The sequence below is a fragment of the Streptomyces sp. NPDC044063 genome (assembly GCF_056434285.1).
Genome location: NZ_JBWKFM010000004.1, coordinates 1 through 114,324, shown reverse-complemented (window position 1 = coordinate 114,324; position 114,324 = coordinate 1). Strand labels below are relative to the sequence as shown.

Below are 114,324 nucleotides of genomic sequence, written 5' to 3'. Positions count from 1 at the left end.
GGCTCGAAGCGGCGCGCGATGCGTACGCTCGCCTCCCGGCGGTGCAGCGCGATGCTGGTGACCAGCCCGGCCGCGAGGCCCAGGATCCAGATGGCCGGCAGCGCGATGATGCGGCCGGCGAAGGAGCCGATGTCGTTGTCCGGCGCCTGGCGCACCCCCAGGTCGGGGTTGTCCGGGGCGTACAGCAGCTGGATGGTGCGGCCCGCCTCGGGCCGGCCGCGGGTGTGCACCGCGTCGAGGGTGATCCGCTGCTCGCCCGAGTCGAAGGCGATGGTGACCGCGACGTCGGCGGCGTACTCGTCGCCGTTGTCGATCTTCTGGCCGGTGCGCCACGGGCCGTCCACGACGCGGTCGACGGGGACGTCGTGCGTGGTGGCGCCGGCGCGTTCGGCCCGGGCGAGCCATTCGCCGTCGGCGCCGTCCGGTCCCACGCCCTGGCAGAGCGCGGCGGCGCTGGTGAGGGCCACGCCGAAGCCCAGGGCCCAGCACAGCAGCCGCGAGCGGCGCGGCTCGGGCCAGGGCTCGTGCCGGCGGCGCCAGAGCTTGCGGCGCAGCACCGAGCGGCGGTGCGCCCGGGCCACCAGTGAGGCGAGGAGCCAGCACAGCGCGCAGGCGGCGGTCGCCGCGAGCAGCGCCAGCTGGTGCCGCTTGGGCGGTAGTTCCCGAAGTGGAAGTACGCCCACCGCCACGGTCGCGTATCCCACGAACAGCGTGGCCCACCCGGCCAGTCGCGTCCCGATCCGCATGCCCTGCTTCCCCCACCACACCTAATTGATCTTGCGGTGGACAGGGTAATAGGCACACGGCCCCGCCCGTCCCGGGCCCCGGCGGGTGTCAGCCGGCCTGGCTCAGGAACCGCTCCGGCTTGCACGCCTCGCACAGCTGCACCTGGCGGGTGTCGAACAACTCGCGGGCCTCCGCGGTCGTCAGGGTCTCCTCGTCGCCCTTCGGCACCCAGCAGCCGAGGTGATGGAGCTCGGGAAGGGGGCCGCCCGGACGGGGGTAGACCGTGACGGGCCAGATGGCGTCCTCGAAATCTTTGCGCCACCCGGCCCGCAGGTGCTGCAGTACGACCTCGCGCACCCATTCCCGGGGGGAATGGCCGACTTCACGCGCGGCGGATTCGATACGGGCGAGTTCGACCTCGGTGAAGAGCTGCTCCATGAGGCCGGACAGTAGCAGCGGCGTGCCGCGTGCGACCGGGGTTCCGGACGATCGCGCACGGTGCTGACCTGCGCCTTGACCGCTTCCGCCGGGGCCGGGGGCGGACCGCCCGGTGCGCGGTGTAGATATGAAGAGCAGCTCCGGGGCCCTGCGCCCGGAGTGGCATAGGACCGCGGGATATACCGAACCGCCTCCACCTCTTATACGATCATGTCCTCCGTGGCCATTCCGTTATCACCTTTCCTCGTGAATACCGCGGTATTCGGTGTCAGGGGGCGTGTCGCGGGGCATCACATGGTCCGGCGCGCGGAGGGCGCCCTCGGCATGCGCGGGCGCCGGCCGCCGGCCCGCGCGGTCACTGGCCGTTCGCGTGCGCGCCGAGGTAGAAGAGCAGCCAGATGAAGCCGGCGAGGACGTGGCCGAAGACCACGTAGATGAGCACCCGCCAGCCGACGGCCTTCTCCGCGTACTTCTCGTTGTCGGTCATCGGCGTTCCGCTCCGCTCTCCGTGCCGCGCAGCTCCGTCAGGAGCTCCTCCTGGCCGGTCAGGACATGGGTCAGCAGCCGGCGGGCCGCGCCCAGCAGCTCCGCCACGTCGCCCCCGGCCAGGGCGTAGACGACGGTGGAGCCCTCGCGGGTGGCGGTGACGATGCCGGACCGGCGCAGGACGGCGAGCTGCTGCGAGAGGCTGGACGGCTCGATCCCGATCTCGGGGAGGAGGGCCCGCACGGGCATGGGCCCGTCCTGCAGGAGCTCCAGGACCCGGATGCGCACCGGATGCCCGAGCATCCGGAAGAACTCCGCCTTGGCCTGGTACAGCGGCACCCGCACGCCGATCAACTCCCGCCCTGCCCGTCTTCCCCGTCCGGCACCGCGTCCGTCACGACGCCGTGTGCGAGGGCCAGCCGGAGGGCGTCGTCGAGCTCGTCCTCCGCTACGGCCGCCGCGAAGGCGTCCCCGGCTGCCCGGGCCTCCGCCAGCGCGGCCCGCGCGGCGCGCACCCGTTCCCGCATGGCTTCGGCGAACGCACTCACGGTGACCCCCTGGGTCGGTCGTCGGCCTGGTCGCACATCTTCTGAATTGAAGAATTCTGCAATTTTAGAGCAGGGCCCGCCCGGCGTGGACCGCGTGGGTGACCCCCCTGCCCTTCGGGTGTGTTTGTCACATGATCGTAGGTCCGTTTTGTTAACTTTTCACCGCTTGTCCCGTGTCCCGGTGTGGCTGGGGGTGTGTGATGACGGTGTCCGCGAGTGAAGCCCGGCCGGCGACGGCCCGTGGCTGCCCTGACCCCGGTGGGCCCGGTGAGGCGGCCCCCGGCGCCCGGCCCCCCGGTGGGGAGCGGGGCGGCGTCCCGCCCGCGCAGGCCCCGCCGCCCGCAGCCCCGCCGCGGGCCCCGGGCCGCGCGTCGGCCCCCGGGCCCGGCGGCCCCGGGGGCTACGACTACGCGCGGTTCAGCCGGCTGGCCGGCGAGCTGACCGAGCCGCCCGCCGGCGGCTACCGGGTGACCTACCGGCGGCTGCTCGGCCGCGGCTCCGGCGGCGGGCCCGGGGTGATGCTGCTGGTCGCCGCCGCCCCCCTGGTCTCCCTGGCCCTCCTGGTCTGGCTGGTCTCCCCCGGCCACTGGCTGTACCGGCCCTACGTCAGCGACTGGGAGCGCTGCGCCGACACCGTGATGCTCGTCTCCATCGGGCTCATCGAGCTGTTCCGCGTCGTCAACGTCGCCTCCAACGCCCACGCCACCTGGGTGGCCCGGGACCCCGTTCCGGTCCGCGCCCGGCCCGGCACCCGGGTGGCGTTCCTGACCAGCTTCGTCCCCGGCAAGGAACCGCTGGCCATGGTGCGGGCCACCCTGGAGGGCGCCGTGCGCATCCGGCACGACGGCCACCTCGACGTCTGGCTCCTCGACGAGGGCGACGACCCCGAGGTCCGTCGGCTGTGCGCGGCCCTGGGCGTACGGCACTTCTCCCGCAAGGGCGTGGCCCGCTGGAACCAGCCCTCCGGCTGCTTCCGGGCCCGCACCAAGCACGGCAACTACAACGCCTGGCTCGACGCCCACGGCGACGACTACGAGTTCATGGCCTGCGTCGACACCGACCACGTACCGCTGCCGGACTTCCTCGAACGCATGCTGGGCTACTTCCGCGACCCGGACGTCGCCTTCGTCGTCGGCCCGCAGGTCTACGGCAACTACGACACCGCCGTCACCAAGGCCGCGGAGAGCCAGCAGTTCCTCTTCCACGCCCTCATCCAGCGCGCCGGCAACGCCTACGGCTCGCCCATGTTCGTCGGCACCAGCAACTGCGTCCGCGTCTCCGTGCTCCGGCAGATCGGCGGCCTCTACGACTCGATCACCGAGGACATGGCCACCGGACTGGAGATCCACCGCCGCCGCAACCCCGCCACCGGCCGCCGCTGGAAGTCGGTCTACACCCCCGACGTCCTGGCCGTGGGAGAGGGCCCGTCCTCGTGGACCGACTTCTTCTCCCAGCAGCTGCGCTGGTCGCGCGGGACGTACGAGACCCTGCTGCGGCAGTTCTGGAAAGCGGCGTGGACGCTGTCGCCCGGCCGGCTGCTCAACTACGCCTTCATGGTCGCCTACTACCCGATGGCCGCGCTCAACTGGACGCTGGGCGCCCTGACCTGCGCCCTGTTCCTCGGCCTCGGGGCCTCCGGCATCAGCGTCGAGTCGTCGCTGTGGCTGATGCTCTACTGCGACGCGGCCGCCCTGCAGGTGGGCCTGTACGTCTGGAACCGCCGCCACAACGTCAGCCCCCACGAGCCGGCCGGCTCCTCCGGGGCCGCGGGCATGGTGATGTCCGCGCTCTCGGCCCCGCTCTATGCCCGCTCCCTCGGCCAGGCGGTGCTGCGCCGCCGCTCGCGGTTCGTCGTCACCCCCAAGGGGGACTCCACCAGCCCCGACTGTCTGGCCACCTTCCACACCCACCTGGTGTGGGCCGGGATCTTCGCGCTCTCGCTCGCGGCCTCCTACGTGCTCGGCCACGCCCACGCCGCCATGCGGATCTGGGCGGCCCTGGCCATGGCCACCGCGCTCGGTCCGCTGGCGGTGTGGCGCGGCGGCCTGTGGCGCCGCCGCCGCGCGACGGAGGCCACCCCGGCCCGGGCGCCCGCCCCGGCCCCCGCCCCGGCCCCCGTCCTGCCCGGAGGAGAACCGGGCGACCGTGAATCGCCCCCGGGCGCCGCCACCCGGCCCGTGGGGCAGCGCCGCCCCCGGTGAGCGGCCCCCGCCCGCCCGGGCGGTGACGGACAACCGTGCGAACGAAGGGACTGATGCGGTGAGGTACCTGGCGAACCCGAGCCCGAAGACACGCAAAGTGGCACTGAGCACCGGCTGCGTCCTGGCCCTGCTCGCGGCCAACGGCCCCGCCGCCACCGGGTTCGCGGAACGCGCCTGGCACGACTACACGATCAACCAGCCCGGCTACAAGGCCCGCTACGGCCACTGGGACGTCGTCGACGTACCGGAGAAGTTCCGGATCAACGCCATCCACGCCGCCCTGCTGCGCACCGGCAAGGTGCTCCTGATCGCCGGCTCGGGCAACGACGAGAAGAACTTCCGGGCCGGCACCTTCCGCAGCGTGCTCTGGGACCCCGTGCGCAACACCTTCAGGATGATCCCCACGCCCAAGGACATGTTCTGCGCCGGGCACGCCCAGCTCCCCGACGGGCGGCTGCTGGTGGCGGGCGGCACGGCGCGCTACGAGAAGCTGACCGGTGACGTCAAACGGGCCGGCGGCGCGATGCTGGTGAAGAACGAGAACCCCGACGCGCCCCGCTCCTTCCCCGCCGGCACCGTCTTCGTGGGCTCCACCGGCAAGCGCTACCGCTCCCAGCTGCCGGTGCTCGTGCCGCGCGCCACCAAGCAGGTCACCGGCGACGACGCCGACGGCGGCAAGGCCGGGGTCAAGGTGACGGCCTCCCAGGCCCGCGTCTACGTCGAGGCCCTCACCGAGGGGGAGGACGGCATCACCCACACCGCCGACCAGTACCGCGTCGAGGGCCTGTCCGGCCGCGCCGCCCGCGACCTCTACGGGCTGGCGGCCAAGCTGGGGCTGGACAAGAAGGACTTCCAGGGGCTGCGGGACGCCTACGAGTTCGACCCGGTCGCCGAGCGCTACGTCCCCGTCGACCCCATGTCCGAGGCCCGCTGGTACCCCACCCTGGTCACCCTGGAGGACGGCCGCGTCCTGGCCGTCTCCGGCCTCGACGACATGGGCGAGATCATCCCCGGCAAGAACGAGATCTACGACCCCCGCAGCCGCACCTGGTCGCCCGGGCCCAACCGCTACTTCCCCACCTACCCCGCCCTCTTCCTCACCGGCGGCGGCCGCCTCTTCTACTCGGGCTCCAACGCCGGCTACGGCCCCGCCGACCGGGGCCGCGCGCCCGGCCTGTGGAACGTGGAGACGAACTCCTTCGTGCCCGTCCCCGGCCTGCCGAACCCGGACATGACCGAGACCTCGGCCTCGGTGCTGCTGCCGCCGGCCCAGAGCCGGAAGGTGATGCTGATGGGCGGCGGCGGGGTGGGGGAATCCCACGAGTCCACCGCGCGCACGGCCATCGCCGACCTCGGCGTGCCCTCGCCCCGCTGGACCCCGGGCCCCGAGCTGCCCCAGGGCACCCGCTACCTCAACGCCGTGCTCACCCCCGACGACCGGGTCTTCACCACCGGCGGCTCCCGCGACTACCGGGGCAAGCGCGGCTCGGACGTGCTGCGCGCCCAGTTCTACGACCCGGCGCGGCGTGCCTTCCGTGACGCCGCCGCCCCCACCGTCGGCCGCGACTACCACGCGGAAGCCCTGCTGCTGCCCGACGGGCGCATCGCCGTGTTCGGCTCCAACCCGCTGTTCGCGGACAAGGACGACACCCGCATGGGCACGTTCGAGAAGCGCATCGAGGTCTACACCCCGCCCTACCTCTACCGCGCCCACCGGCCCGCCCTCCCCTCCGCCCCGCTCACCACCGCGCGGGGGGCGACGCTGCGGCTGCCGGGGACCGACCCGCGCGCCCGGGTCACCGCCCGGCTGATGCGGCCCAGCGCGGTCACCCACGCCACGGACGTCGAGCAGCGCTCCATCGCCCTGGCCGTGACCGGGCGCGGCGGCGCTCTCGAGGTGACGATCCCCGAGGACCCGTCGCTGGTGCCCGCCGGCTGGTACATGCTCTTCCTCACCGACCGGGCGGGCACCCCGTCCCGGGCGGCGTGGGTGCACGTGCGCTGAGCCGTCCCGGCCGCCCGCCCCCCGCCCGCGCCCGCCCCTCAGCGCCCCGGCGGGGCGGGCGGGGGCGGAAGCGGGGGCCCGGGCGGTGGTGGCGGCGGCGGAGGGCCGGGCGGTGCCACGGCCGGCGGGGGCGGCGGCGCGGACGCCCGGTCCGGCGGCCGCAGGAGCGGCTGACCGCCCGCCAGGCCCAGCGCGTACTCCGGCCACCACCGGCCCGCCTGCGGGGCGCCCCGGCAGGCGCCGTCCGACTCACCGGGACGCTTCACCCAGACGAAGGCGTCGACGCGGGGATCGCCCGTGTCCGTCGTCGGGGGCGTGCCCAGCGCCCGGCCCGGCGGGTTGCACCAGGCCTCGTCACCGCCTCCGGACTGGCCCTGGGGCAGCGGGCCATTGCCGTTGCGGCTGGTGTCGATGATGTAGTGGGCGCCGTCCAGCCGGTCCGACAGGTCGCCGCCGTAGGCGCGGGTGACGGGCGTGGTGTGGAAGTTGGAGACGTTCAGCGCGAACCCGTCGGCCCGGCCGACGCCGGCCCGCCGCAACGCGCCGGCCAGCAGCCCGAGGTCGGAGATCCAGCCCGCGTTGCCCGCGTCGATGTACACCGACGTGCCGTGCCGGGCCTTGAGGACGCGGACCGCCTCGGCCAGCAGCGCCAGCCGTTCGTCCCGCACCTGCTGCGGCAGGCAGGTCGCCCACTGGGCGATGGCGTCGGGTTCGAGTACCACCCACGCGCGGCGCTCGCCGATGGCCGCGGCGGCGCGCCCCAGCCAGGCCCGGTAGGCGGCCGCGTCCCGCGCGCCGCCGTGGGAGTACTGGCCGCAGTCGCGGTGCGGGATGTTGTAGGCCACGAGGAGGGGGATACGGTTCGCGCGTTCCGCCAGCTCGGTCACGCGCGCGACCGCGGCGTACGGGTCGTCGCCGTCGCCGGGCAGCCACACGGCGGTCGGCTGCGCGGAGAGCCGGCGCATGGCCGCCGCGTCCTCGTCCCGGCCCCGTTCCTGCCAGACCGCGGCCTGCTTGGCCGGGCGGGGCGTCGGCTCGGCCCAGAACGGGGAATCGGCACCGTCGCCGGGGCCGGAGGCGGCCGAGGGAGTGGCCCCGGCCGCCGCGCAACAGCACACGGCGGCCGCCGACACCAGCACCATGGCGCGGCCGCGCACCCCGGCGGCCCGTCCGATCGTCCGCGTACGCGGCATGAGCTCACCTCTTCCTGCCGGAGTTCGGTGGTCATACCAGCTTGAAATATGGCGATCTCTTGTCCGCGGATTTCCCTCACCCACGGGGCGTCGTTGCTCCGGACGCCTCAACCCTTGCCCAGAACCTGCGCCAGGTCGTAACCGACCGGCTCCTCCAGCTGCGCGTACGTGCACTGCTCCGGCGTCCGGTCCGGGCGCCAGCGGCGGAACCTCGCGGTGTGCCGGAACCGGTCGCCCTGCATGTGGTCGTACGCGACCTCGACCACCCGCTCGGGGCGCAGCGGCACCCAGGAGAGGTCCTTCCCCCCGGTCCAGCGGCTGGGACCGCCCGGCAGCCGGCCGGACGCCTGGGCCTCGGCGCTGGCCCACTCCTGCCACGGATGCCCCGTCACGTCCGGCATCCGCAGCGGCTCCAGCTCCGTCATCAGCTCCGCGCGGCGGCGCATGGGGAACGAGGCGCACACCCCGACGTGCTGCAGCCGGCCCGCCGCGTCGTACAGCCCCAGCAGCAGCGAGCCCACGACCGGGCCGCTCTTGTGCGGCCGCAGCCCCGCCACCACGCAGTCGGCGGTGCGCTCGTGCTTGACCTTCACCATGACCCGCTCGCCCGGCCGGTAGGGCAGCTCCGGCGGCTTGGCCACCACGCCGTCCAGCCCCGCGCCCTCGTACCGCTCGAACCACGCCTTCGCCACCTCCAGGTCATGGGTGACGGGCGCGACGAAAACCGGGTCGCGCACGCCGCGCAACGCCTCTTCCAGCGCCTCCCGGCGGGAGCGCTGCGGCCGCTCCAGCAGGGCCTCGTCGCCGAGGGCGAGCAGGTCGAAGGCGACCAGGCTCGCCGGGGTCTCCGCGGCCAGCCGGCGCACCCGGGAGTCGGCCGGGTGGATCCGCTCCAGCAGCGCGTCGAAGTCCAGGCGGCCGCCGCGCGCCACGACGATCTCCCCGTCCACCACGCACCGCTCGGGCAGCTGCTCCAGCAGGGCGGCCACCAGCTCGGGGAAGTAGCGGGTGAGCGGCTTGCCGGTGCGGCTGCCCAGCTCGAGCTCGGCGCCGTCCCGGAAGACGATCGCCCGGAACCCGTCCCACTTGGCCTCGTACGCCATGCCGGGCGGAATGGCCGCCGCCGGCTTGGCGAGCATGGGCTGCACGGGCGGCATCACCGGAAGGTCCATGATCCGGATTCTGCGGGCGGAGCGGGCCCGCGCGCCCCGGCCCGCGCCCGCCGACAGGCGGCGACCGCCCGGGCGGCCTAGCGTGACATCCATGGCAGAGGCACGGGAGCTCACCGTCGGCGAGCGCACGGTACGGCTCTCCAACCCGGACAAGGTGTACTTCCCCGCGCGCGGCTTCACCAAGTACGACGTGGCCCGGTACTACCTGAGCGTCGGCGACGGCATCCTCCGCGCGCTGCGCGACCGGCCCACCACCCTGGAGCGCTACCCGGACGGAGTGGAGGGCGAGTCGTTCTTCCAGAAGCGGGCGCCCGCCAACCTCCCCGAGTGGATCCCCACCGGCCGCATCTCCTTCCCCAGCGGCCGCCACGCCGACGAGATCTGCCCCACCGAGACGGCCGCCGTCCTCTGGGCGGCCAACCTGGGCTGCCTGACCTTCCACCCCTGGCCGGTGCGCCGGGAGGACACCGAGCACCCCGACGAGCTGCGCATCGACCTCGACCCGCAGCCGGGCACGGACTACGCCGACGCGGTGCGGGCCGCCCTCGAACTGCGGGACGTCCTCGACGGGCTCGGGCTGAACGGCTGGCCCAAGACGTCCGGCGGGCGCGGCCTCCACGTCTTCGTGCCCATCCGGCCGGAGTGGACCTTCGTACAGGTACGGCGCTCCGCCATCGCCGTGGCCCGGGAGCTGGAACGGCGCGCCCCGGAGCGGATCACGACGGCGTGGTGGAAGGAGGAGCGCGGCGCGAAGATCTTCGTCGACTACAACCAGACCGCCCGCGACCGCACCATCGCCAGCGCCTACTCCGTGCGCCCCCGCCCCCACGCGCCGGTCTCCGCGCCGCTGCGCTGGGAGGAGGTGCCCGACGCGGTCCCCGAGGACTTCGACCTGGCCACCATGCCCGCGAGGTTCGCCGAGACCGGTGACCCGCACGCCGACATGGACGCCCACCCCGGCGGCCTGGAGGCGGCACTGGAGCTGGCGGCGCGCGACGAGCGCGAGCACGGTCTGGGCGATCTGCCCTACCCGCCGGAGCATCCCAAGATGAAGGGCGAGCCGAAGCGCGTCCAGCCCAGCAGGGCACGCAAGGACACGTCCTGACCTTCCGGGGCTAGTGCCTTCCGGGTCTTCATCTTGATTTGTGTTTATGGCGACATTTCAGGTGGAACCGGGACATTGCGTGATCCACTTCGCATCAAGGGAGTCCCCATGTTCAGTACGCTCGCCGTCCGCTGCAGAAAGGCATCGGCCGCCGTGCTGGCGGTGTCCGCGCTCGGCGGTTCTCTGCTCGCCGCCGTCCCGGCCCAGGCCATCCCGCCCGTACGGCCCTACGGCGCGGTCCTCGCCTCCTCGGGCATCAACGAACGCGTCTTCCCGACCACCGACTCGGCCGTGAAGGGCGTGCTCAAGTTCCACAGCCAGGTCGCGCTGCGCTGCAAGGCCAGGGCCCAGGACGTCTCCGGGAACGCCCTCTGGTACATGCTGCGGGACCGCACCACGTGGGTCTCCGCCCGCTACGTCGACCCCACCGGTGACGTGCCCTACTGCCGGACCCTCACCCGCAGCGCACTGGACGAGAGCGCGGAGTCCCGGAGGGCCATGGGCTGATCGAAGCGACGGGGCCGCGCGGCGGCACCCGGGGGTCCGGGCGGGGCCGGACCCCCGGGTGAACGCGTTTCCGGCCCGCGTCAGCCCCGGCGGCGCTTGAAGGCCCGCCGGATCAGGAAGATCGCCAGGACGATCAGGGCCACCACCAGGAGGGTGCCCAGGATCATCGCGACGAGCAGCGCCACGCCCAGGCGCTTGAAGAAGCTCTTCTTCTTTTTCTTCTTCTTGTCCTTGTCCTTGGCGAGCGACTTCTTCTTGCCCTTCGCCAGCGTCACGTGGCCCGCGTTCCCGTGGTGCGACGCGGCCGTGACCGCCGAGGCGGTGCCGTCGGTGGACGTGCCCGCGGCGGCCGGCGCGCCCGCCGCCGTGGCACCCGCGGCCTGGGCGGCGGTCGCGGCCGCCGGCCGCGGCGCGCTCACGGCCGATGCCGGCGTGGCCAGCAGGGCGGCGCCCAGGGTCAGGGCCACGAGGGCGGAGACCCTCCGGGCCAGGCGTCCTCGGTACCGTCCGGTGTGCTGCTTCTCGCTCTTCATGCGCGGCCCCCTGTGTGGTGCTCCGATGTATGCGGTGCCCCGCGGGGTCGCGAGGCGGTCCCATTATCGGCACACCCGCCGAGGCGCCCGGCAGGGCGCGTACCCGGTGCCGGGGCACCGGGTACGGCCCGCGCTCGGGCGGTCAGCCGCTCTTGCGGCGGAAGGAGCGCTGGCCGCCCTCCTTCCCGTGGGCGCCGTGGATCTTGGAACCGTCGCGGTTCCGTTCGACCGCGCCGCCCTCGGCCGCCTTGCCGCGCTTACGGTCCAGCGCCTCGCGGAACCTACGCTTCACATCGTCCTCGTGGCCTGCCGCCGACTGCTCTCCCGCTGTCTCCTCCGCCATGAAAACCTCCTGGTCATCGGGGTGTTCGGGACAGCTTCGCACAGTCCGGGCGCGGCGAGTCGCCCGGAACGGGCCAGGAGGTGGACGGCGCCGGCGCAGCCGGCCCCCGTGGCCGCGAGCACGCACCACACCAGGGCGAGCGCGTGGTGCCGCAGGGCGACGTCCCACAGCGCCCCGACGGCGAGGTTGCCGAGCGTGACACCCAGCCCGGAGACGGTGTTGTAGAGGCCGTAGTGGGTGGCGACCAGCCTGTCCCCGGAGAGCCTGACCACCGTGTCCATCTCGAACGGGTAGACCACCGCGGCGCCGGCCGACAGCAGCACCACGGCCACCGCCAGCGCCACCGCGGTGGCGACCGCCGCGGCCGTCCCGTCGCCGCCGGGCACGAACGCGAGCGGCAGGAAGGCCGCGCCCATGACGGCCAGCCCCCGTACCAGCGCCTGCCCCGGGTCCCAGCGACGGCCGGCCCAGCCGGTCAGCCGCAGCTGGCCCGCGACGGCCACCGCCGCCGAGAGGACGAACAGCCCGGTGGTGATCTCCGTGCCCGCCCTCCCGAGCGCGGCCCCCGCGGCCAGCGGCAGCGCGAGGTAGACCTGGAAGGTCAGCACGTACGCGCCGGTCATGGCAAGGGAGAACAGCAGGAACGGCCGGTTGGCGACGACGGCCCGCCACTGCGCCCGCACCCCGCCCGCCGGCCGCCCTCCCCCGCCGTCCCCGCCCGCGCGGTGCGGCAGGGCCCGCCACTGCACAGCCGTCAGGACGGCGAAGACGACCGCGGCCACCGTGCACACCAGCCGGAAGTCGACGGCGAGCAGGGCGAGTCCGGCGAGCGGGCCGAGCAGCATCCCGGCCTGGTAGTAGACGTTGAACGTCGCGAAGGCGGCCACCCGCCGCTCTCCCGCCGACGCCGCGAGGTAGGCGCGCACCGACGGGTTGAACAGCGCGCCCGCGAAGCCCGTGGCCGCCGAGGCGACGATCAGCGCGGGCAGCGCGTCCACCCAGCCCAGGAGGGCGAACCCGGCCGTGCGCAGCAGACAGCCGGCCAGGATGGGCCCCTTGTAGCCGTAGCGGTCGGCGAGGGCGCCGCCGACGAGGAACATGCCCTGCTGGGAGAGGTTGCGCACGCCCAGGACCAGGCCCACGGCCCAGGCGGCGAGCCCGAGGTCGCCGCCGAGGTGGGCGGCGAGATAGGGCATGAGCATGTAGAAGGCGAGGTTGATGGCGAACTGGTTGACCATCAGCAGCCGGGCGGCCGGCGGGAAGGAGCGGGTGTGCCGCCACAGCGGGACCGGCCCGCCCGTCGTCGGCCCGCTCACCGGGCCGCTCCCGCCGGCGCGTGGTCGCCCGTGCCGGGCCCGGCGGCGAGCGGGTCGACGACGGTCGAGCAGGCGGTCCAGCGGGTGACGACCCGCTCCCCGGGGTGGGCGATGCGGTCGGGGGCGGGCGCCGGTAAGCCGCCGAGCAGCCGGTGGCGGCGGCAGTAGTCGTCGTCGAAGACGGTGCCGACGTAGCGCTGGGGACCGTCGGGGAAGACGGTGGCGATCCTGGCCTCGGGCGGCAGCGTGGCGGCCAGGTGCCGGGCGACCAGGGCGACCGCCCCCACGCTCCAGCCGCCCGTGGCGCAGCGGGATCTGGCCAGGGCGCGGGCGGCCCAGACGGCCTCGGGGGCCGCGACCCAGTGCACCTCGTCGAAGAGGGGGTAGGCGACGTTGCGCGGGTGGATGCTGCTGCCGAGGCCGCGCATCAGCCGGGGCGCGGCGGGCTGGCCGAAGATGGTGGAGCCGGTGGTGTCCACGCCCACGACGCGCAGCGCCGGGAAGTACTCGCGCAGCACGGAGGCGACGCCCGCCGAGTGGCCGCCGGTGCCGACGCTGACGACGAGGGCGTCGATCCGGCCCAGCTGGGCGACGAGTTCGAGGGCGAGGGTGCGGTAGGCGGTGACGTTGTCGGGGTTGTGGTACTGGTCGGGGCACCAGGCGTCGGGGCGGGCGGCCAGGATCTCCCCGACGCGGTCCCGGCGGGCCTGCTGCCAGCCGCCGACCGGGTGCGGGTCGCGCACGATGTCCACCTCGGCGCCGTACGCCCGCAGCAGCCCGGCCATCATGGGCTCCATGCCGGGGTCGGTGACGACGGTGACGGGGTGGCCGTGGGTGACGCCGGCCAGGGCCAGCCCGAGCCCCAGGGTGCCGGAGGTGGACTCCACGATGGGGGCGCCGGGCAGCAGGCTGCCCCGCTCCCGGGCCCGGGCGACCATGTGGAGGGCGGTGCGGTCCTTGATGCCGCCGGGGTTGCTGCCCTCCAGCTTGGCCCAGAAGCCGCGGCCGGGTTCCGTGAAGGGCTCGCCGATCCACAGCACCGGGGTGCCGCCGACCAGCCCGGCCGGGGTGCGGGCGGGCAGGGCGGTGGCCGCCGTCAGCGCGGCCGGCGGTACGACGTCGGCGACGGGGAGGGGGACGGGGACGGGCGCCGGACACGGTGACGGCGAGGTCGGGGAGGGAGAGAGGGAGGGGGACGAGGACGGGGACAGGCGGACGGAAGACGTCATGGCGTGGCTCTCCCGCGGCCGCGGGGCCGGCCTTCCGCACGGGAGGGCCGGGCCGGGCCGCGTCGTCATAAGGAGGACGGTGGGGGAATCCGCTGTGCTCACGGCGCCGCGCGCGTCGTACGCCGCGCGGCGCGTGCCGTCCTACGTCCGCCAGACGCCCAGCACCGACCGTTGCCGGCCGGGATCGAGGCCCCGGCCGGCGGCCGTCCAGGGCGCGTCGGCCGAGGGCCGTTCCGGGACGGGAGCCGCCGCGGCGGGGGCGGTCGGCAGGCCGCCGGGGCCGGGCGCGGCGAGGTCCGTGCGGCCGGTGGCGACCGCGGCCTCGGCGGGTTCCTCGCACCGCGCCGCGCCGCCGTGGCCGTGCTCCGGCCGGTCGCACGCCGGTACGGCGTACGCGCGGCCGGCGGTGGGCGAGACCTGGCCGTGGGAGGCGCACGCCAGCAGATGGGCCAGCGCGACCAGGACGACCAGGAACACCGGCAGGGCCCGGAGGCCGGAACGCGGCCCCCGGGACGGTGCCCCCGGTGTCCCTCTGGTCGTCACACGACCATTAATAAGCACACCCTCATATAAGGCGTCCGTAAAGGGAGTTGAGGCGTCCGCTCAGCGGACGAGCTGGTCGCCGTCGGGGACGTCCTCGACCGTCACCCGGACGTCCCGGGACAGCCCCAGGCCCTCGGCCACCGCCCGCGCCAGCCCGGCGGGGTCGGGGTGCTCGGGGTACGGGACGGGCTCCCCCTCGGCGTAGCTCTCGATGGCCTTGGTGAAGTAGCCCGGGTGCCAGGCGCCGACGGCCCCCCTGACCTCGACGGCGGTGACGCGGCGGGTCCCGGCCAGGCGCCGCGCCGCGGCCAGGATGCGGTCCGAGCGCAGCTCGCCCGGCACCTGGAAGAGGCTGGCGTGGGCGCCGGCCTTGGCGCCGCCGCACAGGCGGAGGGTGACGGTCAGACAGCTGGTCACGCTGGGGTAGAGGATCGGGCGGCCGGGCCCGGCCTCGGCCACCTGTCCCTCGGTCACCCTGACCGGGTCGGACGGCGCCCGCGAGCCGGCCGCGACGGCCGTCGCGGGCCGCAGGGCCAGCGCGGCGGCCGCGACGAGCAGCGCCCTGCGCGAGGTGGAGGCGGATATCGGGGAACGGCTGCCGGACACGGCGCTCCTGAGGATGTCGGGATGATCAAGGACCCCGGCATCCTAGGCCGTGTCCGACCGCGCCGTGGGCCTCCTACCCGAGGGAGGCGCCGGGTTCGAAGCGGCTGCCGGCCGCCGTCTGGACCTCGGCCTCCTCGGCCGGATCGGCGGCGAGGCGGCGCAGCTGCTCCACGACGCGCGCGTCGGCGGTCGTGGCGTGGTGCGCCGCGAGCTCGCGGGTGGACTCCTCGCAGTCCCACAGGCACTCGACGGCGAATCCCGTCGCGAACGAGGGGTCCGTCGCGGCGAGGGCGCGTGCCGCGCGGCCGCGCAGGTGGGAGGAGGCGGTCTCGCGGTAGACGTGGCGCAGCACGGGCGCCGCGCAGGCGATCGCCATCCGGCCGGCGCCGTCGACGAGGTCCCACAGGGCGGGCGCGTCGCAGCCGGCGGCCCGCACGGTCCGGCGCAGGGCGGCGAGCACCAGCGGGGAGTCGTACTCCCCGCCGCGGCAGGCCAGCATGGCGCCGGCCGCGGAGCCCAGGGCGTCGTCGCGCGTCAGCCAGGCCCGGGCCCGCTCCAGGGCCGCGGTGCTGCGCATCCGTTCGAAGGCGGTGACCGCGGCCTCCGCGACGAGCTCGGAGGGGTCGGCGGCGGCCGTCTCGATGAGGTCCAGGGCCTGTGGATCGTGGTGCTCGGCCAGGTAGCGCAGGGCGGTGGCGCGCGCCGCCTCGGCGCCGAAGGCCGCGGCCTCGATGATCTCGCCGCGGTCCTCGGGCCCCGCGACGGCCGTCAGGCAGCGGGTGGCGGGGACGTGGCGGTGCTGGGTGGGGTGCTGGTCGAGCCCCTGCTGGGCCCAGTCCAGGACCTCGCGCACGCTCCAGCCGGGCCGGGGCCCGGACGGCCGCATCTGGCGCTGCCAGCGGTCGAAGGAGCCCTGCTCCCGGGCGGCCCGCACGCGGGCGGCGGTGGCGGGGGACTGCTGCTCGTCGGCCCACAGCCGCCAGGGGCGGGGCTCGAAGGCGTCGCGGACGGCGGCGGCGAGCGCGGCCTCCCCCTCGGGGGTGCGCGGGAAGCGGGCGAGGATCAGCTCGCCGAGGGCGAGGAGACCGGCGTCCTCGTCGCGCAGGGCCAGCTCGTCGAGGGCCCAGGACCAGCTGGTGCCGGTGGCGGCGTAGCGGCGCAGGAGCCCCAGCGCCTCGGGGCGCCCGTAGGAGGCGAGGTGACCGAGGACGGCGAGGGCCAGGCCGGTGCGCTCCTCGGCGGTGTCGAGCAGGTCGTCCGGGTGGAAGAGGTGCTGTTCGATCTCGTCGAGACCGCCGTCGAGGTCCAGGTAGAGGCGCGCGTAGTAGAGCGAGCGGTTCTCGACCTGCCAGTCGCGCCGGGGGTCGCGGAGCACGCAGTGGTTCAGCGCCGCGAGCGCCTCGGCGCGCGGCGCCGCGAGGGCATGCAGGGTCCCGTCGCCGCGGCCTCGCTGCAGGAGGCCGAGCAGGGTGCCGCTGGGCGCTATGTCTGGATCGAACATGGGGTCAGCATCCGGTGCGGGGAGTCGGCTGGCAACGGGATTTCCTCACGGACGCCATTCTTGCCGGTGTCCACCGATGTCATGCCTGGTGAACGGTGGAGTCCCGGTCGGCCCGAGCGCCCGCAGCTTACCCGGAAGAGGACGTTCCGCGGAGCGCTGTCGGATATGTCGCACTAACGCCACTGGCATATGCCGCCAGCACCACCGTATCGGGTATTGCCGAAGCGCTTACAGGTCATCGCCGACTGTGCAAGAGTCGTTACCGCACTCACCCGCCCGCCGGAGCCCACGGGCCCCGGGCCGGCCGCGCCCCGCCTGTATCGGAGTACGTGATGCCGTCACCGCAGTCAGCGGACAGCCCCGCCGCCGAGACGCCCGAGCTCGGCGCCGTCGACGCGCTGATCACGCAGACACGGCGGCTCAGGGGCGGCATCGACGCGGTCCGGCGCGAGACGGCGGCGGACGCCGAGCGCTCCGGCGACCCCCGGCTGCGCTGGCGGCGCGCCCTGGTGGAGCTGGCGGCCCAGCACGCCGACGACCTCGGCGAGCACCTCGGCCAGCTGCGCGCGGGCCTGCCCGCCGAAAACCCCGACGACACCACCGCCGACACAGCCGCCGCCCCGGAGCCCGGCGGCGTCCTGACCGCCGAGCGGCCCGCCCCGGACGAGCCCCCGGGCGCCCCCGGCCGGGCCGGCAGCGCCGAGTGGAACCTCCTCACCGACGAGGCCGTCTGGTCCCCGGAGCTCTTCGAGCTGTTCGGCCGCCGCCCCGAGGACGGCGCGCTCACCCTCGACGAGCTCCCCTCCTGGCTGCCGGAGGAGGACGCCCCCCTCCTGACCGCCATGGTCACGGACTGCCTGGTGGAGGGGAAGCCGATCGACGGCGAGTTCCGCATCGTGCGCGGCGACGGCGAGTCGCGCACGGTGCACATGATGGGCGAACCGGTGCTCGACGCCGACGGCTGCACGGCCGCCATGTGGGCCGTGCTCAGGGACGTCAGCGAGCTGCGCCGCTGCCGGCGGGAGGTGCGCGAGACCCGTGACTCCGCGCACCACCACCGCCACCGCGCGCAGACCGAGCACCGGCTCGCGGTCGAGCTGCAGGAAGCCGTGCTGCCACCGTGGCGCGGCTCCCTGCGGTTCCCGCAGGCGGGCGCGGCCTCTCCCGGCGGCCTCCGGGAGGGCGCCGCCCTCGACCTCGCCGCCCACTACCTCCCCTCGGCGACGAGCACCCTCATCGGCGGCGACTGGTTCGACGCCCTGGAGCTGCCCGGCGGGCGGACGCTGCTGACCGTCGGCGGCCTCACCGGTCACGGCGTGACGGCCACGTCCACCATGGCCATGCTGCTCGGCGCCGTCCGCGGCATGGCCGTCTCCGGCTGCGAGCCCGCTCCCCTCATGGGCTGGCTCAACCACCTCCTCGACGCCTCGGCCCAGCCGGCGCTCGGCAGCGCGCTCTGCTGCCGCTACGACCCCGGCACCGGCACCCTGCTGTGGGCCCAGGCCGGTCACCCCGCCCCGCTGCTCTTCCGCGGCGGGTCGGGGCACGCGCTCCGGCCACCCCAGGGCATCGTGCTCGGGGCCGTCGCCGACGCCGCGTACGAGCAGGCCACGGAGACCCTGCTCCCGGGCGACGTGCTGGTCCTCCACACCGAAGGGCTGATGCCCCGGCCGTCGTCGGACGCCCGGCTGACCACCCTCGCCCCCCGCTTCGCGGCGGCGGGCAGCGCGCAGGAATGCCTGCGGGTCGTGCTGGAGGAGTTCGGCGCCAAGGACCGCGAGGACGACGCGTGCGTCCTGGTCGCGCGCATCGGCTCGTAGCGCCCTCGACCGCCTCGCCGACTTCCTCGCCGACTTCCTCGTCGACTTCGTCCACCGCCGGCCGCACCGGCCGGCGGCCGCTCACACCGCCGCGGGGCCGGGCCTGGGCCCCGGGACCTTGGGCAGCGCCCGCTGGATGTCCTCCCGGAGATCCTCGATCCGTGGATAGTCCGCGTACTTCCCGGTGAGCCGGTACATCTCGCGCAGCCGGTCCCAGGTGCGGTGCGAGGAGGTCTCGCCGATGGTGTTGAGCGCCATGCGGGCGAACGTGTCCGCCTGCTCGGGGTCGTTGCCGATGAAGCAGGCCGATGCCATGGAGATGTAGTCGAAGATCATGGAGCGCTGGCGCTGGTCGCCCCGCAGCTGCAGGGCCCGCTTCGCGTGCCGCTGGGCGATGGGCGCGGCGGAGGGGTCGTGCTCCGCGAGCGTGCGGTAGGCCAGGGCCTGCATGCCGTGGAGGTCCGCCTCGTCGAACATCTGCATCCAGCTCGGCGGCGGGACGTCGCCCTTGTCCGCGACGAAGAGCTCCTCCGCCTCGCCCAGGGTGCGCCGCATCGCCTGACCGCGCCCCATGGACGCCTGCGCCCAGGCCTCGACGGTGCAGAGCATGGCCCGGGTGCGCGGCAGGGTGTCGGAGCCGCCGCCGGACTTGGCCAGCTTCATCAGGTCCAGGGCGTCGTCGGGGCGGCCGAGGTGAACCATCTGGCGGGCGGCGCGGGAGAGGGCCTCCCCCGCCCGCGGCCGGTCGCCGCCCTCGCGGGCCGCGTGCGCGGCGATGACGAAGTACTTCTGCGCGGTGGGCTCCAGGCCCACGTCGTGCGACATCCAGCCGGCCAGCACCGCGAGGTTGGCCGCGACCCCCCAGAGCCTGCGCTGGAGATGCTCGGGATGGTGGTACGAGAGCATGCCGCCCACCTCGTTGAGCTGGCCGACGACGGCCTTGCGCTGGAGGCCGCCGCCCCGGGAGGCGTCCCAGAGGCGGAAGACCTCGACCGAGCGCTCCAGCGCGTCGATCTCGAGGGAGCCCACCGGGGCGGCCTCGTAGCGGTGGTAGCCGGCCGGGTCGGCGTGCGTCGACCGGGCCTGCAGCGGATCGTCGAAGCGGGGGGCGTCGGAGGCGAGGACCGGATCGGAGTGCAGCCAGTCGTGCATCGCGCTGCTGATTGCTGAGCCTGCGGCGAGCGCGGCGCCCGCGCCCACCAGGCCGCGTCGGTTGAGCATGAGGTCCATTCCCGTGAATTCGGTGAGGACCGCGGCGGTCCGCTCGGGCGGCCACGGCAGCCCGTCCGGGGACTGCCCCTTGCGTGCCCGCCCGCGCCGGCCGAACCCGAGGTCCTCGATGGTCACGACACGGCCGAGGCGCTCGGTGAAGAGGGCTGCCAGCACCTTGGGCACGGGATCCCGGGGGGACTCCCCCATGTCGATCCAGCGCCGCACCCGCGAGGTGTCGGTCGCCAGCTGCGGGTGGCCCATGACCGCCGCCTGCCGGTTCACAAGTCTCGCGAGCTCCCCCTTCGACCAGCCGGCCAGGCCGAACAGGTCCGCAAGGCGGGTGTTGGGTTCCCTCGTCACGTCAAGCCCCCAGGTTCCTCGGCTGACTTGACCGTACTCGGGCGGTCATGGGCCAAGCGAGTATTCGCCAGGGTTCGCCAGGGTGCGCCACATGGTGTGCCACCCGTCCGTGGGTGTGATGTAGGAACGCGCAACCCCGACCACCCGGACCCCGAGGGCATTCCCCAGGGTGCCGGACGGTCCGGGGGACGGGGGAGCGCAGCAATTCGCCGACACGAAGGGATCCGTTCCGCTCATGTATGCAGCATCGACCTCCGTGTCCACTCCGCACCGGCCGCTCCGCAGTCAGCAGGGCGGTGGCGGACCGTACCTCGACCCCTCCCACGCTGTGGGGGCCGCGTTCGGGGCCGGACGGGCGCGGAGGGCTCCGGGGATCGGCGCCCAACCGGTCAGCGGGAGAATCGACTTGTCCGGCCCTCAGGGCGCCCAGCTGCGCACGGTGATCTCGTCGGTGCACCGGATCTGCCCGGAGTTCAACCCCGTCCAGGTGCTCAGGCGCGGTGGACGCTCGGTGCTCCTGGTCGGCACGACCGGTCGGAGCACGGCCGTGGCCAAGTGTTTACTCGATCATTCACCGGCCTGGGCCGAACGCTTCCGGCATGAAATAGCCACATATCGGGCGTTCGTCCGGCATCGCCCCCCGGTCCGGGTCCCCCGGCTCATCGCCGCCGACCCGGAGAACTGCACCCTGGTCCTGGAGCGGATGCCCGGCCGGCCCGCCGCCGTCCAGCGGCATCCGGTGGACACGCTCCCCCGGGCGGACGTCCGGGCGGCGCTCGGCGCGATCTGCCGGGTGAATCTCTGGCGGCCACCCGCCGGGATGTTCGACATGCCGCTGGACTACGGCAAGCGCATCGCCCGCTTCCACGAGCTCGGTCTCCTCACCGACCGGGACATGGGCGACCTGCAGAAGCTGTTGCACGGCCTGGCGCACGTCCAGGGGCAGTTCTGCCACGGCGACGCGCTGCTGTCGAACGTCCTGCTGTCGCCGGCCGGCCCGGTGCTGGTCGACTGGGACCACGCCGGCTGGTATCTCCCGGGGTACGACCTGGCGACGCTCTGGGCCGTCCTCGGCGACGCCCCGGTGGCCCGCCGTCAGATCAGCCAGCACGCGCAGGCCGGGGGACCCACGTCCCGGGACGCCTTCCTGGTCAATCTGATGCTGGTGCTCACCCAGGAGATCCGGACCTACGAGACGGCCGTGCAGCGTGCCATGCACGAGCCCGCCGCACCCGGTGCGGCCGGGGCCGGGGAGTCCGGGGAGGAGCAGCGCCTGCTGCTGCGCCGGCTGCACGACGACTGCGCGATGGCCCGCCGAGCGGTCCGGGCCGCGGTCGGCACCCGCTGAACGGGCCACCGACACGCCGTGCCGCCGACTTGCGGCGTGTCGGCCCGCACCCGTCCGGACGGGTGATGTGCGGGGTGCCGTGACGCCCGCGCCGGGAAAGCCCCGGCGCGGGCGTTGACGTGCGCGGCGGCACCGGCTCAGGCTGATGACCACCAGCCTGATGACCGTCGGTGCAGTCATATTGACGGATCGTCGGCTGGGTCGATCGCTCTTGGTAGGTTCGGTCACCGGGCCGACCACGCCCTCATCACGCCACCGCACGGCACCGCCCGTCCCGAGGAGGCCGCATTGCGAGAACGCGCACCAGCGTCACCACGGAACGCACCCGCGAGAGACGCACGAGGCCCGCTCGGGACCAGGAGCAGACGCCGAGCGGCGCGCGCCGCCGTCCCCGTCGCGGCCGCCGCACTGCTGCTGCCGCTGCTCGGCGCCGCGCCGGCCGCCCCCGCCGGGCAGGCGGCGCCGGCCGCCGCGGGCACCCTTCAGCGGGAGTTCGCCGACGCCGCCGCCCGGTACAAGGTCCCGGAGAAGGTCCTGCTCGCGGTCTCCTACCTGCAATCGCGCTGGGACGGCCACGGCGGCTCCCCCAGCGTCACGGGCGGCTACGGCCCCATGCACCTGACCGACGCCGCCACGGCCCTGGCCGACACCGGGCGGCAGCACCACAGCGATCCCGGCGAGGACGCCCGCGGCGACACCTCCCGTCCCCGCGCCGCCGCCCGCCCCGCCCTGCCCGCCCCCGCCGAGCTCCCGCCCCGGCTGCGCACCCTGCCCCGGGCCGCCGGGCTCACCGGTCTGTCCGCCGCGTCGCTGCGCCGCGACCGGGCCGCCAACATCCGGGGCGGCGCGGCGCTGCTGGCCGACGAGCAGAAGCGGCTGGGCCTGCCGGCCGGCAAGGACCCCGCCGACTGGTACGGAGCGGTCGCCGCCTACGCGGGCGCCACCGACACCGCCACCGCGAAGACCTTCGCCGACGACGCCTTCGACCTCCTCCGGCGCGGCCAGCGGCGCCGTACGGACTCCGGCCAGGAGGTCGTCCTGCCCGCCACCCCGGGCCTGGCGCCCCGCACCGACCAGGTGCGGCGCCTGGGCCTGGGCACCCTCGACGCCTCCGGCGTGGAGTGCCCGTCCTCGGTGGCCTGCGAGTCGATCCCGGCGCCGTACGAGAAGCTGGAGGGCTCGGACTACGGCAATCACGACGTCGCCGACCGGCCGGACTCCCAGAAGGTCGACTTCATCGTCGTCCACGACACCGAGGGGACGTGGGAGACGACGATCAAGCTGATCAAGGACCCGGCGTACGTCTCCTGGAACTACACGATCCGCTCCGGTGACGGGCACATCGCGCAGCACGTGCCGACCAAGGACGTGGCCTGGCACGCCGGCAACTGGTACGTGAACTCCCGGTCGGTCGGCATCGAGCACGAGGGCTTCCTGGCCCGGCCCGACGCCTGGTACACCGACGAGATGTACCGCACCTCCGCCCGGCTCGTCCGGCATCTGGCGGAGAAGCTGGACGTCCCGCTCGACCGGCAGCACATCATCGGTCACGACAACGTCCCGGGCGCCACCGGCGCCTCGATCCGGGGGATGCACACCGACCCCGGCCCGTTCTGGGACTGGGCGTACTACTTCGAGCTGCTGGACGAGCCCTTCGTCCCCACGGCGAGCCCGTTGAGCCGGATGGTCACCATCGCGCCCGAGTACGACGACCACGAGCCCGTCTACACGGGCTGCGTGAAGCCGGGCGAACCGTGCGAGCCGCACGGCTCCGGCGCGGTCCGGCTGCACACGGCCCCCCGCGACGACGCCCCGCTGGTGCGGGACATCGGTCTGCGGCCCGACGGCAGCGCCTCGACGACGGACGTCAACGACACCGGTGCCCGGGCCTCCACCGGACAGCAGTTCGCGGTGGCCGGCGAGCACGCCGGGTGGACGGCGATCTGGTATCTGGGCCAGCAGGCGTGGTTCCGCAATCCCTGGTGGGAGCCGGTGGCGCTGGGCGCCCGGGGCCGCACGGTCACGCCGAGGGCGGGGCTGAAGGAGATCCCGGTCTACGGCCGCGCCTATCCGGAGAAGGAGGCCTATCCGGCGGGCGTCCCGGTCCAGCCCCTGACCCCGCTGCCGTACACGCTGCCCGCCGGGCAGGCGTACGTGGCGGGGGGACGGATGCCGGGCGAGTACTTCTGGGCGTCCGACTACGACCCCGGCAGGCACCGGCTGGTGCGCGGCAAGGAGATCTACTACGAGATCCAGTTCGGGCACCGGGTGGCCTTTGTGAAGGCGTCCGACGTGACGGTCCGGTCCACGGGCTGGTAGCCCGTACGACGGGAGCCCGGCGCGCCCAGGGCGCGCCGGGCGGACCGGACGGGGCTGGGCCCTAGCCCGCCTGGAACATCTCCGCGGGCAGCGGCTTGAGCAGCTGGTAGAGGTCGTCCGTGATCGGCCGGTCCCAGCTGGCGATGGTCACCAGGACGCCGTCGCTGCGGTCGAACTGGGTGCAGGAGATCCGGCTCTCCGAGCACTTCAGCCGGCGCACGATGAGGAGGTTGTCCTCGTGCATGACCGGCACGTCCTCGGTGCCGACGACCTCGACGGGCTCGTCGTTGCCGAGGGCCACGAGCAGCTGCGCCACCTCGAAGGGGATCTGTCCCTCGGCCAGCTCGCGGTGCGGGGAGCCCTCGGGCATATTGCCGATGATCATCGCGGGGCCGCGGCCGCCGAACAGGTCGTAGCGGAGGAAGACGCCCTGGCAGCTTCCGTCGGGTGCGGGCAGCAGGCCGGCTCCGAGGTCGCCGGGCCAGTCGCCGGGGTCCATGGCGAGGACGTCGAAGTCCGGGCCGGTGGGGTTGGCGGCGCTGCGGCGGCGGAGGAAGGACATGCCCACATCGTACGTGCCCGTCCGCGTGCCGTGCCGCCGGGGAAGCCGGGGCGTGCCGCGGCCGGGGCACGGCCCGCGGCGGGAGGGCCGGGGGTGGCGCGCGGGCCCTAGGTGAGGTCGAACTCGCCGTCCCGGGCGCTGAGCACGAACGCCCGCCACTCGCCCGGCGAGAAGATCACGGCGGGGACGTCGTCCGGGTCCCGCCGGTCGCGCATGGCGATGTAGCCCTCGACGAAGGCGATCTGGACATTGCCCCGCCGGCCGCCGCCGCTCGACTGCCACGTGGCCCGGGCCAGATCGAGCTCCGGCTTCGCGTCGCCCACCGGTTGTTCAGTCGTGCTCTCCGCCACGTCCGCACTCCTCCCGGGTCGTCGTCGAGCCCACCCTAGCGAGCGGGGGCGACGGCGGACAGGCCCCGTACCGGCTCAGGTGGCGGGGGGCGAGGAGGCCACCAGCCACATGGAGAAGAACTGCGCGCCGCCGCCGTAGGCGTGGCCCAGCGCCCGGCGCGCGCCGGGGACCTGGTGGGCGCCGGCCAGGCCGCGGACCTGGAGGGCGGCCTCGGCGAAGCGCAGCATGCCGGAGGCGCCGATGGGGTTGGAGGACAGCACGCCGCCGGAGGGGTTCACGGGCAGGTCGCCGTCGAGTTCGGTCGCGCCGGACTCGGTGAGCCGCCAGCCCTCCCCCTCCCCGGCGAAGCCGAGGTTCTCCAGCCACATCGGCTCGTACCAGCTGAAGGGCACGTACAGCTCCGCCGTGTCGATCTCGCGGCGCGGGTCGGTGATGCCGGCCCGGCGGTAGACCTCTGCGGCGCAGTCGCGGCCGGCCCGGGGGGAGACGAAGTCCTTGCCGGGGAAGAGCGTGGGCTCGCTGCGCATGGCGCCGCCGTGCACCCAGGCGGGCGGGTGGGGGGCGCGGGCCGCGCCGGCGCGGTCGGTGAGGACCATGGCGCAGGCACCGTCGGAGGAGGGGCAGGTCTCCGAGTAGCGGACGGGGTCCCAGAGCATGGGCGAGGCGAGCACCTTCTCCAGGGTGAGGTCGTGCTCGTGGAGGTGGGCGTAGGGGTTCTTGAGGGCGTTGCGGCGGTCCTTGTGGGCGACGCGGGCGCCGGTGGTGGGGGGTGCTCCGGTGCGGCGGATGTAGGCGCGTACGTGCGGGGCGAAGAAGCCGCCGGCCCCGGCGAGCAGGGGCTGCTGGAAGGGGACGGGCAGGGAGAGGCCCCACATGGCGTTTGACTCGGACTGTTTTTCGAAGGCCACGGCGAGGACGGTGCGGTGGACGCGGGCGGCCACGAGGTCGGCGGCGACCAGGGCGGTGGAGCCGCCGACGGAGCCCGCGGTGTGCACCCGCAGGAGGGGCTTGCCGACGGCGCCGAGGGCGTCGGCGAGGTAGAGCTCGGGCGTCATGACGCCCTCGAAGAAGTCGGGGGCCTTGCCGATGACGACGGCCTCGGTGTCGGCCCAGGTCAGTCCGGCGTCCTCCAGGGCGCGCAGGGCCGCCTCGCGGACGAGCCCGGCGAGGGAGACGTCCCGGCGGGCGGCGGCGTGACGGGTCTGGCCGATGCCGGTGACGGCGACGGGTTCCCTGCTCATGCGGCGTCCCCTTCCAGCACGGCGACGAGGTTGTGCTGGAGGCACGGCCCGGAGGTGGCGTGGGCGAGGGCCCGGTCGGAGGCGCCGCGGTGGATGCGGGCGGCGGCCTCGCCGATGCGGACGAGGCCGGTGGCCATGACGGGGTCGGCGGCGCGGGCACCGCCGGAGGGGTTGATCGCGACGGTGTCGTCGAGGCGCAGGGCGCGGCGCAGGACGATCTCCTGCGGGGCGAAGGGGGCGTGGAGTTCGGCGGTGTCGGCGGGGGCGCGGAAGGCGCCGGCGCGCTCGGCGGCGAGCCGGGTGGAGGGCGAGTCGGTGAGGTCGCGCAGGCCGAGGGCGTGGGGTTCGGCGCGGTGGTCGATGCCGCGGATCCAGGCGGGCCGCGCGCACATGCGGCGGGCGGTGTCTCCGGCGGCGAGGACGACGGCGGCGGCGCCGTCGGTGACGGCGGGGCAGTCGGCGGCGCGCAGGGGGTGGACGACGGGCTCGCCGGCGGGGCCGGTCGCCTCCCCGCGGCCGAAGGTCCCGTCGGTGAGGCCGGCGTCGATCAGGGCGCGGGCCTGGAGTGCGGCCAGGGCGGCGGGGTCGGGCCACAGGGGGGCGAGGTAGTACGGGTCGAGCGTGCGGGTGAGGACGTCGCGGAGGTCTCCCGCGGTGGGCTTGCCGTGGGCGTAGACGAGGGCGGTGTCGGCCCGGCCGGTGAGGATCTTCACCCAGGCCTCGTACAGCGCCCAGGCCCCGTCCATCTCGACGTGGGACTCGGCGATGGGCGGCCAGGCGCCGACGGCGTCGAGGGTGAGGGTGAAGGAGAAGGGACGTCCGGCGAGGTAGTCGCTGGAGCCGGAGCAGGTGAAGTCGGCCTCGCCGGGGCGGAGCCCGGCCTGGGCGAGGGCCTCCTGGAGGACCGGCAGGAGCGTCTCGGCCTCGTTGAGGCCGGGGGCGGGACCGGTGTCGGCGGTCCGGGCGAAGGCGACGACGGCGACCTCGCGCGGGGCGTCCGGGGCGTGGGGGGCGCGGGAGGTCACAGCAGCCTCCGGTAGGTGTCGTAGGCGGCGTCGGGTTCGCCCGTGGGGCGGTAGTGGTCGGGGTGGCGGCCGTCGCCGGTCCAGACGGGCTCGACGCGCAGGCCCATGCGCACCTGGTCGTACGGGATGCCGCCGACGCGTCCGTGGAGGGCGGTGTCGGCGCCGTCGAGGGCGATGTGGGCGTAGACGTAGGGCACGTCGATGTCGAGGGCCTTGGCCTTGATGTTGACGACGCAGAAGGTGGTGACGGTGCCGCGAGGACCGACCTCGGTGCGCTCGGTGGTGGCGACGCCGCAGGTGGGGCAGGCGCCGCGGGGCGGCACCTGGACCGTGCGGCAGGACGGGCAGCGTTCGCCGAGGAGGGTGCGGCGGGCGAGACCGTCGAGGTAGCGGGACGGGGCGCGGCCGGGCGTATGGGTGTAGTCGAGGCGGGCGGGCGCGGTCAGCGTGGTGACGGGGTCGGCGAACCGGCCGTCGTGCGGGGTGCCGTGGGCGGTTCCCGGAAGGCCGTCGTACGGCTCGAAGCAGGCGATGTCGGTGATCGCGCCGACGCGGTGGGCGGCCCAGCGGACGCGGACCCGCAGACCGGTGCGCACGGCATCGGCGTCCGGCGCGTCGAGCGCGTGGAGGAGGGCGGTGTCGGCGCCGTCGAGGCGGACCAGGACCCAGGCGAAGGGCCGGTCCAGGGGCTGGCGGGGGCGGGGCGCGGGGTTCCAGGCCCAGGTGGTGACGGTGCCGGTGGGGGCGACCTCGACGAGGTCGCGGATCTCGTCGGCGGTGACGGGGTCGTACTCGACGGGCGGGACGAGCACCCGGCCGTCGCGGGTGCGGACACCCAGGACGACGCGTTCGCGGAGCCCGGTGAGGAAGGCGCTCTGCACGGGGCCGAGGGAGCGGGTGAAGGGGAACTCGACGACGAGGGGGGCGGTGAGGTGCTCCGGCACCGGTGCGCTCCTTCCGTGACCGTGACCCTGACGGTGGTGGTGACGGCGGTCGTGACCGCCGGGCGCCGCTCAGGCGCGCCGGTAGACGGGCGGGCGCTTCTCGGCGAAGGCCCGGGCGCCCTCCCGGGCGTCGGCGGTGGCGAGGACGGCCTGACCGCGCTTCAGTTCGAGGGCCAGGGCCTCGGTCTCGGGCAGATCCGCGACCTCGTACACGGAGGCCTTGACGGCCTCGACGGCGAGCGGGGCGTTGGCGTTGACGAGCTCGGCGGTCCGCAGGGCCTCCGCCAGCGCGGTGCCGTCCGGGACGACCCGTCCGACGAGCCCGATGCGGGCGGCCTCGGCGGCGGTGTAGGAGCGGCCGGTGAGCAGCATCTCCAGGGCGTGGGCGCGCGGGATCTGGCGGGGCAGGCGGACGGTGGAGCCGCCGAGGGGGAAGAGGCCGCGGCGCACCTCGAAGAGGCCGAAGGTGGCGCTCTCGGCGGCGACGCGGAAGTCGGTGCCCTGGAGGATCTCGGTGCCGCCGGCGACGCAGGGGCCCTCGACGGCGGCGATGACGGGCTTGCGCGGCCGGTGGTGGCGGAGCATGGCCTTCCAGTGGAGGTCGGGGTCGGCCCGGAAGCGGGCCCGGACCGCGTCGTCCGGTCCTCCGGCCGGTCCCCCGCCGGCCAGGGCCTTGAGGTCCATGCCGGAGCAGAAGGCGCCGCCGGCGCCGGTGAGGACGACCGAGCGGATCGCGTCGTCGGCGTCGGCCAGCAGCCAGGCGTCGTACAGCCCGGCCAGCATCGGCAGGGACAGGGCGTTGCGCGCCTCGGGCCGGTCGAGGGTGAGGACGAGGGTCGCGCCGACCCGTTCCACGGTGAGGTGCGCGGTGCCGCCGGTTCCGCCCGTTGCCTCGCTCGCTTCGGTGCTCGCCATGGGGATGCCTCCCGTCGTGGGACCGCACACAGCGTGCAGGAGGCGGCGGGCGGGTTCAAGAGTTTTTCTGACACAGCGTCAGATCCATGGGTCCCGAGGGCTTCCCCCTCCCCCGCCGCGGCGCTCTAATGACGGCCGTGGACTACAACCTCGCGGATCTCTTCGAGTCCATCGCCGACGCGGTGCCCGGCCGGGAGGCGGTCGTCCACCTCGACCACCCGGGCGACGGCGCCGAGCGCCGGCTGACGTACGCCGCGCTCGACACGGCGGCCGGCCGGCTCGCCCGGCACCTCCTCGACAGCGGGATCGGGCCGGGCGACCACGTGGGGCTCCACCTCTTCAACGGCGTCCCGTACCTCCAGACGCTCCTGGCCTGCCTGAAGATCAGGGCCGTGCCGGTCAACGTCAACTACCGCTACGTGGCCGACGAGCTGGCGTACCTCTACCGCGACGCCGACCTGGCCGCCCTCGTCTTCGACGCCGCCTTCACCGACCGGGTGGCGGCCGTCCTGCCCCGGGCGCCCCGGCTGCGCCACCTGGTGCGGGTGGGCACCGCGCCCGCCGGGGCAGCGCGGCCGCGCGTCGCCCCGGTGCCGTTCACCGAGGCCGGGACCGCCGGCCCGCCCGTGCGCGCGGCGGGGCCGCGCTCGGGCGACGACCGCTTCATCCTCTACACCGGCGGCACCACCGGCATGCCCAAGGGCGTGGTGTGGCGGCAGGAGGACCTCTTCTTCTCGGGTCTCGGCGGCGGGGCCCCCACCGGCGAGCCCGTCCGGCGGCCGGAGGAGCTCGCCGAGCGGGCGGCCGCCGGCCCGGCCGGGCAGGCCCTCTTCCCCGCCGCGCCCCTCATGCACGGCACCGCCACCCTCACCGCCCTCATCGCCCTCCACCTCGGCCAGAAGGTCGTCCTCCACACCCGGTACGCGCCCGAGGAGGTGCTGCGCACGATCGCCCGCGAGCGGGTCACCGGGCTGTCGCTGGTCGGCGACGCCATGCTGCGGCCGCTCCTCGACACGCTGGCCGGGCCCCTGCGCGGCACCGACTGCTCGTCGCTGCGCGGCGTCAGCAGCTCGGGGGCCGTGCTCTCGGACACCGTCCGGGCCCAGTTCGCCGCGCTGCTGCCGGGGGTGCGCCTGGTCGACAACTTCGGCTCCTCGGAATCCGGCTTCAACGGCACGGCCCTGCCGGACGCCGGCCCCGGCACCGGCTTCCGGCTGCGCGTCAACGCCCGTACGACCGTGGTCGACCCGCTCACCCGCCGCCCCGTCGCCCCCGGCGGGACCGGCCGCCTCGCCCAGCACGGCCATGTGCCGCTCGGCTACCACAACGACCCCCGGCGGACCGCCGAGACCTTCTTCACCGCGCGCGGTGAACGCTGGGTGCTCCTCGGCGACCTGGCCGTCCTCGGCGAGGACGGCGTGGTCACCGTGCTCGGCCGGGGCTCGCAGTGCATCAACACCGGTGGCGAGAAGGTGTTCCCGGAGGAGGTCGAGCAGGCCCTCAAGGCCCACCCCGCCGTCTACGACGCCGTGGTCACCGGAGTCCCCGACCCCCGCTGGGGCCACCGGGTGGCCGCCGTGGTCCAGCCCCGCGCCGGCGCCGAACCGCCGACCCTGACCGCGCTCCAGGCCCACTGCCGCACCCGTCTCGCGGGCTACAAGGTGCCGCGCACGGTCGTCCTGACCGAGCGCATCGAGCGCTCCCCGAGCGGCAAGGCGGACTACCGCTGGGCCCGCGCGGTGGCGGAGGGCGGCGGGCGGCCGTAGGGCCGCGCCCGGCTCCCCCCGCCGGCCGGGGTTACGGGACGGGGCCGCGCGGGGGAAAGATCCATCATGACGGACACCCATGTGACGGACGCCCACGAGCCGCGCACCCGCGACGAACTCGCCGCCCTCCAGCTCTCCCGCCTGCGGGAGACCCTGCGCCACGCCTACGACAACGTCCCCTTCCACCGCGCCGCCTTCGACGCCGCGGGCGTGCGTCCCGAGGACTGCCGCGAGCTCGCCGACCTCGCCCGCTTCCCCTTCACCACCAAGGACGACCTGCGCGCCCACTACCCGTACGGCATGTTCGCCGTCGACCGCTCCCGGGTCCGCCGGATCCACGCCTCCAGCGGGACCACGGGCACGCCCACGGTCGTCGGCTACACCGAGCGGGACCTCGACGTCTGGGCCGGGCTCGTCGCCCGCTCGCTGCGGGCGGCGGGCGCGCGGCCCGGCGACACCGTGCACGTGGCGTACGGGTACGGGCTGTTCACCGGCGGGCTGGGGGTCCACTACGGCGCGGAGCGCCTGGGCTGCACGGTGATCCCGGCCTCCGGCGGTATGACCGAACGGCAGGTGCGGCTCATACACGACCTGCGGCCCGACATCATCATGGCCACGCCCTCGTACATGCTCACCCTGATCGACGAGTTCGAGCGGCAGGGCCTCGACCCCCGCGCCAGCTCGCCGCGCGTGGGCGTGTTCGGCGCCGAGCCGTGGACGGAGGGGATGCGCCGGGAGATCGAGGAGCGCTGCGCGCTCGACGCGGTCGACATCTACGGGCTGTCGGAGGTGATGGGCCCGGGGGTCGCGCAGGAGTGCGTGGAGACCAAGGACGGGCCGCACATCTGGGAGGACCACTTCTACCCGGAGATCGTCGACCCGGTCACCGGCGAGGTGCTCCCGGACGGCTCCCCCGGCGAGCTGGTGTTCACCTCGCTCACCAAGGAGGCCATGCCGGTGGTGCGCTACCGCACCCGTGACCTCACCCGGCTGCTGCCCGGCACGGCCCGCGTCGTCCGCCGCATGGAGCGGATCACGGGCCGCAGCGACGACATGATCATCCTGCGCGGGGTGAACCTCTTCCCGTCCCAGATCGAGGAGATCGTGCTGAGCACCCCCGGTCTCGCGCCCCACTTCCAGCTGCGCCTGACCCGCGAGGGACGCCTGGACCGGCTGACGGTGCGGGCCGAGGCGCGACCGGGGGCGACACCGGACCGGCGGACGGCCGCGGCCGCCGACGTCGCGCGGCGGGTCAAGGACGGCGTCGGGGTGAGCGTGACCGTCGAGATCACCGAGCCGGGGACCCTCGAACGCTCGGCCGCCGGCAAGCTCCGGCGGGTCGTCGACGCGCGCGACCGGAGTGCCGGCGTCCGGTGAACCCCCGCCGCCCCGGCCGCGTCCCTGCCATCGAACCGATGACCGCATCCTTCGCACAGGAGGTCACCTTGCCCACGCGTCACCGCTTACGCGCACTGACGGTCGTCGCCGCCGCACTGCTCACCGGCGTCACCGCCCTGCCCGCCGGCGCGACCCCCCAGGCCCCGCCCGGCACGACCGCCACCGCCTCCGGAGGCGGCCTCTCCGCCGTCATCCGCTACACCGAGTACGGCATCCCGCACATCGTCGGCAAGGACTACGCGAACCTCGGCTTCGGCACCGGCTGGGCCCAGGCCCGCGACCAGGTCTGCGAGCTGGCCGACGGGTTCGTCACCCTGCGCGGCGAGCGCTCACGGCACTTCGGGCCCGACGGCAGACCCGGCGGAGCCCTCTCGTCCGCGTCCACCAACCTCTCCAGCGACCTGTACTTCCGCGGACTGCGGGACGCCGGCACCGTGGAGGGCCTCCTCGCCCGCCCGGCCCCGGACGGGCCCAGCCGCCAGGCCAAGGAGCTGATGCGCGGCTGGGCGGCCGGCTACAACGCCTGGCTGAAGCAGAACAGGATCACCGACCCCGCCTGCCGCAACGCCTCCTGGGTCACCCCCGTCACACCCGTGGACGTGGCCCGCCGCGGCTACGCCGTCACCGTCCTGGGCGGCCAGGGCCTGACCCCCGACGGCCTCTCCGGCCCGGCGTCGCCCGGGAAGCCGGCCGCCGCCCGCGCCGCCGACCCGGCCGCGGCGGCCCGCGCCGTCTTCGACCGGCAGGACGCCGACATGGGCTCCAACGCCGTCGCCTTCGCCGGCTCCACCACGGCCGACGGACGCGGGCTGCTGCTCGGCAACCCCCACTACCCCTGGCAGGGCGGCCGCCGCTTCTGGCAGTCGCAGCAGACCATCCCCGGCGAGCTCGACGTCGCCGGCGGCTCGCTGCTCGGCATGCCCATCGTCCAGATCGGCCACACCGCGGGCGTCGCCTGGAGCCACACGGTCGCCACGGGCGTACCGGCCAACGTCTGGCAGCTGCGGACCGCCCCCGGCGACCCGCACGCCTACGTCGTCGACGGCCGCACCGAGCGCATGACCGAACGCACCGTCACCGTGCCCGTCCGCGGCGCGGACGGCCGCCTCACCGACGTCACCCGCACCCAGTGGTGGACCCGCTTCGGCCCGGTGGTCACCTCCATCGACGAGATGCCGCTGCCCGCCGCGGACGGCGTCGCGTACGCGCTGAACGACCCCAACGCGCGGAGCCTGCGGTTCATGGACTCCTCGCTCGCCCTGAGCCGATCCCGCAGCGTGCGCGACATCCGGGACGGACTGCGGCGCACCCAGGGCCTGCCGTGGGTGAACACCATCGCCGCCGACTCCGCCGGGCACAGCCTCTACACCCAGGCGCAGGTGCTGCCCCGCGTCACCGACGAGCTGGCGCGGCGCTGCTCGACGCCGCTCGGCCGGCAGACCTTCCCGGCCGCCGGCCTGGCCGTGCTGGACGGCTCGCGCGGCGACTGCGCGCTCGGCCGGGACGCGGACGCCGTACAGTCCGGCATCTTCGGCCCCTCCGCGATGCCGTCCCTCGTCGACGCCCCGTACGCCGAGAACTCCAACGACAGCGCCTGGCTGGCCAACGCGGACCGGCCGCTGACCGGCTACCCGCGGATCTTCGGCGACACCGCGGCCTCCCGCTCGCTGCGCACCCGCGGCGCGCTCCAGGACGTCTCGGCGATGGCCCGGCGCGGCCGGCTGACCGTCTCCGACCTGGAGCGGCAGCAGTTCGCGAACCGGGCGCCCGCCGGTGACCTGGCCGCCGCCGACGCGGCGAAGACCTGCGCGGCGCTGCCCGGCGGCCGGGCCACCGGCGCCGACGGCAAGGCCGTCGACGTGTCGGCGGCGTGCGGCGTACTGGCCCGCTGGGACCGGACGACGGCCGCGAACAGCAAGGGGGCGCTGCTCTTCGACCGGTTCTGGCGCAGGCTCGTGCGGGCGGTGCCGGAGGACAAGCTGTGGCGGGTGCCCTTCTCGGCCGCCTCGCCCGTGACGACCCCGCGCACGCTCGACACCTCGGCGGAGGCGTTCCCCCGCGCGCTGGCCGACACGGTCGCGGAGCTGCGGGCGGCGGGCGTCGCGCTGGACGCCCCGCTGGGCGAGCACCAGTACGTCGTCCGGAACGGCAAGCGCGTCCCGGTCTCCGGGGGCGCCCACGCCCTGGGCGTCTGGAACATGATCGAGGCCCGCTGGGACGCCACGGCCGGCGCGTACACCGAGGTGGCCCACGGCTCCAGCTACATCCAGGCCGTCGGCTTCGACGGGAGCGGCTGCCCGGTGGCCCGCACGCTCCTGACGTACAGCCAGTCGTCCGACCCGACATCGCCCCACCACCGCGACCAGACCGAGCTGTTCTCGGCGGGCCGGATGGTGAAGGAACGATTCTGTGAGCGGGACATCCTCGCCTCGCCCCAGCTGAAGGTGGTCCGGGTCGGCGAGCGCTGAGCGCCCGCCGACCCTCGCACCGGGGCGTCCGGTCCCCGCCGGGGGATCAGACGCCTATCTGGATCGCCTCCATGCGGAGCGACTGACCGGTGGTGCCGACCGTGACGGGGTTGCCGCGCACGGCGTTCTGCCAGCCGATGTTCTGGACGTGCGCCCGCGCCCACACGGAACCGGAGGCCACGGAGATCGCCAGGGCCTCCAGGCGCCGGGACTGACCCGTCGTGCCCACGACGACGTTGGTGTAGTCGCCGCCGCAGCGCGTGCCCTGCCAGCCGATGTTCTGGAGGTGGGCGTTCAGACACACCCCGCCCACCTCGCCGACGGCGACCTCGATGGCCTCCATGCGCCGGGACTGGCCGGTCGTCCCCGCCACCGCCCCGTCGCAGACGGCCGGCAGCCAGCCGAGGTCGGCGACGTGGACCCGGTAGCAGACGATGCGGGCGGCCGCGGCGCTCCCGACCCGGGCGGCCTCGGCCCGGAGCGCGTCGGCGGCCGTGCCGGTGCCGCCGGCTCTGGTGGCGGTGCCGGCGTCCGTCGCGGCCCGTTCCCGCGCCGGCGCCTGGGCCTGGGCCGGCGCCGTGCCCGTGAGGCCGAGCACGGCCGCGGCGGACAGGGCCAGCAGTGCCTTGCCGGTCGTGCTGACGAAACCGTTCATCATGGTCTCCTCGCTGTCGGCGTCCGAACGGCCGGGTACCGGCCGCCGACCTGTCTAGCGAGAGCCGCGCGCGGTGGGGAGGGCGGTGGCGGCATCGGCCGGGAATCGCCCCGGAGGGGCGGGGTCCGCACGGGTCGGGAACACGTCACACGGCGCGTTCCCGGCCACGCCAGTACGGTTCGCGCAGCCGGCGCTTGTAGAGCTTGCCGTTGGGGTCGCGCGGCAGCGCGTCGGTGAAGTCGACGGACCGGGGCCGCTTGTAACCGGCCAGCCGGCGGGCGCAGTGGTCCAGCAGTTCGGCGGCGAGGGCGGCGTCGGGCCGGTGGCCCGGGGCGGGCTCGACCACGGCCTTGACCTCCTCGCCCCAGTCGTCGTGCGGGACGCCGAAGACGGCGGCGTCGGCCACGGCGGGGTGGCGCAGCAGCACGGACTCGATCTCGGCGGGGTAGATGTTCACGCCGCCGGAGATGATCAGGTCGATCTTGCGGTCGTGGAGGAAGAGGTAGCCGTCCTCGTCGAGGTGGCCGAGGTCCCCGACCGTGAAGAAGTCGCCCACGCGGCCGCGCCGGGTCTTGTCCGCGTCCTTGTGGTACGCGAAGCCGCCGGTGCTCATCCGCAGGTAGACGGTGCCCTCCTCGCCGGGCGGCACGGGCTTGCCGTCGTCGTCCAGGACGGCGAGCTCGCTGATCGGCCAGGCCTTCCCGACCGTGCCGGGCTTGCGCAGCCAGTCCTCGGCGGTGGCGAAGGCGCCGCCGCCCTCGCTGGCCGCGTAGTACTCCTCCACGCAGCCGCCCCACCAGCGGATCATGGCGCGTTTGACGTGGTCGGGACAGGGGGCGGCGCCGTGGACGGCGTGCCGCAGGGAGGAGACGTCGTACGCGGCCCGGACCTCGGACGGCAGCGCCAGCAGGCGCCGGAACTGGGTGGGGACCATGTGGGTGTGGGTGCACCGGTGGGTGTCGACGAGGCGCAGCATCTCCTCGGGGGTCCAGGTGTCCATCACCACCAGCCGGTGGCCGATGTGGAGGGACGCGGCCGCGAACTGCAGGACGGCGGTGTGGTAGAGCGGCGAGCAGACGAGGTGGACGTCGTCGTCGGACGGCCCGATGCCGAAGAAGCCGAGGAAGCCGCCGAGGTGGCTCTCCTCCGGCGGCCGGCCCGGCAGGGGCCGGCGGACGCCGCGCGGGCGGCCGGTGGTGCCGGAGGTGTAGTTCATGACCCAGCCGAGGGTGCGGCCGGCGGGCGGGGTGGCGGGCATCCCGTCGAGGAGCTCCTGGTACGGCCGGAAGCCGGGTATCTCCCCGACGGCGTAGCGCCCGCCGACGGGCAGCCCGGCCTCGTCGGCGGCGGCGGTCGCGGCCGCCGCCCAGCGCTCGTGGGCGAGGAGGACCGCGGCGCCGGAGTCGGCGAGGATCCAGGAGATCTCCGGCGCGAGGAGGTGGTGGTTGACCGGCACCAGGTAGAAGCCGGCCTGGGTGGCGGCGAGGTGGGCGGTGAGGAACTCGGCGCCGTTGGGCAGCACGGTCGCGACGGCGTCGCCGGGCCGCAGTCCGGCGGCGCGCAGCCCGTGGACGAGGCGGTTGGCGGCGGCGTGGAGACGGCCGGCCGACCAGGCCTCGCCGTCGGGGGTGATCAGGATCGTGCGGTCCGGGTCGGCGGTGGCGCGGGCCCAGAAGCCGGTGATCTTTTCCGTCATGAGGGTTCCTCCTCCCGGTGCGGGCGGCCCGGCCGGACGGCCAGCCGGCCCAGGCGCTCGACGGCGCGTTCGAAGCCCCGGGTGAGGTCGTCGACCACCTCCCGCACCCCTCGTACGGTCTCCATCCGGCCGACGATCTGACCGACCGGCGTGCCCAGCAGCGGTAGCGCCTCGTGTCTCTGGATGCGGGTCAGGGCCTCGGCGACCAGGAGGCCCTGGAGCGGCATGGGCAGCGGGCCGGGGCCTGCCGGGTCGTCCCAGGCGTCGGTCCAGGCGGTGCGCAGCTGGCGGGCGGGCTTGCCGGTCAGGGCGCGGGATCGCACGGTGTCGCCGGAGCCGGCGGCCAGCAGTTTGGCGGTGAGGGCGGCGGAGGGCAGGGCGGCCTCCGCGGTGGTGAGCCAGAGGGAGCCGAGCCAGACGCCCTGGGCGCCGAGGGCGAGCCCGGCGGCGATCTGCTCGCCGCTGCCGATGCCCCCGGCGGCGAGGACGGGCAGCGGGGCGACGGCCCGGACGACCTCCGGGGTGAGGACCATGGTGGCGATCTCGCCGGTGTGGCCGCCGGCCTCGTAGCCCTGGGCGACGACGATGTCGACGCCGGCCTCGGCGTGGCGGACGGCGTGCCGGGCGCTGCCGGCGAGCGCGGCGACGAGGACGCCGTGGTCGTGGGCGCGGCGGACGACGTCCGGGGGCGGTGGGCCGAGGGCGTTGGCGAGGAGGGCGAGGGGGTGATCGAAGGCGACGTCGAGCTGGGCGCGGGCGACCTCGTCGAGCCAGCCGGTGACCCGCCAGCCGGAGCGTTCCCCCTCGGGCAGCTCGGGTACGCCGTGTGCGGCGAGGGTGGCGCGGACGAAGTCCCGGTGCCCGGCCGGGATCATGGCCTCGACGTCGGCCTCGGTGACCCCCGCGGCCCGGGTCGCGGGCATCACGACGTCGAGCCCGTAGGGTCTGCCGCGGGCCAGCTCGTGCAGCAGGCCGAGGTCGCGGGCGAGCTCGGCGGGGTCGGTGTAGCGCACCGCGCCCAGGACGCCGAGCCCGCCGGCCCGGCTGATGGCCGCGGCGACGGCGGGGAACGGGGTGAAGCCGAAGAGGGCGTGTTCGATGCCCAGCCGGTCGCTCAGCTCGGTCCGCATGGGCGGCAGGATGCCGCAGGGGGCCGGACGACGGAACCCGGCGGCAGCATTTTTCTGACTTACCGTCAGCTACAGCTGGGGCGGGGTCCGGTGGGCGCGCGTCGCCCGGGTCCGGCGCACCGCCGCGACCTGCCGGTAGAGCTCCACCGCCTCCGCGCCGCGGCCGAGCTGCTCCAGGCAGTGGGCCTCGTCGTGCCGGCTGGCGAGCGCGTCGGGGTGGTCGGCGCCCAGCACCCGCTGGCGGGCCTGGGCCACGTCCCGGTAGACGGCCAGCGCGTCGGTCCAGCGGCCCAGCCAGCCCAGCCCCACGGCCACCTCGCGGCGGCTGACGAGCGTGTCCGGGTGGTCGGCCCCCAGCACCCGGGCGCGGATCGCGCAGACGTCGCGCGCCTCGGCCAGCGCCTCCTCCCAGCGGCCCAGCCGGCCGAGGTTGACGCCCAGTCCGTGCCGGGCGCGCAGGGTGTCCGGGTGGGCGGTGCCCTGGACGCGCGTGCGGTCCGCGACCAGGTCGCGGTAGAGCTCCAGCGCCTCGGCGCTGCGGCCGAGCCGGCCCAGGCAGATCCCGGCCTCGTAGCGGGCGGCGAAGGTGTCGGCCTCGTCCGGGCCGAGCACCCGTGCCCGGGCCGCCGCCACCGCCCGGTAGGTGCGCAGCGCCTCGGTCCAGCGGCCGAGCTGGCCCAGCGCGTAGCCGACCTCGTAGCGGGTGACGAGGGTGTCGGGGTGCTCGGGGCCCAGCACCCGGGCGCGGGCGGCGGCCACGTCGCGCGCCATGGCGTACGACTCCTCGGGGCGGCCGAGCCGGCTGAGGTTGAAGGCCAGGTTGTGCCGGCAGCGCAGGGTCTCGGGGTGGTCGGGGCCCATCACGCGGTCCCGGGCGGCGAGCACGGCGGAGTAGACCTGGTGGGCCTCGAAGTGGCGGCCGAGCTGCCCGAGGACGTACGCGGTCTCCTGCCGCGCGGCGAGGGTGTCGGGGTGCTCCGGGCCCAGCACCCGCTCGCGGCCGGCCGCGGTCCGGGCGAACTCCCGCAGCGCGTCCGCGGGCCGCCCCAGCCGGCTGAGGGCGAAGCCGACCTCGTAGCGGCTGGCGAGGGTGTCGGGGTGGTCGGGGCCCAGCAGCCGCTCGCGCTCGGCCACCACGGCCCGCTGCACCTCGCCGGCCTCGGCCCAGCGGTCCAGCCGGGCCAGCCGCAGGCCCTCGCTGTGCCGGGCGGCCAGCCCGGCGAGCAGCTCGGCGAGGCGCTCGGGCGGGGGCGGGCGCTCGGCCCCGGCGGTGCGCGGCGCGGAGTGCCGGGTGCCGGTGCCGCCGGGGCCCGCGCCCCAGGACTCGGTCCAGGTGCCGGTGAGGCCGGCCGCGGGGTCCGGGAGCGGCTGCGGGGGGCCGGTGCCGGCCGCCTTGGAGCCGGTGGTCATGTCGCGGGCCCAGCCGGGCAGCCTGGGCGGTCCGGTCGGCCGCGCGGGGCCGGTCATGGGCGGCAGGCGGCCCTCGGGCGGGGTGCGGCGCGGGGGCTCGCCCTCCCGCAGCGGGGGCAGCGCGGCGATGCGCCGGACGAGCTCGGCGGCGTCCGGGGGCCGGTCCTCCGGGTCCTTGGCGAGCAGGTCGAGGACGACGCGCTCGAACGGCTCGGGGAGCTCGGGGCGCACCGGGCGCAGCGGCCGGGGCGGGGTGTCGCGGTGGCCGACGAGGACCGCCCAGGCGTCGTCCATGTCGAACGGCGGGGCGCCGGTGGCGATCTCGTACAGCACGCAGCCCAGCGAGTACAGGTCGCTGCGGTGGTCGACGTGGCCCCCGCCGATCTGCTCCGGCGACATGTAGTGCGGGGTGCCCATGGCGATGCCCGTCCCGGTCAGCCGGGCGGAGAAGCCGATGTCGTGGGCGAGGCGCGCGATGCCGAAGTCGCATATCTTCACCGTGCCGTCGGTGAGACGGACGATGTTGGCGGGCTTGAGGTCGCGGTGGACGATGCCCTGCCGGTGGGTGTGGGCCAGGGCGGCCGCGACCTGCTCGGCGATCTCGATGACCTCGGCCACGGGCAGCGGGTGCTGCCTGTTGTCCTCCATCAGCTGGCTGAGGTTGCGCCCCTCCAGCAGCTCCATCACCAGATAGAGCACGCCGTCCGACTCGCCGAAGTCGTGCACGACGGTGACGCCGCGATGCTGGAGGGAGGCCGCGACCCGCGCCTCGCGGCGGAACCGCTCGCGCAGCACCCGCAGATACGACTGCTCGTGCTGGCGGCCCATGGGCTTGAGGCACTTGACGGCCACGTGCCGGCCCAGCGACTCGTCGCGGGCGCGCCACACCTCGCCCATACCGCCCCGCCCGATCAGGTCGAGGAGCTGGTACCGGCCCTGGATCAGCCTGGTGTCCGCCATGCCGTGCCGCCGCCCCCGTCGCCTCGCTGTGCCCGCCCCGGCCCCTCAAGTATGGCGGGCCGCCGAAGCGGCTTGTAGGCCGACGGGGGCGGCAGGGCGGCGCGCGCCGAGGTCAGGAGCGCGGGTCGCGGCGCTGCTCGTCGCGGCGCGCGTCCTCGGCCTTGTGCTTCTCCTTGACGCGCACGGTCTCCTTGCGCACCTCGGCCTGGGTGGCGCGCTCCTTGGTCAGCCACTCGGGGGCTTCCTGCTTCAGCGCGTCGATCTGCTCCGTGGTGAGCGCCTCGGTGACCCCGCCGCGGGCGAGGCCCGAGATGGAGACGCCCAGCTTCGCCGCGACGACGGGACGCGGGTGGGGGCCGTTGGCGCGCAGCTCGCGCAGCCACTGCGGCGGGTCGGCCTGCAGCGCGGTCAGCTCGTCGCGCGAGACGACACCCTCCCGGAACTCTGCGGGGGTGGCCTCGAGGTACACACCCAGCTTCTTCGCCGCGGTCGCGGGCTTCATGGTCTGGGCGTTCTTGTGCGACGTCATGGTGTCAAGGATATCGAGCGTGTGAACCGGTTCCGACCACGCCCGGTAATCTGGCCGGGTGACAGGCTCGGAAGCAAACCCCACGTTCCGCCTCGCGTACGTCCCGGGCGTGACCCCCGCCAAATGGGTGCGGATCTGGAACGAGCGCCAGCCGGACATCCCGCTGGAACTGATCCAGACGACCACCGCGGAGGCGCCGGGACTGCTGCGGAGCGGCGGTGCCGACGCGGGCTTCGTCCGGCTGCCCGTCGACCGTACGGACCTCAGCGCGATCCCCCTCTATACCGAGACGACCGTCGTGGTCATCCCCAAGGACCACCTCGCGGCGGCGTTCGAGGAGGTGTCCGCGGCGGATCTGGCGGACGAGGTCGTCTTCCACCCCCTCGACGACGCCCTCGACTGGGAGCGCCCGCCGGGCCGGCCCGCCTTCGAGCGCCCCGCCACCACCGCGGACGCGATCGAGCTGGTCGCGGCCAACGTCGGCGTGCTCGTCGTCCCGCAGTCCCTCGCCCGGCTGCACCACCGCAAGGACCTCACGTACCGGCCGCTCACGGACGTGCCGCAGTCGCGCGTCGCCCTGTCCTGGCCCGAGGCCGCGACCACCGACATGGTGGAGGACTTCATCGGGATCGTCCGGGGCCGGACGGTCAACAGCTCGCGCGGCCGCCGCCCCGCCGCCGAGGAGGCCTCCGGCAGGCAGGCGGACAAGAAGCCCGACGCGCGCCGCAAGCCCGCGGCCGGGAAGACCGCGGGCACGGGCCGCACGGCCGGCCGGACCGCCGGCAAGCCGGCCGGGCGCGGCGCCCGGGGCGGCTCCGGCGGATCGGCCGCCGCCAAGGGTGCCCGGGGGCGCGGCAAGCCGCGCCGCAAGGGCTGAGTCCGGGCGGTCCGGTCAGCGGCGCACCCGGGGCATGCCCAGGCCGATCCACGAGATGATCTCCCGCTGGATCTCGTTGTTGCCGCCGCCGAAGGTGAAGATCACCGCGCTGCGGTAGCCGCGCTCCAGCTCGCCGTGGAGGGCGGCGCCCGCCGAGCCCTCCTTGAGCGGGCCCGCCGCGCCCAGCACCTCCATCAGCCAGGCGTAGGCGTCGCGGCGCGCCTCGGACCCGTAGACCTTGACGGCGGAGGCGTCCTGCGGGGTGAGCGTGCCGCGCTGGAGGGCGTCCACCATGCGCCAGTTGAGGAGCTTCATCGCGTCGAGCCGGATGTGGGTGCGTGCGAGGAGGCCGCGCACCCAGCCGAGGTCGGCCACCCTGCGGCCGTCGGGCAGCACGGTCGCGGCGGCCCACCGGCGGACGTCGCCCAGGGCTCTGATCGCGGCGGCGCCGTGCGCGGCGAGGGTGACGCGCTCGTGGTTGAGCTGGGTGGTGATGAGCCGCCAGCCCTCGTTCTCCCGGCCCACCCGGCGGGTGGCGGGCACCCGGATGTTCTCGTAGTAGCTCGCGGTGGTGTCGTGGGAGGCGAGGGTGTTGATCAGGGTGCAGGAGTAGCCGGGATCGGTCGTGGGGACGAGGAGGATGCTGATGCCCTTGTGGCGCGGCGCCTCGGGATCCGTGCGCACGGCGAGCCAGACCCAGTCGGCGGTGTCGCCGTTGGTGGTCCAGATCTTCTGCCCGTTGACGGTGTAGTGCCCGGTGTCCTCGTCGCCCTCGCGGACCGCGCGGGTGGTGAGGGCGGCCAGGTCGGTGCCGGCGCCGGGCTCGCTGTAGCCGATCGCGAAGTCCCACTCGCCGGAGAGGACGCGGGGCAGGAAGTACGCCTTCTGCTCCTCGGTACCGAAGCGCATCAGCGTCGGACCCACCGTGTTGAGCGCCATCAGCGGCAGCGGGACGCCCGCCTGCGCCGCCTCGTCGAAGAAGACGAACTGCTCCATCGGGGTCATACCGCCGCCCCCGTACTCCTCGGGCCAGCCCATGCCCAGCCGGCCGTCCGCGCCCAGTCGGCGGATCGTCCGGCGGTAGAAGCGCTTCCGCTCGGCGGCGTCGGTGTGCCGCGCGTAGGCGTCGTCGGGCACCAGCTCCGCGAAGTACGCGCGCAGCTCGGCACGTAACCGCTGCTGCCCCGGGGTGTACTGGAGATCCACGGCCCCTCCAGGTGGTCGCCGGCGGGTCCGGAGCGGACCGCCGTGGACTGCGGGCGGACACCGTAGAACGCGACGCCGGCATCCGGAAGGGCGGCGCGGCCTTTCGGGCGGCACGGCTTTCGGGCGGGGCGGCTTTCGGGCGGCACGGCTTCCGGGCGGGCGGGAAGGGCCGGAAAACGCCGCATGGCGGACTCCTCGGGGAGTCCGCCATGCGGGGGAGGGGGGAAGGCCCGGGGTCAGCGCCCGGCGTGCCGGCGGTGCCGGCCGCCGCGGCCCGGACCCGCGACGGCCCCGTAGCCGTGGCCCTGCGCGGCCGCGAGCTCGGCGCGCTCCTCCTCCAGGCCGAAGCGCAGGAGGAAGGTGCCGATCAGCGGCAGGCGGTCCAGGTTCGGCAGCAGCCAGGCGTGCCACACGCCGGTCACGAAGAGGATGGCCGAGCCGGCGATCAGGACCGAGCCGAAGGTGTCGGTCGGGTAGTGGGCGCCGACGTACATCCGGGAGAAGGCCACCAGCAGGACGGCGAAGACGCCCAGGAGCACGACCGTGCGCCGGTGCCGGGTCTCGCGGAGGAGGAAGTAGACGCCGACCATCGCGGCGACGGTGAAGGCCACGTGGCCGCTGGGGAAGCTGTTGGAGCCGATCTCCGGGTCCAGCATGAACTCCCGGGGCGGCCGGGGCCGGGCCACGATGGCCTTCGCCAGCTGGGTGCTGTTCCAGCCGATGGCCACCACCAGGAACGTGGCGCTCGCGGCGATGGGCCGGCGCCGCACGAAGAGCAGGTAGCCGCACCAGACCGCCAGGATCAGCACGCCGGCGACCGGCGAGGCGCAGTAGCTGACGATCTCCATGGTGTGGTTCAGCCACCCGGTCCGGGTGTTGATCTGGATCGTCCGGTCCAGGTCAAGGTCGTGCGGCTGGATCAGCCTGGTGTGCGCGGCGGTCATCCCGAGGATGATCGCCATCGCGAACAGCAGGATGGAGTTGCGCAGCCAATGGCGCACGTAGGGCATCGGTGGGGCGTCCTTCGTATCGGTACGGCGGGACCGGGGCGGCGGCACGGCGGACGTACAGCCTGGTGACGAGTACATGCCGCACGGATCTCCTCAGCGCGGCTGTACAGGAAAAAGTACACGCGCGCGGACCCGCGCCTCCCGGTCCCCCGGGCCCGCACCGGCCCATCGGCGGGGCCACCGGGGCCGGGGCGTGACGGGGGTCACGCCCGGGAGCCGTACGGGCGACCGCGGGTCACCGCTTCGTGATCTTCGGGTCACACGATCGTGATCACACAGGTGCGCCGGGGCGACCTCCTCGCTCGGTGTCGTGGGTCCAGTCGACGACCAGGCGGCTCCCCTCGACGGTCACGGCGGTGCCGAAGGCCGCGCAGGCGCGGGAGAAGCGGTCGTGGATCCATTCGCGGGCTCCGCCGTACGCGACAGCGGTCCGGCAGAAGTCCAGGAACAGCGGCACCGCCTCCAGCCGCGTCGGCGTCCCGCCGCCCAGGGTCACCAGGAAGAGCAGGCCGAGGTCGTTGCGGAGCCGGTCGTCGGTCGCGTAGTCGTCGACGAAGTCGCCCATGTCGTGGATGACGCGGTGGGCGACACCGTGGAAGACGTGGGCGGAGTGCCCGGCCACGAGCGTGGCCCCGGCCCGGAGCAGCACGGGCACCGCGTCGCGGACGTACGACGGGGGCCGGGTGGTCATGTTGGGCCCCCAGTGGGGGGTGACCAGCACGGCGTCCGCCTCGGCGGCCGCGCGGCCCACCAGGTCCGTGAGCCAGCCGGGGACGCCGTGCCGCAGGTCGGCGAGGGCCACCCCGGGCCGGCCGGGGCCCGCCGCGAAGTCCTCCGGGTGGTCGGTGACGCCGATCACCGCCACGCGCGTCCCACCCGCCTCCAGCACGGCGTACGCGCGCGCCGCCGCCTCGTCGGCCCCCGCGCCCACCGCCCGCACCCCGGCCCGGTCGAGCAGGACCCGGGTGTCGGCGAGGGCGTCGTAGCCGTAGTCGAGGGCGTGGTTGTTGGCGAGGGTCACGCAGTCCACGCCCAGCTCCACGAGGACGTCGGCGGCGGCCGGCGGGGCGCGGAAGAAGAACGGCTTGCCCGGCGCGGGCCAGGGCTCGCCGCGGTCGGAGACGCAGCACTCGAGGTTGAGGACGAACAGGTCGGCCCCCGCGACGACCTCGCGGAGCTCGTCCGACAGCAGCGTGGCGGCCTCGGGGGCCTTTGCCAGCCGCTCGGCCACGCCGCGCCCCAGCATGGTGTCGCCCGCCAGCGCCACCGTGATCGGTGCCATCCGGGTCCACCTCCGTCGGTCCCTCCTTCCAGGGTGGCACCGCCCGGGAGTCCGTGGGCTCGGCCGCCTTGCCCGCCTTGCCGGGCTTGGCGGGCTTGGCGGGCCGGCGGTCCCCGGCGAGCCCGCCCGCCTGAGGAGCGCGACACTGGCCCCGGAAGCGCACGACGTCCCCGCCGGCGGAGTCCGCCCCGGCCGGCAGGGTCCGGAAGGGCCCGGGTGAGCGGATGAACGGCCTGATGCCACAGCGGGAGTTCGACTCACTGTTCGACGCGGTCCGGGCGGCGGCCCGGGGCGCGCCGGACGGGCGCGCCGCCTGGGGGCGGGTGACCGGCGAGCAGGTGCGGCGGGCGGCGGGGCTGGTCCGGAGCGGGGCCGTCGTACCGCTGGCCCGGCCGTGGGACACCGCGTCCGGGCCCGACAACGCCCGGCCGGCCCTCCACTACATGTCGGCCCTCGGGGACGCCGAGCCGCCCGAGCCGGCCACCTTCAAGGACTTCATCGGGGCCGACTACCACGGCAAGAGCATCACCCATCTGGACGCACCGGCCCACGTCGCGTACCGCGGGCGGCTGTACGGCGGCGGCGCCGCGCGGGAGCTGATCGACGCCCGGGGGGCGCGCTCCGGGGACGTCGCGGGGCTCGGCGGCCTGGTCACCAGGGGGGTCCTGCTCGACCTGCCCGTCGTGGCGGGGAGCGCCTGGCTGGAGCCGGGGCAGGCCGTACACGCGGCGGACCTCGCCGCCGCGGAGGAGTCCCTGGGCGTGACGGTGGGCGAGGGCGACGCGCTGCTGGTGCGCGTGGGGCGGTTCCGGCGGCGCCGGGAGCTGGGGGCCTGGGACGCCGACGCGGCCTGCGCCGGGCTGCACGTGGACGCCGTGCCGCCGCTGGCCGGGCGCGGCATCGTCCTGCTCGGCGGCGACGGGGACAGCGACGTGCGGCCCTCGCCGGTCGAGGGGGTGCATTCGCCGGTGCACACCCTCGTGGTCGCCGCGCTGGGGGTGCCGCTGCTGGACAACCTCGACCTGGAGGGGCTCTCCGCCGCCTGCGCGGAGGCCGGCCGCTACGCGTTCCTGCTGGTCGTGGCCCCGCTGAACGTCCCGGGCGGCACGGGCTCGCCCGTCACCCCGCTCGCGGTCCTGTGACGGACCGTACGCGACGGGAGCGCTCCGTGGGCTCCGGCGGCCGTCCGGCGGCCCCTGTCGGGCCCCGGACGGCGATTCCAGGCATTTCGGGAAAGTTCTAAAATGGAACACCAGCGCATCCGCCCGTCACCCGAGCGGACGGTCCAAGACGGCATGTGACGGCACACGCGGGACGTGCCGGCGAGGGAAGTGATCCGCATGGGGCTCCTGGCCGAGGACATCGGTCCCGCGCTCGCCCGCGAGCGGTTCCTCGGTGGCGGAGCCGTCGGGGAGGCGGCGGTACGGGACCCGATCCTCAGCTCGTGGGAGCGCTCACGGGCGCTGGGGCTCTCTCCGGACGGCTGCGAACTCCCCTTCACCCAGGAGCTCGACGTGGCCGGCCGCCTCGTCCGCGCGGCCGCGCCCGTACTGGACCGGCTCCAGGCCAGGTTCGCCGGCAGCAGCATGAACGTGGCCCTCGCCGACGAGCGCGGGGCCGTGCTCCAGCGCCGGTTCGGGGACCCCGACATGGTGCGGCGGCTGGCCCCGATCCAGAGCGTGCCGGGGTTCGTCTTCGCCGAGAAGTACGCCGGGACCAACGGCATCGGGCTGGCCCTGGAGGAGCGGCAGCTGATCAACGTCTACGGCGCCGAGCACTTCGCCGAGCGCTCCCAGTCAAACGCCTGTTCGGCGATCCCCATCCGGGACCCCCTCAACGGGCACATCGAGGGCATCCTGTGCTTCGGCTACCCGCGCACCGACGCGGACCCGGCGCTGGACGTCGTCATCCGCCGGGCCGCCGGGGCCATCGAACTGCGGCTGCTGGAGCAGAGTTCGGAACGCGAGCGCTCGCTGCTCCAGGCGTACCTCGACGCCCGGCGGCACGCGCCGGCCGGCGACGGCGCGCTCGGCGACCTCGGCTCCAGCGGGCTGGACCCACGCGACCAGATGATCCTCCGGGAGCGGGCCACCGAGCTGATAGCCGCCGCCCAGCGGGCCGCCGTCGAGGTGCCCCTGCCCGGTGGCCGCCGGGTGACCCTGCTGAGCCGCCCGGTGAGCAGCACCTCCGGCGTGACGGGCGTGGCCATCGAGGCGGTCGTCCCCCGGGGCCCCACGGACCACGACCACCTCTCCGTCCCCGTCGGCGCCGCGCCGGTCCCACGCCACTCCGACGGCCAGGACCTCCTGGCGGCCCCGCCGGACGGGACTCCGGTGCCGGACCACGCGCGCGGCCCCCGCGCGGCGCCCGGGCACACGCCGGGCCGGCTGGTGCTGGTGGGCGAGCCCGGGGTGGGTACGTACGCCGTGGCCGCCCGGCGCCGCCTGGAGCTGCTGTCCGAGGCCAGCACCCGCATCGGCACCACCCTGGACGTGGACCGCACCGCCCGGGAGCTCGCCGAGATGGCCGTCCCTCGGCTGGCGGACTTCGTCACCATCGACCTGCCCGAGGCGGTGCTGCGCGGCGACGAACCCACCGACCCCGGCCGGGACCTCCACCGCTCCGTGGTCCACGGCATCCGCGACGACTGCCCCTTCTACCCCGCCGGGGCCCGGGTCGACCTCCGGCCGACCACGCCCCAGCGGCGCTGCCTGACCAGCGGCCGCACCGTGCTGGAGCCGGACCTGAGGGCCGCCACCGGCTGGATCGACCAGGACCCGGTGCACGCTCGGCGCCTCCTCTGCCACAACGTCCACTCCCTCATCGCCGTCCCGCTCCTGGCCCGCGGCATCGTCCTGGGCGTGGTGAGCTTCTACCGCTCCCGGGACCCGGCCCCCTTCGGCGACGACGACCGCTCGCTGGCGCAGGAACTGGCCACGCGGGCCGCGATCTGCATCGACAACGCCCGCCGCTACACGCGTGAGCACACCATGGTGCTCGCCCTCCAGCGCAGCCTGCTCCCCCACGGCTTCCCCGAGCAGAACGCCGTCGAGGTCGCCCACCGCTACCTGCCCGCCGAGTCCGGGGTCGGCGGCGACTGGTTCGACGTCATCCCGCTCTCCAGCACCCGGGTCGCGCTCGTCGTCGGCGACGTCGTCGGCCACGGGCTGCACGCCGCGGCCACCATGGGCCGGCTGCGCACCGCGGCGCGCAACTTCGCCGAGCTGGACCTCCCGCCGGACGAGGTCCTCACCCACCTCGACAACCTCGTGGGCCGCCTCGACCGGGAGGAGTGCGGCGACGACCCGTCGGCCGGCATCACCGGCATCATCGGGGCCACCTGCCTCTACGCCATCTACGACCCCACCTCGCAGCGGTGCACGATGGCCCGGGCCGGGCACCCGCCGCCCGCGCTGGTCCGCCCCGACGGCACCGTCGGCTTCCCCGACCTGCCCGCCGGACCGCCCCTGGGGCTGGGCGGCCTGCCCTTCGAGACCGCCGAGTTCCTCCTCCCCGAGGGCAGCCAGCTGGTGCTCTACACCGACGGGCTCATCGAGGACCGCGGCCGCGACTTCGACACCGCCCTGGAGGAGCTGCGCCGCACCCTGGCCCACCCCAACCGGCCGCCCGAGGACACCTGCCGGGCGGTGCTGGACGCCCTGGTGCCCGAGCACCCCGCCGACGACATCGCCCTGCTCGTCGCCCGCACCCACACCCTGGACCCCAACCGGATCGCCACCTGGGAGCTGCCCGCCGACCCGTCGCTCGTGGCCTCCGTCCGGGCCGCCGTCACCGAGCGGCTGGCCGCGTGGGGGCTGGACGAGGTCGGCTTCGCCGCCGAGCTGATCCTCAGCGAGCTGGTCACCAACGCCATCCGCTACGGCACCGGCCCCATCCAGGTGCGCCTGCTCTACGACCGTGCCCTGACCTGCGAGGTCGCCGACACCAGCAGCACCGCCCCGCACCTGCGCCACGCCGCGACCACCGACGAGGGCGGGCGCGGCCTGTTCCTGGTCGCCCAGCTCTCCCAGTCCTGGGGCACCCGCTACACCCCCGGCGGCAAGGTCATCTGGGCCGAGTGCCCCCTGGAGGTGCCCGGCGGCAGGACCGCCGCCGTCCCCGAGTTCTCCCTCGCGGACATCGACGACATACCCGCCATCTGACGGCCCCTCCGGCGCCCGGCGCCACGGCGGTCGTAGCATGACCGAAACGCGGTAGCCGGTCCGGAAAGGTCCCCAGCAGCCGACTCCCGGAGACGTCCGTGCACGACACTCCCGACAGCAGCCCTCCCCCGGGCCGCGAACCCCCGCCCCTCGTCCGTATCCGCGGTCTGAGCAAGCGGTTCGGCGGCACCGTCGCGCTGGACGGGGTCGACCTCGACGTCCGGTCCGGCAGCGTCCTGGCCCTGCTCGGGCCCAACGGCGCCGGGAAGTCCACCCTCATCAAGGTGCTCGCCGGCGTCCACCGCGCGGACGCCGGCGAGGTGACCGTCGCCGGGCACCCCCTCGGCACCGAGGCCGCCTCCCGCGCCATGTCGTTCATCCACCAGGACCTGGGCCTGGTGGGCTGGATGACCGTCGCCGAGAACATCGCCCTGGGCACCGGCTACCCGCGCCGCGCGGGCCTGGTGTCCTGGCGGCTCACGCGCCGGCGCTGCGCCGAGGCCCTGGCCGTGGTCGCCGCGCACCTCGACCCGGACGCCGTCGTCGCCCACCTCACCCGGGCCGAGCGCTCCCTGGTCGCCATCGCCCGCGCCCTGTGCACCGACGCCCGGCTCATCGTGCTGGACGAGCCGACCGCCAGCCTCCCGGCCGCCGACTGCGCCCGGCTGTTCGGCGTCCTGCGCGCGCTGCGCGACCGCGGCCACGCGATCGTCTTCGTCACCCACCGGATCGACGAGGTCCACCAGGTCGCCGACGTCTTCGCGGTGCTGCGCGACGGCCGCCTCGTCAGCCGGGGCGCGCTCGCCGGCTACGGCCCCGCCCGGCTGGTGCGCGACATCGTCGGCCACGAACCCGGCGGCCACCTGATCGCCGCCCCGGCCCCGGGCCCGCCCGTCCTGGTCCTCGACGGGGTGCGCACAGCGGGCGCCGGACCGGTCGACCTGCGGCTGCGCGCCGGCGAGATCGTCGGCATGGTGGGCCTCACCGGTGCCGGCCACATGGAGCTGGGCCGCGCCCTCGCCGGCGCCCGGCCCCTGACCGGCGGCACCGCCCTGCTCGACGGCCGCCCGTACCGGCCCGGCTCGGTCACGGCCGCCGTCGCGGCCGGCACCGGCTTCGTGACCAGCAACCGCTGGGAGGAGGGCTGCGCCCCGGAACTGACCGTGCGTGAGAACCTGCTGGCCAACCCCGGGGCGGGCGGCGCCCCGCACTGGATCGGCCCGCGGCGCGAGCGGGCCGAGGCCGCGGCGCTCGTCGCCCGCTTCTCGGTGCTCCCCCCGGACGGCGAGGCGCCGATCGCCGCGCTGTCCGGCGGCAACCAGCAGAAGGTCATGATCGGCCGGTGGCTGCGGCTCAGCCGGCGGCTGCTCGTCCTGGAGGAACCGACCGCCGGGGTGGACGTCGGCGCCAAGGCGGCCATCCACCGCCTGCTCCAGGAGGCACTGGCGGACGGGCCGGCCGCGCTGCTCGTCTCCACCGACTTCGAGGAGGTCGCCGGCGTGTGCCACCGGGCCCTGGTCTTCGTCCGCGGGAGGGTGGCCACGGAACTGAGCGGCGACGGCCTCACCGTCACCACGCTCACCCACGCCGCCTCCGACATCACCGCCCTCACCGGGATGCCCGGATGAGCCCGTCCCGGCACCCCGGTCCGGCCCGCCGGTTCGGGCACCTCGTCGGCGCGTACGGCCTCCTGGCGCTCACCGTCCTGCTGTTCACGGCCTTCTCCCTCGCCCTGCCGGACACCTTCCCCACGCTCGACAACCTCTCCGCCGTCCTGTCCAACCAGTCCATCACCGCCCTCCTCGCGCTCGGCGCCACCGTCCCCATCGTCACCGGCCGCTTCGACCTGTCCATCGGCTACGGCCTCGGCCTCGCCCACGTCATGACGCTGTGGCTCGTCGTCACCCACCAGTGGCCCTGGCCCCTCGCCTGCCTCGCGGTGATCGCCGGCGGCGCGGCCGTCGGCGCCGCCAACGGCACCATCGTCGAGTTCGCCCGGATCGACTCCTTCATCGCCACCCTCGGCACCGGCAGCGTCATGTACGCGTGCACCGGCTGGATCACCGGGGGCGCCCGCATCGTGCCCGGCCCCGCCGGACTGCCCGCCGGCTTCACCGACCTCTACGACTCCCGCTTCCTCGGCCTGCCCGTGGCCGCCTTCTACGTCCTCGCGCTCACCGCCGTCCTCTGGCTCGTCCTCGAACGCCTGCCGCTGGGCCGCTACCTGTACGTCATCGGGTCCAACCCACGCGCCGCCGACCTCGTGGGCATCCCCACCCGGCGCCACGTCATCCACGCCTTCACCGGCTCCGGGCTCGTCGTCGGCATCGCCGGCGTCCTCCTCGCCGCCCAGCAGCGCACCGGCAACCCCAGCGTCGGCATGGACTACCTGCTGCCCGCCTTCGTGGGCGCGCTGCTCGGCTCCACCGCGATCCGCCCGGGCCGCGCCAACGCCCTGGGCACCCTCCTGGCCGTCACCGTCCTCGCCGTCGGCCTCGCCGGCATCGGCCAGTTCGGCGCCCGATTCTGGGTGACGCCGCTGTTCAACGGCGTCACCCTGCTCATCGCCGTCGGCCTGTCCGGCTACGCCGCGCGCCGCCAGCTGCGCCGGCAGCGCGCCGACCCCGTCCGCACCCACCACGACCCGCCCCGGACCACCCCGTGAGAACCGCCGCGGCGCGGCGGCCGGTCGCGGCGACGGCGGTGACGGTCGTCGCGGTCGCCGTCCTCGCCGGGTGCGAGCGCGGCGCGTCGTCCGGCCCCGCGCCGACGGTCACCGCCCCCGCGACGCCCGGCTGCCCCGCCGTGCTGGCCGAGGCGGACGCGGCCGTACGGCAGGCCGAGCGGACGGCACCCGCCTGGGACGGCCCCGTCACCGGCCCCCGCGCGGTGCCCGGGAAGACCCTCGTCTACGTCGCGCAGACCATGACCAACCCCGGCGTCGCGGGCACCGCCGAGGGCGTACGGGAAGCCGCCCGGGACATCGGCTGGGACGTCCGCGTGATCGACGGGCAGGGCACCCCCGCCGGGATCCAGGCGGCGTTCGGGCAGGCCGTCGCCCTGCGCCCGGCCGGCATCGTCATCGGCGGCTTCGACCCCCGGCTGACGTCCCAGCAGGTCGCGCGGGCCCGGGCCGAGCACATCCCGCTCGTCGGCTGGCACGCGGTCGACTCCCCCGGCCCCAGCCGCGACCCCGAGCTCTTCACCAACGTCACCACCCGGGTCCAGGACGTCGCCCGGATCAGCGCCGACTGGGTCGTCTCCCACTCCCGGGGCGACGCCGGGGTCGTCCTCTTCACCGACGGCTCGATCCCCTTCGCCCGCAGGAAGTCCGACCTCATCAGGGAACGCCTCGCCGCCTGCTCCGGCACCCGGCTGCTGGCCGAGGAGAACATCCCCATCTCCGACACCGCCGCCCGCGTCCCCCAGGAGGTCTCCTCGCTGCTCTCCCGCTTCGGCGACCGCTGGACCCACTCCGTCGCCATCAACGACGTCTACTTCGCCGACGCGGCGCCCGCCCTGCGCGCCGCCCGCCGCAAGGGCACCGGCGCCCCCTACAACATCGGCGCGGGGGACGGCGACCCTTCCGCCTTCCAGCGCATCGAGAGCGGCCAGTTCCAGGCGGCCACCGTGCCCGAGGCGCTCACCGAGCAGGGCTGGCAGATCGTCGACGAGTTCAACCGCGCCTTCTCCGGCGCCCCCGCCAGCGGCTACGTCGCCCCCGTGCACGTCGCCACGGCGGCCAACAGCGCGGGGCTGACCTCCTGGGACCCGCCCGGCTACCGGGAGGCGTACCGGAGGATCTGGCACGGCTGACGGAACCGGCGGGGGGACCGGCAGGAGCGGCGGAACGCCAACTCCCTCCACGAGATCCAGGAGGGCTCCCACCTCACGCGTGGCGAGAAGTCGTCGCACGGATATTTCTCACACGAGACGGAGTCCGCCTCCGAGTGACAATGGGCGCCGCCCTCCCGCCGGCCCCACCGGCCGGCGGACGGTGCCCCACCGCGTACGGCCCGGCGGCACGGTCCCGCACGCCGCCGACATCGCCGGCCCCACGCCACGGAAGGATGCCCGCAGTGCCGTACGCCACGTCCCCGGACGGAACCCGCGTCGCCTACCAGGTGCGCGGCGAGGGGGACCCGCTCGTCCTCCTCGCCGGCCAGGCCAACAACCACCACTGGTGGGACGGCGTCCGCGACGACTTCCACACCGCCCGGGCCACGATCACGCTCGACTACCGCGGCACCGGCGACAGCGACGCGCCCGAAGGCCCGTACAGCACCGCCGGGTTCGCCGGCGACGTCGTGGCCGTGCTGGACGAGCTGGGGATCGGCCGGGCCGACGTCTACGGCACCTCGATGGGCGGCCGCGTGGCCCAGCTCCTGGCGGCGGAGCACCCGGACCGGGTCCGCCGCCTGGTGCTCGGCTGCACCTCGGCCGGCGGCCGGCACGGCGTCGAGCGTTCCGACGCCGTACGCCGTTCCCTCGCCGCGCCGGACCCCGGCGCGGCCCGGCGCGCCCTGCTGGACCTGATGTACACCCCGGTCTGGCTCGCCGCCCACCCCACGGGCCACCGCACGCTCGGCGACCCCGGCATGTCCCCGCGCGCACGCCGCGCCCACCTCCTCGCCAGCGACCGGCACGACGCCTGGGACGTCCTGCCCCGTATCACCGCACCCACCCTCGTGCTGCACGGCAGCGACGACCTGCTGAATCCCGCGGCCAACGCGCCGCTGCTCGCGCACCGGATCCCCGGCGCCCGCCAGGTGCCGATTCCCGGGGCGCGGCACGCCTACTTCGAGGAGTTCCGCGCCGTCGCGAGCCCGCTCGTGCTCGACTTCCTCGACCGTGAGGCGAACCGCTCATGACCCCCATCGCCTGAACGTCGCCGGACGCGCGGCGGGCTTGGCGGCCGGCGGGCGCGCGGGGCTGAGGACGGGGGCACGGGCGGGGCGGGGGTCACTTCCTCCGCTCGTACCGGTACAGGGCCCAGCCGGGGAGCCCGAACCAGCACAGCACCAGCCAGGCGACCACCCCGACGACCAGCCAGGGCACCGCGGAGTTGTGGAGGGCGATCCGCAGGATCAGCAACAGCGCCGAGGTGACGGTGGCCAGCAGCAGGACGACGCCGATCAGGGTCAGCCGCGCGGCCCAGGTCACCGTCTGCTCCTTGAGCCGGTGCCCGCTGACGATGCGGTGGAAGGAGACCGGCCCCACCAGGGCACCGGTCGTGGCCGCGCCCAGGACGACCGTGACGACGTAGATGACGCGATCGGTGGGGCCCAAGGTGGCGAAGCGCGGGGTGAAGGCGACGGTGAGCAGGAAGCCGAAGAGGATCTGCACACCCGTCTGGGTGACCCGCACCTCCTGGAGCAGTTCGCTCCAGCGGCGGTCCGCCCGCTGGGCCGGGGACTCGTGGCGCCCGTTGCGCCGCATCTCGCCGGGCGCGTCCGGCGGGTCCGCTCCGGGGTCGCTGTTCATGGAAGGGCGGGTCAGTCCCGGCCCAGGGCCCGCTTCAGCTCGTCCTTGTTCATGTGGGAGCGGCCCTCGATGTTCCGCTGCCGCGCCTCGTTGTAGAGCTGCTCCTTGGTCGGGCCCTGGGCTCCGGAGTGCGAGCGCTGCCCGCCGCGCCGGGAGGAGGACATGTCCTGGAGCGAGGTACGGCTGGCGGTCTTCGACTCGCCCGCGCGGGCGCGCTCCTTGTTGACGGTGCGCGCGGCGATCTCCTCCGCCCGGTCCGTGCTCTCGCCCCGGTCGAGGGCGCTCTCCTTGATGTGCTCGTACTGCCGCTCACGCTTGGCGCTGGAACCCCTGGGCATGCCGTCGTCCTTTCTCTCGTGCGTGCACATGCCCACCGTGGCACCCGCGACACCCGGGCGCAGGGCGGAAGCCGCCGATCGGACGGCCGGCGGGCGACACTGGGACGGCCCGGGAGCGGAGCAGGAGGGAGTCCCACGTGTCACGAGGAGGCGAGGGCTACGACGCCGGGCCCTACGTACCCGAAGGCGCCGGCCTGCGGGCCCTGCGGGACGCGGCGGCCGGCTGCCGGGGCTGCCCCCTGTACCGCGAGGCGACCCAGACGGTCTTCGGCACCGGCGACACCTCGGCGCGGCTGCTCCTGGTGGGTGAACAGCCGGGCGACCAGGAGGACCGGCAGGGCAGACCGTTCGTCGGCCCGGCGGGCGGGGTCCTGGAGCGGGCGCTGGGCGAAGCGGGCATCGACCCCGCGGGCACCTATGTCACGAACGCGGTCAAACACTTCAAGTTCGAGCCGGCGCAGCGCGGCAAGCGCCGCATCCACAAGGCACCGGACCTGAAGGAGATCAGGGCGTGCAAGCCCTGGCTGAGGGAGGAACTGCGCCTGGTCGCCCCCGAGGTCGTCGTGGCCCTGGGCGCGACGGCGGGCAAGGCCCTGTTCGGCTCGTCGTTCAGGGTGGGGCGACAGCGCGGGATGGCCCTGCCCCTCCCACCCCTGGACGGCACCCCGGAGCCCGAGGGCACCCTGGTGGCCACCATCCACCCCTCCGCGGTACTCCGCGCGAGCGACGCGGACCGCACCGCGATGTACGAGGGCCTGGTGACGGACCTGAAGGTCGCGGCGGGGCTGCTGCGCTGACGGCGGCCACCGGCGACGGCCGGGGCGAGAAAACAGCGAGAAGCCGGAGCAAAGGCAAATAAATCGACCAAATAATTGATGCCTATAGTATGCAGGTGCTTTCGCGAATAAACGGCAGAATCGAGCTTGCCGCGGGGCGTCGACCGCGGGCGGTCCTGTGGGCCGCGGTGGGTGTGGCCGCCCTCGGGTTGCTCGTCGCGCTGGAGATCGTCGCGCGTCGCTGTGCCGGGGTACCGGGGCCGATCACCAATCAGGTGCGAGAGGTGATATTCGCCCCCAAACCCGGGCCGCTGTACGGCGGTATGGCGTTGATGATGGTGGTGCTCACCTGGCGGCAGCGGTTCATCGCCGCCGGCGCCGCCATCGGCATCGACGTCGTCTTCGTGCTGGTGCGGTGGGCGGTCGACGCCAAGGTGGACAGCGACCATTTCTTCGGCAACGGCGCGTTGTGGGTGATGCTGGGCTGCGCGGTCATCGCCGTCACGCGCCGCACCGGCCCGGAACGCGCCCTGCTGCTCAAGGGCGTCGGGCTGGGGCTGCTGCTGGTGGCCGGCCGCAAGACCGGTGACACCTGGCTGCTCATCACCTCGAAGACCCGCCCCACGGTGCTCGACCCGTACGTGGCGATGGCCGATCACGCGCTCGGCAACCCGTCGTGGGTGATGGGCCGGCTCCTCAGGGCCACCGCCCCGGTCGGCACCCATGTGCTCGACCTGGTCTACGCCCAGCTCGCGGTGGCCGCGATCGTCGTCGCGCTCTACCAGCTGCGCGACGTGGCGGCCGAGCGCCGCTTCCCGGCCCACCACCTGGTGCGCACCTTCCTGGTGATCGGCCTGCTCGGGCCGGCCATCTACATGATCTTCCCGGTGGTCGGGCCGATCTTCGCCTACGGCCCGGGCACCTCCGGCACCGGCGGCGTCCAGTGGGCGGTGGCCGACCTGTGGCCGCACACGGCCCCGGCGATCGCCACCCCGCACCCGGTGCCGTACGACGGGATCACCCCGCGCAACTGCATGCCCAGCCTTCACACGGCATGGGCCGTCGCGATCTTCATCCACTCCCGCAAGGGCCCGCGCCTGCTCCGCTTCTTCGGCGCGTTCTGGCTGGTCTGCACGCTCGGCGCGACGCTGGGATTCGGCTACCACTACGGCGTGGACCTCGTCGCCGGCGTGGTGTTCTCGCTCACCATCGAGACGGCGCTGCGCGCGTTCGACCGCGGCTGGGACCGGTCGGGCATCCGGCTGGTCGCCTACGGCACGACGGTCTTCGCCACGCTCCTGGCGTGCTACCGCTACCTGCCGATGGAGATGGCCGAGTACCCGTGGCTGTTCGGGCCGCTCCTCATCGTGGCGTTGGCCTCGGTGATCTACGGCTACGTACGGACCACCCAGCGGTGGGAACGGGAACCGGTCGCCGCGCCGGCGCGGCAGCCGGAGCCGCAACCCGAACTGGTGTGAGCCGGACGACCGGGCCGCCGGGGCGAACGCCTCGGCGGCCCGGTCGGTCAGACGGCCGCGCCGACGCGCGCCTGGCTGATGAGCCGGTCCAGCAGCGCGAGCAGGCAGCCGTGGACGTCCGCCCGGGAGCGGGCGTCGAGCAGGAGGACGGGGACGTCCGGGTCCTTCAGGTGCAGGGCCGCCTTGATCTCCTCGGCGGTGTACGGCTGCTCGCCGTCGAAGCAGTTCGCGCCGACGACGAACGGCAGTCCGCGGTTCTCGAAGAAGTCGATGGCGGCGAAGCTGCGGTCCAGCCTCCGGGTGTCGACCAGGACGATCGCCCCGAGCGCCCCGTTCAGCAGGTCGTCCCACATGAACCAGAAGCGTTCCTGGCCCGGTGTGCCGAAGAGGTACAGGACCACTCCGGCGTCGGTGAGGGTGATGCGGCCGAAGTCCATCGCGACCGTGGTCGCCGTCTTGCCCTCGATGCCGTCGAGGTCGTCGACGCCGACGCCCGCGGACGTCAGCCGCTCCTCGGTGCACAGCGGATCGATCTCGGAGATCGCTTCGACCAGGGTCGTCTTGCCGACCCCGAAACCCCCGGCGACGAGGATCTTGACGGGGGACGCTTCCGGCGCGGCGGTGTCAAAGTCGGGCAAGGTTGTCCCTGATTTTCATGAGCAGGTGGACATTGGAGGTCTCGGAGGCGTCCAGCGGCGGCCGGTGGCGGATCAGCCCGCGTTCCAGCAGCTCGCCGAGCAGGACCACCATGGGAGTCAGCCGCATCCGCATCCGGGCGGCGATCTCGGCGACCGCCCGTCCGTTCGGCGACGGGCACATGGCGAGGATCTCCCGCCACTCCGTGGGCAGGCTGCCCTGACCGGGGTCGGAGGTCGCCGTGATCACGGTGTCCATCGTCAGGCCGTGCCGGGACGCGGCCGTACGCCCGTCGGTGAGGGCGTACAGCCGCGTCCGGCGGCGCCGTCCGGGCTGGGGGTCGGCCGTCATGCCGACGCGGGAGCCTGTGCGCGCTCGGGGGTGTCCAGCCACTCGCCGAGCGCCTGGGCGGCGCGGACCGTCTCGCCGCCCAGTTCGCCGAGCCGTGCCTTGCGGGAGGAGACCACGATCAGCGTGCTGCCCGATCCGCACCCGACGATGCACAGGTACCGGTCGTCCATCTCGACGAGCTGGCGGATCACCCCGCCGCCGTCGATCTCCCGCGAGATGGCCTTCATGGTGGACGCGATGCCGGAGGCCGCCGCGGCCACCCGCTCGGCCTGGTCCCGCTCCAGCATGTAGGCGCTGAGTTTGATCCCGTCGTTGGCGAGCAGCACGGCTCCCTGGATCCCCGCGATCCTGCTCAGGTTGTTGTCCAGGATGCTGTAGATCGCATCGTTCTGTGTCGTCGTCATGACTGGTCCCCTCGGAGCTCGAGTTCCACTTGCCTGGTGCCGTCTTCGTAGTCCGCCCAGGCGTCGGCCACCTCTTCGGGCGTGTCGGCGTCCCGGCCCACCGGTTCCTCCGCACGCGGCTCGCGGAGTCGCCGGGTCATATGGGTCTGCGGGACGCGCTCGGGGAGGGCCGGCCGACCGGGGGTGCCCCCGGAGCCGGACCGGGGCGGTGCCTCCGGGGCCGTCGGCGCCGTGTGGCCGGCCTGCCGCACCTGCTCCTTCGGCAGGCGGCGCGGCAGTTCCGACGGCCCGGGAGTGGGGTCGTCCGCGGGGTCGTCCGCGGAGCCGTCCGCCGGGTCACCGGTCCGCCGCCGCGGGACGAGCTTCGGCAGCCGCTCCTCGGCGGGCTGTGACGCGGGCGCGGGCGCGGAGTCCTTCGCCGGTTCCCGCGCCGCGGTGCCCTCCCGGGTCGGCACGAGGTGCTCGCCCGGGACGATCACCACGGCGGACGTCCCGCCGAACGCCGACCGGCGCAGCGTGACCGTCGCCCCGAGCTGGTCGGCGAGGTGGCCGACCACGAAGAGGCCGAGCCGGTGCGCGTTGCTGGCCAGTACGGAGTACGGCGGGGCCGAGTGCAGCCGGCCGTTCATCTCCTCGTACCGCTCGGCGGTCACCCGCGGGCCCCGGTCCTCGATCTCGACGCAGAGGCCGTCACCGACCAGTTCGGACCGGATGGCGACCCTCGCCGTCGGCGGGGAGAAGCGCGTGGCGTTGTCCAGCAGTTCCGCCAGGAGGTGGCTGAGCTGGCTGATCACGCCGGCCTCCACGCTGGTCTCGTCCATGGCGTGCCGGTCGATGCGCCGGAAGTCCTCGACCTCGGCGGCCGCCTCCCGCAGCACGTCGGCGATGCGCATGGGCTCCATGTGCGGGTCGGGGATCTCGCCGCCCGCCAGGATGAGCAGGTTCTCGATCTGCCGCCGCATGCCCACGGTCAGCTGATCGGACCTCATGAGGTCGGCGAGGAGTGCCTCGTCCTGGCCGAAGGCGTCCTGGATGTGCTCGGTGAGGGCGAGCTGCCGGCTGACCAGGTTCCCGGTCCGCGCGGCGATGCCGGAGGCGAACACGCTGAAGCCCTGTCGCTCGTCGGCGAGCTTCTGGTGTCCCTCCACGGATACGGCGACGACCTGGGCGAAGGCGTCGCTGACCCGTCCGACCTCGTCCTGTTCGCCCCTCGGCCGCGGCAGTGCGTCGGTGCCGACGGCCTCTCCGCGCCGGAGGCGGTCCACGATGTCCGGCAGGGTCTCCTCGGCGACCACCACCGTGCGGTCGTGGAGGGAGCGCAGGCGGCGCAGGACCGACCGCGTGGTGAGGACCACGACGGCGACGACCAGCAGGAGGGCGGCACCACTGGCGGCCACCAGCAGGACGACCTGGTTCTCCAGCTCCTCCGCCCGGTCGTCGGCGTTGGCGAGCAGCTCCTGCAGCTCGCTCTCGTTCAGGGTGTTCAGCTGGACGGAAAGGGTGCTGTAGGCCGCCCGCCAGTCGCCGGCGTCCGGCGGCAGCACGACGCCGGAGGAGACGTCCCGGTGCTCGGAGACGACCGCCCTCTCGATGCGGGACTTCGTCTGCCAGGCGTTCGAGGTGAGGATCCGCTGGAGGGCGTCCTGGTCGTCGAGGGGCAGGTCGAGGACGACCGTGTCGTACAGGTAGTTGCCCGCGCCGACGGCTTCGGTGAACTCACTGAACCTGGTGGTCGTCAGCTTTCCGGAGGGGCCCGACAGCGCCAGGATGGAATCCTCGCGGGCCACCACCTCCGCCGCCGAGAACAGGGCCACGAGCGAGGTCGTCTCCTGCGTCAGCCCGCCGTCGTCGACGTGGCTGAAGTCCCCGTAGCAACGGATCGTTCCGCTGATCATGTCGGTGAAGTAGTCGACGGTGTCGTCCGCGCTGCCGTGGCGGGCGTCGGTGCGTTCGCGCTGGGCACCCAGGTCGGCCAGGCGCCGCGTGACGTCGCGGAGGCGGTCCTTCGCCCGGTCGGAGTGGAGCTGGTCGAGGTCCGACGACTTCAGGAACGCGTCCACGGCCCGGTCGGTGGCGGCCCGGCGGCCGCGCAGATCGGCCCCGGACACGGGCATGCCCGACCACCACGCGGCGGTGATCGCGCGTTCGTCCTGAAGCGTGGTCATCAGCTGGTACAGGGGTACGCCGGTCTGCCGGCCGGCCAGTACGTCCTTGCGCAGATGCCGGGACTCCTCCACCGACCGGTCGGAGCTGATGAGGACCTGGACGCCCATCGCCACGGTGGGCACCACCGCGAGCCAGACGAGCAACGTCCGCAGGCGCACGACCCGTCGCCGGCCGCTGCGTGCTCTTCGTGCTCTTCGTATGTGTACCGGCTCGCCCGGGCCCTCGGATCCTGTGGGAGTCATCAGTCCTCGTCAAACACAGCCGGTCGTTTCGGAGTGGGTGCCGATCATAACCAGCCAATTCCCGGAGCATCAGTTGACGAGGAAGAACTGTGCTCCACTCATCGGAGCCGGGCGGCGAACGCCTCGTACGCCCGGTCGTCGAAGAGGACGAAACAGACCTCCTCCACCTCGGTCGGGGTCCGCTCCACCGTCTCCACCGCGATCCGGGCCGCGTCCTCGACGGGCCAGCGGTAGACGCCCGTCGAGATCGCCGGGAAGGCCACCGTCCGCGCGCCCAGCTCGTCCGCCACCCGCAGCGCCTCGCGGTGACAGGACGCCAGCAGCTCCGAGCGGTCCTCCGAAGCGGACCAGACCGGGCCCACCGTGTGGATGACCCAGCGGGCCGGCAGGTCGCCCGCCGGGGTGGCCACGGCCCGGCCGGTGGGGAGGCCCTTGCCGTAGTGGGAGGCCCGCAGGGCGCGGCAGGCCGCGAGGATCTCCGGGCCGCCCGCGCGGTGGATGGCCCCGTCGACGCCACCGCCGCCGAGGAGCGAGGAGTTCGCGGCGTTGACGACGGCGTCGGCCCGCTGCCGGGTGATGTCGCCCTTGACGAGGGTGATGTGGACCATGCCCCCATCATCCCTCCCCCGTCACCGGCCGGCGGGCTTCCCCACCACCTCGATCAGCGAGGCGAGGCTGTCGGCGCCGTGCCCGGCGGCCACCCGCTCGGCGAGCGCGTCGTGCAGCGGGGCCAGCAGCCCGTCCCCCAGGCCCTGGTCGTGGCCGGCCCGCAGGATGTTGCCGAGGCCGTCCAGGTTGACCCGGAGGCTGGAGACGTCGGTCGCGTAGTCGCCCGAGTCGATGGCCGTGGCCAGCTCCGGGAGCAGCCCGCGCATGGCGTCCAGCCACGGCAGCAGCAGCTCCATGAAGCCGGCCGCGCCGGCGTTCTCCGTCCGGACCAGGGCGACGGAGTGGAGGAACCCGGCGAACAGGCCGTACATGCCGGCCAGCATGGCCAGGTCGTGCAGTGCCGCGAGGCCGGCGTCCGCGCCCAGGTAGCGGGGCGTGCCCAGCAGGGCCAGCGTGTCCTCGTACTCCTCGAAGGCGTCCCGCGCCCCGCTGTGGAGCACGAGCGCGTGCGGCGTCCCGATCATCTGCGGTACGGCCATGATGCCGCCGTCGAGGTAGCGGGCGCCCTGGTCCGCCGCCCACGTCGCCATCCGCCGCGCCTGGTCGGGCGTGCCGTTGGTGAGGTTGACCAGCGTCCGGCCCGCCAGTTCGCGGCCGAGGGGGGCGAGGACGGTGTGCGCGGCGTTGTAGTCGGCCACGCACACGACGATCAGCTCGCTCGCCGCCACGGCCTCGGCCGCCGTGCCGGCGAGGACGGCGCCCCGCTCGACGAGGGCGGCGGACCGGGCGGCCGAGCGGTTCCACACGGTCGTCGGGTGACCGTGGGTCAGGAAGGCATCGGCCAGGGCGCTTCCCATCATCCCCAGGCCGATCACGGACACGGGCGTGCGGGTGCGGCCGGGGGTGCGGGGGATCTCGGACATCGCGGTGTTCTCCTTCGTCGCGGTGGGTTACGGGCATCACGATGGCCCGGGCCGCCCTCCGTCCTCTCCCGGTCCGCTCTCCGTCCTCTCTCCGTCCTCTCCCGATCGGGCCGCTCTCCGGTGCGCGGTTACTGTTGCCGCATGCGCTTCGGAGTACTGGGCCCGCTTCAGGTCAGGACGGAGACCGGCGAAGCGGTCACGGTGCCCGGCACCCAGGTGCGCGCCCTGCTGGCCGTCCTCCTCGCCCACGAGGGGCGGCCGGTGACCGCGGACCGGCTCGTCGCCGACCTGTGGGGCGAGGCACCGCCCCACGATCCGCGGGCCGGGCTGCAGACCCGGGTCTGGCGGCTGCGCCGGGCGCTGGAGGCGGCCGAGCCCGGCGGCCGGGACCTGGTGGTCTCGCAACCGGCGGGCTACGCGCTGCGGACCGGCGCCGCCGCGGTCGACGCCGACGACTTCGCCGAGCTGTCCGGCCGTGCGGCGGCGGTCGCGGACCCGCGCGAGCGGGCGGCGCTGCTGGCGGACGCGCTGGGTCTGTGGCGCGGCCCGGCCTACGCCGACTTCCTGGACGAGGAGTTCGTCCGCGGCACGGCCGCCCGGCTGGAGGAGCGGCGCCTGGTGGTGGTGGAGGAGTGGGCCGAGGCACTGCTGGAGGCCGGCGAGCACGGCCGGCTCGCGGGCGAGCTGGCCGACTGGACGGCCCGGCACCCGCTGCGGGAGCGGCTCCACGCCGCCCGTATCCGCGCCCTCTACGGCGCGGGCCGGCAGGGCGAGGCGCTCGCCGTCCACGCCGGGCTGCGCGAACGCCTCGCCGAGGAGCTGGGTGTGGATCCCGGCCCCGGGCTGACGGCCCTGCACCGGGCCGTGCTGCGGCAGGACCCGGACCTGACCCCCGTACCCGCGCCCCGGACCCCGGCCGCCGGCCCTCCCCCGCCGAGTACCAACCTGCCCGCCCCGCTCACCGCGCTCGTCGGCCGGTCCGCGCACGTCGCCGAGGTGGCCGCGCTGCTGGACGCCGGGCGGCTGGTCACGCTCACCGGGCCCGGCGGCGTGGGCAAGACCCGGCTGGCGCTGGAGGTCGCGGCGCGGGCGGCCGGCGACTTCCCCGACGGGGTGTGGCTCGTCGAGTTGGCCGGGCGCGAGGCGGGCGGCGACGCGGACCCGTACGGCACCGGTGACGGAGGCGGCACCGACCGGGTGACCGAGACCGTGAGCACCGTCCTGGGCGTCCGCGACGACGCCCCCGCGCTCACCGGGACCGACGGGTCCGTCTCCCCGGCCGCCCGGCTGGCCGCCGCGCTGCGCGGCCGGCGGACCCTGCTCGTCCTGGACAACTGCGAGCATCTGACCGGCCCCGTCGCCGCGCTGACGGAGACGCTCCTGCGCGCGGCGCCCGGGCTGCGGGTCCTCGCCACCAGCCGGGAGCCGCTGGGCGTCGCGGGCGAGACCCTCTGGGTGGTGCCGCCCCTGGACGTGCCCGGCCCGGAGGCGGACGCCGCTGCCGTGCTGCGGACCGCGGCCGTCCGTCTGTTCGGCGAACGGGCGCGGGCGGCGGCCCCGGGCTTCGCCGCCACCCCGGGCGACGCGGACGCCGTCGCGGAGATCTGCCGCCGTCTCGACGGCCTTCCGCTGGCCCTCGAACTCGCGGCCACCCGGGTCAGGGCACTGGGCGTGCGGGCGCTGGCCGAGCGGCTCGACGACCGCTTCCGGCTGCTGGGCCCGGGGCCGCGCGGCGGCCCGGCCCGCCAGCGGACGCTCCGGGCGGTCATCGACTGGAGCTGGGAGCTGCTGACGCCGCCCGAGCGGACGGTGCTGCGCCGGCTGTCCGTGCACGCCGACGGCTGCTCGCTCGACGCCGCCGAGGCCGTGAGCGCCGGGGAGGACGTACCGCGGGAGGAGGTGCTGGGCGTCCTGGCCCGGCTGGTGGACCGCTCCCTGGTCGTGGCGGCCGAGGACGCGCGCGGCCCGCGCTACCGCCTGCTGGAGTCCGTCGCGGCCTATGCCGCCGAACGGTTGCGTGAAGCGGGCGAGTCGGCGGCCGTACGAGCCCGGCACACGGCCCACCATGTCGGGCTCGCGGAGCGCGCCCTGCCGGGGCTGCGCGGCCCGGAACAGCGGCACTGGCTCGAACTCCTGGACGGGGAGGCGGCCAATCTCCACCGGGCGCTGACGACGGCCGTACGCGAGGGCGACGCGGCCTCGGCCCTGCGCCTGGTGAACGCGCTGGCCTGGTACTGGTACCTGCGCGGCCGGCGCGGCGAGGCCCGGCGCGCGCTGGACCTGGCGCTGTCGGCCCCCGGCGGGGCCCCGGCCGCCGCGCGCGCCGAGGCCACCGCCTGGCGCACGGGCATGGCGTTCCTGGAGGGCTCGGTCCTGGAGGGGGAGACGCCCCACCCGGCCGGGGAGGACGTCGACGACGACGTGCCGGACACCGCCCGCTGGTTCGCCGGCTTCGCCCGTACCGGTCACGGTGATCCGGCCGGCGGCGAGCGGCCCGTGGCCCGTGCCCTCGCGCGGTTCCGGGCCGCCGGGGACCGCTGGGGGACGGCGGCCGCGCTCCAGGCCCGTGCCGGACACGCCCTGCTGCGCGGCGACCTGGCCGCGCTGCGCCGGGACGGCGAGGAGGCGGCCGGGCTGTTCCGCGCGCTCGGCGACCGCTGGGGCCGGCTGCGGACGGCCGGGCTGCTGGCCGTGCTGGCGGAGGTCACGGGCGACTACGCGGAGGCGGACCGGCTCCGCCGGGAGGCGCTGGCGGACGCCGAGGAGCTGGGGCTGTGGGTGGAGGTGGCCGACGCGCTGGGCGGTCTGGGCCGCATCGCCCTGCTGTCCGGGGACCACGCGGCGGCGCGGCGCTTCCACGAGCGCTCCCGCGCCGTGGCGGTACGTCACGCGTACCGCAGGGGTGAGCAGTTCGCCGAGGTCGGCCTCGCGCTGGGGGCGCGGCGCGAGGGCCGGCCGGAGGAGGCCGAGGCGTATCTGCGCCCGTGGCTCGACTGGTGCCGCGCGGTGGACGGGAACCCGGGCAGCGCGCTGATCCTGGCCGAGCTGGGTTTCCTCGCCGAGGGGCGCGGTGCCGCCGGCGAGGCGGCGGCCCTGCACCGGGAGGGCTTCGCCGCGGCGCGCGGCTCCGGCGACCCCCGGGCGCTGGCGCTGGCCCTCGAAGGGCTGGCCGGCGCGGAGGCGCTGGCGGGCCGGCCCGGGCCGGCGGCGCGGCTGCTGGGGTCGGCGGCGGCGGCCCGGGAGGCGGCCGGGGCACCCCTGCCGCCGGGCGAGCGGGGCGATGTCGACCGCATCGGTGGCGCGCTGCGCGAGGCGCTGGGCGAGCGGGGGTACGCGGAGGCGTTCGCGGCGGGCCGGGCGCTGGACCCGTACGCGGCGCGGGCGCTGGTCGGCTACGAGGGGGCCGAGGCGGGCGAGAACGCCGCGCGGTAGGCGCGGGGGCTCGTCGACAGGCGGGCGGCGAAGTGCTGCCGCATGGTCACCTCGCTGCCGAAGCCCGCGCGCCGGGCGACCTCGGGCATGGCCAGGTCGGTGCGTTCCAGCAGCTTCTGGGCGGCGGCCAGGCGCTGGTCGAGGAGCCAGCGGGCGGGCGTGGTCCCGGTGCCGGCCGAGAAGTGGCGGGCGAAGGACCGCGGGGACATGCCGGCCCGGGCCGCCAGGTCGCCGACGCTCAGGGGCTCGTGGAGGTGGCGCAGGGCGTACTCCCGTACCAGGGACAGGGCGTCGGCGTCACGGTCCTCGGGGACGGTGGGCCGCTCGATGAACTGGGCCTGGCCGCCGGTGCGGAAGGGCGCGGTGACCATCGAGCGGGCGATGGTGGCGGCGGCCTCCGCGCCGTGCCCGGTGCGCACGAGGTGGAGGCAGAGGTCGATGCCGGCCGCGGTGCCGGCGGACGTCCACAGCGGGGCGGACGTGTCCGTGGGGGCGTCCGCCGTCGCGTCGAGGAAGAGGGCGTCGGGGACGACGGTCACCCGGGGGTGCTCGCGCCGCAGCAGGTCCGTGAGGGTCCAGTGGGTGATGGCGCGGCGGTCGTCGAGGAGCCCGGCCTGGGCGAGGGCGAACGCCCCCGCGCACAGGGCGGCGACCGGGGTGCCGCGCGCGTGGGCGCGGCGGAGGGCGTCGAGGACGGGCGGCGGGACCGGCGCCAGCGGGTCCACCAGTCCGGGGACGACGACGAGGTCGGCCCGGTCGAGCCAGGCGAGGGTCCGGTCGGGGGCGAGGCTGAGCCCGCCGGGCATGGGCACGGCGCGGTCGTGGTCGGCGGCACAGCGACGCAGTTCGAAGGCCGGGACGCCACGGTCCGTACGGTCCGCGCCCCAGACCTCGGTGATGACCGAGACGTCGAAGGAGCGGATGTTGGGGAAGGCAACCAGGGCGACGCGGTAGGGCGGCATGGCCGCAGTATGCCGCCCGGAGCCCGCTGGCGGAAAGCCATCGATCCTCGGCAGTCCTGCCACTGTCGGGGGTGGCCGCCCGGCGGCAGGATCATGGTCATGGACAAGCGAGAGATTCACCGCGACGCGGCACTGGTCGTCATCGACGTGCAGAAGGGCTTCGACGAGGCCGGGCACTGGGGTCCGAGGGACAACCCGGACGCGGAGGCCAACATCGAGGCACTGATCGACGTCTGGCAGGCCACCGGCCGCCCCGTGGTGTTCGTACGGCACGACTCCCCCAGCCCCGGCTCGCCGCTGCGCCCGGGGCAGGAGGGGAACGACTTCAAGGACTTCGTCGAGGAGCGGCGGGGCCGGGGCACGGCCCCGGAGCTGCTGGTGACGAAGACGGTCAACTCGGCGTTCTACGGCACGCCGGACCTGCGCGAGTGGTTCGAGGCCCAGGGGATCCGGCAGTTCGTGGTGACCGGCATCCAGACCAACATGTGCGCCGAGACCACGGCCCGCATGGGCGGCAACCTCGGCTACGACGTGTTGTTCGCGCTGGACGCCACCCACACCTTCGACCTGGAGGGGCCGGACGGATGGCGGCTGACCGCCGGGGAGCTGGCCCGGGCCACGGCCGTGAGCCTCCACGGCGGCGGCTTCGCACGGGTCGTGACGACGGCCGCGCTGGTCGAGGCCGCCAAGGCCTGACCGGGCCCGGTGGGGGGGGGGGGGGGGGGGGGGGGGGGGGGGGGGACCCCCCCCCCCCCCCCCCCCCGGGGGGACCGGACACCCACCCCCCCCCACAACCACCCCCCCCCCCTCCCCCCCCCCCTCCCCCTCCCCCCCCCCCCCCCCCCCCCCCCCCCCCCCCCCCCCCCCCCCCGCCGTGGGAACCGCGCGCCGCCCGGACTCCTCCCGGGAGCCGGCCCGCGCCAGGCCGGCCCTGTTGAAGAGGTACGAGCCGGCCAGCACACCGGCGATCACGAGGAGGCCGCCCCCGAGCTCGTGGGACGTGGGCGTACGGCCCTCCCACACAAGGTTGAACACCGCGCCGAACACCGCCTCCATGCCGATCACCGGGCCCATGACCGTGGCCGGCAGCCGGCGCGAGGCGATGTTCCAGAACCATGTCGCGCACCACGACCCGAGCACCGCCAGGGCCACGCACCACAGCAGGAACGGCCACAGCCGGCCGGCGTCCGCGAACGGCGACGGCCCGTCGCCCGACCGGGCCAGCGGCAGCAGGAACAGCGAACCGCCGAACGCCCCGAGGCCGATGCAGGCCGTCCAGGTGGTGTTGCCGGGGGCGGGCCGGGCGCGCCGCAGGGCCCACCGGTTGACGATGACGAAGTAGGACCAGGCGACGCAGGCGAGGACGCCGAGGACCACGCCGGCCGTCGCGTCCCGATCACTCCCGGAGCGGTCGGCGGACGAGCCGCCGTTCACCAGGAGCAGCCCGGCGGAGATCACCACGACCGGCAGGAGCAGCCGGCGCCACGGCAGGACCTTCTCCAGGGCGTTGGAGGCCAGCGTGACCAGCAGCGGGATCAGGCCGGTGAGGGTGGACGCGAGCACGCCGCCGCCGATCGCGGAGGACAGCGACAGCAGCAGGTAGAAGCCGATGTACCCGACGATGCCCAGGTGGGCGGCCAGCAGCGCCTGCCGGGCGCCCAGGGCCCGCGCCTCGTGCCGGTGCGCCACCAGGACGGCCAGGGACACCAGCCCGAAGACCGCGTACCGGCCCACGACCAGGTAGTAGACGTTCACGGGGGCGACGGCCGCCGGCCCCAGGAACGTGAAGCCCCACAGGGCCGTCGCCATGAGCGCCGCCAGCAGGCCCACCCAGTACGCGCGCGCCGCGCCGCCCGTCATCCCGTCACCTCTCCGCCGCCGTGCCGCTCCGTCACCGTGCCGGGTGATCAGCCTATTCCCGCCGGTCACGCAGCTCCGCCCCGATCGCCCGCACCTGGTCGACGAGGAAGTCGAAGTCGGCGAAGGCGGTGCGGTGGTTGTTGTCGGCCACGCGGAGCACGAACTTCCCGTCGATCACCGTGTGCGAGGGCATCGCCAGGCCCTCGGTCTGGAGCCGTTCCAGGACGCCCCGGTTGACGCGGTCGGCGGCGGCCGGGTCAGCGCCAGGCCACACGTACCGGAAGCAGGCCACGTTGAGGTCGCCGTGCGCGACGAGTTCGAGATCGTCGGCCGCCTCGACGAGCGCGGCCAGATGGGCGACCTGCGCGATGTTGGCGGCGATGCTGTCGGCGAACGCCTGGACGCCGTGGGTCTTCAGCGCGAACCACACCTTCAGCGCCCGGAACCGGCGGGACTGCTCGATCCCCCGGTCGGAGAACGCCAGCGGGTACGACGCCGGGCCCGCCGTCGTGGTGCTGATGTAGTCCGCGCTGGAGCTGAACGCGGCCTCCAGCGCGCCGTCGGCGCGCGTCAGCACACAGCTGACGTCGAACGGCATGTAGAGCCACTTGTGGAGGTCGAGGACGAGCGAGTCGGCCTCGATGAGCCCGGCGAGCAGGGGGCGGTGGGAGGGCAGGAGCTGGGCGAACGCGCCGAACGCGCCGTCCACGTGGTACCAGAGGCCTTCCTCCCGGGCCACCGCCAGCAGCTCGTCCAGCGGGTCGATCGCGCCGGTGTTGACGGTGCCGGCGTTGCCCACCAGGCACAGCGGGCGCAGCCCCGCCCGGCGGTCGTCCCGGATCGCGGCGCGCAGCGCGCCGACGCCGATCCGGAAGTCGCGGTCGACCGGTATCGCCCGGAAGAAGCGGCGGCCGATGCCGAGCAGTTCGACGGCCTTCTCCACGGAGTGGTGGGTCTCGGTGGAGCCGTAGACGGTGAACTGCGTGCCGGCCGCCACGGCGCCCTTCTCCCGGAAGCCGGCCACCGGCGAGAGCGCCTCCCGTGCCGCGGCCAGCGCCGTGACCTGTCCCATGGAGGCGCCGCTGGTGAGCAGCCCGGAGCCGCCGGCGGGCCAGTCCAGGGCCTCCTGGAGCCAGGAGATCACCTGTTGCTCGACCATCATCGCGGCGTTCTCGCCCGAGCCGAGGGTGCAGTTGATCACCGAGGCCAGCAGGTCGCCGTAGGCCGCGACGGGCACGCCGGAGCCATTGGCCCAGCCCCAGAAGCGGGGGTGGGTGTTGCCGCGCGGGAAGGGCTCGATCGTCGCGCGGAACTCCTCGTACACCTCGGCCGCCGGCCGGCCCTCGGTGGGCAGCCCGGTGCGGAACCCGGCCCGTATCTCCTCGGGGACGGGACGCCACACGGGCCGGTCGCGGAGCCCGGCGAGGTGGTCCACGACGTCGTCGACGATCCGCCTGCCCAGGGCCCGGAACTCCTCCCAGTCGGCGGGGTCCAGAGCGGGGTCGGTGTGCATGTCGTCCTCTTCTCGGAAATCTCTGTGCGCCCGCCCCGGCGGGTCAGGCGCGGGAGACCGCCGGCAGCGGGGCGGGGGCGCCGGCGGTCCGGGTCCCGGCCGTGAAGGCGGGGAAGCGCTCGGGGTGGTAGAGCAGGTGCATGGGGTGGTCCTCGCCGCGCAGCGAGGCCAGGACGGCGCGGGCCGTCGCGGGCGCCTGGGCGAACCCGCCGGTGTTGTGGCCGCCGTTGACGACGAACAGGCCGTCGTCGGCGGTCCGTTCGGCGTGGTAGAGCCCCAGCGAGGTGGCGGTCCAGGGGCGGACGCAGTACGTGAACGCGTAGTCGTCCCGGATCGCGGACGGGGTGCGCGGCCCGGGCCGGTCCGGGAAGAGGCGTTCGACGGTGTCGGCGATGCCCCGGCGGATCGCGGTGAGCTGGCGTTCGTCGGCCTCGGTGGTCGCGCCCGTGTAGCCGTAGCCGGAGCCGACGACGAGAATCTCCTGGCCGTCGGCGTCCACCGCCACCGTCACATTGGCGTCCTCGGTCACATGCCCGCGCCGCCCGACCTTGAGCGAATGGCGCAGGCGCGCACCGCCGTTGCCGACCCGCGCCCAGCCGCCCAGCACCCCGTGGATCTTTCCCTCGCACGGCGTGCCGCGCAGCAGTTCATGTCCGTAGACGCCCGGGGAGACGACGACGTGCGCGCCGGCGGGCACCGGCACCGGGCAGTCGAGGCCGGTCACCGTCCCGGACGGGTCCCGGCGCACCGCCGCGACCTCGGTGTCCCAGTGGAAGCGGACGCCCCGGGCGGTGAGCCACGCGACGACCCGGTCGGTGAACTTGTGCACGTTCAGCGTGAAGCCGGGCACGAACAGCCCGCCGGCCAGCGTGCCGTCGCCGAGCGGCCCGGCGAGTCCGGGGACCTCCCGCGCCAGCTCGTCCGGCGAGGGTTCGCGCAGGACCGCGCCGAGGGCGCGGTGCCGGGCCCGCGCGGCCTCCAGGTGCGCGGGGTCGCTGTACACCCGCAGGATGTCGTCGGTCAGGACGACGTCCTCGAACAGTCCGGGGTGCCGCTCGCGCAGCAGGTCCCACTCGACGCCCGCCTCGGCGGTCAGGGAGAAGACGTCCTCGGTGTACGCGCGGGCCAGCCAGGAGGGGACGCTCTCGAACTCGTCGATCCAGGCCCGTTCCTCGCGCGAGAAGGTGTGCGGCTCGCGGGCGAGCCAGCCGTGCCGCTCGACGGTGTGCCGGAACCAGTCGGGCGCGCGGCCGTGGAAGTCCTGGTTGTTGTAGACGTCCATCTCGGTGAACGTGAACATCCGGGCGTCGTCGCCCCCGTGGGTGCAGCCGTACGCCTCCCACTTGGCGGTGCCGGGCTCCGGGGAGCGGTCGAGGACGGTGACCCGGTGGCCGGCCTCGGTCAGGTACAGGGCCGTGACCAGGTTGACGACGCCGGCGCCGATGAGGACGACGGGGGCCGGGCCGCCGCCGGGCTCCGCGGCGGGCGGCGCCGGGCGGGACAGCGCGGCGTGCCGTTCGCAGCGGGCCAGGGCGGTGGCGATGGCCCGGAGCCCGCCGTCACCGTCGTGGCGTAACTCCGTGAGTCCGGTGCCGTTGTGGGGCGCCATGGGGTCGGGGCCGGTGGCGTACGACAGGACGGCGGCGCCGGGGACGTCGCGCTCCCAGCGGCGCAGGAGCTCGTCGTCCGGCCGCCGGGTGGTGACGAGGGCCGTGGCGCCGTGCCGGAGCAGGGCGTCGAGCAGCCGCTCGCCGGGGGCGGTGTCCAGGTCGGGGGCGTGCACGACGTTGCCGGGGCGCAGGAAGTCCGTCGACCCCAGTCCGGGGTGCGGGAGGGTGAGCAGAATCTTCATCTCGCGGGGAGTCCTGTTCTGCAGTTCTGCGAAAGGTGAGTCTGCGGGAGGGTAGGGGCCCGGTTGCGCGGTCGCCGCGGCGGCCGGGCGGTCAGTGCCGCGCGCCGCCGAACGGCGGGGGCACGCGCCGCATCCGCAGCCGCGGACCGTCCGGCCCGCCGGGGAGGATGCCGGCGCCGGTCCAGCCGTCCCGGAACGCGTCCTCCAGCTCGCCGGTGGCCGAGAACGGCACGGTCGTCTCCGCGGCCCCCGGGTCGGCGGCGGGCCATCCGGCGGGGTGGGGCCGGTAGAGCAGGAACCGCAGCCGCCCGCCGAACTTCCGTACGAGGTCGACGGGCCGGAAGCCGGCCTCCATCAGGGTGCGCACCCCGTGGGGGTTGGCGGGTGAACTGGTGGCGAACAGATGCCGGACGTCCGTGTCCGCCAGGTCGGCGAGGGCACGGCGGTTCATCCGCCCGGCGAGCCCGTGGCCGCGCCACCCGGGCAGGACGGCGACGGTGTCCCAGTGGCCGACCCGGTGGTGCTCGGCCGGCGGCAGCGCCGAGTCCTTGGCCAGGTTGAACGCGCGGTCGCGCGGAAAGTAGACCATCCGGTAGGCCACGGCCTCGCCGTCGTGCAGCACGGCGTAGCAGCGCCCGCCGTCGGCGAGGCAGTAGGCGATGAACTCGGGTGTGCTGGTCTGGAAGACGGTTCTGTCGGGCAGGGCCGCGTGGACCGTCTCCTGGAGCCGCAGCAGCAGACCGAGGTCCTCGGGGCCGAGCCTGCGGACGTCGAACGCGCGGGCGTCGGTGGTCATGACGCGCCCGCCGCTCTCACGAACGCCGCGATGACCGGGTCGGGCCGGTCGTCGCCCTCGTCGTCGACGGGGAGCTCCGGATGCCACAGGACGCCCACGGTCCACGCGTCCCCCTCGCGTTCGATCGCCTCCGCGAGGGTGTCGTCGGACCGTGCCGTCACCCGCCAGCGGCCGTCGCCGGGGGACGGCTCCGCCAGCCCCTGGTGGTGGTACGAGGTGACCTTCAGCGTCGGTGTCCCGTAGGCCCGGGCCACCCTGCTGCCCTCGGCGAGGGAGACGGAGTGCCGGGCGGTCTCGGTGAGGGACGTCCGGTGCGCGACGAGTCCGCCGTTGACGTCGGGGATGTGGGGGATCAGGGCGTTGCCGGTGACGGTGTGCAGCACTTGAGCACCACGGCAGATGCCCAGCGTGGGGAGCCCGTTGTCGATCGCCTCCCGGGCCAGCCGCGTCTCGAACACGTCGCGCCGGGGGTGGTAGGTGTAGCCCTCCTGCCGGGTGGTGCCGAGGCAGTGGGCCGGATCCATGTCCTCGCCGCCGGTCAGCATCAGACCGTCGCACTCGCGCAGGTAGGAGGTGGCGAGCCCGGCGTCGGCGCAGGGCACCACGATCGGCAGCCCGCCCGCGCGCAGCACCTGGTCGACGTAGCCCTCATGGAGGCTGTGGCTCCGGATCGCCGGACGGAAGCGCGAGGTGATCCCTATCCGGGGCCTCATGAACGCCGTCCCCGGCGACCGGCGCGGATCACACCCATCTCCCCCAACTCCCCCTGAGAACCCGTGCGAGCGAGCTCACGGCGCGCGGACGCCGTGGGCGATCGGCTGGCACGCTAACCGAGCCCTCGCGCATCACGCAATGTCAATTGAACACGCGCGCGAGGGCCGTCGGCGGCCGCCCGCCACACCGCGGGGATCGTCGCCGAGGCGGCCCCGGACATGGAACACTCGGAGGCGATCGACGTGCCGCCGACCACCAGTTCACCGGTCCGGTACGGGACTTCGTCCCGGCCGCCGGCCTCCCGACGACGGAAGGGACGACACGAACCGATGAGCAGGACCATCCGCAGGGCGGTGATCCCCGCCGCGGGGCTGGGCTCCCGGCTGCTGCCGCTGACCAAGGCGATTCCCAAGGAGATGCTGCCCGTCGGCGACAAGCCGGTCATCGAGCACACCGTGCGCGAGCTGGTGGCCTCCGGCATCACGGACATCACCATCGTGGTCTCCGGCGGCAAGGGCCTGATCCAGGACCACTTCCGCCCCGGCCCCGGCCTGGTCGAGCAGTTACGGGCCGAGGGCAAGAACGACCACGCCGACGCGGTGGAGGAGGTCGCCGAGCTCTCCCGCCGCGGCCACATCACCTACCTCGACCAGCACGGCCCCTACGGCAACGGCACCCCGGTCCTCAACGCCGCCCGCCACTTCGGCGACGAGCCGTGCCTGGTGCTGTGGCCGGACGACGTGTTCGTGGCGGAGGTCCCCCGCGCCCAGCAGCTGATCCGTGCCTACGAGGCGACCAGTTGCCCGGTGCTCGCCCTGCTGCCCATGGACCCGGCCGACTCCGTGCGTTACGGCGTGCCCGTGGTGAAGGAGGACCTGGACGACGGGCTGCTGAGGATCACCGGCCTGATCGAGAAGCCCGACGCGGCCGAGGCCCCGTCGGCGTACGCCGCCATCGGCGGGTACGTGATCACGCCGGGCGTGGTGGAGGAGCTGCGGGAGCAGACGCGGCGCTGGTACGAGCACCGGACGGGCGAGGTCTATCTGACGGACGCGATCAACGCCTACGCGGCCCGCCGGGCGGTCTACGGCCAGGTCATCCAGGGCCGCTGGTACGACACGGGCAACCCGGCCGACTATCTGGTGGCCCAGTTCGCCCACGCGCTGTCCCACCCCGAGTACGGCCCCCTCCTCCGGCAGCTGGCGAACGGCACCTCCGGCGGCGGCCCGGCGGACTGAACCGGTCAGCGCCGCTCGTCCCGGGGGCTCACCAGCAGGCGGATGTCGTCGGCCGCCCAGAGGACGAACCGTTCGACCGGGATCACCTCGTGGCCCGGCACGGGCCGGAAGCGGAAGCGCTTGAGCAGGACGGCCAGGATCAGCTCGGCCTCGACCATGGCCAGGCCCGCGCCCTCACAGCTCCGCGGTCCGAGGCCGAAGGGGAGGTAGGCCAGCCGCGGCCGCCGGGCCACCTCCTCCGGGGTGAACCGCTCCGGCACGAACCGCTCGGGCTCGGGCCAGTGGGCCGGGTTCATGTGCACGGCCCGGAAGGGGTAGAAGATCGTCGTGCCCACCGGGATCGTCCACTCCCCCAGCGCGAGGGGCTCGGTCGTCTCGCGCGCGCCGTACGGACCGGGCGGGTAGAGGCGCATGGCCTCCTTGAGGACCATGTCCAGGTAGGTGAGCCGGCGCAGATCGCCGTACGCGGGTGCCGCCCGGTCACCGAGCACGCGGTCGAGCTCGGCGGCGACGCGTTCGGCCGCCTCCGGATGCCGGCTCAGCAGGTGGAGGGTCCACGAGACGGCGACCCCGGTCGTGTGGTGGGCGGCCAGCATGGCCACCATCACGGTGTCGCGGATCCGGGCGGGACTCTCGCCCGCCCCGACCAGCGCCCCGATCAGATCGCTCCGGTCCGGCCGGCCGCCCGACCGGTGCGCGTCGACCACCCGGTCGACCATCGCCCTCAGGTACGCGAGCGCCTCCCCCTTCCCCGGACGGCCCAGGTGCGCGGTGAGCACCTCCTCGAACGCGGCGACGGCGCCCTCGGGGTCCACGGCGTCGCCGCCCAGCGCGTAGGCGCAGATCATCCGCAGCGAGAGCGTGGTGAGGTCCTTCTGCGAGGCGACGGGCTCACGGCCGGCCTGCCGCGCCCAGCGGTCGGCGAGCTCGGTCGCCAGCGCGGTGAAGCGGGGGAAGTGCCGTTCATGGGACGGGCGTCCGGCCAGCACCGAGAGCAGCAGACGCCGCCACGGGGCGTGCTCCTCGGCGGGCATCACCTGGAGGTTGCCCGTCTCGAAGAGCGGTTCCAGGAACGCGAAGAGCCCCTCGGGCCGCTCGTCGAGGTGGGCCGTGGCCTCCAGCAGCACCGGATCGGCGACCGACACGGCGTTCTCCGCACCGGGCAACTGGAGCCGTACGACGGGCCCGTACTCGGCATGCACCTGTAATGAGTAAGCGTGGAGCCCGCCCGCCGCCGCGATGGCACCGGCGCCACCGTCCGCCCGGGGCTCCGGTCCGGGAATGTCCTTCACCGCCGCGCCTCCTCGCCGTCTCCCCAGCAGTATCGGCGAACGGGACCGGCAGCCGCACCGGTCCCGTTCGCGTGCGTCAACGCCTCAGCACCTGGTGCCGGGGCTGGACAGACCACCGTCGTCGAGGCGGGCGTTGTAGACCCAGCCGTCGAAGTTCCGCCCTCCGACGCGGACGTGGGTCCACTTGTTACCGGAGGAGTTCTTCACCCAGCAGTGGTAGTACAGCGGCACATTGGTGTCGACCACGAAGGCCGTCCCGCAGTCGTCGCTGGGGCCGGTGCGCAGGAAGGCACTGGCGCCACGGGCAGTGCCGATGGCACCGGACTTGTCGGACCAGCCCGGATGCGTGCACGACTGGGCGCCGGTGGGCGCGGCGCCGGCCTGGGGAGCCGAGAGTGCGACGGCCGCGGACGCCGCCAGCAGCGGCGTCACGGCAGCGGTGAGGATCTTCGCCTTGGTTCGGGTGGAACGCATGGGTCACCCCTTTGCTCGGCGGGCAGCCGGTGCGGCTGCCGCGAATGCATTCGAGGATGCGACACAAACGCGGGCGAGTGGTGGGTGCGCAGCCCACCTGACCGAAACATGACACCACCTTCCACCAGCGACAACTCCCTCACCCGGAAGCGGAGTTCAGTTTCCCGGAAGGGGTTGCCGCCTGTGCCTTCAGGGCGACGAGAAGGGGGCTCCGGATTCCGCTGCGAACAGTGTTCGCATTGACCGGATCCTTGTGGTCACCGGCAGCCGGAGCGGGCCGCCGACAGCCCGTCGAGGACGCGCTCGAGTCCGTAGGCGAACTCCTCGTCCCGGGCCCGCCACCGGTCCCCGGAACCGTCGGCTCCCTCGGCGGCGGCGTACGAGGCGTAGAGCTCGCGCAGGCGCGGGAAGGACTCGACGGCGCGCCCGGCGGCCGGCAGCATCTCCCGGCTCCACTCCTCCTCCGACATCCCCCTGCGGGTCAGCGCCGTGAGCCACGCGGCCTCGGCGGCCGTCATGCCGACGACGTAGGCGACGAGTACGGTCGTCGCCCGGTTGGCCTCCCGGAGCGAGAAACCCGCGGCTTCGAGCACGGCCAGCATGTCCTCGGACGGGCGCATGACGTTCCGGCCGAAGTACACCGTGCCGACGCCACCGATGATGCCGGCGCTCCAGGGATGGCGGAGGATCACCGTGCGCATGGCGTGAGCGGACTCGACGACGACGTCGCGCCAGGCGGCCGGATCGCCGGCCGCCGGGACGTGGAATTCGGCGAACACCTCGTCGAGGACCAGTTCGAGCAGCTCGTCCTTGCCGGCCACATGACGGTAGAGAGAGCCCGCGCCGGCGTCCAGCCGCGCACCGAGTTTGCGCATGCTCAGGCCCTCGATGCCCTCGGCGTCGAGCAGCCGGATCGCCTCGGCCACGATCTCCTCCCGGCTCAGCCCCTGCCGCCCCCGGCCGTCACGCCGGGGACGACCGGGGGGCACGGAGGTCTGCTGGTCACCGATCGGCATGGGAGAGCTCCTCTCGCAGGGCCCGCACAGCCTAACCACCGCTCGCGCGCCTGCGGTTGCCTCATCCTCCGCTCCGGCCTCAGTATCCTGGGGCCATCACGCTGAGTAGCCCCAACCGTCATCGAAGGAGCCCACCGTGAAGATGCTCATCAATGTCCCCGAGACCGTCGTGCCCGACGCGCTGCGCGGGATGGCCGCCGCGCATCCCGAGCTGACGGTGGACGTGGAGCGGCGGGTCGTGGTGCGGCGGGACGCGCCCGTGGCGGGGAAGGTGGGGCTGGTGTCGGGCGGGGGCTCCGGGCATGAGCCGTTGCACGCGGGATTCGTGGGGCCGGGGATGCTGGACGCGGCGTGCGCCGGCGAAATTTTCACGTCGCCGGTACCGGACCAGATGGTGCGGGCGGCGGCAGCGGTGGACAGCGGTGCCGGCGTGCTGTTCATCGTGAAGAACTACACGGGCGACGTCCTGAACTTCAACATGGCCGCCGAGCTCGCCGAGGACGAGGGTATCCAGGTCGCGAGCGTGCTGGTCAACGATGACGTCGCGGTGACCGACAGCCTCTACACGGCGGGCCGGCGCGGCACCGGCGCCACCCTGTTCGTGGAGAAGATCGCGGGGGCGGCGGCCGAGCAGGGCGCGCCGCTGGAGCGGGTGGAGGCGATCGCGCGCCGGGTGAACGAGGCCTCGCACAGCTTCGGTGTCGCCCTGGCCTCCTGCACCACCCCGGCCAAGGGGAGCCCCACCTTCGATCTGCCCGCCGGTGAACTGGAACTGGGCGTGGGCATCCACGGCGAGCCGGGCCGCGAGCGGCGGGGGATGATGACGTCGGGCGAGATCGCCGACCTCGCGGTGGAGGCGGTGCTGGAGGACCTGCGGCCCGGCGGGCCGGTGCTGGTGCTGGTGAACGGCGCGGGCGGCACGCCGCTGCTGGAGCTGTACGGCTTCAACGCCGAGGTGCACCGCGCGCTGCGCGAGCGCGGCGTGCCGGTCGCGCGGACGCTCGTCGGCAACTACGTCACCTCTCTGGACATGGCCGGCGCCTCGGTGACGTTGTGCCGGGTGGACGACGAGATGCTGCGGCTGTACGACGCGCCAGTGGCGACCCCGGGGCTGCGCTGGGGCCGCTGACGGCGCGCCGGGGGCGGGGCCGGCCCCTCAGGCCCCGGCGGGCTCGGCGCCGTACCAGACGGTGGTGGTGTTGCAGAACTCGCGGATGCCGTGACCGGAGAGCTCCCGGCCGTAGCCCGAGCGCTTGACGCCGCCGAAGGGCAGGGCGGGGTGGGAGGCCGTCATGCCGTTGAAGAAGACGCCGCCGGCCTCCATGTCCCGGGCGAAACGGCGCTGTTCGTCCTCGTCGCGCGTCCAGACGTTGGAACTGAGCCCGAACGGGGAGTCGTTGGCGATGGCGAGGGCCTCGTCGAGGTCGTCGGCCCGGTAGAGCGTGGCGACGGGCCCGAAGGCCTCCTCGTGGTGGATGCGCATCCCGGGGGTCACGCCGGACAGCACGGTCGGCTCGTAGAACCAGCCCCGCTCCAGGCCCTCCGGGCGGCGGGCGCCGCACAGGGCGGTGGCGCCCCGCCGCACCGCGTCGTCGACCAGTTCCTCCAGGTCGGCCCGGCCCCGCTCGGTGGCCAGCGGGCCGACGTCGGTGGCCTCGTCCATCGGGTCGCCGACGGTCAGACCGGTCATCAGGGCGGTGAAGCGCTCGGCGAAGGTGTCGTAGACGTCGGCGTGCACGATGAAGCGCTTGGCCGCGATGCAGGACTGGCCGTTGTTCTGGACGCGGGCGGTGACGGCGGTGCGGATCGCGCGGGCGATGTCGGCGGACGGCATCACCACGTACGGGTCGCTGCCGCCGAGCTCCAGGACGGTCTTCTTCACCTCGTCCCCGGCGACGGCCGCGACGGCCCGCCCGGCCGGTTCGCTGCCGGTGAGCGTCGCGGCGGCGACGCGGCGGTCGCGCAGGACGGCCTCCACCGCCTCGGAGCCCACGAGCAGGGTCTGGAAGCAGCCCTCCGGATAGCCGGCGCGGCGGAAGAGGTCCTCGAGGTAGAGCGCGGTCTGCGGGACGTTCGAGGCGTGCTTGAGGAGCCCGGTGTTGCCGGCCATCAGGGCGGGCGCGGCGAAGCGGACGACCTGCCAGAGGGGGAAGTTCCAGGGCATCACGGCGAGGACGACGCCCAGCGGGCGGTAGCGGACCCGGGCGCGGGCGGCCCCGGAGTCGCGCACCTCGGCCTCGGCGGGCAGCTCGTCGGCGAGCAGTTCCTCGGCGTGCGCGGCGTACCAGCGCATGGCCTTGGCGCACTTGGCCGCCTCGGCGCGGGCGGCGGCCAGCGGCTTGCCCATCTCGGTGGTCATGGTGCGGGCGATGTCGTCGCGGTCGTCGTCGAGGAGGTCCGCGGCCCGCCCGAGGAGCTCGGCCCGCTCGGCGAAGCTCGTGGTGCGGTGGTGACGGAAGGCCGCCGCGGCGGCCGCCAGGCGTCGCTCGATCTCCTCCGGCCCCAGGGCGTCGAACCTCTTGATCGTCTCGCCGTTCGCGGGATTCACCGTTGCGATGGGCATGCCTCGACTCTGCGGCGCCCCGACCCGCCGCGCAAGACGTGTACCCGCCGGGGCGCCTCCTCTCACCCGAACGAGCGTGCCCGCGCGCCGGACGCCGTACGGGGCGGCGGACGCGGACGGCCCCGGCCGCCCCCGCGCGGGGGTGACCGGGGCCGGTGGGCCGGCGGTGGCGCGTCACAGCGGCGGCTGGTCCGCCGCCTCGTCCCCGGCGCGGGCCGGCCCGGGGAACCGCGCGGGGTCCTGGGGCCGAACGCCGTCGCCGGCCGGCGCGGGCGCGGCGGCGTCCCTGGCCTGCGGGGTCTGCGGGGCGGCCGGGGCCATCGGGACCACGGGGGCCGCGGCGCGCTTGACGATCGCCGGGCCTCCTCCCGCCCCGGCCGGGGCGGCCTTGCCGACCACGTGTCCCTCGGCCACCGGCGCGCCGGAGGGCGGGGTCAGCAGGGGGAGCATGCCGGCGCGGAAGAGCAGGGCCACGGAACCGGCCGAGGTCAGCCCGAAGGCCAGGCAGCACAGCCAGGGCAGCCAGTACAGGCCGGCCTGGTGGCCGATGTCCATCGTCCGCCCGACGACCGCGTTGCCGCCCGTGGCCGCGATCCCGGAGAAGACGTAGAAGAGCCCGAAGTAGGTGCCCGTCAGCCGTTGCGGCCCGAAGCCCGGCACCATCTCCATCACCGTCGGGTGGGCGATCATGATGCCGAAGAACAGCATGACCGAGCCGCCCACCATCACGCCGGTGCGCGCCACCGCCTCGCCGGTGCTCGTCGGCGGATCGCCGCCGCAGACCACCAGCGGGGGCAGGAAGCTCAGCCCCATGACGACGAGCCCGGTGCTCACCCAGCGGGTGCCGCCGCCGTTGCGGGCCAGGGCTCTGGTGATCCGCAGCTGGAACAGCATGTTGGCGAGCGCCCCGGCGGCCAGCAGTACTCCGGCCGCGCCCTTCCAGCCCGAGGCCCGCAACGCCCCTTCGGGCAGCAGGAGGTAGAGCTGGTTCTCCATGGTGAACATGCCGATCGTGGCGCCCGAGAAGAGCAGGAACCGGCGGTTGCAGAAGGCCTCCCGCCAGTCCCCGAGCACCGTGGCCGAGGGGCCGCTCGGGGCCTCCCCGCTGATCGGCAGGACCATGGCCTGGGCGATGGTCAGGGCGCCGAAGACCGCCGCCGCGATCACGGCGCACAGCCGGAAGTCCGTCAGGAACAGCACGCTGCCCAGCAGGAGTCCCATCAGCGAGCCGATGGTGGCGTAGACGTTGAGGAGCGCGAAGGCCTCGGCCTTGCGGTCGCCCGACTCCAGTGCGACGTAGGTCCGTACGGCGGGATAGAACAGGGCCGCCGCGAGCCCGGTGAGCACCGAGGCGGCGAGCAGCAGCCACAGCGAGTTGCCGAAGGCGAAGAGGCCGAAGCCCACGGTCCGCAGCGCGCACCCGGCGATGATCACTGTGCGCGGGCCCAGCCGGTCGGCCGCCGAGCCGCCGAGGATGAACAGGCCCTGCTGACTGAGATTCCGCGCCCCGAGGACGAATCCGACGAGCGCGGCCGACATGCCGAGGCCCTGTTCCAAATATGCCGCGAGAAACGGCATCAGGAGGTAGAACCCGATGTCGATGCCAAACTGGTTGAACAATAGCAATCGCAATGCGAGGCGGAAGTCGCGGGTCGCCCGAATGTTTCTCATGCGCGTTCCTGATTCCAGCCCGGGCAGGCGAGAACACCCTGAACCAAGGGCGCGCCATATCGCCGGGGGGTTGACCGGTGCGCCGAGCGGCAGGGACGGCGGACGGGGCGACCTTAGGCTTCTAGCAGTTCAGAGGCCTGATCATGGCTCAGAGTGCCCCGGCGTCCGGCTCGTCGGCTCGCGTTTCCGTTCACGGGAACGGCGCACTCGCTGACTTTTGCGTGGGCGGTCGATCATATGCTTTTGCGGTGCATCCTCACTGACCCCCGGCTGCTCTCGGAAGATGAGCAGAGGACACTTTAGCAAAGCAGCCTCTTTCCCAACAGTGCGCGGACGCACCCGGTATCACCCTTGGCGGCAAAGGACGGGCATCCGAATTCTTCCGGTATTTTCTTCGAATACGGGAACGGCCGTCCCCGCGAACGGGCCAGCGAGCGGAGCACGTTCGAAACAGGGCGTTCCGGCCCGGCCGCGGGGGTACGGGCAAGGGGCCGGAGTATGCGGTTTGACGGGCTGTCAGCCGCCCAAGCCGGGCCGCAAACAGCGGACTTGACGGCTCGTCAGATCTGCTCCACGCCCGCGAACCACGTCGGCCCGCCCGCCATCGCCTGCTTGATGCGCGTCACCGCGAAGCTCTCCAACGGCGGGAGGGCGTCCGGCGCGAACCAGCCGACCTCGAGCGACTCGTCGTCGTTCACCCGGGCCTCGCCGCCCACCGCGCGCGCCAGGAAGCAGATGTCCATGTACTGGCAGGTGTCACCGTTGGGGTAGGTGAAGGGTTGCAGCGCCTCGACCAGGAGGACGCGTTCCGGCACACAGTGCACGGCCGTCTCCTCGTACACCTCGCGCACCACGGCCGCGGCCGGCTGCTCCCCCGGGTCGGGGATACCGCCGATGATCGACCAGTGCCCCGTGTCGGCCCGGCGACCCAGCAGCACCCGCCCCTCGTCGTCGAGGACGATGGCGCTGACCCCGGGCAGCCAGAGCAGCTGGTGGCCGGCGGTGGCGCGCAGGGTGCGAAGGAAGTCGGGGATCGGCATGGGACGAGACTAATGGGTCCCACGGGGTCCCCGTGACCGGTGTGGCGACGGACAAGGCGACGGACCCGGTGGCGGAAAAGCCGAGGTCAGGGGGCCGGTCGCGGGGCGCGGCGACTCAGGCCGACGCCGGGCGGCCGCCGCCCAGTGAGCGCAGCCGGTCGCGGATCGCCCGGACGGCCGCCTCCGCGTCGTCCACGGTGACCGTGATCGTACGGCCGTCCCCGAGCCGCACCACGAAGCCCTCGCCGCGCCGGACCACGACGCCGGTGCCCTTCCCGGGGCGCCAGCGGTAACCCCAGCCGCCCCACTGGCGCGGTGTGACCCGCGGGTCGAAGTCGGCGCCGACCACATGGCTGAGCGGGATGCGGGTGCACGGCACGCCGATGTGGCCGCAACGGATCTCCAGCGTGTCCTTGTCGACCCGTACGGCGACGTGGACGAAGGCGAGGGTCCCGTAGAGGATCAGCAGGCCCGCCGCGACGCAGCCGACCACGGCCATCGCCAGGGGGGCGGAACCGGAGCTCCACGCGCTGTCCACGGCGAGCTCGATGCCCAGCGCCAGACAGGCGGCGCCGACGGCGGCCATCAGCCACTGGGCCCGGTTGGTGGCCCGCCCCGTCCAGACGGCGGACACCTCCTGCCCCGGCAGGTCGTCGTTCCCGGCGTCCCCGGAACTCCCGGAGTTCTCGTCGTGTCCGGCACCGTGCGAACCCTCGCGCCCCCGGGGGTCCTGGGAGTGGTCCCTCATGGGTGCAGCCTACTCACGTTCCGCCACCGCGGCAGGGGGGTGCGCGCCGGAGGGCCGGAAGCGGAGGGTCAGACCCGCTGCGCGCCGGCGGTCAGCAGCGAGCGGCCCTCGGGGTAGGTCAGCGAGGCCGCGTCCAGCTCCCCCTCGCGGCCGCTGAGCAGCACGGTCAGCCGTCCGGAGGGCTCCGCGCCGGGGTCGGCCACGAGGCCGGCGCGGCGCAGCGCCTGGGCGGCGACGGCGTCGGCCGAGCCGAACAGCTCGACGGGCGGGCCGTCGGGGTCCCGCACGGCGGCGCGGATGCGCTCGGCGACGAGCTCGTAGTGGGTGCAGCCCAGGACGACGGAGCGGACGCCGCGGGGCGTGGCGGCGGCCGCGGCCTTGACGGCGATCCCGATGGCGTCGGCGTCGGCGCGCTGCACGGCGTCGGCCAGGCCCGGGCAGGGGACCTCGGTCACCTCGACGCCGGCGGCGAAGTCGCGGATCAGCCCGCGCTGGTAGGGGCTGCCGGTGGTGGCGGGGGTGGCCCAGACGGCGACGGGGCCGCCGGCGGCCGCGGCCGGCTTGATCGCGGGGACCGTGCCGATCACGGGCAGGCCGGGCTCCAGCTCGGCGCGTATGGCGTCCAGCGCGTGGACGGAGGCGGTGTTGCAGGCGACGATCAGCGCGTCGGGGTGGTGCGCCGCGGCGGCGCGGGCGCAGGCCAGGGCGCGCTCGATGATGCCGTCGGTGGTCCGGGGCCCCCAGGGCATGCCGTCGGGGTCCGAGGAGAGGACGAGATCGGCGTCGGGCCGCATGCGGTGCACGGCGGCGGCCGCCGCCAGAAGGCCGTTGCCGGAGTCCATGAGCGCGATCTTCACCCGGTTACTTTAATCGATGCGCCCGCGGGTCCCCCGTCCGTGCGGCAGACTGCGGCCGGTGAGCGTGCTGACGTGGATCACCGCGGGCTCCTTGGCGGCCTGGCTCTGGCTGCTGCTGGGGCAGGGGTTCTTCTGGCGTACGGACGTCCGGCTTCCGCACCGCGCTCCCCCGGAGCGGTGGCCCGGGGTGGCGATCGTGGTGCCCGCGCGGGACGAGGCCGGGGTGCTGCCGGCGAGCCTGCCGACGCTGCTCGCCCAGGACTATCCGGGGCGGGCCGAGGTCTTCCTGGTGGACGACGGGAGCACGGACGGCACCGGCGCCCTGGCCCGGGAGCTGGCCCGCGAGCACGGCGGGCTGCCGCTGACCGTGGACGCGCCGGGCGAGCCGGAGCCGGGCTGGACGGGCAAGCTGTGGGCGGTGCGGCACGGCATGGCCCTGGCCCGGTCCCGGACGGACGCCGAGTACCTGCTGCTGACCGACGCGGACATCGCGCACGCCCCCGACAGCCTGCGGGAGCTGGTGGCGGCCGCCGGCTCGGCGGAGCTGGACCTGGTGTCGCAGATGGCGCGGCTGCGGGTGGCGACCGGCTGGGAGCGGCTGATCGTCCCCGCCTTCGTGTACTTCTTCGCCCAGCTGTACCCCTTCCGCCGTGTCAACCGGCCCGGCGCGCGGACGGCGGCGGCCGCCGGCGGCTGTGTGCTGCTGCGGCGGGAGACGGCCGAGCGGGCGCGGATCCCCGGTGCCGTCCGGGACGCGGTGATCGACGACGTGGCGCTGGCCCGGGCCGTCAAACGGTCCGGCGGCCGGATCTGGCTGGGGCTCGCGGAGCGGGTGGACAGCGTGCGGCCCTATCCGGGGCTGGGGCCGCTGTGGCGGATGGTCTCCCGCAGCGCCTACGCGCAGCTGCTGCACAATCCGGCGCTGCTGGCCGGGACCGTGGCCGGGCTGGCGTTCCTCTATCTGGTGCCGCCCGGGGCCGTGGCGGTGGGCGCCCTGGCGGGCGCGGGGGTGCCGGCGGCGCTGGGGGCCTGCGCCTGGGCGGTGATGGCGGGCACGTACGCGCCGATGCTGCGCCACTACCGGCAGCCGCTGTGGCTCGCGCCGCTGCTGCCGTTCACGGCCCTGCTGTATCTGCTGATGACGGTGGACTCGGCGGTGCAGCATCACCGGGGCCGGGGCGCGGCCTGGAAGGGGCGTACGTACGCGCGCCCCGGGCGCCGGGAGGCCGCGCCCTGAGCGGCGGGCGTCACTTGCGGCCGGGTGTCCAGTTCATGCCCCAGCCGTAGGCGCGGTCGAGGGTGCGCTGGGGGCTGACGCCGCGGTCGGGCACGAGGTAGCGGGCCTCGCGCTGGACGACGAGGTCGCCGCCGTTGTTGGTGATCATGGCGAGGGCGCAGACGTTGGAGGGCACGGTGCACTCGTCGAGCGCGAAGTCGATCGGGGCGCCGTGCTGGGGCTGGAGGGTGACCGTGGCGTGGAGCCCGGCGAAGCTGCGGGCGCCCTCGTAGATGGTGACGAAGACCAGGATGCGGCGGAAGGCGTCGATGTGGTCGAGGTTGACGGTGAGGTTCTCGCCGGTCTCCACCGCGCCGGTGCGATCGTCGCCGTCGAGGTGGATGTAGGGCGGCCGGTGGACCGAGCCGAAGGAGTTGCCGAGCGCCTGCACCACGCCCTTGGTGCCGTCGCTGAGCTCGAAGAGGGCGCCGAGGTCGAGGTCCAGGTCGCTGTGCACGGCCATGGCCTTGCCCAGCCGGCGGCCCCAGCCCTTGAACTGCTTGTGCACCTCCCAGTTGAGGTTGACCCGCAGCACGCCGGAGGTGCCGCCCTGCTTGGCGAGGGAGACGGCCGGGGCCGCCTTGGTGAGCGTGACCTTGGTGAGGCGTACGGGCGCGGGCGGGGCGGCGGGGGCGGGTGCCGGAGCGGCTGCCGGTGCCGGAGCGGGCGGGGGCACGGGGGCCTGAGCCGGCGCGGGGGTCCGGGCCGCGGCGGGGGCCGGGGCCGGTGCGGGGCCCGGGTCGTCGACGGTGATGCCGTAGTCGGTCGCCAGGCCGGCGAGGCCGCTGCCGTACCCCTGGCCGACGGCCCGGAACTTCCACTCCCCCTGCCGCCGGTAGAGCTCCCCCAGGACGAGGGCGGTCTCGACGGTGGCGTCCTGGCTGTCGAAGCGGGCGAGCTCGGCGCCGCCCGCCGCGTCCAGGACGCGGATGTGGAGCCCGGGCACCTGGGCGAAGCTGCCGCCGTCGGCCGAGGCCGCGAGGAGCACGCGCTCCACCTCGGGTTCGACGGCGGCGAGGTCGACGGTGAGGGTGTCGGCCGCGGTGTCGCCGACGGTGCGGCTGCCCTCGTGGCGCACGGCGCCGGAGGCGTGCCGCGGCTGGTTGTAGAACACGAAGTCGGCGTCGGAGCGGACCCGGCCCGCCGTCAGCAGCAGCGCCGAGGCGTCGACGGCGGGCACGCCGGGACCCGCCCGCCGGCCGAGCTCGATCCGCACCACCTGTGCGGGAATCCTGACATTGGCACCTTTGAGCATCCCCATGCCGCACCCCTCCCGAGGCCCGTCTTTACACGATTCCTACGTATCTTCGCGACCGATTTTCCCGAGTTCGCTCGCATTGGTAATCCGCAGCCCCTCCGACCACCTCAATCAACCGGGACACCGGCCTCCCCAACCGGCACACCATGGGCTTAACTTATGGGCTATGACCTCCCCCCGCAGCACGTACGGCGGCGGCTACTACGCCTCGTCGTCCTTCCCGGACACCCCCATCTACGACAGCCTCGTCGCCGAGCGCGGTACGCCCCAGATCGCGCCGATCCAGGTGTCGTCACCGTACGACTTCCGGAGCGGTGGTGGCGGCGGTCTGCCCGCGCTGCCGGCCCTGCCCTCCGGCCCGTCCGCCCACCCGGGCCCGCAGGCCCCGCAGGGCGGCTACGCCAGCCAGGCCCCGCAGTACGGGAACGGTGGTCAGCCCGCCCCGGCGCAGCCGGCCGGCCTCCAGCAGGCCGCCGCGCCGTACATCCCGCAGCAGGCCGCCGCGCCGCGCGGATACCCGGGCCCGCAGCAGTACCAGCAGCAGCGCCCGGCGGCGCCCGCCGGCCCCGCCGGCTTCGACGCCATGCGCCCGGTGGCCCCGCGTCCGGCCGGGCCGGGCTACGACGACCAGCAGAACGGCCGGCCGTGGCCGGACCAGGGAGGCTACTGACGGTCGTCCCGCCGGGCGCCCGCCACGACGGCGGGCCCGGTGGAATCCGTCCGGCCGGCCCTCGCGTCCGGGCCAACTGTCATATCCGGCTGGCAAGATGACCACATGCCCGAGCCTGTGCTGACAGCGGTTCACCTCTATCCGGTCAAGTCGATGGCGGGGTGCGCTCCCGGCGCGGCCGCCGTGGAGCCGTGGGGGCTCGCCGGGGACCGGAGATGGACGGTCGTCGGTCCGGACGGCCGGATCATCACTCAACGGCAGGAGCCCCGGCTCGCATTGGCCTCCGCCGTACTCCTGCCGGGGGGCGGGGTACGGATGGCCGCGCCGGGGGCCGGGTCCGTCGAGGTGCCCGTGCCCGACCCCGCCGGCGCGGGCACGATCGTCGCGGAGGTCTTCCGGGACACGGTGGTCGCGGTGCCCGCCGGCCCCGCCGCCGACGCGTGGCTGAGCGCCTTCCTGGGGGTCGGGGCCCGGCTCGCCCACATGGACGACCCGGCGCGCAGGCGCCCGGTCGACCCCGATCACTCCCTGCCCGGCGACACGGTCACCTTCGCCGACGGCTATCCGCTGCTGGTGACCGCCACCTCCTCGCTCGAGACCCTCAATGCGCTGGTGGCCCTGGGCGACCACGCGGACGAGGGCCCGCTGCCCATGGACCGGTTCCGTCCCAACCTGGTCGTCGACCACACCGAGCCCTGGGCCGAGGACGGCTGGCGGCGGGTGCGGATCGGGGAGGTCGTATTCCGCGCCGTGAAGCCCAGCGGCCGCTGTGTGGTCACCACGGTCGACCAGCGCACGGCCGAGCGCGGCAAGGAGCCGCTGCGCACCCTGGCACGGCATCACCGCGTCGACGGCAGCCTGGTCTTCGGGCAGAACCTGATCCCGGAGCACCCGGGCGTGGTGCGCGTCGGCGACCCCGTGGAGGTTCTGGCCTGAGTCCCTTCATGTCCTGACCCGCCCCGCTTTCGTCCGGTCCGCCGTCAACGCTCCGCCGCTTCCGGCCTCCGCGAGGGGTGATTTTGGTCTCGGCGCCGCCTTCCTCCGCATGCGCCGCTTCCCGTGAGGTATCTACGGACGGGTAAGGGGGTGAGCGCGGTGGGCGCGAGGGCGTTCGGTTGGCGTTGGCGGCGCAATCCGCTGCGTCGCCGCAGCGATGTCATCGAGGCGTGGGCCGGTGTGGTCGCCGTGCTGCTGGTGCTCCTGACGGGCCCGGTCGCCGGCTGGGCGGCCGGCTCCGCGGCGCACCAGGCGCTGCGCGAGACCGTCCGTGACCAGCAGCGGCACCGCCACCGGGTCACGGCGACCGTCGTCCAGCTCGTGCCCGGTCGCGCGGAGGGCGCCGATCTGGAGACGAGGGCCGGCCGCGAGGGGTACCGCCGGGTCCTGGCCCGCTGGCCGGGCCCCGGCGGCCGGGAGTTCACCGGGCCCGTGGCCGCCCGTCAGCCGGCCGCCCCCGGCAGCCGGTTCCCGCTGTGGACCGACGACCGCGGCCGGGTCGCCCCGCGTCCCATGGACGACGCCACCGCCGCCGTGCACGCCGTGCTCGCGGGCACCGGCGCCGCCGCGGCGGTGGGCGGGCTGGTCGAGGCGGTGCGGCGGCTGGTCGTCCGGCATCTGGCCCGGCGCCGGTTCGCGGAGTGGGACCGCGCCTGGGAGCGGGCCGGGCACACCTGGGGCCGCGCGGACGCGGGAAGTTGACAACGCGCCGAGCGGCCGACCCCCGTGCTCCCCGCGCGCTACGGTGGTCCCGCCGGTACGCGTCCGTCGCGGACGCACGCACTCGAGGTGGGGGCACAGCAGCGCCATGGCACAGGGCTCGGTGGTCCAGGTGACGCACGCCGGCACGTCGCGCTGGCGGCGGCGCACCGGAGAGTACGAATCCCTCGCCGCGGCGCTGGAGGCGGCGGCCGACGGGGACGTGCTGTGCGTGGCGCCGGGCACCTACCGCGAGAACCTGGTGGTGACCCGGGCCGTCACCCTGCGGGGCACGGAGGGGGCGCGCGGCGCGGTGCGCATCGCGCCCACCGAGGGCGTCGCCGTGACCGTGCGGTCCGACGCGACGCTGCGGGACCTGCTGATCGAGGGCCATGACGCGGCCGAGCCGGCCCTGCTGGTGGAGGACGGCGCGCCGGAGCTGGCGGACGTCCGGGTGGTGACGCGCTCGGCGGCCGGGGTCCAGGTGCGCGGCGGGGCCCGGCCGGTCCTGCGCCGCTGCGTGGTCGACAATCCCTCGGGGGTCGGTGTCAGCGTCCTGGACGGCGCGGGCGGCGTCTTCGAGGACTGCGAGGTGGTGGCCGCCGGGCAGTCGGGCGTCGTGGTGGCCGGCGGGGCCGGGCCGCGCCTGGAGCGCTGCCGGGTGCACCACTGCCGGGGGGCGGGCCTGTCGGTGACGGGCGAGGGCAGCACCCTGGAGGCGGCCGACTGCGAGGTGTACGAGATCAAGGGCACCGGGGTGCAGGTCGCGGCGCGCGGCACGGGCCGGCTGACGGACTGCCGGGTGCACCGCACCTCCGCCGACGGGGTGACGCTGGACACCGGGGCCGTGCTGACGCTCGTCGGCTGCGACATCCACGACATGCCGGAGAACGCCGTGGACCTGCGCTCGCGTTCGGTGCTGACGATGACGCGCTCGACCGTGCGCCGGTTCGGCCGCAACGGCCTGTCGGTGTGGGACCCGGGCACCCGGGTGGAGGCCGCCCAGTGCGAGATCCACGACAGCACGGGCGACTACCCGGCGGTGTGGGTGAGCGACGGCGCCGGTGCCGAGCTGACCTCCTGCCGGGTGCACGACGTGCCGGACGCGCTGTTCGTGCTGGACCGGGGGTCGAGCGCGGAGGTCGGCGACAGCGACATCTCCCGGGTGCGGGGCACGGCCGTGTCGGTCAGCGGCGGCGCGAGCGCCCGGCTGACGGACTGCAGGATCCGGGAGGCGACCACCGGCGCCTGGTTCCGCGGCCCGGGCAGCGGCGGCACGCTGACGGGCTGCTCCATCGACGCCACGTCGACGGGCGTCATCGTCACCAAGGGCGCCGATCCCGTCGTCGAGCGCTGCACGGTGAGCGCGCCGGCGGAGGCGGGCTTCTACGTCTCGGCGGAGGGCCGGGGCACGTTCGACGGCTGTGAGGTGCACGGCAGCGCCGGCTACGGCTTCCACGTCATCGACGGCTGCCGGGCCCTGCTGACCGGGTGCCGCACCGAGCGGTGCGCGCGCGGGGGCTACGAGTTCGCCGAGGACGGTCCCGTCAGCGAGGGCTGCACGAGCGACGAGGGCACCGGTCGGGCGGCCGGGACACGGGCCACCGCCGTGGCGGCGCCGACGGCCCGGCCCGCGGCGGCCGCACCCTCCGTACCGCATCCCGCCGGGCCGGCCGCCGCCCCCGGCGTGGCCGCCGGCGGGGAGCGTCCGGCGGGGGCCGTGCTGGGCGCGCTGGACGCGCTGGTCGGTCTCGACAGCGTCAAGCGCGAGGTCCGCGCCCTGACCGACATGATCGAGGTGGGGCGGCGCCGGCGGCTGGCGGGCCTCAAGGCGGCCTCCGTCCGCCGTCATCTGGTCTTCACCGGCTCCCCCGGCACGGGCAAGACCACCGTCGCCCGGCTCTACGGCGAGATCCTGGCCGCGCTGGGGGTGCTGGAGCGCGGCCATCTGGTCGAGGTGTCGCGGGTGGACCTGGTGGGCGAGCACATCGGCTCCACCGCCATCCGTACGCAGGAGGCGTTCGACCGGGCGCGCGGCGGGGTGCTCTTCATCGACGAGGCGTACGCGCTCGCCCCGGAGGACTCCGGCCGGGACTTCGGCCGGGAGGCCATCGACACGCTGGTGAAGCTGATGGAGGACCACCGGGACGAGGTGGTGGTCATCGTCGCCGGCTACACCGCCGAGATGGAGCGCTTCCTGACGGTCAACCCGGGGGTGGCCTCGCGTTTCTCACGCACCATCACCTTCGGCGACTACGCGCCCGAGGAGCTGCTGCGCATCGTGCGGCAGCAGGCCGACGAGCACGAGTACCGCATCGGCGAGGGCGCGGCCGAGGCGCTGCTGCGGTACTTCACCGACATCCCCAGGGGCCCGGCGTTCGGCAACGGCCGTACGGCGCGGCTGACGTTCGAGGCGATGGTCGAGCGGCACGCGGGCCGGGTGGCGCAGCTGGCCGCGCCGAGCACGGACGATCTCACCCTGCTGTATCCCGAGGATCTGCCCGAACTCCCTTGAGGCCGAGCCCGTTTCACGGGAGCGGTCGTTGTCACAGGCGCGTGGGAGGATGTGCGCGCACGGCGAGCGGCGGGCGACCGGGAAGGACGGTTCGGGTGGGCGACAACCAGAATCTCCTGGCGGAGCAGCGTCGCGCCCTGATCCTCGACGAGGTCAGGCGACGCGGCGGGGTGCGGGTCAACGAGCTGACGCGGCGGCTGAACGTCTCGGACATGACGGTCCGCCGCGACCTGGACGCGCTGGCCCGGCAGGGCGTCGTGGAGAAGGTGCACGGCGGCGCGGTCCCGGTGATGGAGGCCACCGCCCACGAGCCCGGTTTCGAGGCCAAGGCGGCGCTGGAGCCGAGCGCCAAGGAGGACATCGCCCGGGCCGCGGCCGGGATGGCGGCGCCGGGCAGCGCCGTGGCGCTGGCGGGCGGCACGACCGTGTTCGCGCTCGCCCAGCAGCTGGTGGACATCCCGGATCTGACGATCGTCACCAACTCGGTACGGGTTGCGGAGGTGTTCCACAACGACCGCCGGTCGGTCGCCGCGTCCGGGGCGCCGCCCCGGCCCGGCGCGGCGACCGTGGTGCTCACGGGCGGCGTGCGCACCCCCTCGGACACCCTGGTCGGCCCGGTCGCCGACACGGCGATCCGGTCGCTCCACTTCGACGTGCTGTTCATCGGGGTGCACGGCATATCCGCGGAGGCGGGCCTGTCGACGCCCAATCTCGCCGAGGCCGAGACGAACCGGCACTTCGTGCGTTCCGCCCGGCGGGTGGTGGTGCTCGCGGACCACACCAAGTGGGGCACCGTCGGGCTGAGCTCGTTCGCCGCGCTGGAGGACGTCGACGCGCTGGTGACGGACGCCGGCCTGCCGGCCGGGGCCCGCGCGGAGATCGCCGAGCGGCTTCCGGAGCTGGTGGTGGCCGAGCCGACCGGGGCGGCCGGAGCCGGTGGGGACGGCGCGGACGGCCGCGGGCGGCGCGCCGGCGTGGACGGGTTCCGGCCGGTCCGGTGAGCGGGAGGAGGGCGCGGCGGTGATCCGACGACGGTATGCGCTCGCCCCGGTGGGGCTCGGCTTCGTCCGGGTCGCGCCGGTGCGGCTGGTGTGCGCGGCCCGGCTGGCCGCCCCGCCCGGCGACGTCCACCGGGCGCTGGCCGAGGAGACGGAGGCGTGGCCGCGCTGGTACGGGGCGGTGACGGCGGCCCGGTCCGTGGAGCGCTCGGGGCGCCGGGCCCGTGAGGTCGTGCTCCTGGCCGTGGCGAGCTGCGCGGAGACGGTCCTGAGTTCGGTGCCCGCCGAGCGCTTCGCCTACCGGGTCGACGAGACCGATGTGCCCGGCCTGCGGGCGGCGCTGGTGGACTGGCGGCTCGCGCCCGCCGGCGGCGGCACGCTCCTGGAGCGGCATGTCGCGGTGGCGGCGGCGCCGGCGGCCCGGGCGGCGCTCCGGATCGCCCGGCCGGTCCTCGACCGCGGTTTCCGGGACGCGGTCCGGGCGCTGGACCGGCGCCTGGCGGGCGTCTGAGGGGGCGTCCGAGGTGGTGAAGGGCGAGGTCGGGGCGTCAGTCCGGCCAGCGGCCGGTCGCCAGGAAGTCGTCGATGGCCCGCGCGTAGGGCCGGATGTCCAGCCCCTGGGCGGTGAGCCAGGCGTCGGAGTAGTACCGGTCGAGGTAGCGCTCGCCGGGGTCGCAGATGAGGGTGACGACGCTGCCGGTGATCCCCTCGCCGACCATCTCGGCGACGATCCTCAGGGAGCCCCACAGCCCGGTGCCGGTGGAACCGCCCGCCTTGCGGTTGATGGCGCGCTCCAGCGCGCGCACGGCGGCGATGCTCGCCGCGTCGGGGACCTTCATCATCCGGTCGATCGCGGCCGGCAGGAAGCTCGGTTCCATGCGCGGGCGGCCGATGCCCTCGATGCGCGAGCCCCGGTCGCTGCGCGCGGTGGGGTCGTGGTCCCGCCAGCCGTCGAAGAAGCAGGAGTTCTCGGGGTCGGCGACGCAGACACGGGTGTCGTACTGCATGTAGCGGATGTAGCGGGCGATGGTGGCGGAGGTGCCGCCGGTGCCCGCGGTCGCCACGATCCAGGCGGGCTCGGGGTGGCGCTCCAGCCGCAGCTGCTCGTAGACGGACTCGGCGATGTTGTTGTTGCCGCGCCAGTCGGTGGCCCGTTCGGCGTAGGTGAACTGGTCGATGTAATGGCCTCCCAACCGCTCGGCGAGGGCGGCCGCCTCCTCGTACATCGTCCGGGGGTCGTCCACGAAGTGGCACCGTGCGCCGTGGAACTCGATCAGACGGCACTTCTCGCTGCTCGTCGTGCGCGGCATGACGGCGATGAAGGGCACGCCGATCAGCTGGGCGAAGTAGGCCTCGGAGACGGCGGTGGACCCGCTGGACGCCTCGATGACGCAGGCCTCGGGCCGGATCCAGCCGTTGCACAGCCCGTAGAGGAACAGCGAGCGGGCGAGGCGGTGCTTGAGGCTGCCGGTGGGGTGGGTGGACTCGTCCTTCAGATAGAGGTCGATGCCCCACTCCGGGGGCAGCGGGAAGCGCAGCAGGTGGGTGTCGGCCGAGCGGTTGGCGTCGGCCTGGACCTTCCGGACGGCCTCCTTGAGCCAGGCCCGGTAGGCCGGGTCGCTGCGGTCGACGTCGAGGGTCGGCGCGGCCGGACCGGCCGGCCCCGTGTGCCCTGTGCTGTTCACGCGCCGCTCCTCGGTGTGTTCCTCGGCCGTGCCGATGCGGACCACTCGGGCGTTCCGATCATAAAGGGGCACTGGTGTCACGGCCCGCGCACGGGCAGACTGCGCAACGGACAGCGACATCCGGCAGGAGGGGCGGTGCGCCGTGGCGGAACCGGAGTTCAACGCGACAGGGGTACGGATCGAGCGGTCCCGCCGTTCCCTGACCCGGGCCGGGCAGGTGAAGATCCAGGACGGCCGGCTGGAGCTGCTGACGAGCCGGGGTCTGGAGATCGACAGCGCTCCCGTGGACTCGGTGCAGGCGAGCAAGCCGTGGTTCGCCGCGCGGGACCGGGCGCGGGCGACGGTCAACGGCCACCGCTATGTGCTCACGCTGGGCTGCCCGGAAGGGCGTACGGGCGGTGGGGACGGTTCCGAGAACAGGGGTGAGGCGGAGGTCAACCGCTTCCTGGAGGTCGTGCGATCGGCGCACGGAAGCACGGTGAAGCACTGAAGGATGCAGGAGTTGCGAAGGTGGCCGCGAGAGTCGACCCTTGACTCGTACCGGCATCACTGAGGGTTTTCGGCGGTCACGCTCGGGTTCAGTCACCGCCGATCGGTCCGGCGGCTCCACCGCGCGCCCGGACCGGAACAGGCGCGTACGGCAAGACATTCCGCAACGCCACTGCATCAGGCTAGCCCTACTTCTTCAGGGAGTCGCAGCCGTGATCAGCCGAATGAACAAGCACTGCACCGTCGAGCTCCAGGCTCTGCCGCAACGGATCGGCCAGGTCCGCAGAATCGTCTCTGCGCAGCTGCGCTACTGGCACCTCGATCCGCTCATCGATCCCGCCGCGCTCGGGGTCACCGAATTGCTCACCAACGTCCTCCAGCACGCCGAGCCCGACAAACGCTGCACCGTCGAGATCGAGCTCGTGACGGACCGGCTCACGGTCTCGGTGAGCGACCGCGATCCCCGGCTGCCGCGCGTCACCGACGTCGACGCCGGCAGCACCCATGGCCGGGGGCTCTCGCTGGTGGCGGCGGTCAGCGCCAGCTGGGGCGTACGGGAGCGGCACGGCGGCGGGAAGGTCGTCTGGTTCACACTGACGGTCCCGGCCGCCGGCCCCGCGGCGCCGCGCACCGCACGGGGCGACCGCCGGACGATCCCCTTCGAACGGCCGGCTCCGGTGACCGCCCTGGAGGAGGCCGCGTTCGCGACGGCACCGGCGGGCCTGCGCCGGGCGGCACCGCACCGCCGCCTCCGGTCGGTGGCGGCGAGCTGACGGACGGGGCGGTGCCGGTGGTGCGGAGGAGCGGGCGATGCGGCGGGGCCGTACGCGCCGTCAGGCGAGCACCGTCAGCGGGTCGTCCAGGACCGGCTGCCAGGCCGCCTCCGCGGCGCCGATGAGGCTGTTGAAATCGAGGGTGCAGGACAGGATCGGCACGCTTCCGCTGCGGCCCCACAGACTGCGGTCGGCGACGACCGCGCGCAGCCGTTCGGGGTCCGCCTCCAGGAGTTCGCGGTGCAGCCCGCCCAGCAGGATGCGGTCGGGGTTGAGGATGTTGACGAGCCCGGCGAGCCCCAGGCCCAGCCGGTCGACGATCAGCTCGGCGGCGGCCCGTACCGACGGGTCCCCGTACTCCGTGCGGATCAGTTCGCGGGACTGCTGCAGCAGCGACACCGCCGGGCCCGGCTCGCGGCCGGCGGCGGTGAGGAAGGCCAGCGGATCGGTCTCCACGTCGAGGCAGCCCCTGCTGCCGCAGTGACAGGGCAGCCCAGCGGGGTTGACGGTCAGGTGACCGACCTCCAGTGCCAGGCCCGAACTTCCGCTGTGCAGACGACCGTCCAGGACGAGCGCCCCGCCCACGCCCCGGTGGCCCGTGGCCACGCACAGCAGGTGCCGGGCACCCCGGCCCGCGCCGTGCCGGTGCTCGGCGAGGGCGGCGAGGTTGACGTCGTTGCCCGTGACGCCGGTGACGGTCCCGCCCGTGGGCCCCGCCACCCCGGCCTTGGCCAGCGCCTCGGTGAAGAGGTCGCGGACGGGGGCGCCGACGGGCCAGGACAGGTGCAGCGGGTTGAGGGCCGTGCCCTCGGGCTCGGCGACCGCGGACGGCACCGCGAGGCCGGCCCCCAGACAGCGCCGGCCGGTCGAGCGCAGCAGCCCGGCGCCGGCCTCGACGACGGCGTCGATGACGCGCGAGGGGTCGGCGGGCACCGCCATGCAGCCCGGCGCGGTGGCCACCAGCCGGCCGCCGAGGCCGATCAGGGCCGCGCGGAAGCCGTCGGCGTGGATCTGGGCCGCGAGGACGACGGGACCGTTCGGCGCGACGGACAGCCGGTGCGAGGGCCGGCCCTGGGAGCCGGCGGGGGCCGTCGGGTGGGCGTCCACCTGGATCAGCCCGAGGGCCTCCAGCTCGGCGGCCACGGCTCCGGCGGTCGCGCGGGTCACGCCGAGCTCCGCCGTCAGCACGGCGCGCGTGGGGGCGCGTCCGGTGTGCACGAGCTCCAGGGCCGGGCCGAGCGCGCCGCGGCCCCGCTCCAAACGTGTTGTCCGAGTCTGGGTCACCCCCCTATTCTGACTTTGTGCCGACGCTAAACAAAATAGGGACCACCCTTCCCGGGGGACCGCGACCGGCCCCGGACCCGACCGCCCTCCGCCGCCTTCGTACCGCTTTGACCCTCTTCTTCGCCCTGGACGGCTTTCTTTTCGCCGGCTGGGTGGTGCGCATTCCCGCCATCAAGGACCAGACCCACGCCTCCGCGGGCGCGCTCGGCCTCGCCCTGCTCGGCGTGTCGGCCGGCGCCGTCGCCACCATGACCGTGACCGGCCGGCTGTGCCGGCGCTTCGGCAGCCATCCCCTGACGGTCGTCGCCGCCGTCCTGATGTCCCTGGGCATCGCCCTGCCCGCGCTGGCCGGCTCCGCGCTCTCCCTCGGCCTGGTCCTCCTCGTCTTCGGCGCCGCCTACGGCGGCATCAACGTCGCCATGAACAGCGCCGCCGTCGACCTCGTCGCCGCCCTCCGCAGGCCGGTGATGCCCAGCTTCCACGCCGCGTTCAGCGTCGGCGGCATGCTCGGCGCCGGGCTCGGCGGACTGATCGCCGGGAACCTGGCGGCCACCCACCACCTGCTGCTGCTCACCGCCGTGGGCCTCGTCGTCTCGGCCGCCGCCGGACGCGCCCTCCTCGCCCACCCGGCGCCGCCCCCGGCCCACGCCCCGGCCCCGGAGCCCTCCGCCGCGGGCCCGGCGGCGGGCGCCCGCGGGACCGGCCGCCGCGAGCGCCGGCTCGTCGCCGTCCTCGGCCTCATCGCCCTGTGCACGGCCTACGGCGAGGGGGCGCTCGCCGACTGGGGCGCGCTCCACCTCCAGCAGGACCTCTCCGCCCGGCCGGGCGTGGCGGCCGCCGGCTACTCCGTCTTCGCCCTCGCCATGACCCTCGGCCGGCTGAGCGGCAGCGCCCTCCTCGAACGGCTCGGCCAGACCCGGGTGCTCGTCGCCGGCGGCGCCACCGCCGCGCTGGGCGTGCTGCTCGGCTCCCTGGCCCCCACCGTCTGGGCCGCGCTCGCCGGCTTCGCCGTGACCGGCCTCGGCCTCGCCAACATCTTCCCCGTCGCCATCGGCCGGGCCGGCGCGCTGGCGGGCCCCGGCGGCGTCGCCGCCGCGTCCACCTTCGGGTACGGCGGGATGCTGCTGGGGCCGCCGGCCATCGGCTTCCTCACCGACTGGACCTCCCTGCCCGTCGCCCTGACCACCGTCGCCGCGCTCGCCGCGGGAGCGGCCGCGATCGCCTTCGCCACGCGGAACGCCGTGCGCGAACCGGCCGGCACCGCCGGCTGAGACGGCCGGCACGGCTGAGACCATGGGGCGCGTGACGAGCGGCGAAGAGGGCGACTGGTACTGCGCCGGGCTGCGCTGGAACACGTCCGGCCCCGCGCCGGCAGCAGCGCTGGTGTGGCGGCACCCCACGCACGGGGAGCGGCTCTCCCCGCTGCCGGCCGGGCGGCGCCTGGCCTTCGGCACGGGGCCCGCCCGGCGCTGCGTCGGGGTGCGCCGGGGCGGCCGGCACACGCCCTGCCCGGACGCGGCGGCGGTCCCGGACGGCGCGGTCTCCGCGCAGTGCGGGCCGTGCGCCCGGCTCGACCGCTCCCACTCGGTCGCGGCCGACACCATCGCCGACGACCCGCGCCCGTACGACGTGTACCTCGCCTGGTTCGCGCCCGGCCTGATCAAGGTCGGCATCACGGCCACCGAGCGCGGCGGGGCGCGCCTGCTCGAACAGGCCGCCCTGTCCTACGCCCTCCTCGGCCGCGGCCCGCTGATGGCCGCGCGCCGGGCCGAGGCGGTCCTGGGCACCGCGCTCGGGGTACCGGACCGCTTCCCGTACGCGGCCAAGCGCGCAGCCCGCCACCCGGTGCCGGACCGGCGGGACCGCGCCGCCGAGCTCGCGGCCCTCCACGCGAGGGCCCTGGAGCTGGCGGACCTCCCCGAGTCGCTGACGGTGACGCCCTGCGCGCCCGTCCACCACGACGCGGCCTTCCACCTGGACCGGATCGAAGCGTGCGCCGGCACGCTGGAGATCGCCCCCGGCCGGACGATCGCGGGCGACGTCGCGGCGGTCGCGGGCCCCGACGTCCACCTCGCGACGCCGGCGGGGCAGCTCCTCCTGGACACCCGCCACCTGGCGGGGCGCCGCCTCACGGCGGCCCCCGCGGACGCCCTGACGACGACCCCGGTCCGGGCCCCCCGTCCGGAACGCCCGGGCCTCTTCTGACAACGAGCGCCACCCGCGCCGCGCGGCGGGAGGGGCCAGGGGGCACCCGGCTGTCAGCCCCCCAGCCGGGCACCGCCGGACCGCGTCCTCGCGGTCACCCGCCGCGCGGCGGGAGAAGGCCGGCGGCCCGAGCCGCAGCCGGAACAGGCGACACCCCAACCCTCAGACCGCCGGACCGCGGCGTCGCGGTCACCCGCCGCGACGGCGGGACAAGGCCCGCGGCCCGAGCCGCAGCCGGAACAGGCGACACCCCAACCCTCAGACCGCCGGCCGGGCACCGCCGGACCGCGTCCTCGCGGTCACCCGCCGCCGCGGCGGGAGAAGACCAGCGGCCCGAGCCACAGTCGGAACAGGCGACACCCCAACCCTCAGACCGCCGGACCGCGCCGTCGCGGTCACCCGCCGCGACGGCGGGACAAGGCCCGCGGCCCGAACCGCACCAGGGCCAGGGGGTACCCAGCCGTCAGGCCCCCGGCACCGCCGGACCCCGCGCCGTCGCGGTCACCCGCCGCGACGGCGGGAGAAGGCCGCGGCCCGGCGGACCCGCCGTACGGCGATTCAGCGATCCATCGACGACAGCACGCGCCGCGCCACCGGGTGGGTGCGGACGATCTCGGCGAGGGTCGTCGTGCCCCGGACGATGCGGGTGAAGGCGTTCCATGCCGGGCGGAAGCCCGTGATCGCGGCGTGCACCAGGCCGGGGCGGCGCTCGAAGAGGGTGAGCATGCGACGGCCGACGCCCATCTCCACGCCCAGGCCGGCCTTGATGGCGAAGGCGTAGTTGAGGGCCTGGCGGCGCGCGTCCACGGCGTCCTGCGCCTCGGCGATGCGTACGGCCCACTCGCCGGCCAGCTTGCCGGAGCGCAGGGCGAAGGAGATGCCTTCGCGGGTCCACGGCTCCAGGAGGCCGGCCGCGTCGCCGCACACGATGACGCGGCCGCGCGACAGCGGCGAGTCGTCGGCCCGGCAGCGGGTCAGGTGGCCCGACGAGATGCTCGGCTCGAAGCCGGCCAGCCCCAGGCGGGCGATGAAGTCGTCCAGGTAGCGCTTGGTGGCGGCGCCGTCCCCGCGTGCGGAGATCACGCCGACGGTCAGGGTGTCGCCCTTGGGGAACACCCAGCCGTAACTGCCCGGAATCGGACCCCAGTCGATCTGGACCCGGCCGGCCCAGTCCTCGGCCACGGTGGCCGGCACGGGGATCTCGGCCTCCAGGCCGAGGTCGACCTGCTCCAGCTTCACCCCGACGTGTGCCCCTATGCGTCCGGCGCTGCCGTCCGCTCCCACCACGGCGCGGGCGTGGAGCGTGGTGCCGTCGGAGAGCACGACGGCCACCGTGCGCCGGTCGGGCACGGCCGGGCCGTGCTGCTCGACCCGGGAGACGGCGACGCCCGTGCGGACCTCGGCGCCGGCCGCCCTGGCGACCTCGACGAGGCCGGCGTCGAACTCCGGCCGGTTGATGAGCCCGAAGAGCATCCGCTTGGAGCGGCGGGTGCGGGTCAGCTTCCCGTTCAGGGAGAACGTGACGGCGTGCACCCGGTCCTGGAGGGGAAGTTGGAAGCCGGGCGGCAGGGCGTCCCGGGAGGGGCCGATGATGCCGCCGCCGCAGGTCTTGTAGCGCGGGAGCTCGGCCTTCTCCAGGAGCAGCACCCGCCGGCCGGCCGCGGCCGCGGCGCGTGCCGCCGAGGCGCCCGCCGGACCGGCGCCCACCACCACGACGTCCCACACCGGCCCGTCGGCCACCGGCCCGTCCGGGCTCGTTTCCCGGGCTGCGTTGTCGCTGCTCACCTGTGCTTCTACTCCTGCTCGATCACCGGCTACGACTACCGTGCGCATCCTACGGCCCACCGTCGGGCGGTCCGTTCGGGGGAAGGCACCCGGGGAGTGCGTGTACCGCCCATGGGAGGATCGGTGCGCAATCGCCCGTACGTACGGACATAACGTCGCGCCACCAAGGAGCGTTCCATGGACACGTCCTCGAGCAGCCTGCCCGACCCGGCCGCGCTCGCGGCGACCGTCGCCTCTCTGCAGTCCCGCGCCTGGACCGAGCTGGCCGAGCTGGTCGCCTTCAAGTCCGTCGCGGACGAGGCCCAGTTCCCGAAGAGCGAGTGCGAGGGCGCCGCTCGGTGGGTGGCGGACGCGCTGCGCGCGGAGGGTTTCGAGGACGTCGCCCTGCTGGACACCCCCGACGGCACGCAGTCGGTCTACGGCTTCCTGCCGGGCCCGGCCGGCGCCCCGACCGTGCTGCTGTACGCGCACTACGACGTCCAGCCCACGCTGGGCGAGGCCGCGTGGGACTCCCCGCCCTTCGAGCTGACCGAGCGGAACGGCCGCTGGTACGGCCGCGGCGCCGCCGACTGCAAGGGCGGCGTGATCATGCACCTGAACGCGCTGCGCGCGCTCAAGGCGCACGGCGGCGTCCCGGTGAACGTCAAGGTCATCGTCGAGGGCTCCGAGGAGCAGGGCACCGGCGGCCTGGAGCGGTACGCCGAGGCGCACCCCGAGCTGCTGACGGCCGACACCATCGTCATCGGCGACGCGGGCAACTTCCGCGTCGGCCTGCCCACGGTCACCGCGACGCTGCGCGGTATGACGCTCGTCCGGGTCCAGGTGGACACGCTGGCGGGCAACCTCCACTCGGGCCAGTTCGGCGGTGCCGCGCCGGACGCGCTCGCGGCCCTGATCCGTGTCCTGGACTCGCTGCGGTCGGCGGACGGCTCGACGACGGTGGACGGGCTGACGGCCGACGAGGGCTGGTCCGGGCTCCAGTACCCGGAGGAGGACTTCCGCAAGGACGCGAAGGTGCTGGACGGCGTGGGGCTGATCGGCTCCGGCACCGTGGCCGACCGTCTCTGGGCGCGCCCCGCGGTCACCGTGCTGGGCATCGACTGCCCGCCGGTGGTCGGCGCCACCCCGTCGGTGCACGCGAGCGCCCGGGCGCTGATCAGCCTGCGCGTGCCGCCGGGCCAGGACGCGGCGGAGGCGACGAAGCTCCTCATGGCGCACCTGGAGCGGCACGTGCCGTGGGGCGCCCGGGTCGGGCTGGAGCAGGTCGGCCAGGGCCAGGCCTTCCAGGCCGACACGAGCAGCCCCGCGTACGCCTCGATGGCGGAGGCGATGCGCGTCGCGTACCCGGGCGAGGAGATGCAGACGGCGGGCATGGGCGGTTCCATCCCGCTGTGCAACACGCTCTCGACGCTCTACCCGGACACGGAGATCCTGCTGATCGGCCTGAGCGAGCCGGAGGCGCAGATCCACGCGGTGAACGAGAGCGTGTCGCCGGAGGAGCTGGAGCGCCTGACGCTCGCGGAGGCCCTGTTCCTGACGAACTACGCGCGGAGCAAGGGCCTGTAGCGGGTCCGGAGGTGCGGGGGTGGGGGTGGTTTCCGCCGCCCCCTCCCCCGCCGCCGCTCAGCCGACCGGGACGCCCCCCTCGAGGTTCAGGGCGCGCCCCTGCGCGCGGGCCCGCAGTGCCCAGCGCAGCCGGTTCAGGCGTACGGGCGGCAGCATCCCGGCCGCCTCCTCCTCGGTGACGAACCGCCATCCGCGCAGCTCGGCGCCGGGCAGCAGCAGCCGCCGGGCGTCGGCGCCGGTGAGCCGCCCGCCGTCGAAGAGCAGGCGCAGCCCGCCGAACCCGGGCGGCTTCGGCGGCTCCCAGTCGACGACGAGCAGCCGCGGTACGGTCGCCAGCTCGATGCCGATCTCCTCGGCGACCTCGCGCATGCCCGCCCGGGCGGGGGCCTCGCCGGGTTCGACGACTCCCCCGGGGAACTCCCAGCCGGCCTTGTAGGTGGGGTCGACCAGCAGCACGCGGTCGTGCTCGTCGAAGAGGAGCACCCCGGCGGCGAGCGTCTCGGCGCGGGGTTCGGGGGTCTGGACGATGGGGCAGTACGCGGCGCTGCCGTCGCGCACGGCCGCGGCGACGCGCTCGGCGACCTGGCGCGGGGTCAGGCCGGCGGTGTCGACGGCGAGGGCGTCGGCGGCGAGCCAGGAGGACAGCGCCGATCGGTAGGGCGCGACGTGGTCGCGGGCCCACTGCCGGACGGACTCGCTGCGCGCGGGGTCGTCGGGGAATTCGACGCGGTGCTCGATGCGCTCCCGCAGGATCGTTTCGTCGACCGTCAGCACCAGATGGCGCACCGCAATCCGCCGCGACGCCAGCGCCCCGAAGATCTCGTCGCGGTACTCCTGGCGCAGGAGCGTCATCGGCACGATGAGCACCCCGCCCAGCTCCGCCAGCAGCGCGGCCGCCGTGTCCACGACCATCCGCCGCCAGACGGGGAGGTCCTGGAAGTCGGCGACCTCCCCGAGTCTCCTGGGTGGCAGCAGGTACTTGAGAGCGCCTCCGGTCACCTCGGGGTCGTAGAGCGTGCTGCCCGGGACGAGTTCGGTCAGCTGCCTCGCCGTGCTGGTCTTGCCCGCGCCGAACGCGCCGTTCAGCCAGACGATCACGGTTCCCCCTTCTCCGTAGCCCCCTGTGGCATGCGGAAACACGTGCCCGCAACACCTTGCCACGGAAACGTGTACGAGCGGGATGGGGCACGGTCCGGCCACGCGGCAGGTGACGGAGGCCACTGCACGCCGTCATGGGCACGGTGTCATGGGTACCGCGTCATGGGCGCCGTGTCAGTGGGCGCACCCCGTCATCCGCCGGCGGTCGCCCGTCCACCCGTACGGCCGCGCGTCCCCGTCCCGGCCGCCGGTCCGTACGGCCGCCGTTCACCGGCCCGCTTCCCACAGCCCCAGTCGCTCCGCCGCCGCGGCCGCCGCGCCCACCAGCCCCGCGTCCGCTCCCAGGCGGGCGGGCAGGACCTCCACGCCCGCGGTGAACGACAGCGTCGCGTAGTCCCGCAGGCGTTCGCGCAGAGGGCCGAACAGCACCTCCCCGGCCCCCGCGACCCCGCCGCCCACCACCGCGACCTCGATCTCCACGAGCGCCGCCGTGGCGGCGATGCCCGCCGCCAGCGCCCGCGCCGCGCGTGCGAAGGCGGCCAGGGCGACCGGGTCGCCCGCCCGCGCGGCGGCCGCGACGGCCGCCGCGCCCGGCTCCTCGCCCGGTGCCGGGCGCCAGCCGTCGGCCAGGGCGCGGCGCGTGAGGGCGGGACCACTGGCGATGCCCTCGACGCAGCCGACGGCCCCGCAGGGACAGGGCTCGCCGTCGAGGTCGACGCTGATGTGGCCGATGTGACCGGCGTTGCCCGTGGGTCCGGGGTGGAGGCGTCCGTCGAGGACGAGTCCGCCGCCGACCCCCGTGGAGACCACCATGCACAGGGCGTTGGCGCGCCCCCGGGCCGCACCGCGCCAGTGCTCGGCGGCGGTCATCGCCACCCCGTCGCCGACCAGCACCACCGGCAGCCCGCCCGTCGCCCGGGCCACCTCGCCGGCCAGCGGGAAGGCGCGCCAGCCGGGCACGTTGACCGGGCTGACGGTGCCTCGCGAGGCGTCGACGGGGCCCGCGCTGCCGATGCCGACGGCCCGGACCCGGTCCCAGCCGGCGGAGCGCGTCAGCTCGTCGAGCACCCCGGCCACGGCGGCCATGACCGTCGCCGCGTCCTCGCGCGCCGGGGTCGGCCGCCGAACGCGCGCGAGCACCCGCCCGTCCGCGTCCACGAGCGCTCCGGCGATCTTGGTGCCGCCGAAGTCGAGAGCGGCGACGAGGTCGTCGGGGGCATGGCGCACGGCGGGGTTCTCTCCTGGTCCACGAGCGGCTGGGGACCGGCCGGGCGGGTCGGTCCGGAGCCAGTCTCGCCGGGGCTGACAACGTTGTCCAGGCTCTATGCTCGACGTCACCTCCGTGCGCCCGGCGGGGGCCTGAAGCGTCGAAGGACGAGCTCCCCATGACCACCTCCGCCAGATCCGCCGACCCCGGCGGGCCGCCGCCCCGCTACGGCGCCCGCCCCACCATGAAGGACGTCGCCGCCCTCGCGGGCGTGGGCCTGAAGACCGTCTCCCGCGTGGTCAACGGCGAGCCCGGCGTCACACCGGACACCGAACGCCGGGTCCGGGACGCGATCGCCGCCCTCGGCTTCCGGCGCAACGACAGCGCCCGCGTCCTCCGCAAGGGCCGCACCGCCTCCATCGGGCTGGTCCTCGAGGACCTCGCCGACCCCTTCTACGCCCCGCTCAACCGCGCCGTCGAGGAGGTCGCCCGCGCCCACGGCGCCCTGCTCGTCAACGGCTCCAGCGCCGAGGACGCCGAGCGCGAGCGCGAACTGGCGCTCGCCTTCTGTGCCCGCCGCGTCGACGGACTGATCGTCATCCCGGCCGGCGGCGACCACCGCTACCTCGAACCCGAGATCGCCGCGGGCGTCGCCACCGTCTTCGTCGACCGGCCCGCCGGGCTGATAGACGCCGACGCGGTGCTCTCGGACAACGTCGGCGGCGCCCGCGAGGGCGTCGCCCACCTCGTCGCCCACGGTCACCGGCGCATCGGCTTCATCGGCGACCACCCGCGCATCCACACCGCCGCCGAGCGGCTGCGCGGCTACCGCGCCGCGATGGCGGCCGCCGCTCTGCCCGTCGACGAGGCGTGGGTGTCACCGGGTCCGACGACCCCCGAGCGGGTACGGGCCGAGGCCGAGCGCATGCTGGGCGGGCCGCGTCCGGTCACCGCGTTCTTCACGGGCAACAACCGGGTGACCGTCACGGTCCTGCGCGTCCTCGCCCGGCTGGACCGGCCCGTCGCGCTGGTCGGCTTCGACGACCTGGAACTGGCCGACCTCCTCTCGCCCGCCGTCACGGTGGTCGCCCAGGACGCGGCCCGGATGGGCGCCACGGCGGCCCGGCTGCTCTTCCGCCGCCTGGACGGGGCCGGTGACGCGCCCCGCCGCGTGGTGCTGCCCACGCGCCTGATCGTGCGCGGCTCCGGCGAACTGCCGCCCGCCGGGGACTGATCAGAGCGGCCCCGGCCGCCCCTCGGACACCTCACGAGGTGTCCGCCGCCCCGCCAGTTCCTCCAACTCCTCGCGGTCCAGCCCGGTCAGCGCCGCGACCTCCTCCGCCGCGACGGCGCCGCAGTCGAGCCCGCGCAGCAGGAATCCGCTCAGCGCCCTGGCGGTGGCCGGCTCGTCCAGCACCGCCCCGCCCCCGCCGCCCCCGGTGTACGCGCGGAGCCGGACGGCGGCCGGCTCCAGCCCCTCGCGGTAGAAGGAGTAGACGGCGGCGTAGCGGGTCGGCAGGTGGCCCGGGTGGATGTCCCAGCCCTGGTAGTAGCCCCGGGCCAGCGACCGCCGGACGAGCCGGTGGTGCAGCCGCCACGCCGCGTGGACCCCCGCGGTGTCCCCGACGGGCAGGACGTTCATCGAGCCGTCGCAGACCCGGACGCCGGTGCCGGCCGCGGCGACCTGCATGACGGCCTTGGCGTGGTCGGCGGCCGGGTGGTCCGGCGCCTGGTGCGCGGCGCTGATGCCGCAGGCGGCGCTGTAGTCGAAGGTGCCGTAGTGCAGTCCGGTGACCCGGCCGCCGCCGGCCCCGATCAGGCGGGCGACCGTGGCCCGGCCGTCGGGGCCGAGGATCGCCTGGGTGGTCTCGATCTGTATCTCGAAGCCGATCCGCCCGGCGGGCAGGCCGTGCGCGGTCTCGAACTCCCCGGCCAGCGCGGCCATGGCGGCGACCTGCTCCGGGAAGGTCACCTTGGGCAGGGTGACGACCAGCCCGTCCGGCAGCCCGCCCGCCGCCATCAGCCCGGTGAGGAAGACGTCCAGGGTGCGGACGGCCCGGTCGCGCACGGCGGCCTCCAGGCACTTCACGCGCGGGCCCGTGTACGGCGCGGCCGTGCCGTTCGCGTACGCCGCCGCGACGATCCGGGCCGCCCGCGCGGCCGCCGCGTCCTCCTCGCCGTCCGGGCGCCGTCCGTAGCCGTCCTCGAAGTCGATGCGCAGATCCTCGACGGGCTCGTGCGCGAGCTTGGCCCGTACGCGCTCGTACACCGGCCGGGCGAGGACGGCGGGCAGACCGAGCACCCGGGCGAACTCCTCCGCGTCGGGGGCGTGTTCGTCGAGCAGGGCCAGCGCCCGCTCGCCCCACGCGTGGACCGTGCCGGCGTCGAAGGCGTCGGCCGGGACGTAGACGGTGTGCACGGGCTGGCGGGTGCCCGGGTCGCCCGGGTAGCGCCGGGCGAGCTCTTCGTCCACGGCGGCCAGCGAGGCGGCGACGCGCTCGCCGACCGCGCGGGCGAACGTCGTGGCGACGGCCTCGCGCTGCACCATCCGGCACCCCTCCCCGCGCACCTTCCTCCCCCGGCTACCGCCGGGCGGTGCCCCCAGCATGGAATCGACTGTCCGTCAGGCGAAGCTATCCGGGCGTATGGAGACGGTCAACGGGGCGTCGGGGCCCGGGGTCGGCGGTCCTCGCTCAGCGCGCCCCGAGCGCGCTGAGGCCCGGGACGAGCGTCACCAGCACCGGGACGAAGGGCACCAGGGCCGCCACGGCCGTCAGCCGGAGGCGGCGGGCCGCCGTCAGGCGGGGGGCCGGCGCGAGCAGGCGGTCGACGCGGCCGGGGACGTGGGACGCGGAGCCGGCGCTGGGACCGAACACGCCCCGGTCCTCGTTGAGTTCGACCAGGGCCAGCGCCGTGGTGAGGCGGCCGGAGCGGCGCGAGGCGGCGTCGTCGGCCGCCAGCTCGACGAGGTGGTGGACGCGGTCGCGGAAGGCGGCGAAGACCGGCACCTGGGGGAAGCCGTTGGCCAGGGCCGAGGAGCAGTGGAGGAGCCAGTCGTGGCGGGCCCGGGCGTGGCCCTGCTCGTGCGCCAGGACGGCGTCGAGCCGGGAGTCGTCGAGACGGCGCAGCGCGGCCGTGGTGATGACCAGCCGGGGCGCGGCCCCCGAGCGCAGCAGCCAGGCCTCGGGGCGGTCGCCCTCCAGGACCACGAGCCGGTCGGCGCCGTGCTCCTCGCCGGGCAACCGGGGCGAGCGGGCGAGGAGTTCGGCGCGGCGGCGGCGCCGGCGGGCGCGGGCGTCGCGGATCTCCCGGGTCAGCATGGCGGCGGTCCGGACGGCGCCGGAGGCCAGGACGAGGGCCAGCGGGGCGGCCCAGGGTCCGTAGGCGGGGAGGGCGTAGGCCTCCATCACGCCGTGCGGGGCGTGGGCGAAGACGTTGCCGCGGACGGCCTCCCAGGCCGCGGCGGCGCTCAGCGCCATCGCGAGCGCGCAGCAGAGGAGGACGGCGGCCACCACGCACTGCCACACCCACAGGGCCAGGACGGGTTCCCGGTCGGGCCAGTCGGCGCGGGTCAGCACGCGCGGCGCCAGCGCGGCGACCAGGCCGCCGAGGGCCAGCAGCGCGAGCGGGACCATCATGCGGTCAGCCTATGAGGCGGCGGCTCGGCTCGTACACGATCCGGCACGGGAAGTGACGGACACCACGGGAACTCACGGGAACTCACGGGCGATCCGCCGGGGACCCACGAGGACCCGCGGGGCTCACATGGTGAGGAGCATCGCCAGCATCCCGATGCCCATGGACAGCCGGCAGGCGTCGGTCAGTTCCGGGGCGCCCGGGCGCTGCCCGCCGCGGCCGGGCCAGGGGGCCTCGCCGGCGGCGATGGCCGTGACGGGGACCATGCCCGCCGCGGTGCGTACGACGTAGACCGCGAAGTACACCAGCAGCAGGCCGGTGACCAGCGGGTTCCCCGCGGGTTCATGGAGGCTCGCGGCGCCGGCCCGGTGGGCGTCGTGGTCCGCGCCCGGGGAGCCGGCCATCGCGAGGGCCATATAGACCATCGCGAAGGCGCCCACCGCGTGGTGGAGATGGTGCACCCCCGCGCGGCCGCCCCGGGCGAGGGCCAGGGCGCGCAGCCCCACCGCGCCGAAGACCAGGGCGAACGCCACATGACCCCAGGGCCGGGTGTTCAGGGCCGCGGCCGGGACGGCCATGACGGCCATGCCCAGGCCCATCAGCGCGTCACCCCCGGCGGCCCGGCGCTCCCCCGCCGCGCCGGCCCGCATCCGGAAGAGGCAGTACGCGCCGGTGGCGGCGCACAGCGCGACCAGCAGCCAGCCGACCAGCGGTGGTCCGTGCACGGCGCACCTCCCCGGATTCCCGGACGCGACCCACCTCCGGAGGATGCCCGCCGCGACCGGGTCGCACGGGAGCGCACGGGCGCACGGAAGGCGCGCGGATGCCCCCGGTCCTGCGCCGGCTCAGCGCCGGGCGCACGGCTCCCCGGCCCGCGCCCGGGGGGGTGCCTCAGATGCCGGGCCGGTAGCGGATCGGATGGTCCTCGGGCACCTCCACCACCGCGATGCGCACGCCGTCGGGGTCCGCGATCCACATCTCGATCAGCCCCCACGGCTTGCGCTCGGGGGCTTCGAGCACCTCGACCCCGTTCCGCAGGAACTCCTGGTGGGCCGCCGCCGCGTCGGCGACCTGGAGCCACAGCTCCAGCCCCGGCGCGGGCGGGTCCTGGGACCTCCCGGAGACCTCCAGGAATCCCCCGCCCAGGAAGTACACGACTCCCCGGTCGTCCCCCGTGCCGAACTCGCGGTAGACCGCGAGCCCCAGGGCCCCGCCGTAGAACGCCCGGGAGCGCTCCGGATCGGTGGGCCTCAGCAACATCCTGCTGCTCAGTACGTGCACCATGCCCGCAGACTCTACGCACCCCTCCTCCGTTAGGGTCGTACGTGCGCACGAAACCGTACGGAAAGGACCACGGGACCCCATGGAGACCGCCACCAGCCGCACCGCCGCGCCGACCTTCCGGATCGCGACGGAGGCCGATGTGCCCGCCCTGGTCGCCCTCGTCGAGTCGGCCTACCGCGGCGACGCCAGCCGCGCCGGCTGGACCACCGAGGCCGACCTCCTGGAGGGTCAGCGCACCGACCCCGACGGCGTGATGGCCGTGGTCACCGACGACAACAGCCGGCTGCTGCTCGCCGAGGTCGACGGCGGGACCGTCGCCTGCTGCCACATCGAACACCGGGGCAGCCACGCCTACTTCGGTATGTTCGCCGTCCGCCCGACCGCCCAGGGCGGGGGGCTCGGCAAGCTGGTCATGGCGGAGGCCGAGCGGCTCGCCCGCGCCGAGTGGGACGCCCCCGCCATGCACATGACCGTGATCAGGCAGCGCGACGAGCTGATCGCCTGGTACGAGCGGCGCGGCTACCGGCGCACGGGCCGGATGAGCCCGTTCCCGTACGGCGACGAGCGCTTCGGCATCCCGCGGCGCGACGACCTCGAGTTCGAGCTGCTGATCAAGGAACTGGCCTAGCACCGGTCCGAGGCCCCCCTCCGGCGATCCGTCCGGGCCGGGACCGGCGACCGCCCCAATGGCGGAAGGCCGTGCCGCGGCGATGCGGACGCCGGCCGGGCGGCGGGGGCCGGCCCGCGCCCGCCGGCAGGCGCGTCCGGTGGCTGGAAATCGACTAGGACGCCGCCCGGGGCGCTAGCGCCAGGAGTGATGATTCGCCATTCCTGATCCACCACTCGGGGGAGGCGGACGGGAAAAACAGCGGCTCGACCGGGGGGTCGGCAGGATAATTTGTCGTCGGCCCCCTTGAGCCGGAGAAGCTGGCACAGATACGGTGTCTTAACGCCAGGTTCTCCCGAGGAGGGTTAGTCATGACGGAAATTATCGCGTCGAGCGCAGCAAAATCCGACATTCTGTCTGTGGATCGCGTCGTGGAACACCCTGCCTGGGCCACGCTCAAGGCCGCCGTGGAGACGATCCGGCCCTGGCAGTCCGCGGACGGGTCCATCGACCTCGCGGCGGAGGACGCACCCCCGGGTGGGACCGTCCGTGCCGCGTTCGACACCGTCATAGCCGCGGTCGAGGAGCTCTCGCCGCTCCTCCCGCACGACGCCGCGTACCACTCGGCGCTGGTGGCCGACCTGCGCCGCTGGGCCGACACCGGCTTCGGCGTGCCGGACTTCCTCGACTCCCTGCTGGCCTTCCAGCCCGCCGCGCAGCGCGCCGACGGCCTCCAGCACCTGGTCGTCTTCCCGATGTACACCCAGAACGGCAACCCCGACCGCAACCTCGAGGCCGTCGTGCTGCGCATGGTGTGGCCGGAGTGGCTCGCCGAGCTGGAGCGCACCCGCTACGACAACCCGCTGTTCCTCGGCATCACCTTCGAGGACTTCACGGCCGGCTACGACACCAACTCCGCCGTGCTCTTCCCCGAGACCATCGCCGTGCGCGAGGCCCCGGAGCGCTTCACCTGGGGCGGCATCTTCTGCGACCGCGAGGCCGCCCGCTTCCGCCGCATCACCGAGGCCGCCGTCGAGACCCTGCGCGTGGACCTCCCCGAGGACATCACCTCCATGCTCGGCGACCAGGAGCGCTGCCAGCAGGCCTTCGTCCTGTGGGACATGGTCCACGACCGCACCCACAGCCACGGCGACCTGCCCTTCGACCCCTTCATGATCAAGCAGCGGCAGCCGTTCTGGATGTACGGCCTGGAGGAGCTGCGCTGCGACCTCACGGCCTTCAAGGAGGCCGTGAAGCTGGAGGCCGACGGCTACCCGCAGGCCCGTGACGTGCAGTTCGCCGTCCTCTTCGACCGGATGTTCCGCTTCCCGATCACCGGCGAGCGGGTCCGCAACTACGACGGCCTCGGCGGCCAGCTGCTCTTCGCGTACCTCCACAAGCACGACGTCGTACGCTGGACGGACAACACCCTCCACATCGACTGGGAGCGCGCCCCGCAGGTCACCAACCAGCTCTGCGGCGAGATCGAGAAGCTCTACCGCGACGGCATCGACCGCCCCAAGCTGGTGCACTGGTTCGCCGCCTACGACCTCGTCTCCTCCTACCTGGCCCCCCACCCCGGCTCCACCTGGGCCAAGGGCCCCGACGCCCTCGACCTCACGCAGCCGCCGCGCAAGCTCGTGGACGACGTGCTCGCGGACGAGTTCCCGCTCAGCATGTTCTATGAGGCTCTTGCCAAGAAGCTGCGCGACGTGATCGCCTCGACCAAGGGGATCACCGCGGCGGACATGGCGCAGGTGGCGGCGTGAGCGAGCAGGAGAAGGAGGCGACGACCATGAGCATTCCCAGCAATGGCAACGGCCCGCTGGAGGGCGCCGTCGTGGCGGTGGCGGGAGCGGCCGGCCCGGCCGGCCGGGCGACCCTGCTGCGGCTGGCGGAGGCCGGGGCGACCGTCGTCGCCGCCGACGCGGACGCGGCCCGGCTGGCCGAGGCCGTGGACGCCGCCCGCTACGCCCACGGCGGTGCGACCGTCACCGGCGACACCGTGGACCTGCTCGACCTGGACGCCACCCGCGCCTGGGCGGACCGGACCGAGAAGGAGTTCGGCCGGGTCGACGGCCTGGTCCACCTGGTCGGCGGCTGGCGCGGCTCGGCCACGTTCGCCGAGACCGACCTCGCGGACTGGGAGCTCCTGGAAAAGCTCCTGATCCGTACCGTCCAGCACACCTCGCTGGCCTTCGAGGCCCCCCTGGCGCGCAGCGGCAACGGCCGCTACGTCCTGGTCAGCGCCGCCGGCGCCAGCAAGCCCACCGCGGGCAACGCCGCCTACGCGGCCTCCAAGGCCGCCGCCGAGGCGTGGACCCTCGCGCTCGGCGACTCCTTCCGCAAGGCGGGGGGCGAGGAGGCCCCGCCGGCCGCCGCCACCGTTCTGGTGATCAAGGCGCTGGTGCACGACGCGATGCGCGCCGAACGACCGAATGCAAAGTTCGCGGGCTTCACGGACGCCAAGGAGCTGGCCGAGGCCATCCTCGGTGTCTGGGAGCGGCCCGCCCAGGAAGTGAACGGAACCCGTCTGTGGCTCACCCCGCAACCGTGACCGACCCGTCCTCGGCCCCGACCGACGCGATACGCCGCCATGACCCCGCGGTGCGCGGCTTCGCCAGCGACAACTACGCCGGCGCGCACCCCGAGATCCTGGCCGCGCTGGCCGTCGCCAACGGAGGCCACCAGGTCGCGTACGGCGAGGACGACTACACCGCCCATCTCCAGGACGTGATGCGGGCCCACTTCGGGCCGACCGCCGAGGCGTTCCCGGTCTTCAACGGCACGGGCGCCAACGTCGTCGCCCTCCAGGCCGTGACCGAGCGCTGGGGCGCCGTGATCTGCGCGTCGACCGCGCACATCCACGTCGACGAGTGCGGCGCGCCGGAGCGGGTCGGCGGCCTGAAGCTGCTGACCGTGCCCACCGAGCACGGCAAGCTCACCCCGGAGCTGATCGACCGCGAGGCCTGGGGCTGGGAGGACGAGCACCGCGCCCAGCCGCAGGTCGTCTCGATCACGCAGACCACCGAGCTGGGCACCTGCTACACGCCCGAGGAGATCCGCGAGATCTGCGACCACGCCCACGAGCGGGGTATGAAGGTCCACCTGGACGGCTCGCGGATCGCCAACGCCGCGGCCACCCTGGGCGTGCCCCTGCGGGCCTTCACCACCGACGCCGGCGTGGACCTGCTGTCCTTCGGCGGCACCAAGAACGGGCTGGTCTTCGGCGAGTGCGTCGTCGTCCTGAACCCGGACGCGGTGAAGGCGATGAAGCACCTGCGCAAGATGTCGATGCAGCTGGCGTCGAAGATGCGCTTCGTGTCGGTGCAGTTCGAGGCGCTGCTCTCGGGCGACCTGTGGCTGCGCAACGCCTCGCACGCCAACGCCATGGCGGCCCGGCTGGCCGAGGCCGTCCGGACGGTGGACGGCGTCGAGGTGCTCCACCCGGTCGAGGCCAACGCCGTCTTCGCCCGGCTGCCGCACGACGTGAGCGAGCGCCTGCAGAAGCGTTACCGCTTCTACTTCTGGGACGAGGCGGCCGGCGACGTCCGCTGGATGTGCTCGTTCGACACCACCGAGGCCGACGTGGACGCCTTCGCGGCGGCGGTGGCCGAGGAGATGGCCAAGCGCTAGGGCGGTCGACCACCAGGACCGCACAGACGGGAGCGGGGGGGGGGGGGGGGGGGGGGGGGGGGGGGGGGGTGTGGGGTGGGGTGGTGGTGGTCTGAGGGGCGGGGGGCGGGGGGGGGTGGGGGA

General features: G+C 74.8%; 100 protein-coding genes and 1 pseudogene (1 of these 101 only partly in view). 40 read left to right on the top strand and 61 right to left on the bottom strand.

Annotated elements, in window-relative coordinates; all coding sequences use genetic code 11:
• The 5 genes from AC07BS_RS07325 to AC07BS_RS07305 form a co-directional block, all read right to left on the bottom strand.
• Nucleotides 1-746 carry the 5' portion of a hypothetical protein gene (locus AC07BS_RS07325; protein ID WP_478930775.1) on the bottom strand. 160 nt of this gene lie to the left of the window's left edge, so the window shows 746 of its 906 coding nt (coding positions 1-746); its start codon is at nt 744-746; its stop codon lies off the left edge, out of view.
• Between the two features lie 88 nt (nt 747-834).
• The gene (locus AC07BS_RS07320) at nt 835-1,164 is read right to left on the bottom strand and encodes a DUF6233 domain-containing protein (RefSeq protein WP_478647398.1); all 330 of its coding nucleotides are present in this window, start codon (nt 1,162-1,164) and stop codon (nt 835-837) included.
• Nucleotides 1,165-1,519: 355 nt separating this feature from the next.
• Nucleotides 1,520-1,651 (bottom strand): DUF6126 family protein, encoded by a 132-nt coding sequence (locus AC07BS_RS07315; RefSeq protein ID WP_478647399.1) that lies wholly within the window; start codon nt 1,649-1,651, stop codon nt 1,520-1,522.
• Nucleotides 1,648-1,995 (bottom strand): ArsR/SmtB family transcription factor, encoded by a 348-nt coding sequence (locus tag AC07BS_RS07310; RefSeq protein ID WP_478647401.1) that lies wholly within the window; start codon nt 1,993-1,995, stop codon nt 1,648-1,650. The genes AC07BS_RS07315 and AC07BS_RS07310 overlap by 4 nt, the downstream gene beginning before the upstream one ends.
• Before the next feature lie 5 nt (nt 1,996-2,000).
• Nucleotides 2,001-2,198: a hypothetical protein gene (locus AC07BS_RS07305; protein WP_478647402.1), complete on the bottom strand. Its 198-nt coding sequence runs from the start codon at nt 2,196-2,198 to the stop codon at nt 2,001-2,003.
• Between the two features lie 206 nt (nt 2,199-2,404).
• Between AC07BS_RS07305 and AC07BS_RS07300 the strand changes: the two genes are divergently transcribed.
• Together AC07BS_RS07300 and glxA are read left to right on the top strand one after the other, a co-directional pair.
• A complete protein-coding gene (locus tag AC07BS_RS07300) occupies nt 2,405-4,399 on the top strand; it encodes a glycosyltransferase family 2 protein (protein ID WP_478930773.1) in 1,995 nt (664 codons plus the stop codon).
• A gap of 58 nt (nt 4,400-4,457) precedes the next feature.
• Nucleotides 4,458-6,404, top strand: coding sequence for a radical copper oxidase GlxA (gene glxA / locus AC07BS_RS07295; RefSeq protein WP_478647405.1), 1,947 nt, complete (start codon nt 4,458-4,460; stop codon nt 6,402-6,404).
• A gap of 38 nt (nt 6,405-6,442) precedes the next feature.
• On the opposite strand, the gene AC07BS_RS07290 is transcribed toward glxA, so the two are convergent.
• A complete protein-coding gene (locus tag AC07BS_RS07290) occupies nt 6,443-7,597 on the bottom strand; it encodes a glycoside hydrolase family 6 protein (protein WP_478930771.1) in 1,155 nt (384 codons plus the stop codon).
• 107 nt (nt 7,598-7,704) lie between these two features.
• Entirely contained in the window at nt 7,705-8,769 is a 1,065-nt protein-coding gene (locus tag AC07BS_RS07285) for an ATP-dependent DNA ligase (RefSeq protein WP_478647408.1), read from the bottom strand.
• A gap of 91 nt (nt 8,770-8,860) precedes the next feature.
• On the opposite strand from AC07BS_RS07285, the gene ligD reads away from it, so the two are divergent.
• Together ligD and AC07BS_RS07275 are read left to right on the top strand one after the other, a co-directional pair.
• Nucleotides 8,861-9,874: a non-homologous end-joining DNA ligase gene (gene ligD, locus AC07BS_RS07280; protein WP_478647409.1), complete on the top strand. Its 1,014-nt coding sequence runs from the start codon at nt 8,861-8,863 to the stop codon at nt 9,872-9,874.
• Between the two features lie 108 nt (nt 9,875-9,982).
• On the top strand, nt 9,983-10,381 hold the full coding sequence (locus AC07BS_RS07275; protein ID WP_478647410.1) for an SH3 domain-containing protein: 399 nt from the start codon (nt 9,983-9,985) through the stop codon (nt 10,379-10,381).
• Between the two features lie 80 nt (nt 10,382-10,461).
• On the opposite strand, the gene AC07BS_RS07270 is transcribed toward AC07BS_RS07275, so the two are convergent.
• From AC07BS_RS07270 to AC07BS_RS07240, 7 genes are all read right to left on the bottom strand, one after another.
• Nucleotides 10,462-10,914, bottom strand: coding sequence for a hypothetical protein (locus AC07BS_RS07270; protein ID WP_478647411.1), 453 nt, complete (start codon nt 10,912-10,914; stop codon nt 10,462-10,464).
• Nucleotides 10,915-11,056: 142 nt separating this feature from the next.
• Nucleotides 11,057-11,206, bottom strand: coding sequence for a DUF5302 domain-containing protein (locus tag AC07BS_RS07265; protein ID WP_478647413.1), 150 nt, complete (start codon nt 11,204-11,206; stop codon nt 11,057-11,059).
• Nucleotides 11,203-12,495, bottom strand: coding sequence for an MFS transporter (locus tag AC07BS_RS07260; protein ID WP_478930985.1), 1,293 nt, complete (start codon nt 12,493-12,495; stop codon nt 11,203-11,205). The genes AC07BS_RS07265 and AC07BS_RS07260 overlap by 4 nt, the downstream gene beginning before the upstream one ends.
• Nucleotides 12,496-12,569: 74 nt before the next feature.
• Nucleotides 12,570-13,802: a PLP-dependent cysteine synthase family protein gene (locus AC07BS_RS07255; RefSeq protein ID WP_478647414.1), complete on the bottom strand. Its 1,233-nt coding sequence runs from the start codon at nt 13,800-13,802 to the stop codon at nt 12,570-12,572.
• 141 nt (nt 13,803-13,943) lie between these two features.
• Nucleotides 13,944-14,345 carry a hypothetical protein gene (locus AC07BS_RS07250; protein WP_478930767.1) on the bottom strand — a complete coding sequence of 134 codons (402 nt, stop codon included), beginning with the start codon at nt 14,343-14,345 and terminating at the stop codon, nt 13,944-13,946.
• A 60-nt stretch (nt 14,346-14,405) separates the two neighbouring features.
• Nucleotides 14,406-14,951: a hypothetical protein gene (locus AC07BS_RS07245; protein ID WP_478647417.1), complete on the bottom strand. Its 546-nt coding sequence runs from the start codon at nt 14,949-14,951 to the stop codon at nt 14,406-14,408.
• Nucleotides 14,952-15,024: 73 nt separating this feature from the next.
• Nucleotides 15,025-16,452 carry a HEAT repeat domain-containing protein gene (locus AC07BS_RS07240; RefSeq protein WP_478647418.1) on the bottom strand — a complete coding sequence of 476 codons (1,428 nt, stop codon included), beginning with the start codon at nt 16,450-16,452 and terminating at the stop codon, nt 15,025-15,027.
• 332 nt (nt 16,453-16,784) lie between these two features.
• On the opposite strand from AC07BS_RS07240, the gene AC07BS_RS07235 reads away from it, so the two are divergent.
• Entirely contained in the window at nt 16,785-18,272 is a 1,488-nt protein-coding gene (locus AC07BS_RS07235; RefSeq protein ID WP_478930764.1) for a PP2C family protein-serine/threonine phosphatase, read from the top strand.
• Nucleotides 18,273-18,353: 81 nt separating this feature from the next.
• Here the strand turns inward: AC07BS_RS07235 and AC07BS_RS07230 are convergent, their stop codons facing one another.
• Entirely contained in the window at nt 18,354-19,844 is a 1,491-nt protein-coding gene (locus AC07BS_RS07230) for a DNA-binding protein NsdB (protein WP_478647420.1), read from the bottom strand.
• A 235-nt stretch (nt 19,845-20,079) separates the two neighbouring features.
• Between AC07BS_RS07230 and AC07BS_RS07225 the strand changes: the two genes are divergently transcribed.
• Nucleotides 20,080-21,192, top strand: a complete 1,113-nt coding sequence (locus tag AC07BS_RS07225) for an aminoglycoside phosphotransferase family protein (RefSeq protein ID WP_478647421.1) — start codon at nt 20,080-20,082, stop codon at nt 21,190-21,192.
• Between the two features lie 288 nt (nt 21,193-21,480).
• Nucleotides 21,481-23,511 carry an N-acetylmuramoyl-L-alanine amidase gene (locus AC07BS_RS07220; RefSeq protein ID WP_478930762.1) on the top strand — a complete coding sequence of 677 codons (2,031 nt, stop codon included), beginning with the start codon at nt 21,481-21,483 and terminating at the stop codon, nt 23,509-23,511.
• 61 nt (nt 23,512-23,572) lie between these two features.
• On the opposite strand, the gene AC07BS_RS07215 is transcribed toward AC07BS_RS07220, so the two are convergent.
• The 6 genes from AC07BS_RS07215 to AC07BS_RS07190 form a co-directional block, all read right to left on the bottom strand.
• Nucleotides 23,573-24,073: a hypothetical protein gene (locus AC07BS_RS07215; RefSeq protein WP_478647425.1), complete on the bottom strand. Its 501-nt coding sequence runs from the start codon at nt 24,071-24,073 to the stop codon at nt 23,573-23,575.
• Between the two features lie 107 nt (nt 24,074-24,180).
• Nucleotides 24,181-24,423, bottom strand: coding sequence for a DUF397 domain-containing protein (locus AC07BS_RS07210; protein WP_478930759.1), 243 nt, complete (start codon nt 24,421-24,423; stop codon nt 24,181-24,183).
• A 75-nt stretch (nt 24,424-24,498) separates the two neighbouring features.
• Nucleotides 24,499-25,665, bottom strand: a complete 1,167-nt coding sequence (locus AC07BS_RS07205; RefSeq protein ID WP_478647428.1) for a thiolase domain-containing protein — start codon at nt 25,663-25,665, stop codon at nt 24,499-24,501.
• The gene (locus AC07BS_RS07200; protein WP_478930757.1) at nt 25,662-26,690 is read right to left on the bottom strand and encodes a lipid-transfer protein; all 1,029 of its coding nucleotides are present in this window, start codon (nt 26,688-26,690) and stop codon (nt 25,662-25,664) included. Before AC07BS_RS07200 ends, AC07BS_RS07205 begins: the two co-directional genes overlap by 4 nt.
• Complete coding sequence (locus AC07BS_RS07195) at nt 26,687-27,634, bottom strand: Zn-ribbon domain-containing OB-fold protein (protein WP_478930755.1); 948 nt, start codon at nt 27,632-27,634, stop codon at nt 26,687-26,689. Before AC07BS_RS07195 ends, AC07BS_RS07200 begins: the two co-directional genes overlap by 4 nt.
• Before the next feature lie 69 nt (nt 27,635-27,703).
• Nucleotides 27,704-28,549: a crotonase/enoyl-CoA hydratase family protein gene (locus tag AC07BS_RS07190; RefSeq protein WP_478930753.1), complete on the bottom strand. Its 846-nt coding sequence runs from the start codon at nt 28,547-28,549 to the stop codon at nt 27,704-27,706.
• Nucleotides 28,550-28,686: 137 nt separating this feature from the next.
• Between AC07BS_RS07190 and AC07BS_RS07185 the strand changes: the two genes are divergently transcribed.
• From AC07BS_RS07185 to AC07BS_RS07175, 3 genes are all read left to right on the top strand, one after another.
• Nucleotides 28,687-30,315: an acyl-CoA synthetase gene (locus AC07BS_RS07185; protein WP_478647435.1), complete on the top strand. Its 1,629-nt coding sequence runs from the start codon at nt 28,687-28,689 to the stop codon at nt 30,313-30,315.
• Nucleotides 30,316-30,381: 66 nt separating this feature from the next.
• The gene (paaK, locus tag AC07BS_RS07180; RefSeq protein WP_478930751.1) at nt 30,382-31,692 is read left to right on the top strand and encodes a phenylacetate--CoA ligase PaaK; all 1,311 of its coding nucleotides are present in this window, start codon (nt 30,382-30,384) and stop codon (nt 31,690-31,692) included.
• Between the two features lie 38 nt (nt 31,693-31,730).
• Nucleotides 31,731-34,181 carry a penicillin acylase family protein gene (locus AC07BS_RS07175; RefSeq protein ID WP_478930750.1) on the top strand — a complete coding sequence of 817 codons (2,451 nt, stop codon included), beginning with the start codon at nt 31,731-31,733 and terminating at the stop codon, nt 34,179-34,181.
• A 46-nt stretch (nt 34,182-34,227) separates the two neighbouring features.
• On the opposite strand, the gene AC07BS_RS07170 is transcribed toward AC07BS_RS07175, so the two are convergent.
• From AC07BS_RS07170 to AC07BS_RS07150, 5 genes are all read right to left on the bottom strand, one after another.
• The gene (locus AC07BS_RS07170; protein ID WP_478647441.1) at nt 34,228-34,836 is read right to left on the bottom strand and encodes a polysaccharide deacetylase; all 609 of its coding nucleotides are present in this window, start codon (nt 34,834-34,836) and stop codon (nt 34,228-34,230) included.
• A 145-nt stretch (nt 34,837-34,981) separates the two neighbouring features.
• The gene (locus tag AC07BS_RS07165; RefSeq protein WP_478647443.1) at nt 34,982-36,532 is read right to left on the bottom strand and encodes an acyl-CoA synthetase; all 1,551 of its coding nucleotides are present in this window, start codon (nt 36,530-36,532) and stop codon (nt 34,982-34,984) included.
• Entirely contained in the window at nt 36,529-37,662 is a 1,134-nt protein-coding gene (locus AC07BS_RS07160) for an NAD(P)H-dependent flavin oxidoreductase (RefSeq protein WP_478930748.1), read from the bottom strand. The genes AC07BS_RS07165 and AC07BS_RS07160 overlap by 4 nt, the downstream gene beginning before the upstream one ends.
• 69 nt (nt 37,663-37,731) lie before the next feature.
• Nucleotides 37,732-40,032, bottom strand: coding sequence for a serine/threonine-protein kinase (locus AC07BS_RS07155; protein WP_478930746.1), 2,301 nt, complete (start codon nt 40,030-40,032; stop codon nt 37,732-37,734).
• A 112-nt stretch (nt 40,033-40,144) separates the two neighbouring features.
• A complete protein-coding gene (locus tag AC07BS_RS07150; protein WP_478647449.1) occupies nt 40,145-40,561 on the bottom strand; it encodes a DUF5997 family protein in 417 nt (138 codons plus the stop codon).
• Nucleotides 40,562-40,619: 58 nt separating this feature from the next.
• Here AC07BS_RS07150 and AC07BS_RS07145 point away from each other — a divergent pair, with 58 nt between their 5' ends.
• A complete protein-coding gene (locus tag AC07BS_RS07145; protein ID WP_478647451.1) occupies nt 40,620-41,438 on the top strand; it encodes a LysR family transcriptional regulator substrate-binding protein in 819 nt (272 codons plus the stop codon).
• Between the two features lie 15 nt (nt 41,439-41,453).
• Here the strand turns inward: AC07BS_RS07145 and AC07BS_RS07140 are convergent, their stop codons facing one another.
• The 3 genes from AC07BS_RS07140 to AC07BS_RS07130 form a co-directional block, all read right to left on the bottom strand.
• Nucleotides 41,454-42,644 (bottom strand): acyl-CoA dehydrogenase family protein, encoded by a 1,191-nt coding sequence (locus AC07BS_RS07140; RefSeq protein ID WP_478647453.1) that lies wholly within the window; start codon nt 42,642-42,644, stop codon nt 41,454-41,456.
• A gap of 236 nt (nt 42,645-42,880) precedes the next feature.
• Nucleotides 42,881-43,732: a phosphatase PAP2 family protein gene (locus AC07BS_RS07135; RefSeq protein WP_478930743.1), complete on the bottom strand. Its 852-nt coding sequence runs from the start codon at nt 43,730-43,732 to the stop codon at nt 42,881-42,883.
• Between the two features lie 193 nt (nt 43,733-43,925).
• Nucleotides 43,926-44,936, bottom strand: a complete 1,011-nt coding sequence (locus tag AC07BS_RS07130) for a CapA family protein (protein ID WP_478930741.1) — start codon at nt 44,934-44,936, stop codon at nt 43,926-43,928.
• A gap of 236 nt (nt 44,937-45,172) precedes the next feature.
• Between AC07BS_RS07130 and AC07BS_RS07125 the strand changes: the two genes are divergently transcribed.
• From AC07BS_RS07125 to AC07BS_RS07100, 6 genes are all read left to right on the top strand, one after another.
• Entirely contained in the window at nt 45,173-46,078 is a 906-nt protein-coding gene (locus tag AC07BS_RS07125; protein ID WP_478930739.1) for a cyclase family protein, read from the top strand.
• Between the two features lie 198 nt (nt 46,079-46,276).
• The gene (locus AC07BS_RS07120) at nt 46,277-49,099 is read left to right on the top strand and encodes a SpoIIE family protein phosphatase (RefSeq protein WP_478930738.1); all 2,823 of its coding nucleotides are present in this window, start codon (nt 46,277-46,279) and stop codon (nt 49,097-49,099) included.
• A gap of 98 nt (nt 49,100-49,197) precedes the next feature.
• The gene (locus AC07BS_RS07115; RefSeq protein WP_478647459.1) at nt 49,198-50,727 is read left to right on the top strand and encodes a sugar ABC transporter ATP-binding protein; all 1,530 of its coding nucleotides are present in this window, start codon (nt 49,198-49,200) and stop codon (nt 50,725-50,727) included.
• The gene (locus AC07BS_RS07110; protein WP_478647461.1) at nt 50,724-51,764 is read left to right on the top strand and encodes an ABC transporter permease; all 1,041 of its coding nucleotides are present in this window, start codon (nt 50,724-50,726) and stop codon (nt 51,762-51,764) included. Before AC07BS_RS07115 ends, AC07BS_RS07110 begins: the two co-directional genes overlap by 4 nt.
• On the top strand, nt 51,761-52,915 hold the full coding sequence (locus AC07BS_RS07105; RefSeq protein WP_478930736.1) for a substrate-binding domain-containing protein: 1,155 nt from the start codon (nt 51,761-51,763) through the stop codon (nt 52,913-52,915). Before AC07BS_RS07110 ends, AC07BS_RS07105 begins: the two co-directional genes overlap by 4 nt.
• A gap of 263 nt (nt 52,916-53,178) precedes the next feature.
• Nucleotides 53,179-53,970 (top strand): alpha/beta fold hydrolase, encoded by a 792-nt coding sequence (locus AC07BS_RS07100; protein ID WP_478930734.1) that lies wholly within the window; start codon nt 53,179-53,181, stop codon nt 53,968-53,970.
• Nucleotides 53,971-54,061: 91 nt separating this feature from the next.
• On the opposite strand, the gene AC07BS_RS07095 is transcribed toward AC07BS_RS07100, so the two are convergent.
• On the bottom strand, nt 54,062-54,583 hold the full coding sequence (locus AC07BS_RS07095) for a DUF6328 family protein (RefSeq protein ID WP_478647467.1): 522 nt from the start codon (nt 54,581-54,583) through the stop codon (nt 54,062-54,064).
• A gap of 11 nt (nt 54,584-54,594) precedes the next feature.
• Nucleotides 54,595-54,921: a plasmid stabilization protein gene (locus AC07BS_RS07090; protein ID WP_478647468.1), complete on the bottom strand. Its 327-nt coding sequence runs from the start codon at nt 54,919-54,921 to the stop codon at nt 54,595-54,597.
• Between the two features lie 137 nt (nt 54,922-55,058).
• Here AC07BS_RS07090 and AC07BS_RS07085 point away from each other — a divergent pair, with 137 nt between their 5' ends.
• Together AC07BS_RS07085 and AC07BS_RS07080 are read left to right on the top strand one after the other, a co-directional pair.
• On the top strand, nt 55,059-55,718 hold the full coding sequence (locus tag AC07BS_RS07085) for a UdgX family uracil-DNA binding protein (RefSeq protein WP_478647470.1): 660 nt from the start codon (nt 55,059-55,061) through the stop codon (nt 55,716-55,718).
• Between the two features lie 89 nt (nt 55,719-55,807).
• A complete protein-coding gene (locus AC07BS_RS07080; protein WP_478647472.1) occupies nt 55,808-57,175 on the top strand; it encodes a phosphatase PAP2 family protein in 1,368 nt (455 codons plus the stop codon).
• Between the two features lie 47 nt (nt 57,176-57,222).
• Here AC07BS_RS07080 and AC07BS_RS07075 read toward each other — a convergent pair whose 3' ends face one another.
• From AC07BS_RS07075 to AC07BS_RS07050, 6 genes are all read right to left on the bottom strand, one after another.
• On the bottom strand, nt 57,223-57,813 hold the full coding sequence (locus tag AC07BS_RS07075) for a GTP-binding protein (RefSeq protein WP_478647474.1): 591 nt from the start codon (nt 57,811-57,813) through the stop codon (nt 57,223-57,225).
• Nucleotides 57,800-58,162 (bottom strand): DUF742 domain-containing protein, encoded by a 363-nt coding sequence (locus AC07BS_RS07070; RefSeq protein WP_478647476.1) that lies wholly within the window; start codon nt 58,160-58,162, stop codon nt 57,800-57,802. Before AC07BS_RS07070 ends, AC07BS_RS07075 begins: the two co-directional genes overlap by 14 nt.
• Complete coding sequence (locus AC07BS_RS07065) at nt 58,159-58,566, bottom strand: roadblock/LC7 domain-containing protein (protein ID WP_478647478.1); 408 nt, start codon at nt 58,564-58,566, stop codon at nt 58,159-58,161. Before AC07BS_RS07065 ends, AC07BS_RS07070 begins: the two co-directional genes overlap by 4 nt.
• Nucleotides 58,563-60,890 (bottom strand): sensor histidine kinase, encoded by a 2,328-nt coding sequence (locus AC07BS_RS07060; RefSeq protein ID WP_478930731.1) that lies wholly within the window; start codon nt 60,888-60,890, stop codon nt 58,563-58,565. Before AC07BS_RS07060 ends, AC07BS_RS07065 begins: the two co-directional genes overlap by 4 nt.
• A 182-nt stretch (nt 60,891-61,072) precedes the next feature.
• Nucleotides 61,073-61,582: an O-acetyl-ADP-ribose deacetylase gene (locus tag AC07BS_RS07055; RefSeq protein WP_478647482.1), complete on the bottom strand. Its 510-nt coding sequence runs from the start codon at nt 61,580-61,582 to the stop codon at nt 61,073-61,075.
• A 21-nt stretch (nt 61,583-61,603) separates the two neighbouring features.
• Nucleotides 61,604-62,506 (bottom strand): NAD(P)-dependent oxidoreductase, encoded by a 903-nt coding sequence (locus AC07BS_RS07050; RefSeq protein ID WP_478930729.1) that lies wholly within the window; start codon nt 62,504-62,506, stop codon nt 61,604-61,606.
• Between the two features lie 141 nt (nt 62,507-62,647).
• Between AC07BS_RS07050 and AC07BS_RS07045 the strand changes: the two genes are divergently transcribed.
• Nucleotides 62,648-65,938: an AfsR/SARP family transcriptional regulator gene (locus AC07BS_RS07045; protein ID WP_478930727.1), complete on the top strand. Its 3,291-nt coding sequence runs from the start codon at nt 62,648-62,650 to the stop codon at nt 65,936-65,938.
• Here the strand turns inward: AC07BS_RS07045 and AC07BS_RS07040 are convergent.
• On the bottom strand, nt 65,899-66,900 hold the full coding sequence (locus tag AC07BS_RS07040; RefSeq protein WP_478930983.1) for a GlxA family transcriptional regulator: 1,002 nt from the start codon (nt 66,898-66,900) through the stop codon (nt 65,899-65,901). The two genes, AC07BS_RS07045 and AC07BS_RS07040, sit on opposite strands and share 40 nt — an antisense overlap.
• 99 nt (nt 66,901-66,999) lie before the next feature.
• On the opposite strand from AC07BS_RS07040, the gene AC07BS_RS07035 reads away from it, so the two are divergent.
• A complete protein-coding gene (locus AC07BS_RS07035) occupies nt 67,000-67,596 on the top strand; it encodes a cysteine hydrolase family protein (RefSeq protein ID WP_478647490.1) in 597 nt (198 codons plus the stop codon).
• Between the two features lie 318 nt (nt 67,597-67,914).
• Here AC07BS_RS07035 and AC07BS_RS07030 read toward each other — a convergent pair.
• From AC07BS_RS07030 to AC07BS_RS07010, 5 genes and pseudogenes are all read right to left on the bottom strand, one after another.
• Nucleotides 67,915-68,709: pseudogene (locus tag AC07BS_RS07030) on the bottom strand (DMT family transporter); the annotation flags it as partial.
• Between the two features lie 103 nt (nt 68,710-68,812).
• Nucleotides 68,813-70,273, bottom strand: a complete 1,461-nt coding sequence (locus tag AC07BS_RS07025) for a pyridoxal phosphate-dependent decarboxylase family protein (RefSeq protein ID WP_478930725.1) — start codon at nt 70,271-70,273, stop codon at nt 68,813-68,815.
• 43 nt (nt 70,274-70,316) lie between these two features.
• Entirely contained in the window at nt 70,317-72,125 is a 1,809-nt protein-coding gene (locus AC07BS_RS07020) for an NAD(P)/FAD-dependent oxidoreductase (protein ID WP_478930723.1), read from the bottom strand.
• Nucleotides 72,126-72,216: 91 nt separating this feature from the next.
• Nucleotides 72,217-72,921: an N-acetyltransferase family protein gene (locus tag AC07BS_RS07015; RefSeq protein WP_478647497.1), complete on the bottom strand. Its 705-nt coding sequence runs from the start codon at nt 72,919-72,921 to the stop codon at nt 72,217-72,219.
• Nucleotides 72,918-73,634, bottom strand: a complete 717-nt coding sequence (locus AC07BS_RS07010) for a gamma-glutamyl-gamma-aminobutyrate hydrolase family protein (RefSeq protein ID WP_478647499.1) — start codon at nt 73,632-73,634, stop codon at nt 72,918-72,920. Before AC07BS_RS07010 ends, AC07BS_RS07015 begins: the two co-directional genes overlap by 4 nt.
• 330 nt (nt 73,635-73,964) lie before the next feature.
• On the opposite strand from AC07BS_RS07010, the gene AC07BS_RS07005 reads away from it, so the two are divergent.
• Nucleotides 73,965-74,873: a UTP--glucose-1-phosphate uridylyltransferase gene (locus tag AC07BS_RS07005; RefSeq protein ID WP_478647501.1), complete on the top strand. Its 909-nt coding sequence runs from the start codon at nt 73,965-73,967 to the stop codon at nt 74,871-74,873.
• Between the two features lie 5 nt (nt 74,874-74,878).
• Here the strand turns inward: AC07BS_RS07005 and AC07BS_RS07000 are convergent, their stop codons facing one another.
• The 3 genes from AC07BS_RS07000 to AC07BS_RS06990 form a co-directional block, all read right to left on the bottom strand.
• Complete coding sequence (locus AC07BS_RS07000) at nt 74,879-76,165, bottom strand: cytochrome P450 (RefSeq protein ID WP_478930720.1); 1,287 nt, start codon at nt 76,163-76,165, stop codon at nt 74,879-74,881.
• 84 nt (nt 76,166-76,249) lie between these two features.
• On the bottom strand, nt 76,250-76,639 hold the full coding sequence (locus tag AC07BS_RS06995; protein WP_478647505.1) for an SH3 domain-containing protein: 390 nt from the start codon (nt 76,637-76,639) through the stop codon (nt 76,250-76,252).
• A gap of 257 nt (nt 76,640-76,896) precedes the next feature.
• Entirely contained in the window at nt 76,897-77,655 is a 759-nt protein-coding gene (locus AC07BS_RS06990) for a TetR/AcrR family transcriptional regulator (protein ID WP_478647507.1), read from the bottom strand.
• Nucleotides 77,656-77,791: 136 nt separating this feature from the next.
• Between AC07BS_RS06990 and dhaK the strand changes: the two genes are divergently transcribed.
• On the top strand, nt 77,792-78,784 hold the full coding sequence (gene dhaK / locus AC07BS_RS06985; RefSeq protein ID WP_478930718.1) for a dihydroxyacetone kinase subunit DhaK: 993 nt from the start codon (nt 77,792-77,794) through the stop codon (nt 78,782-78,784).
• 27 nt (nt 78,785-78,811) lie between these two features.
• Here the strand turns inward: dhaK and AC07BS_RS06980 are convergent, their stop codons facing one another.
• The 5 genes from AC07BS_RS06980 to AC07BS_RS06960 form a co-directional block, all read right to left on the bottom strand.
• Nucleotides 78,812-80,218: an NADP-dependent succinic semialdehyde dehydrogenase gene (locus AC07BS_RS06980; protein WP_478930716.1), complete on the bottom strand. Its 1,407-nt coding sequence runs from the start codon at nt 80,216-80,218 to the stop codon at nt 78,812-78,814.
• Nucleotides 80,219-80,392: 174 nt separating this feature from the next.
• Complete coding sequence (locus tag AC07BS_RS06975; RefSeq protein WP_478930714.1) at nt 80,393-81,889, bottom strand: MFS transporter; 1,497 nt, start codon at nt 81,887-81,889, stop codon at nt 80,393-80,395.
• 560 nt (nt 81,890-82,449) lie between these two features.
• A complete protein-coding gene (locus AC07BS_RS06970) occupies nt 82,450-82,929 on the bottom strand; it encodes an NUDIX hydrolase (protein ID WP_478930713.1) in 480 nt (159 codons plus the stop codon).
• A gap of 115 nt (nt 82,930-83,044) precedes the next feature.
• On the bottom strand, nt 83,045-83,677 hold the full coding sequence (locus tag AC07BS_RS06965) for a hypothetical protein (protein WP_478647514.1): 633 nt from the start codon (nt 83,675-83,677) through the stop codon (nt 83,045-83,047).
• Between the two features lie 68 nt (nt 83,678-83,745).
• On the bottom strand, nt 83,746-84,534 hold the full coding sequence (locus AC07BS_RS06960) for a glutamate racemase (protein WP_478647516.1): 789 nt from the start codon (nt 84,532-84,534) through the stop codon (nt 83,746-83,748).
• Between the two features lie 16 nt (nt 84,535-84,550).
• On the opposite strand from AC07BS_RS06960, the gene AC07BS_RS06955 reads away from it, so the two are divergent.
• A complete protein-coding gene (locus tag AC07BS_RS06955) occupies nt 84,551-85,771 on the top strand; it encodes a glycosyltransferase (RefSeq protein WP_478930710.1) in 1,221 nt (406 codons plus the stop codon).
• A gap of 10 nt (nt 85,772-85,781) precedes the next feature.
• Here AC07BS_RS06955 and AC07BS_RS06950 read toward each other — a convergent pair whose 3' ends face one another.
• The gene (locus AC07BS_RS06950) at nt 85,782-87,071 is read right to left on the bottom strand and encodes a TerD family protein (protein ID WP_478647520.1); all 1,290 of its coding nucleotides are present in this window, start codon (nt 87,069-87,071) and stop codon (nt 85,782-85,784) included.
• 163 nt (nt 87,072-87,234) lie between these two features.
• Between AC07BS_RS06950 and AC07BS_RS06945 the strand changes: the two genes are divergently transcribed.
• The 6 genes from AC07BS_RS06945 (at nt 87,235) to AC07BS_RS06920 (ending at nt 93,457) form a co-directional block, all read left to right on the top strand.
• A complete protein-coding gene (locus AC07BS_RS06945) occupies nt 87,235-87,738 on the top strand; it encodes a DUF6643 family protein (protein ID WP_478930708.1) in 504 nt (167 codons plus the stop codon).
• 105 nt (nt 87,739-87,843) lie between these two features.
• The gene (locus tag AC07BS_RS06940) at nt 87,844-88,674 is read left to right on the top strand and encodes an MOSC domain-containing protein (RefSeq protein ID WP_478647523.1); all 831 of its coding nucleotides are present in this window, start codon (nt 87,844-87,846) and stop codon (nt 88,672-88,674) included.
• A gap of 159 nt (nt 88,675-88,833) precedes the next feature.
• Nucleotides 88,834-89,436 carry an Rv1733c family protein gene (locus AC07BS_RS06935; protein ID WP_478647525.1) on the top strand — a complete coding sequence of 201 codons (603 nt, stop codon included), beginning with the start codon at nt 88,834-88,836 and terminating at the stop codon, nt 89,434-89,436.
• 106 nt (nt 89,437-89,542) lie between these two features.
• The gene (locus AC07BS_RS06930) at nt 89,543-91,948 is read left to right on the top strand and encodes a right-handed parallel beta-helix repeat-containing protein (protein WP_478930705.1); all 2,406 of its coding nucleotides are present in this window, start codon (nt 89,543-89,545) and stop codon (nt 91,946-91,948) included.
• A gap of 95 nt (nt 91,949-92,043) precedes the next feature.
• Nucleotides 92,044-92,949 carry a DeoR/GlpR family DNA-binding transcription regulator gene (locus AC07BS_RS06925; RefSeq protein WP_478647529.1) on the top strand — a complete coding sequence of 302 codons (906 nt, stop codon included), beginning with the start codon at nt 92,044-92,046 and terminating at the stop codon, nt 92,947-92,949.
• Between the two features lie 19 nt (nt 92,950-92,968).
• Complete coding sequence (locus tag AC07BS_RS06920; RefSeq protein ID WP_478647531.1) at nt 92,969-93,457, top strand: SRPBCC family protein; 489 nt, start codon at nt 92,969-92,971, stop codon at nt 93,455-93,457.
• Between the two features lie 37 nt (nt 93,458-93,494).
• On the opposite strand, the gene cds1 is transcribed toward AC07BS_RS06920, so the two are convergent.
• Nucleotides 93,495-94,631, bottom strand: coding sequence for an L-cysteine desulfhydrase Cds1 (cds1, locus tag AC07BS_RS06915; RefSeq protein ID WP_478647533.1), 1,137 nt, complete (start codon nt 94,629-94,631; stop codon nt 93,495-93,497).
• Between the two features lie 142 nt (nt 94,632-94,773).
• On the opposite strand from cds1, the gene AC07BS_RS06910 reads away from it, so the two are divergent.
• Both AC07BS_RS06910 and AC07BS_RS06905 read left to right on the top strand, forming a co-directional pair.
• Nucleotides 94,774-95,121, top strand: coding sequence for a hypothetical protein (locus AC07BS_RS06910; protein WP_478647535.1), 348 nt, complete (start codon nt 94,774-94,776; stop codon nt 95,119-95,121).
• Nucleotides 95,122-95,332: 211 nt separating this feature from the next.
• Nucleotides 95,333-95,893, top strand: a complete 561-nt coding sequence (locus tag AC07BS_RS06905) for an ATP-binding protein (protein ID WP_478647537.1) — start codon at nt 95,333-95,335, stop codon at nt 95,891-95,893.
• Nucleotides 95,894-95,953: 60 nt separating this feature from the next.
• Here AC07BS_RS06905 and AC07BS_RS06900 read toward each other — a convergent pair whose 3' ends face one another.
• The gene (locus AC07BS_RS06900; RefSeq protein WP_478647539.1) at nt 95,954-97,177 is read right to left on the bottom strand and encodes an ROK family protein; all 1,224 of its coding nucleotides are present in this window, start codon (nt 97,175-97,177) and stop codon (nt 95,954-95,956) included.
• 17 nt (nt 97,178-97,194) lie between these two features.
• Between AC07BS_RS06900 and AC07BS_RS06895 the strand changes: the two genes are divergently transcribed.
• Nucleotides 97,195-98,448, top strand: a complete 1,254-nt coding sequence (locus AC07BS_RS06895; protein WP_478930701.1) for an MFS transporter — start codon at nt 97,195-97,197, stop codon at nt 98,446-98,448.
• A 31-nt stretch (nt 98,449-98,479) separates the two neighbouring features.
• Nucleotides 98,480-99,382, top strand: coding sequence for a DUF2797 domain-containing protein (locus AC07BS_RS06890; RefSeq protein ID WP_478930699.1), 903 nt, complete (start codon nt 98,480-98,482; stop codon nt 99,380-99,382).
• A 558-nt stretch (nt 99,383-99,940) separates the two neighbouring features.
• On the opposite strand, the gene AC07BS_RS06885 is transcribed toward AC07BS_RS06890, so the two are convergent.
• Entirely contained in the window at nt 99,941-101,167 is a 1,227-nt protein-coding gene (locus AC07BS_RS06885) for a geranylgeranyl reductase family protein (protein ID WP_478647545.1), read from the bottom strand.
• A 177-nt stretch (nt 101,168-101,344) separates the two neighbouring features.
• Here AC07BS_RS06885 and AC07BS_RS06880 point away from each other — a divergent pair, with 177 nt between their 5' ends.
• The gene (locus AC07BS_RS06880) at nt 101,345-102,733 is read left to right on the top strand and encodes a M20/M25/M40 family metallo-hydrolase (protein WP_478647547.1); all 1,389 of its coding nucleotides are present in this window, start codon (nt 101,345-101,347) and stop codon (nt 102,731-102,733) included.
• Between the two features lie 57 nt (nt 102,734-102,790).
• Here the strand turns inward: AC07BS_RS06880 and AC07BS_RS06875 are convergent, their stop codons facing one another.
• Nucleotides 102,791-103,831 carry an NUDIX hydrolase gene (locus AC07BS_RS06875; protein WP_478647548.1) on the bottom strand — a complete coding sequence of 347 codons (1,041 nt, stop codon included), beginning with the start codon at nt 103,829-103,831 and terminating at the stop codon, nt 102,791-102,793.
• Nucleotides 103,832-104,098: 267 nt separating this feature from the next.
• Nucleotides 104,099-105,058 carry an ROK family protein gene (locus tag AC07BS_RS06870; RefSeq protein ID WP_478930696.1) on the bottom strand — a complete coding sequence of 320 codons (960 nt, stop codon included), beginning with the start codon at nt 105,056-105,058 and terminating at the stop codon, nt 104,099-104,101.
• A 158-nt stretch (nt 105,059-105,216) separates the two neighbouring features.
• Here AC07BS_RS06870 and AC07BS_RS06865 point away from each other — a divergent pair, with 158 nt between their 5' ends.
• Complete coding sequence (locus tag AC07BS_RS06865; RefSeq protein WP_478647551.1) at nt 105,217-106,272, top strand: LacI family DNA-binding transcriptional regulator; 1,056 nt, start codon at nt 105,217-105,219, stop codon at nt 106,270-106,272.
• On the opposite strand, the gene AC07BS_RS06860 is transcribed toward AC07BS_RS06865, so the two are convergent.
• From AC07BS_RS06860 to AC07BS_RS06845, 4 genes are all read right to left on the bottom strand, one after another.
• Nucleotides 106,273-107,586: a DUF6986 family protein gene (locus AC07BS_RS06860; protein WP_478930694.1), complete on the bottom strand. Its 1,314-nt coding sequence runs from the start codon at nt 107,584-107,586 to the stop codon at nt 106,273-106,275.
• A gap of 145 nt (nt 107,587-107,731) precedes the next feature.
• Nucleotides 107,732-108,676 (bottom strand): M56 family metallopeptidase, encoded by a 945-nt coding sequence (locus AC07BS_RS06855; RefSeq protein ID WP_478930692.1) that lies wholly within the window; start codon nt 108,674-108,676, stop codon nt 107,732-107,734.
• A gap of 123 nt (nt 108,677-108,799) precedes the next feature.
• On the bottom strand, nt 108,800-109,399 hold the full coding sequence (locus tag AC07BS_RS06850; protein WP_478930690.1) for a DUF5134 domain-containing protein: 600 nt from the start codon (nt 109,397-109,399) through the stop codon (nt 108,800-108,802).
• A gap of 166 nt (nt 109,400-109,565) precedes the next feature.
• Complete coding sequence (locus tag AC07BS_RS06845; protein ID WP_478647558.1) at nt 109,566-109,958, bottom strand: VOC family protein; 393 nt, start codon at nt 109,956-109,958, stop codon at nt 109,566-109,568.
• Between the two features lie 79 nt (nt 109,959-110,037).
• Between AC07BS_RS06845 and AC07BS_RS06840 the strand changes: the two genes are divergently transcribed.
• The 4 genes from AC07BS_RS06840 to AC07BS_RS06825 all read left to right on the top strand — a co-directional run bounded on the left by AC07BS_RS06840 (nt 110,038) and on the right by AC07BS_RS06825 (nt 114,201).
• Nucleotides 110,038-110,586: a GNAT family N-acetyltransferase gene (locus AC07BS_RS06840; RefSeq protein ID WP_478930688.1), complete on the top strand. Its 549-nt coding sequence runs from the start codon at nt 110,038-110,040 to the stop codon at nt 110,584-110,586.
• Nucleotides 110,587-110,936: 350 nt separating this feature from the next.
• On the top strand, nt 110,937-112,334 hold the full coding sequence (locus AC07BS_RS06835) for a DUF6421 family protein (RefSeq protein WP_478647561.1): 1,398 nt from the start codon (nt 110,937-110,939) through the stop codon (nt 112,332-112,334).
• 26 nt (nt 112,335-112,360) lie between these two features.
• Nucleotides 112,361-113,122: an SDR family NAD(P)-dependent oxidoreductase gene (locus AC07BS_RS06830; protein WP_478647697.1), complete on the top strand. Its 762-nt coding sequence runs from the start codon at nt 112,361-112,363 to the stop codon at nt 113,120-113,122.
• Complete coding sequence (locus AC07BS_RS06825; protein ID WP_478647562.1) at nt 113,119-114,201, top strand: threonine aldolase family protein; 1,083 nt, start codon at nt 113,119-113,121, stop codon at nt 114,199-114,201. The genes AC07BS_RS06830 and AC07BS_RS06825 overlap by 4 nt, the downstream gene beginning before the upstream one ends.
• The last annotated feature ends 123 nt before the right edge of the window (nt 114,202-114,324 follow it).

Coding starts and splice junctions, on each gene's coding strand:
- AC07BS_RS07320 (WP_478647398.1), bottom strand. CDS start 1,164: ATGGAGCAGCTCTTCACCGAGGTCGAACTCGCCCGTATCGAATCCGCC.
- AC07BS_RS07235 (WP_478930764.1), top strand. CDS start 16,785: ATGCCGTCACCGCAGTCAGCGGACAGCCCCGCCGCCGAGACGCCCGAG.
- AC07BS_RS06830 (WP_478647697.1), top strand. CDS start 112,361: ATGAGCATTCCCAGCAATGGCAACGGCCCGCTGGAGGGCGCCGTCGTG.
- AC07BS_RS06945 (WP_478930708.1), top strand. CDS start 87,235: ATGACCTCCCCCCGCAGCACGTACGGCGGCGGCTACTACGCCTCGTCG.
- AC07BS_RS07065 (WP_478647478.1), bottom strand. CDS start 58,566: ATGACGACGACACAGAACGATGCGATCTACAGCATCCTGGACAACAAC.
- AC07BS_RS07290 (WP_478930771.1), bottom strand. CDS start 7,597: ATGCCGCGTACGCGGACGATCGGACGGGCCGCCGGGGTGCGCGGCCGC.
- ligD (WP_478647409.1), top strand. CDS start 8,861: ATGGCAGAGGCACGGGAGCTCACCGTCGGCGAGCGCACGGTACGGCTC.
- AC07BS_RS07190 (WP_478930753.1), bottom strand. CDS start 28,549: ATGGCGAGCACCGAAGCGAGCGAGGCAACGGGCGGAACCGGCGGCACC.
- AC07BS_RS07275 (WP_478647410.1), top strand. CDS start 9,983: ATGTTCAGTACGCTCGCCGTCCGCTGCAGAAAGGCATCGGCCGCCGTG.
- AC07BS_RS06990 (WP_478647507.1), bottom strand. CDS start 77,655: ATGCCGATCGGTGACCAGCAGACCTCCGTGCCCCCCGGTCGTCCCCGG.
- AC07BS_RS07015 (WP_478647497.1), bottom strand. CDS start 72,921: ATGACCACCGACGCCCGCGCGTTCGACGTCCGCAGGCTCGGCCCCGAG.
- AC07BS_RS07165 (WP_478647443.1), bottom strand. CDS start 36,532: ATGACGGAAAAGATCACCGGCTTCTGGGCCCGCGCCACCGCCGACCCG.
- AC07BS_RS06965 (WP_478647514.1), bottom strand. CDS start 83,677: ATGAGGGACCACTCCCAGGACCCCCGGGGGCGCGAGGGTTCGCACGGT.
- AC07BS_RS07090 (WP_478647468.1), bottom strand. CDS start 54,921: ATGCCCAGGGGTTCCAGCGCCAAGCGTGAGCGGCAGTACGAGCACATC.
- AC07BS_RS07110 (WP_478647461.1), top strand. CDS start 50,724: ATGAGCCCGTCCCGGCACCCCGGTCCGGCCCGCCGGTTCGGGCACCTC.
- AC07BS_RS07150 (WP_478647449.1), bottom strand. CDS start 40,561: ATGACGTCGCACAAGAACGCCCAGACCATGAAGCCCGCGACCGCGGCG.
- AC07BS_RS07285 (WP_478647408.1), bottom strand. CDS start 8,769: ATGGACCTTCCGGTGATGCCGCCCGTGCAGCCCATGCTCGCCAAGCCG.
- AC07BS_RS06940 (WP_478647523.1), top strand. CDS start 87,844: ATGCCCGAGCCTGTGCTGACAGCGGTTCACCTCTATCCGGTCAAGTCG.
- AC07BS_RS07225 (WP_478647421.1), top strand. CDS start 20,080: ATGTATGCAGCATCGACCTCCGTGTCCACTCCGCACCGGCCGCTCCGC.
- AC07BS_RS07205 (WP_478647428.1), bottom strand. CDS start 25,665: ATGAGCAGGGAACCCGTCGCCGTCACCGGCATCGGCCAGACCCGTCAC.
- AC07BS_RS07270 (WP_478647411.1), bottom strand. CDS start 10,914: ATGAAGAGCGAGAAGCAGCACACCGGACGGTACCGAGGACGCCTGGCC.
- AC07BS_RS07160 (WP_478930748.1), bottom strand. CDS start 37,662: ATGCGGACCGAGCTGAGCGACCGGCTGGGCATCGAACACGCCCTCTTC.
- AC07BS_RS07070 (WP_478647476.1), bottom strand. CDS start 58,162: ATGACGGCCGACCCCCAGCCCGGACGGCGCCGCCGGACGCGGCTGTAC.
- AC07BS_RS06970 (WP_478930713.1), bottom strand. CDS start 82,929: ATGCCGATCCCCGACTTCCTTCGCACCCTGCGCGCCACCGCCGGCCAC.
- AC07BS_RS07035 (WP_478647490.1), top strand. CDS start 67,000: ATGGACAAGCGAGAGATTCACCGCGACGCGGCACTGGTCGTCATCGAC.
- AC07BS_RS06865 (WP_478647551.1), top strand. CDS start 105,217: ATGACCACCTCCGCCAGATCCGCCGACCCCGGCGGGCCGCCGCCCCGC.
- AC07BS_RS07055 (WP_478647482.1), bottom strand. CDS start 61,582: ATGGTCCACATCACCCTCGTCAAGGGCGACATCACCCGGCAGCGGGCC.
- AC07BS_RS06980 (WP_478930716.1), bottom strand. CDS start 80,218: ATGCCCATCGCAACGGTGAATCCCGCGAACGGCGAGACGATCAAGAGG.
- AC07BS_RS06840 (WP_478930688.1), top strand. CDS start 110,038: ATGGAGACCGCCACCAGCCGCACCGCCGCGCCGACCTTCCGGATCGCG.
- AC07BS_RS06955 (WP_478930710.1), top strand. CDS start 84,551: ATGCGCCCGCGGGTCCCCCGTCCGTGCGGCAGACTGCGGCCGGTGAGC.
- AC07BS_RS06975 (WP_478930714.1), bottom strand. CDS start 81,889: ATGAGAAACATTCGGGCGACCCGCGACTTCCGCCTCGCATTGCGATTG.
- AC07BS_RS07240 (WP_478647418.1), bottom strand. CDS start 16,452: ATGTTCGATCCAGACATAGCGCCCAGCGGCACCCTGCTCGGCCTCCTG.
- AC07BS_RS07135 (WP_478930743.1), bottom strand. CDS start 43,732: ATGTACTCGTCACCAGGCTGTACGTCCGCCGTGCCGCCGCCCCGGTCC.
- AC07BS_RS07120 (WP_478930738.1), top strand. CDS start 46,277: ATGGGGCTCCTGGCCGAGGACATCGGTCCCGCGCTCGCCCGCGAGCGG.
- AC07BS_RS07155 (WP_478930746.1), bottom strand. CDS start 40,032: ATGGCGGACACCAGGCTGATCCAGGGCCGGTACCAGCTCCTCGACCTG.
- AC07BS_RS06950 (WP_478647520.1), bottom strand. CDS start 87,071: ATGGGGATGCTCAAAGGTGCCAATGTCAGGATTCCCGCACAGGTGGTG.
- AC07BS_RS07020 (WP_478930723.1), bottom strand. CDS start 72,125: ATGAAGATTCTGCTCACCCTCCCGCACCCCGGACTGGGGTCGACGGAC.
- AC07BS_RS06930 (WP_478930705.1), top strand. CDS start 89,543: ATGGCACAGGGCTCGGTGGTCCAGGTGACGCACGCCGGCACGTCGCGC.
- paaK (WP_478930751.1), top strand. CDS start 30,382: ATGACGGACACCCATGTGACGGACGCCCACGAGCCGCGCACCCGCGAC.
- AC07BS_RS07005 (WP_478647501.1), top strand. CDS start 73,965: ATGAGCAGGACCATCCGCAGGGCGGTGATCCCCGCCGCGGGGCTGGGC.
- AC07BS_RS07045 (WP_478930727.1), top strand. CDS start 62,648: ATGCGCTTCGGAGTACTGGGCCCGCTTCAGGTCAGGACGGAGACCGGC.
- AC07BS_RS06860 (WP_478930694.1), bottom strand. CDS start 107,586: ATGGTGCAGCGCGAGGCCGTCGCCACGACGTTCGCCCGCGCGGTCGGC.
- AC07BS_RS07315 (WP_478647399.1), bottom strand. CDS start 1,651: ATGACCGACAACGAGAAGTACGCGGAGAAGGCCGTCGGCTGGCGGGTG.
- AC07BS_RS07260 (WP_478930985.1), bottom strand. CDS start 12,495: ATGGTCAACCAGTTCGCCATCAACCTCGCCTTCTACATGCTCATGCCC.
- AC07BS_RS07025 (WP_478930725.1), bottom strand. CDS start 70,273: ATGCACACCGACCCCGCTCTGGACCCCGCCGACTGGGAGGAGTTCCGG.
- AC07BS_RS07175 (WP_478930750.1), top strand. CDS start 31,731: ATGACCGCATCCTTCGCACAGGAGGTCACCTTGCCCACGCGTCACCGC.
- AC07BS_RS07125 (WP_478930739.1), top strand. CDS start 45,173: ATGCCACAGCGGGAGTTCGACTCACTGTTCGACGCGGTCCGGGCGGCG.
- AC07BS_RS07215 (WP_478647425.1), bottom strand. CDS start 24,073: ATGTCCTTCCTCCGCCGCCGCAGCGCCGCCAACCCCACCGGCCCGGAC.
- AC07BS_RS07255 (WP_478647414.1), bottom strand. CDS start 13,802: ATGACGTCTTCCGTCCGCCTGTCCCCGTCCTCGTCCCCCTCCCTCTCT.
- AC07BS_RS06845 (WP_478647558.1), bottom strand. CDS start 109,958: ATGGTGCACGTACTGAGCAGCAGGATGTTGCTGAGGCCCACCGATCCG.
- AC07BS_RS06995 (WP_478647505.1), bottom strand. CDS start 76,639: ATGCGTTCCACCCGAACCAAGGCGAAGATCCTCACCGCTGCCGTGACG.
- AC07BS_RS07095 (WP_478647467.1), bottom strand. CDS start 54,583: ATGAACAGCGACCCCGGAGCGGACCCGCCGGACGCGCCCGGCGAGATG.
- AC07BS_RS07050 (WP_478930729.1), bottom strand. CDS start 62,506: ATGTCCGAGATCCCCCGCACCCCCGGCCGCACCCGCACGCCCGTGTCC.
- AC07BS_RS06855 (WP_478930692.1), bottom strand. CDS start 108,676: ATGATGGTCCCGCTCGCGCTGCTGGCCCTCGGCGGCCTGGTCGCCGCG.
- AC07BS_RS07170 (WP_478647441.1), bottom strand. CDS start 34,836: ATGAACGGTTTCGTCAGCACGACCGGCAAGGCACTGCTGGCCCTGTCC.
- AC07BS_RS07040 (WP_478930983.1), bottom strand. CDS start 66,900: ATGCCGCCCTACCGCGTCGCCCTGGTTGCCTTCCCCAACATCCGCTCC.
- AC07BS_RS07130 (WP_478930741.1), bottom strand. CDS start 44,936: ATGGCACCGATCACGGTGGCGCTGGCGGGCGACACCATGCTGGGGCGC.
- AC07BS_RS07010 (WP_478647499.1), bottom strand. CDS start 73,634: ATGAGGCCCCGGATAGGGATCACCTCGCGCTTCCGTCCGGCGATCCGG.
- AC07BS_RS06835 (WP_478647561.1), top strand. CDS start 110,937: ATGACGGAAATTATCGCGTCGAGCGCAGCAAAATCCGACATTCTGTCT.
- AC07BS_RS07080 (WP_478647472.1), top strand. CDS start 55,808: ATGCAGGTGCTTTCGCGAATAAACGGCAGAATCGAGCTTGCCGCGGGG.
- AC07BS_RS06880 (WP_478647547.1), top strand. CDS start 101,345: ATGGACACGTCCTCGAGCAGCCTGCCCGACCCGGCCGCGCTCGCGGCG.